At 37.7% G+C, this 115,343-nt stretch carries 120 protein-coding genes, 1 tRNA gene and 1 other annotated feature (2 of these 122 running past the window's edge); of the genes, 99 read left to right on the forward strand and 22 right to left on the reverse strand.

What is annotated here, in order from left to right:
- From lgb_RS03730 to lgb_RS03770, 9 genes are all read left to right on the forward strand, one after another.
- On the forward strand, positions 1-835 hold the 3' portion of the coding sequence (locus lgb_RS03730) for a BppU family phage baseplate upper protein (protein WP_249663276.1). Its footprint begins 110 nt before the window's first position; the window shows 835 of its 945 coding nt (coding positions 111-945); its start codon lies off the left edge, out of view; its stop codon occupies positions 833-835.
- A 3-nt stretch (positions 836-838) separates the two neighbouring features.
- Positions 839-1,714: a fibronectin type III domain-containing protein gene (locus lgb_RS03735; RefSeq protein WP_249663277.1), complete on the forward strand. Its 876-nt coding sequence runs from the start codon at positions 839-841 to the stop codon at positions 1,712-1,714.
- A gap of 11 nt (positions 1,715-1,725) precedes the next feature.
- The gene (locus lgb_RS03740) at positions 1,726-2,130 is read left to right on the forward strand and encodes a hypothetical protein (protein WP_249663278.1); all 405 of its coding nucleotides are present in this window, start codon (positions 1,726-1,728) and stop codon (positions 2,128-2,130) included.
- Positions 2,131-2,147: 17 nt separating this feature from the next.
- Entirely contained in the window at positions 2,148-2,510 is a 363-nt protein-coding gene (locus lgb_RS03745; RefSeq protein ID WP_019299702.1) for a hypothetical protein, read from the forward strand.
- Entirely contained in the window at positions 2,494-3,618 is a 1,125-nt protein-coding gene (locus lgb_RS03750; RefSeq protein WP_249663279.1) for a LysM peptidoglycan-binding domain-containing protein, read from the forward strand. Before lgb_RS03745 ends, lgb_RS03750 begins: the two co-directional genes overlap by 17 nt.
- Positions 3,619-3,706: 88 nt before the next feature.
- Complete coding sequence (locus lgb_RS03755) at positions 3,707-4,246, forward strand: hypothetical protein (RefSeq protein WP_249663280.1); 540 nt, start codon at positions 3,707-3,709, stop codon at positions 4,244-4,246.
- 154 nt (positions 4,247-4,400) lie between these two features.
- Positions 4,401-4,865, forward strand: coding sequence for a hypothetical protein (locus lgb_RS03760; RefSeq protein ID WP_249663281.1), 465 nt, complete (start codon positions 4,401-4,403; stop codon positions 4,863-4,865).
- 55 nt (positions 4,866-4,920) lie between these two features.
- The gene (locus tag lgb_RS03765) at positions 4,921-5,133 is read left to right on the forward strand and encodes a hypothetical protein (protein ID WP_249663282.1); all 213 of its coding nucleotides are present in this window, start codon (positions 4,921-4,923) and stop codon (positions 5,131-5,133) included.
- 97 nt (positions 5,134-5,230) lie between these two features.
- Positions 5,231-5,746 (forward strand): YfbU family protein, encoded by a 516-nt coding sequence (locus tag lgb_RS03770; protein WP_249663283.1) that lies wholly within the window; start codon positions 5,231-5,233, stop codon positions 5,744-5,746.
- Positions 5,747-5,853: 107 nt separating this feature from the next.
- Here lgb_RS03770 and lgb_RS03775 read toward each other — a convergent pair whose 3' ends face one another.
- Positions 5,854-6,036, reverse strand: a complete 183-nt coding sequence (locus tag lgb_RS03775) for a hypothetical protein (RefSeq protein WP_249663284.1) — start codon at positions 6,034-6,036, stop codon at positions 5,854-5,856.
- A 475-nt stretch (positions 6,037-6,511) separates the two neighbouring features.
- On the opposite strand from lgb_RS03775, the gene lgb_RS03780 reads away from it, so the two are divergent.
- The 6 genes from lgb_RS03780 to lgb_RS03805 all read left to right on the forward strand — a co-directional run bounded on the left by lgb_RS03780 (position 6,512) and on the right by lgb_RS03805 (position 9,965).
- Positions 6,512-6,706 carry a hypothetical protein gene (locus lgb_RS03780; protein ID WP_249663285.1) on the forward strand — a complete coding sequence of 65 codons (195 nt, stop codon included), beginning with the start codon at positions 6,512-6,514 and terminating at the stop codon, positions 6,704-6,706.
- A 196-nt stretch (positions 6,707-6,902) separates the two neighbouring features.
- Positions 6,903-7,313 carry a hypothetical protein gene (locus lgb_RS03785; protein WP_249663286.1) on the forward strand — a complete coding sequence of 137 codons (411 nt, stop codon included), beginning with the start codon at positions 6,903-6,905 and terminating at the stop codon, positions 7,311-7,313.
- Positions 7,314-7,497: 184 nt separating this feature from the next.
- Entirely contained in the window at positions 7,498-8,067 is a 570-nt protein-coding gene (locus tag lgb_RS03790; RefSeq protein WP_249663287.1) for a hypothetical protein, read from the forward strand.
- Positions 8,057-8,743, forward strand: a complete 687-nt coding sequence (locus lgb_RS03795; protein WP_249663288.1) for a hypothetical protein — start codon at positions 8,057-8,059, stop codon at positions 8,741-8,743. The genes lgb_RS03790 and lgb_RS03795 overlap by 11 nt, the downstream gene beginning before the upstream one ends.
- Before the next feature lies 1 nt (position 8,744).
- Positions 8,745-9,734, forward strand: a complete 990-nt coding sequence (locus lgb_RS03800) for a hypothetical protein (RefSeq protein ID WP_249663289.1) — start codon at positions 8,745-8,747, stop codon at positions 9,732-9,734.
- Between the two features lie 157 nt (positions 9,735-9,891).
- Positions 9,892-9,965: transfer RNA gene (locus lgb_RS03805), tRNA-Ile, on the forward strand.
- Positions 9,966-10,461: 496 nt separating this feature from the next.
- Here lgb_RS03805 and lgb_RS03810 read toward each other — a convergent pair.
- The gene (locus lgb_RS03810) at positions 10,462-11,988 is read right to left on the reverse strand and encodes a glycosyltransferase family protein (RefSeq protein ID WP_019293167.1); all 1,527 of its coding nucleotides are present in this window, start codon (positions 11,986-11,988) and stop codon (positions 10,462-10,464) included.
- A gap of 534 nt (positions 11,989-12,522) precedes the next feature.
- Here lgb_RS03810 and lgb_RS03815 point away from each other — a divergent pair.
- The 18 genes from lgb_RS03815 (at position 12,523) to secG (ending at position 28,163) form a co-directional block, all read left to right on the forward strand.
- Positions 12,523-12,972, forward strand: coding sequence for a MarR family winged helix-turn-helix transcriptional regulator (locus tag lgb_RS03815; protein ID WP_029343317.1), 450 nt, complete (start codon positions 12,523-12,525; stop codon positions 12,970-12,972).
- On the forward strand, positions 12,969-14,495 hold the full coding sequence (locus lgb_RS03820) for an MDR family MFS transporter (protein ID WP_019292130.1): 1,527 nt from the start codon (positions 12,969-12,971) through the stop codon (positions 14,493-14,495). The genes lgb_RS03815 and lgb_RS03820 overlap by 4 nt, the downstream gene beginning before the upstream one ends.
- Positions 14,495-15,211 (forward strand): DUF4811 domain-containing protein, encoded by a 717-nt coding sequence (locus lgb_RS03825; protein ID WP_019293164.1) that lies wholly within the window; start codon positions 14,495-14,497, stop codon positions 15,209-15,211. Before lgb_RS03820 ends, lgb_RS03825 begins: the two co-directional genes overlap by 1 nt.
- A gap of 162 nt (positions 15,212-15,373) precedes the next feature.
- Positions 15,374-15,955: a hypothetical protein gene (locus tag lgb_RS03830; protein ID WP_004258153.1), complete on the forward strand. Its 582-nt coding sequence runs from the start codon at positions 15,374-15,376 to the stop codon at positions 15,953-15,955.
- A gap of 75 nt (positions 15,956-16,030) precedes the next feature.
- Positions 16,031-16,789: a MurR/RpiR family transcriptional regulator gene (locus tag lgb_RS03835; protein ID WP_019292127.1), complete on the forward strand. Its 759-nt coding sequence runs from the start codon at positions 16,031-16,033 to the stop codon at positions 16,787-16,789.
- A gap of 163 nt (positions 16,790-16,952) precedes the next feature.
- On the forward strand, positions 16,953-18,347 hold the full coding sequence (locus lgb_RS03840) for an MFS transporter (protein ID WP_019293163.1): 1,395 nt from the start codon (positions 16,953-16,955) through the stop codon (positions 18,345-18,347).
- Positions 18,348-18,428: 81 nt separating this feature from the next.
- On the forward strand, positions 18,429-19,664 hold the full coding sequence (locus lgb_RS03845; RefSeq protein WP_019293162.1) for a phosphopentomutase: 1,236 nt from the start codon (positions 18,429-18,431) through the stop codon (positions 19,662-19,664).
- Positions 19,665-19,667: 3 nt separating this feature from the next.
- Positions 19,668-19,937, forward strand: a complete 270-nt coding sequence (locus lgb_RS03850) for a zinc ribbon domain-containing protein (protein WP_019293161.1) — start codon at positions 19,668-19,670, stop codon at positions 19,935-19,937.
- Positions 19,938-19,956: 19 nt separating this feature from the next.
- Positions 19,957-20,772, forward strand: coding sequence for a purine-nucleoside phosphorylase (locus lgb_RS03855; protein WP_019293160.1), 816 nt, complete (start codon positions 19,957-19,959; stop codon positions 20,770-20,772).
- An 83-nt stretch (positions 20,773-20,855) separates the two neighbouring features.
- On the forward strand, positions 20,856-21,554 hold the full coding sequence (deoD, locus tag lgb_RS03860) for a purine-nucleoside phosphorylase (protein WP_019292123.1): 699 nt from the start codon (positions 20,856-20,858) through the stop codon (positions 21,552-21,554).
- Between the two features lie 129 nt (positions 21,555-21,683).
- Entirely contained in the window at positions 21,684-23,354 is a 1,671-nt protein-coding gene (locus lgb_RS03865; protein WP_019293159.1) for a formate--tetrahydrofolate ligase, read from the forward strand.
- Positions 23,355-23,367: 13 nt separating this feature from the next.
- Complete coding sequence (locus lgb_RS03870; protein WP_019293158.1) at positions 23,368-23,778, forward strand: VOC family protein; 411 nt, start codon at positions 23,368-23,370, stop codon at positions 23,776-23,778.
- A gap of 166 nt (positions 23,779-23,944) precedes the next feature.
- Positions 23,945-24,802, forward strand: a complete 858-nt coding sequence (locus lgb_RS03875; RefSeq protein ID WP_019292120.1) for an amino acid ABC transporter substrate-binding protein — start codon at positions 23,945-23,947, stop codon at positions 24,800-24,802.
- Between the two features lie 142 nt (positions 24,803-24,944).
- Positions 24,945-25,832 carry an amino acid ABC transporter permease gene (locus lgb_RS03880; RefSeq protein ID WP_004258125.1) on the forward strand — a complete coding sequence of 296 codons (888 nt, stop codon included), beginning with the start codon at positions 24,945-24,947 and terminating at the stop codon, positions 25,830-25,832.
- Positions 25,829-26,590, forward strand: coding sequence for an amino acid ABC transporter ATP-binding protein (locus lgb_RS03885; protein ID WP_019293157.1), 762 nt, complete (start codon positions 25,829-25,831; stop codon positions 26,588-26,590). Before lgb_RS03880 ends, lgb_RS03885 begins: the two co-directional genes overlap by 4 nt.
- Entirely contained in the window at positions 26,583-26,810 is a 228-nt protein-coding gene (locus tag lgb_RS03890; protein ID WP_004258121.1) for a DUF4059 family protein, read from the forward strand. Before lgb_RS03885 ends, lgb_RS03890 begins: the two co-directional genes overlap by 8 nt.
- 70 nt (positions 26,811-26,880) lie before the next feature.
- Entirely contained in the window at positions 26,881-27,801 is a 921-nt protein-coding gene (trxB, locus tag lgb_RS03895; protein WP_004258118.1) for a thioredoxin-disulfide reductase, read from the forward strand.
- A gap of 113 nt (positions 27,802-27,914) precedes the next feature.
- A complete protein-coding gene (gene secG / locus lgb_RS03900) occupies positions 27,915-28,163 on the forward strand; it encodes a preprotein translocase subunit SecG (protein ID WP_004258115.1) in 249 nt (82 codons plus the stop codon).
- Positions 28,164-28,386: 223 nt separating this feature from the next.
- Here secG and lgb_RS03905 read toward each other — a convergent pair whose 3' ends face one another.
- Positions 28,387-28,848, reverse strand: coding sequence for a DUF2798 domain-containing protein (locus tag lgb_RS03905; protein WP_019292116.1), 462 nt, complete (start codon positions 28,846-28,848; stop codon positions 28,387-28,389).
- Between the two features lie 320 nt (positions 28,849-29,168).
- On the opposite strand from lgb_RS03905, the gene lgb_RS03910 reads away from it, so the two are divergent.
- Entirely contained in the window at positions 29,169-29,780 is a 612-nt protein-coding gene (locus lgb_RS03910) for an alpha/beta hydrolase (protein ID WP_019293156.1), read from the forward strand.
- A gap of 77 nt (positions 29,781-29,857) precedes the next feature.
- Positions 29,858-31,027 (forward strand): VOC family protein, encoded by a 1,170-nt coding sequence (locus lgb_RS03915; protein ID WP_019293155.1) that lies wholly within the window; start codon positions 29,858-29,860, stop codon positions 31,025-31,027.
- A 46-nt stretch (positions 31,028-31,073) separates the two neighbouring features.
- Here lgb_RS03915 and lgb_RS03920 read toward each other — a convergent pair whose 3' ends face one another.
- Together lgb_RS03920 and lgb_RS03925 are read right to left on the reverse strand one after the other, a co-directional pair.
- The gene (locus lgb_RS03920; RefSeq protein WP_019293154.1) at positions 31,074-31,763 is read right to left on the reverse strand and encodes a response regulator transcription factor; all 690 of its coding nucleotides are present in this window, start codon (positions 31,761-31,763) and stop codon (positions 31,074-31,076) included.
- A gap of 9 nt (positions 31,764-31,772) precedes the next feature.
- On the reverse strand, positions 31,773-33,239 hold the full coding sequence (locus lgb_RS03925; protein WP_019293153.1) for a sensor histidine kinase: 1,467 nt from the start codon (positions 33,237-33,239) through the stop codon (positions 31,773-31,775).
- 113 nt (positions 33,240-33,352) lie between these two features.
- Between lgb_RS03925 and lgb_RS03930 the strand changes: the two genes are divergently transcribed.
- The 3 genes from lgb_RS03930 to lgb_RS03940 all read left to right on the forward strand — a co-directional run bounded on the left by lgb_RS03930 (position 33,353) and on the right by lgb_RS03940 (position 36,356).
- Positions 33,353-34,303: a DUF4822 domain-containing protein gene (locus lgb_RS03930; protein WP_019293152.1), complete on the forward strand. Its 951-nt coding sequence runs from the start codon at positions 33,353-33,355 to the stop codon at positions 34,301-34,303.
- A 166-nt stretch (positions 34,304-34,469) separates the two neighbouring features.
- Positions 34,470-35,999 (forward strand): glutamate/gamma-aminobutyrate family transporter YjeM, encoded by a 1,530-nt coding sequence (gene yjeM, locus lgb_RS03935; protein ID WP_019293151.1) that lies wholly within the window; start codon positions 34,470-34,472, stop codon positions 35,997-35,999.
- A gap of 156 nt (positions 36,000-36,155) precedes the next feature.
- Positions 36,156-36,356 carry a hypothetical protein gene (locus lgb_RS03940; RefSeq protein WP_016170957.1) on the forward strand — a complete coding sequence of 67 codons (201 nt, stop codon included), beginning with the start codon at positions 36,156-36,158 and terminating at the stop codon, positions 36,354-36,356.
- A 49-nt stretch (positions 36,357-36,405) separates the two neighbouring features.
- Here lgb_RS03940 and lgb_RS03945 read toward each other — a convergent pair whose 3' ends face one another.
- On the reverse strand, positions 36,406-36,648 hold the full coding sequence (locus lgb_RS03945; protein WP_019291898.1) for an NINE protein: 243 nt from the start codon (positions 36,646-36,648) through the stop codon (positions 36,406-36,408).
- 244 nt (positions 36,649-36,892) lie between these two features.
- Here lgb_RS03945 and lgb_RS03950 point away from each other — a divergent pair, with 244 nt between their 5' ends.
- The 4 genes from lgb_RS03950 (at position 36,893) to lgb_RS03965 (ending at position 43,285) form a co-directional block, all read left to right on the forward strand.
- A complete protein-coding gene (locus lgb_RS03950; protein ID WP_019293150.1) occupies positions 36,893-37,522 on the forward strand; it encodes an NUDIX hydrolase N-terminal domain-containing protein in 630 nt (209 codons plus the stop codon).
- Positions 37,523-37,779: 257 nt separating this feature from the next.
- Positions 37,780-40,215 (forward strand): ribonuclease R, encoded by a 2,436-nt coding sequence (gene rnr, locus lgb_RS03955; protein WP_019291896.1) that lies wholly within the window; start codon positions 37,780-37,782, stop codon positions 40,213-40,215.
- A 24-nt stretch (positions 40,216-40,239) separates the two neighbouring features.
- Positions 40,240-40,824, forward strand: coding sequence for an isochorismatase family protein (locus lgb_RS03960; RefSeq protein ID WP_019293149.1), 585 nt, complete (start codon positions 40,240-40,242; stop codon positions 40,822-40,824).
- 349 nt (positions 40,825-41,173) lie between these two features.
- Complete coding sequence (locus lgb_RS03965; RefSeq protein ID WP_019293148.1) at positions 41,174-43,285, forward strand: DUF6056 family protein; 2,112 nt, start codon at positions 41,174-41,176, stop codon at positions 43,283-43,285.
- An 89-nt stretch (positions 43,286-43,374) separates the two neighbouring features.
- Here lgb_RS03965 and lgb_RS03970 read toward each other — a convergent pair whose 3' ends face one another.
- Positions 43,375-43,695: a hypothetical protein gene (locus tag lgb_RS03970; RefSeq protein WP_019293147.1), complete on the reverse strand. Its 321-nt coding sequence runs from the start codon at positions 43,693-43,695 to the stop codon at positions 43,375-43,377.
- Positions 43,696-44,014: 319 nt separating this feature from the next.
- Here lgb_RS03970 and lgb_RS03975 point away from each other — a divergent pair, with 319 nt between their 5' ends.
- From lgb_RS03975 to lgb_RS04015, 9 genes are all read left to right on the forward strand, one after another.
- A complete protein-coding gene (locus lgb_RS03975; RefSeq protein ID WP_019293146.1) occupies positions 44,015-45,559 on the forward strand; it encodes an ATP-binding cassette domain-containing protein in 1,545 nt (514 codons plus the stop codon).
- Between the two features lie 24 nt (positions 45,560-45,583).
- Positions 45,584-46,396 (forward strand): ABC transporter permease, encoded by an 813-nt coding sequence (locus tag lgb_RS03980; protein WP_019293145.1) that lies wholly within the window; start codon positions 45,584-45,586, stop codon positions 46,394-46,396.
- A 102-nt stretch (positions 46,397-46,498) separates the two neighbouring features.
- On the forward strand, positions 46,499-48,859 hold the full coding sequence (locus lgb_RS03985; RefSeq protein WP_019293144.1) for a CDP-glycerol glycerophosphotransferase family protein: 2,361 nt from the start codon (positions 46,499-46,501) through the stop codon (positions 48,857-48,859).
- A gap of 3 nt (positions 48,860-48,862) precedes the next feature.
- On the forward strand, positions 48,863-49,885 hold the full coding sequence (locus lgb_RS03990; protein WP_019293143.1) for an XcbB/CpsF family capsular polysaccharide biosynthesis protein: 1,023 nt from the start codon (positions 48,863-48,865) through the stop codon (positions 49,883-49,885).
- Positions 49,878-50,312 carry a glycerol-3-phosphate cytidylyltransferase gene (gene tagD, locus lgb_RS03995; RefSeq protein ID WP_019293142.1) on the forward strand — a complete coding sequence of 145 codons (435 nt, stop codon included), beginning with the start codon at positions 49,878-49,880 and terminating at the stop codon, positions 50,310-50,312. Before lgb_RS03990 ends, tagD begins: the two co-directional genes overlap by 8 nt.
- Positions 50,309-50,731 carry a hypothetical protein gene (locus tag lgb_RS04000; protein ID WP_019293141.1) on the forward strand — a complete coding sequence of 141 codons (423 nt, stop codon included), beginning with the start codon at positions 50,309-50,311 and terminating at the stop codon, positions 50,729-50,731. Before tagD ends, lgb_RS04000 begins: the two co-directional genes overlap by 4 nt.
- A gap of 20 nt (positions 50,732-50,751) precedes the next feature.
- Positions 50,752-51,951: a CDP-glycerol glycerophosphotransferase family protein gene (locus lgb_RS04005; RefSeq protein ID WP_019293140.1), complete on the forward strand. Its 1,200-nt coding sequence runs from the start codon at positions 50,752-50,754 to the stop codon at positions 51,949-51,951.
- A 44-nt stretch (positions 51,952-51,995) separates the two neighbouring features.
- Entirely contained in the window at positions 51,996-52,940 is a 945-nt protein-coding gene (locus lgb_RS04010; RefSeq protein WP_242810632.1) for an LCP family protein, read from the forward strand.
- Between the two features lie 45 nt (positions 52,941-52,985).
- Positions 52,986-54,101, forward strand: coding sequence for a CDP-glycerol glycerophosphotransferase family protein (locus lgb_RS04015; RefSeq protein ID WP_249663290.1), 1,116 nt, complete (start codon positions 52,986-52,988; stop codon positions 54,099-54,101).
- Between the two features lie 84 nt (positions 54,102-54,185).
- Here lgb_RS04015 and lgb_RS04020 read toward each other — a convergent pair whose 3' ends face one another.
- Positions 54,186-54,731, reverse strand: coding sequence for a hypothetical protein (locus lgb_RS04020; RefSeq protein ID WP_019293189.1), 546 nt, complete (start codon positions 54,729-54,731; stop codon positions 54,186-54,188).
- A 204-nt stretch (positions 54,732-54,935) separates the two neighbouring features.
- Between lgb_RS04020 and lgb_RS04025 the strand changes: the two genes are divergently transcribed.
- The 4 genes from lgb_RS04025 to lgb_RS04040 are packed head-to-tail and all read left to right on the forward strand — an operon-like array spanning position 54,936 to position 56,509.
- Entirely contained in the window at positions 54,936-55,178 is a 243-nt protein-coding gene (locus tag lgb_RS04025; RefSeq protein ID WP_017369751.1) for a GlsB/YeaQ/YmgE family stress response membrane protein, read from the forward strand.
- Positions 55,179-55,210: 32 nt separating this feature from the next.
- Complete coding sequence (gene amaP / locus lgb_RS04030) at positions 55,211-55,768, forward strand: alkaline shock response membrane anchor protein AmaP (protein ID WP_019293188.1); 558 nt, start codon at positions 55,211-55,213, stop codon at positions 55,766-55,768.
- An 11-nt stretch (positions 55,769-55,779) separates the two neighbouring features.
- Positions 55,780-55,965, forward strand: a complete 186-nt coding sequence (locus lgb_RS04035; protein ID WP_019291889.1) for a DUF2273 domain-containing protein — start codon at positions 55,780-55,782, stop codon at positions 55,963-55,965.
- Between the two features lie 31 nt (positions 55,966-55,996).
- A complete protein-coding gene (locus lgb_RS04040; RefSeq protein WP_019293187.1) occupies positions 55,997-56,509 on the forward strand; it encodes an Asp23/Gls24 family envelope stress response protein in 513 nt (170 codons plus the stop codon).
- Between the two features lie 34 nt (positions 56,510-56,543).
- Here the strand turns inward: lgb_RS04040 and lgb_RS04045 are convergent, their stop codons facing one another.
- Complete coding sequence (locus lgb_RS04045; protein WP_019293186.1) at positions 56,544-57,701, reverse strand: DUF998 domain-containing protein; 1,158 nt, start codon at positions 57,699-57,701, stop codon at positions 56,544-56,546.
- Between the two features lie 203 nt (positions 57,702-57,904).
- On the opposite strand from lgb_RS04045, the gene lgb_RS04050 reads away from it, so the two are divergent.
- The 3 genes from lgb_RS04050 to lgb_RS04060 are packed head-to-tail and all read left to right on the forward strand — an operon-like array spanning position 57,905 to position 60,876.
- The gene (locus lgb_RS04050; protein WP_019293185.1) at positions 57,905-58,300 is read left to right on the forward strand and encodes a DUF2177 family protein; all 396 of its coding nucleotides are present in this window, start codon (positions 57,905-57,907) and stop codon (positions 58,298-58,300) included.
- Positions 58,301-58,312: 12 nt separating this feature from the next.
- A complete protein-coding gene (locus tag lgb_RS04055; protein WP_019291885.1) occupies positions 58,313-60,106 on the forward strand; it encodes a DAK2 domain-containing protein in 1,794 nt (597 codons plus the stop codon).
- A complete protein-coding gene (locus lgb_RS04060; protein WP_249663291.1) occupies positions 60,103-60,876 on the forward strand; it encodes a DUF1295 domain-containing protein in 774 nt (257 codons plus the stop codon). The genes lgb_RS04055 and lgb_RS04060 overlap by 4 nt, the downstream gene beginning before the upstream one ends.
- A gap of 46 nt (positions 60,877-60,922) precedes the next feature.
- On the opposite strand, the gene lgb_RS04065 is transcribed toward lgb_RS04060, so the two are convergent.
- Positions 60,923-61,846, reverse strand: coding sequence for a LacI family DNA-binding transcriptional regulator (locus tag lgb_RS04065; RefSeq protein ID WP_019293183.1), 924 nt, complete (start codon positions 61,844-61,846; stop codon positions 60,923-60,925).
- Positions 61,843-62,652, reverse strand: coding sequence for a Cof-type HAD-IIB family hydrolase (locus tag lgb_RS04070; RefSeq protein WP_019293182.1), 810 nt, complete (start codon positions 62,650-62,652; stop codon positions 61,843-61,845). The genes lgb_RS04065 and lgb_RS04070 overlap by 4 nt, the downstream gene beginning before the upstream one ends.
- Before the next feature lie 477 nt (positions 62,653-63,129).
- Here lgb_RS04070 and lgb_RS04075 point away from each other — a divergent pair, with 477 nt between their 5' ends.
- The 7 genes from lgb_RS04075 (at position 63,130) to whiA (ending at position 71,044) form a co-directional block, all read left to right on the forward strand.
- Positions 63,130-64,464, forward strand: coding sequence for an amino acid permease (locus lgb_RS04075; RefSeq protein WP_019293181.1), 1,335 nt, complete (start codon positions 63,130-63,132; stop codon positions 64,462-64,464).
- Between the two features lie 279 nt (positions 64,465-64,743).
- Positions 64,744-64,905 (forward strand): hypothetical protein, encoded by a 162-nt coding sequence (locus lgb_RS04080; protein WP_019291881.1) that lies wholly within the window; start codon positions 64,744-64,746, stop codon positions 64,903-64,905.
- Between the two features lie 53 nt (positions 64,906-64,958).
- Positions 64,959-66,452: an ABC-F type ribosomal protection protein Lsa(D) gene (gene lsa(D) / locus lgb_RS04085; protein ID WP_019293180.1), complete on the forward strand. Its 1,494-nt coding sequence runs from the start codon at positions 64,959-64,961 to the stop codon at positions 66,450-66,452.
- 308 nt (positions 66,453-66,760) lie between these two features.
- A complete protein-coding gene (cls, locus tag lgb_RS04090) occupies positions 66,761-68,206 on the forward strand; it encodes a cardiolipin synthase (protein WP_019293179.1) in 1,446 nt (481 codons plus the stop codon).
- Positions 68,207-68,253: 47 nt separating this feature from the next.
- The gene (gene rapZ / locus lgb_RS04095; protein ID WP_019291878.1) at positions 68,254-69,144 is read left to right on the forward strand and encodes an RNase adapter RapZ; all 891 of its coding nucleotides are present in this window, start codon (positions 68,254-68,256) and stop codon (positions 69,142-69,144) included.
- Positions 69,141-70,127 (forward strand): gluconeogenesis factor YvcK family protein, encoded by a 987-nt coding sequence (locus tag lgb_RS04100; protein ID WP_019291877.1) that lies wholly within the window; start codon positions 69,141-69,143, stop codon positions 70,125-70,127. The genes rapZ and lgb_RS04100 overlap by 4 nt, the downstream gene beginning before the upstream one ends.
- A complete protein-coding gene (gene whiA / locus lgb_RS04105; RefSeq protein ID WP_019293178.1) occupies positions 70,124-71,044 on the forward strand; it encodes a DNA-binding protein WhiA in 921 nt (306 codons plus the stop codon). Before lgb_RS04100 ends, whiA begins: the two co-directional genes overlap by 4 nt.
- Here whiA and lgb_RS04110 read toward each other — a convergent pair.
- The gene (locus lgb_RS04110) at positions 71,041-71,607 is read right to left on the reverse strand and encodes a TetR/AcrR family transcriptional regulator (RefSeq protein ID WP_019293177.1); all 567 of its coding nucleotides are present in this window, start codon (positions 71,605-71,607) and stop codon (positions 71,041-71,043) included. The two genes, whiA and lgb_RS04110, sit on opposite strands and share 4 nt — an antisense overlap.
- Positions 71,608-71,740: 133 nt before the next feature.
- On the opposite strand from lgb_RS04110, the gene lgb_RS04115 reads away from it, so the two are divergent.
- Positions 71,741-72,619, forward strand: coding sequence for an ABC transporter ATP-binding protein (locus lgb_RS04115; protein ID WP_019293176.1), 879 nt, complete (start codon positions 71,741-71,743; stop codon positions 72,617-72,619).
- Between the two features lie 12 nt (positions 72,620-72,631).
- Positions 72,632-74,272: an ABC transporter permease gene (locus lgb_RS04120; protein WP_019293175.1), complete on the forward strand. Its 1,641-nt coding sequence runs from the start codon at positions 72,632-72,634 to the stop codon at positions 74,270-74,272.
- Positions 74,273-74,294: 22 nt separating this feature from the next.
- Here lgb_RS04120 and ntdP read toward each other — a convergent pair whose 3' ends face one another.
- The 3 genes from ntdP to lgb_RS04135 form a co-directional block, all read right to left on the reverse strand.
- Positions 74,295-74,825 (reverse strand): nucleoside tri-diphosphate phosphatase, encoded by a 531-nt coding sequence (gene ntdP / locus lgb_RS04125; RefSeq protein WP_004258003.1) that lies wholly within the window; start codon positions 74,823-74,825, stop codon positions 74,295-74,297.
- 72 nt (positions 74,826-74,897) lie between these two features.
- Positions 74,898-75,776: a metallophosphoesterase family protein gene (locus lgb_RS04130; RefSeq protein WP_029343339.1), complete on the reverse strand. Its 879-nt coding sequence runs from the start codon at positions 75,774-75,776 to the stop codon at positions 74,898-74,900.
- 73 nt (positions 75,777-75,849) lie between these two features.
- Complete coding sequence (locus lgb_RS04135) at positions 75,850-76,494, reverse strand: CatA-like O-acetyltransferase (RefSeq protein WP_249663292.1); 645 nt, start codon at positions 76,492-76,494, stop codon at positions 75,850-75,852.
- Positions 76,495-76,685: 191 nt separating this feature from the next.
- On the opposite strand from lgb_RS04135, the gene lgb_RS04140 reads away from it, so the two are divergent.
- From lgb_RS04140 to trhO, 3 genes are all read left to right on the forward strand, one after another.
- A complete protein-coding gene (locus lgb_RS04140) occupies positions 76,686-77,288 on the forward strand; it encodes a DUF6287 domain-containing protein (protein ID WP_019293173.1) in 603 nt (200 codons plus the stop codon).
- 100 nt (positions 77,289-77,388) lie between these two features.
- Positions 77,389-77,847, forward strand: coding sequence for a hypothetical protein (locus tag lgb_RS04145; RefSeq protein ID WP_019293172.1), 459 nt, complete (start codon positions 77,389-77,391; stop codon positions 77,845-77,847).
- A gap of 87 nt (positions 77,848-77,934) precedes the next feature.
- On the forward strand, positions 77,935-78,948 hold the full coding sequence (trhO, locus tag lgb_RS04150; protein WP_019291868.1) for an oxygen-dependent tRNA uridine(34) hydroxylase TrhO: 1,014 nt from the start codon (positions 77,935-77,937) through the stop codon (positions 78,946-78,948).
- Between the two features lie 19 nt (positions 78,949-78,967).
- On the opposite strand, the gene lgb_RS04155 is transcribed toward trhO, so the two are convergent.
- Genes lgb_RS04155 through lgb_RS04165 form a run of 3 tightly spaced genes read right to left on the reverse strand, consistent with a single transcriptional unit; the run spans position 78,968 to position 81,460 of the window.
- Positions 78,968-79,336, reverse strand: coding sequence for a hypothetical protein (locus lgb_RS04155; protein WP_064305302.1), 369 nt, complete (start codon positions 79,334-79,336; stop codon positions 78,968-78,970).
- Positions 79,329-80,141: a sugar-phosphatase gene (gene yidA / locus lgb_RS04160; RefSeq protein ID WP_165706931.1), complete on the reverse strand. Its 813-nt coding sequence runs from the start codon at positions 80,139-80,141 to the stop codon at positions 79,329-79,331. Before yidA ends, lgb_RS04155 begins: the two co-directional genes overlap by 8 nt.
- Positions 80,142-80,161: 20 nt before the next feature.
- On the reverse strand, positions 80,162-81,460 hold the full coding sequence (locus lgb_RS04165; RefSeq protein WP_019293564.1) for an HD domain-containing protein: 1,299 nt from the start codon (positions 81,458-81,460) through the stop codon (positions 80,162-80,164).
- A gap of 200 nt (positions 81,461-81,660) precedes the next feature.
- Between lgb_RS04165 and lgb_RS04170 the strand changes: the two genes are divergently transcribed.
- The 6 genes from lgb_RS04170 (at position 81,661) to rpmA (ending at position 85,407) form a co-directional block, all read left to right on the forward strand.
- Positions 81,661-82,038: a YwiB family protein gene (locus lgb_RS04170; protein ID WP_019292782.1), complete on the forward strand. Its 378-nt coding sequence runs from the start codon at positions 81,661-81,663 to the stop codon at positions 82,036-82,038.
- A 2-nt stretch (positions 82,039-82,040) separates the two neighbouring features.
- Positions 82,041-83,219: a DUF998 domain-containing protein gene (locus tag lgb_RS04175; protein WP_029345738.1), complete on the forward strand. Its 1,179-nt coding sequence runs from the start codon at positions 82,041-82,043 to the stop codon at positions 83,217-83,219.
- A 90-nt stretch (positions 83,220-83,309) separates the two neighbouring features.
- Positions 83,310-84,218, forward strand: coding sequence for a diacylglycerol/lipid kinase family protein (locus tag lgb_RS04180; protein ID WP_019293563.1), 909 nt, complete (start codon positions 83,310-83,312; stop codon positions 84,216-84,218).
- 143 nt (positions 84,219-84,361) lie between these two features.
- Positions 84,362-84,434: a sequence feature (ribosomal protein L21 leader region), on the forward strand.
- A gap of 33 nt (positions 84,435-84,467) precedes the next feature.
- A complete protein-coding gene (gene rplU / locus lgb_RS04185; protein ID WP_003136338.1) occupies positions 84,468-84,782 on the forward strand; it encodes a 50S ribosomal protein L21 in 315 nt (104 codons plus the stop codon).
- A gap of 3 nt (positions 84,783-84,785) precedes the next feature.
- A complete protein-coding gene (locus tag lgb_RS04190; protein ID WP_004257958.1) occupies positions 84,786-85,130 on the forward strand; it encodes a ribosomal-processing cysteine protease Prp in 345 nt (114 codons plus the stop codon).
- Positions 85,123-85,407, forward strand: a complete 285-nt coding sequence (gene rpmA, locus lgb_RS04195) for a 50S ribosomal protein L27 (RefSeq protein WP_004257956.1) — start codon at positions 85,123-85,125, stop codon at positions 85,405-85,407. Before lgb_RS04190 ends, rpmA begins: the two co-directional genes overlap by 8 nt.
- Before the next feature lie 160 nt (positions 85,408-85,567).
- Here rpmA and lgb_RS04200 read toward each other — a convergent pair whose 3' ends face one another.
- Positions 85,568-85,849, reverse strand: coding sequence for a P-loop NTPase family protein (locus lgb_RS04200; RefSeq protein ID WP_227671623.1), 282 nt, complete (start codon positions 85,847-85,849; stop codon positions 85,568-85,570).
- Between the two features lie 309 nt (positions 85,850-86,158).
- On the opposite strand from lgb_RS04200, the gene ald reads away from it, so the two are divergent.
- From ald to lgb_RS04225, 5 genes are all read left to right on the forward strand, one after another.
- The gene (gene ald, locus lgb_RS04205) at positions 86,159-87,265 is read left to right on the forward strand and encodes an alanine dehydrogenase (protein ID WP_019293562.1); all 1,107 of its coding nucleotides are present in this window, start codon (positions 86,159-86,161) and stop codon (positions 87,263-87,265) included.
- A 119-nt stretch (positions 87,266-87,384) separates the two neighbouring features.
- Entirely contained in the window at positions 87,385-88,344 is a 960-nt protein-coding gene (locus tag lgb_RS04210) for a PhoH family protein (RefSeq protein WP_249663293.1), read from the forward strand.
- A 1-nt stretch (position 88,345) separates the two neighbouring features.
- Entirely contained in the window at positions 88,346-88,819 is a 474-nt protein-coding gene (locus tag lgb_RS04215) for an NUDIX hydrolase (RefSeq protein WP_019292774.1), read from the forward strand.
- 9 nt (positions 88,820-88,828) lie between these two features.
- Positions 88,829-89,317, forward strand: coding sequence for an rRNA maturation RNase YbeY (gene ybeY, locus lgb_RS04220; RefSeq protein ID WP_019293561.1), 489 nt, complete (start codon positions 88,829-88,831; stop codon positions 89,315-89,317).
- On the forward strand, positions 89,301-89,762 hold the full coding sequence (locus lgb_RS04225) for a diacylglycerol kinase family protein (protein ID WP_019292772.1): 462 nt from the start codon (positions 89,301-89,303) through the stop codon (positions 89,760-89,762). The genes ybeY and lgb_RS04225 overlap by 17 nt, the downstream gene beginning before the upstream one ends.
- 2 nt (positions 89,763-89,764) lie before the next feature.
- On the opposite strand, the gene lgb_RS04230 is transcribed toward lgb_RS04225, so the two are convergent.
- Complete coding sequence (locus lgb_RS04230; RefSeq protein ID WP_019293560.1) at positions 89,765-90,409, reverse strand: ComF family protein; 645 nt, start codon at positions 90,407-90,409, stop codon at positions 89,765-89,767.
- Positions 90,406-91,662 (reverse strand): ATP-dependent helicase ComFA, encoded by a 1,257-nt coding sequence (locus tag lgb_RS04235; RefSeq protein ID WP_019293559.1) that lies wholly within the window; start codon positions 91,660-91,662, stop codon positions 90,406-90,408. The genes lgb_RS04230 and lgb_RS04235 overlap by 4 nt, the downstream gene beginning before the upstream one ends.
- A gap of 54 nt (positions 91,663-91,716) precedes the next feature.
- On the opposite strand from lgb_RS04235, the gene lgb_RS04240 reads away from it, so the two are divergent.
- Together lgb_RS04240 and lgb_RS04245 are read left to right on the forward strand one after the other, a co-directional pair.
- On the forward strand, positions 91,717-92,340 hold the full coding sequence (locus lgb_RS04240; protein WP_019293558.1) for a YigZ family protein: 624 nt from the start codon (positions 91,717-91,719) through the stop codon (positions 92,338-92,340).
- A gap of 12 nt (positions 92,341-92,352) precedes the next feature.
- Positions 92,353-93,375 (forward strand): DUF475 domain-containing protein, encoded by a 1,023-nt coding sequence (locus lgb_RS04245; protein WP_019293557.1) that lies wholly within the window; start codon positions 92,353-92,355, stop codon positions 93,373-93,375.
- 34 nt (positions 93,376-93,409) lie between these two features.
- Here lgb_RS04245 and lgb_RS04250 read toward each other — a convergent pair whose 3' ends face one another.
- The gene (locus lgb_RS04250; protein WP_019293556.1) at positions 93,410-94,432 is read right to left on the reverse strand and encodes an alpha/beta hydrolase; all 1,023 of its coding nucleotides are present in this window, start codon (positions 94,430-94,432) and stop codon (positions 93,410-93,412) included.
- A gap of 317 nt (positions 94,433-94,749) precedes the next feature.
- On the opposite strand from lgb_RS04250, the gene lgb_RS04255 reads away from it, so the two are divergent.
- From lgb_RS04255 to lgb_RS04330, 16 genes are all read left to right on the forward strand, one after another.
- On the forward strand, positions 94,750-95,529 hold the full coding sequence (locus lgb_RS04255) for a formate/nitrite transporter family protein (RefSeq protein ID WP_019292766.1): 780 nt from the start codon (positions 94,750-94,752) through the stop codon (positions 95,527-95,529).
- Between the two features lie 13 nt (positions 95,530-95,542).
- Positions 95,543-96,511 carry a glycine--tRNA ligase subunit alpha gene (glyQ, locus tag lgb_RS04260; protein ID WP_019292765.1) on the forward strand — a complete coding sequence of 323 codons (969 nt, stop codon included), beginning with the start codon at positions 95,543-95,545 and terminating at the stop codon, positions 96,509-96,511.
- Entirely contained in the window at positions 96,511-98,544 is a 2,034-nt protein-coding gene (gene glyS, locus lgb_RS04265) for a glycine--tRNA ligase subunit beta (RefSeq protein WP_019293555.1), read from the forward strand. The genes glyQ and glyS overlap by 1 nt, the downstream gene beginning before the upstream one ends.
- Before the next feature lie 16 nt (positions 98,545-98,560).
- A complete protein-coding gene (locus lgb_RS04270; RefSeq protein ID WP_004257921.1) occupies positions 98,561-98,800 on the forward strand; it encodes a DUF896 domain-containing protein in 240 nt (79 codons plus the stop codon).
- Positions 98,801-98,976: 176 nt separating this feature from the next.
- Positions 98,977-100,188, forward strand: a complete 1,212-nt coding sequence (locus lgb_RS04275) for a chloride channel protein (RefSeq protein WP_019293554.1) — start codon at positions 98,977-98,979, stop codon at positions 100,186-100,188.
- Between the two features lie 159 nt (positions 100,189-100,347).
- Entirely contained in the window at positions 100,348-101,814 is a 1,467-nt protein-coding gene (locus lgb_RS04280; RefSeq protein ID WP_242810672.1) for an AcpB/EbpR/MafR family transcriptional regulator, read from the forward strand.
- Between the two features lie 277 nt (positions 101,815-102,091).
- The gene (locus lgb_RS04285; RefSeq protein WP_019293552.1) at positions 102,092-103,774 is read left to right on the forward strand and encodes a hypothetical protein; all 1,683 of its coding nucleotides are present in this window, start codon (positions 102,092-102,094) and stop codon (positions 103,772-103,774) included.
- Positions 103,775-103,933: 159 nt separating this feature from the next.
- Positions 103,934-105,430: a glycerol kinase GlpK gene (gene glpK / locus lgb_RS04290; RefSeq protein ID WP_019292543.1), complete on the forward strand. Its 1,497-nt coding sequence runs from the start codon at positions 103,934-103,936 to the stop codon at positions 105,428-105,430.
- Positions 105,431-105,466: 36 nt separating this feature from the next.
- Positions 105,467-107,296, forward strand: coding sequence for a type 1 glycerol-3-phosphate oxidase (glpO, locus tag lgb_RS04295; protein ID WP_019293550.1), 1,830 nt, complete (start codon positions 105,467-105,469; stop codon positions 107,294-107,296).
- A gap of 51 nt (positions 107,297-107,347) precedes the next feature.
- Positions 107,348-108,085 carry an MIP/aquaporin family protein gene (locus tag lgb_RS04300; protein WP_017369576.1) on the forward strand — a complete coding sequence of 246 codons (738 nt, stop codon included), beginning with the start codon at positions 107,348-107,350 and terminating at the stop codon, positions 108,083-108,085.
- Between the two features lie 194 nt (positions 108,086-108,279).
- Positions 108,280-109,773, forward strand: a complete 1,494-nt coding sequence (locus tag lgb_RS04305; RefSeq protein ID WP_019293549.1) for a PTS fructose transporter subunit IIC — start codon at positions 108,280-108,282, stop codon at positions 109,771-109,773.
- 14 nt (positions 109,774-109,787) lie between these two features.
- Positions 109,788-110,240, forward strand: coding sequence for a PTS sugar transporter subunit IIA (locus lgb_RS04310; RefSeq protein WP_019293548.1), 453 nt, complete (start codon positions 109,788-109,790; stop codon positions 110,238-110,240).
- A gap of 57 nt (positions 110,241-110,297) precedes the next feature.
- Positions 110,298-112,916 (forward strand): glycoside hydrolase family 38 N-terminal domain-containing protein, encoded by a 2,619-nt coding sequence (locus lgb_RS04315; protein ID WP_019293547.1) that lies wholly within the window; start codon positions 110,298-110,300, stop codon positions 112,914-112,916.
- A gap of 9 nt (positions 112,917-112,925) precedes the next feature.
- Positions 112,926-113,723: a MurR/RpiR family transcriptional regulator gene (locus lgb_RS04320; RefSeq protein WP_019293546.1), complete on the forward strand. Its 798-nt coding sequence runs from the start codon at positions 112,926-112,928 to the stop codon at positions 113,721-113,723.
- A gap of 12 nt (positions 113,724-113,735) precedes the next feature.
- The gene (locus lgb_RS04325; RefSeq protein WP_019293545.1) at positions 113,736-115,115 is read left to right on the forward strand and encodes a glycoside hydrolase family 1 protein; all 1,380 of its coding nucleotides are present in this window, start codon (positions 113,736-113,738) and stop codon (positions 115,113-115,115) included.
- Positions 115,099-115,343, forward strand: partial view of an ROK family protein gene (locus tag lgb_RS04330; RefSeq protein ID WP_019293544.1) — the 5' portion only. It continues 646 nt past the right edge of the window; 245 of the gene's 891 nt are visible here — the first part of the coding sequence; it begins with the start codon at positions 115,099-115,101; the stop codon falls past the right edge of the window. Before lgb_RS04325 ends, lgb_RS04330 begins: the two co-directional genes overlap by 17 nt.

The raw sequence follows: 115,343 nt of genomic DNA on the forward strand, positions 1-115,343 counted from the left end.
GCAGAATGGTTTGCCATTGGATCTCACAGACTGTACGGCAACTTTTCAAGCATTTCTAGGTGGAGAACATGTTGTGGAGCGTTCTTGTAAAATCATTGATTACAAGAAAGGAATTGTGCAATATACTTTTGATGAATATACTATGCAATCCCTTCACAGACAACGGGCAAATATTGCTTTTTACAAAGGTGAGGAAGAAATTGCGACCACTCAAGATTTTACTTATTTTGTCATCCATGCTGTATCCAAAACTCCGGGGGAGATGGGGTCTTATTGGCAAACTGCAGAGGACTTGATTAATGACATGAAAGACTACCTCAATGCAGGAAAAGGAGACTTTGAGGATTGGTTTAATTCAATAAAAGATATTTTGGAATCTATTGATCCAGGCGGTAAATTACTTTCTGAGGTTTTGGATCTCAAAAAGATTGTTTATCGTAAGGTACCGAGTGGCTTTAATGTTGTTATTGAGCATGATTCAGAATATCAGCCTGAAATAAAAGTCACCTATTATAAAAATTCAATTGGCACTGAAGAAGAAGGACTTGATACAGGTCCTTCTTTTGGTGGAGAGCGGATTTATAATATTGCGACATCCTTGAGTTATCTGCGAGAGAAAGTGAACGTTGAAATGCCTCAGTCATGGGCAATGGATGGAGAGACAGTTATTCATGAAAACAACCTCTTGTTTATCAATGGAGCAGAAGTATTAAGCCTCACACTTGATGGAGCGAATGTCACAAATGGGTATGTTGAGAAAGTTAAAACTCCAGTTTATTTGGTGGTGTCAGATATATCTGGAAATAGTGCGAAAGTATCATGGGAAAATGGGTGATTTATGGCTACAAATTATAATCACATTGCTTATTCAAAAAGTGCGGATGGGAGAGAAGGGTTTACAACTCTTTATCCGAACTTAAATATTGAAAAACACACTGCTCAACTTATCGGAGAAGATCACAAACTTATCTGGGGGAGTTTTGGGAATAAGACAAAAACAATTGCTTATGAACAAGCTGATATTCCAGATATGCCATCTATTGATGTGGCTGTACATATCACTCAAGTAACACAAGGAAATTCAGGGTGGCGAGGTCCTTCTGGAGCCAATGGTGGCTCTTATCCAGTTTTAGCTGGAGAGCAATACACTATTGGCTCCTATATTAAGAATAATGGTACTCAAGATTTAGTGATTGATTTACAGCTTGGTGTTTCTGCTAAAGAGGACCAGAGTAGTCCTAGTTATTTTAAAAATCAGGTTACGGTACCTGCAAATAGTGGTTGGGTCAGAAAAACATCGACCATCACTATACCAGAAGGCTATAACTGGGCTTGGTCTTATATTTACAGCGCAACACCAACAGTTACAGCTGACTGGTCATTCGCTGGTTACAAAGTTGAAAAAGGAACAAAGGCAACTCCTTGGATGCCACACGAAAGTGAGGTTACATCACAGGATTATCCAACATATATTGGAACTTACACGGATGAAAATGAAAATTCGAGTACAAATCCTGCGGACTATACGTGGGAGATGATGAACTATCGTATTTATCTTGACGGTATTGCAGTTGCTGGAAGTAAATTACTTTCTACAAGAGTTGAAAATTTAAAACCAGATACAAGTTACACTATCCAAGTGAAACAAGTTAGCGGAGAAGAAGAGAGTGACTTTTCAGACAGTGTCACTTTTAAAACTAATGTACAAAAATAAAAGGAGAAAAAATGGCAGAACTTAAGAAAATATATCGAGGGATGCAAAATGGTGCAGAGACAATTAATGATAATTTTGAAACTTTGACAAGTGATACAGGGTGGAAAGATATAGAAGTGATGAATGGTTTTAAATCAGGAACCTTCCCTTTACAATATCGTGTTTTGAATGGGCGCCTTTACTTAAGGGGGCGAATAATTACAGTCACTACTACTTCAGGAACAGGCGTTCAGTTTGGAAAAATACCTGTTACTATTAGTCAGCAACACGAATGGTATAGCGGTATAATCTCGACAGCTACACAGGTACGTATGACTCTATCAACTAATGGTGCACTAACTTTAACACCTGTAGGTGGAGATATGGGGAATGGTTTTCAAGTGTCAGGAATAGATACACAATGTCTTATTGACTAGAGAGGAAAAATAAAAAATTGGAATATAATTTGCTGGGAATTTCAGCATTAATCTTAATAATTTTAGGTTTAACATGGCTTAAGGATGGAGAAAAAATGGACCCACCATTGAAAAAAAGGATTGTCATAGATTTAGTGACAATTGCGTTATTCTGGGGAGTATTTGAGTTTTATAACTTTTCTGGGGTAAAAGAATATAACAACGAAATAGCATTAGTGATCAATGGATCGCTAGTGTTTTTCTTTGCACGGATGATTCAGCTTATATGTCAAATTAATCCATTGTTTCAAGAACTCTTTGCCTATTTAAAATCTAAAGGGGTAAAGATTGAAAATATTGACGAAAAGAAAATAGGAGATGAAAATGAAAAAAATTATTAAAGCTGCTACAATTGTCGTTCTAGCTCTGACAAGTTTTGGAGCAACGAGTCAAGCTTTTGCGGCAGTAGGCGACCAAGGTGTCGACTGGTCTAAATATAATGGCTATCAAGGAAACTTTGGTTATGCTAATGACAAGTTCTCAATCGCTCAAATTGGTGGGACTTATGGCGGGGCTTATGTGGACCAGTTGACTTATAATAGTCAGGTTCAAAATACACTGGCACAAGGGAAACGAGCACATAGTTATATTTATTATGAAGTGGGGAATTCGATTCCGATTGCTAAGGGGGCGCTTGACCGTTACTTACCTCAAATTGCTACACCTAAAGGCTCTATTGTAGCCTTGGATTATGAGAGTGGTGCCGCAGCATCCCTTCTGACAGGATATGATAGTAATGGTAAACCAATTTATGCAAGTACTCCTTGGGAAATTCAAACAAATACTGATGCTATTCTTTACGGAATGCACCGTGTGAAAGAAGCAGGATATACACCAATGTATTACAGCTACAAGCCTTATACATTAGCCCACGTTGATTACAAGCGAATTATCAAAGAATTCCCTAAATCTCTTTGGATTGCGGAATACCCAAATTATGCAGTAACTCCAACTCCAAACTGGAATTTCTTCCCAAGTATGGATGATATTGGTATTTTCCAATTTACCTCAACTTATGTTGCAGGTGGATTGGATGGTAATGTTGACCTTACAGGTATCACGGATAATGGATATGATGGAAAAGTACCTGATCCAGCACCAACACCAAATCCAACTCCAGAACCTACTCCAGAACCAAGTCCAAGCAATAAAACTCACATTGTACAATATGGCGACACGTTGAGCAGTATTGCTTACAATTGGGGCACAAGCTGGCAAGAATTGGCACGTCAGAACGCTTTGAGTAATCCTAACCTTATTTATGCAGGACAAGCAATCAGATACTCAAGTGGCTCAAATGCAGCGACAGGTGGAACTTATACTGTACAATACGGAGATAGTCTCTCGGTTATTGCACGATGTTTAGGCACAACTATACAGCATCTTGTTTCAAGTAATGGAATTCAAAACCCGAACTTGATTTATGCAGGACAAACTTTAAGTTATTAAAAAATGCCTGACTTAAGTCAGGTATTTTTTTGTATTCTTTGATAAAATCAAGTAGAATTAATATTAAAGATTTTTTAGAGAGTGAGTTATGGAGAAAAAGACAAATGAAACTGAACCAGAAAAGAGTAAGTATGGGAACCTTATTGAATGGTTAACGCTTTTTGTGACTTTCATTACATTTATCTCAACTTCTTGGATACAATTTACTCAGATACAGATAAGTAAAAACCAAAATAAGTTTGAACAACAAATGAATATATCGGGCAATAATAAAAAAGATGATTTAAAGTCATTAATGAAAATTGTATCTGATGTAGAGGTGCTAGATAGTTCTTTAGATTCATTAAATGCAAATGATAATGAAAAATTAGTAGAGGGAAAAAAAGAAGCAACAACTTTAAAGAATTCATTTTATTTCTATTTAGACCAAGATAACAAAGAATGGGAAGAGTTAGATAAAGTATTAACAGATAAATTAAAAAACATTTATTTAAAAACTAGTTCAGAAATAAATATTAAAAATACATTGCCAAAAACAGGCGGTGACGACTCTAGGTTAGAGGAAACATGGACTAGTTATATGAAACAGGAAAAAGTAATAATAGGGGATAATAAAACATTAAACTAGTTATTAGCATTATAATAATTTCATCCTTTTCACTAGGCTTTTACTACCATTCATTATAAGATTCACGATACCTTTTATCAGTTGAAATACCCCCCCTAGCCATAACGGTTAGGGTTGTTTTTTTGGTATAATGTTTTTGATTGGAGAATAACAAATGAGTAATATTGATTGGTCAAAGATAGATGGCGGAGTAATTGCTGCTTTTATATCTGCAATAGCTGCAGCACTAGGATTATTTTTTCAAAGAAAAGATATTAAGAAACAGTACGAAAATCAAAGAGTTACTTTTGAACTACAGAAAAAGACATTTGACATACAAAATAGATATCAAAGAGATACGTTTGAGCTACAAAATAAAATAGACGAAAACTCATTAATGACAGATTTAGCAAGTAAAATGATATCAAATACTTTAAGTTTGTTATCAACAAAAATTACACTTTATCCCCAGATTTTAGATGAAAAGCAAAGATGGAGTACTAGAGTAAAGGGACTAGGTCATGTTAACGATGTTTTAGAAACAATGACGTTGACTCAGTATGAAAAATCATTAAGCCAACTAAGAGTTTTAGAGAGTGATAATAAGCAAAAAACAGAAGACCTAATGTCTAATATATAAGTTAGAGATAATTATAGTACAGTTAAAAGAAGATAAACAGAATAAAATAGTAGAATTGATTAATGATACAATAAAAGAATTTGAATTAATGGATATATTTATCGAAGGAGCAAGAAAATTGGAGAGCGAAGATTCGTATGACGTTAATTTAGACAACTGGAGCAAGGAATATAAATTTAACATTGAAAATATTTGTGAAGATTTTAAGCAAATTTTTATAAAAATAAAAAAAGATACACTTTGTGAAATATCAGAAATAAAATCATAAGCATAAAGAAGAGAATATAATTATTTTTGTTATTGACAAAGTTTAAAAAAATAGTAAACTATATAATAGAAAGCGAATACAAAAAGAGGTGCTTAGAATGGAATTAACATTAAAAGAAAGATTATTTTTAGCTAATCAGTACGAAACATTAATTAAATCATCAGATGGAAATGATATTGAATTTTATAAGAAATCTCTAGAAATTGTGAAAAAAGGATTCACTAGCTATTATGATAACTTGTTTTCAGGTATATCAGAAAAAGAATTATCGAAGGATGACTGTAAATTAGTTGAAAACATTTTAGAATTATATAGTGATTTAAAATTTGCTAGAGAATATTCTTCTGAGATCTCATCAGTTTTTTCTGAAAAAGATATTAAATTCAAAGGGTTTGATGGTCATTTAACCGAAAATTATGCAGAGTATGCAGAATTTTTAGTATTAAAAGAGAAGCGATGGAAAGAATTTGAAAATACTATAGAAAATTTGGATTCACATGGGGCATCTCCTGACTTAGATGGATTAAAATCAATGGTTAAAAAATGGGAAAAAATTAACAAATCGTATGATAAACTTACAGTAGAAGATATAAATGAAATCTTGGGCAGATAGTTGTGTATAACTAGGTACTGTTTTATTATAATTATTTGTAGTAGAAACTCTGTATAGAGTATTATGATATACAAAATAAATAAAAAGAGCTTTTCAGCTCTTTTTTCTTACCATCCTTCATCATAAGATTCACGATATATATTATCTATTGAATCTTTAATAAGTTGTTCTTCAGTAAATTTCTTTAGAGACTCAGTCAGCTCACCAGTAGCAAATGCACTCCATTTCATCATTCCTCTATCATGGTAATTACGAATAGATTCATATGTACTATAAGAACGATCAACCATAAATCACTCCTTTACAAAAATATTGATATATTCAATGTTATATATAAAAAAAACCTATAAATACCACGATAAAAATTGAAAATTCCAATTTAAAAGGTTTTATAAATTTTTGTAGTTTATTGTTGGCATAGTAGGGATACTATGTTATGATTAATACATAAAGTTAAGGAAGGAGGATATGTGAAGTACAAACACAACAAAAAAGAGCCTTGGTCAAGAGACCAAAAGCTCGTAGTTGTAGCGATTGTGACACCAATCGTAACATGGCTACTTGATAAAATAATCAAGTAACTTCAACAAGTAGGCGAGGGGCTAAGCCCAACGCTTACTTTCTAGTACTATCATATCAAAAATAACATGAAAAATAAACAGAAACAACCATGGACAAGCTTTCAAAAAACTTTAGTAGCGATTATAATAGTAGAAACATTAATTTTAGTATATGTGCTATTAAGCAAACTAGGAGTTTTTTAATATGGAAAAAGAGACAAAAAAAAGAAAAGCAGTATATAACCCTGAAGCAGATAAAAAATGGGCGGAAAAAAATAAAGAACACAAGAGTTATCTTAAGTATCGATCAACAGCACGCAGCTTTATAAAAAATAAAGCAACCCTGGATGATTTAGAAGAATTGAAGCAACTTATCAAAGAACGAGAAATCATGCTATGATTAAGGTCAGTTCTTATAGATAATTCTCTACAGCGGTAGGGGAACTTTCGAATAAAAAAGAGCATGTAAAGCATAATAATATATTAAAGTTCTCCCTCATTATGTGATTTTGATATCTTTTATCTACTAAAAATATAACATCCCTAGCCATAACGGTTAGGTTTTTTTGGTATAATAATTTTGTTTAGGAGAAAAAATGGAAAAGAAAATACCGACTTGGCCTATGTTTATTTATTCGTATAGCTTAATAATAATTCTTATTTTTATAATGGACCTCTTTGTGTTAGGAATAAGTTCATTATTTAAAGTAACAATCCCTAGAGCAAATAATGAAATAGTAATTACATTTATGTTTTACCACATGGCATTAATCGTTGCGCCAATATATTATATAGTAGAGAGATATCTTGTAAGTGATAAAAACAAGATATGGGTAAAAGTTATATTATACTTAGGAACGTTTGTAGCAACAATTTTAATTGCAAGTTTGAATTTAGAGATAAAATTGAAGAGTTATCTAATATTTATGATTATATACGCGATAATTTTTACTTTAGTATCTGTAAAATATAAATTACCTAAATCTATCAAGTGGTATTTAGATTAAATAAAAGCAATGTCCGGTCGATTGACCGGTCTTTTTTTATTTACGGGAATAGTTGAAAAGTTAGAGCTATAATTAGATAGAGTTATATAAAATATTGACTTTTTTTATAAAAAGTAGTATAATATGGCAGTTTAATTATATGAAATGGTATAATTAAGTTATAAAATGAAGGGAGGGGGATAAAATGAAAATATATAAACCAATACATTTATTGTACGATATTGCTCCTCAAAAAGTTCTGGTAATTAATAAACTATTTTCAGAACATGAGGGGATTCCTTTACAAAGTGATGGTGATTTCAAAATTGCCCTTGTGAGGTACTCTCCAGATATATATTTCAATAATGGGGTTGAAATTGGAAAATTATTTCAAGATGAAGTATTCGAGCCATTAGTGATGACGAATTATAAATTTTTAGCATTACTTTTAATTTGCTCAACAAACCCTTTAATTTTATTTAGCGATTTTTCATTCAAAAATGATGATGACATTGAAGAGTCAGAAGAAAACAGAACATATATAAAAGACTTGATTGATAGCGATCAAAAGATTGATCGATCGTTTGAATTTTTAAAAGATATTGAACAAAGAATTAGTCGCATTGAGTTGACGATAGAAAGTCCCAAGAATCGAGTTGTTTTCTACTCTAATGGGAATGTGGGATTATCGGATAGCTTTGCAAAGACATATTTTAATGTGGTTTTTCAATTGGTAGAATTTTTATTTACGGGAAGTTTGCCAAATGAAAAATAAACTTAAAGAAAAGGCTTTTGATTTGCTTTGTACCTTTTTGGGAAGTTTTCCAGCTTTTTATATTTATCAATTATCAGCTGGTAACATTTGTATTTTTTTGAAAAAAAGTGATTTTCCAAAAACTTTGATAGATATGATTTTAGCTTCGTATTTTTCTTTATTAGTTGGATTAGGTTTTATTTTGGCTTTGTTTTTAATTATTTTATTATCGTTTTTTAAAAAACCAGAAGTAAATATAACGTTCTATAATGAACAGCAAACACAGATCGGTTTTTTAGATTTTACGATTGAGAAGGAAGAGCCTAAATTTTTGAGAATAAAATTTGAAACGAAGTTAAAGAAATTTCAAAAGATAATTATTGATTGGTTGAATATAGAAATACAAGTTAGTACTAATCCTAAAATGTGTAAAATTGAATTAGATGAAGGTTTTTCGTTCCATAATGAGGACTATAAATCTGTGTCAGATAGGTTTATGTGTAATGTGTTTAGAAACTTTCAAAATTCTGATAATAGTACCTCTGTTTCAGTTGATGTCAATGTTCTTTTGATTAATAAAGCAACAGGGGAAATCAAAGTTGAGTCAGCATTAGTTGGAGAAGTTTCTTTAATAAAAAGGATACTTCGAAATTATTGTAAATATAATGTTAATCAACTGATAATTAAAGGGGAATAGAGTGTCAAATCAATTAACTAAAAATCAGCGTTATACTTTGTTAAAATTATCTAATGAATTTTCTGATTTAGAAGAAGTTCTGGAACGTATTGTAAATGATCATCATAATTTCTGGCAGCCGTTGACGGCAGTAAAGAATATACCAGAGGAAGTAGAACATGATGAAAAAAATTATTTATATAAATGGGATAATTTTTCGAGTATTGAAAATATAAGCTTTAGTGATCGGGTTTCAATGCGATTTATTGTAGCTACTGCATCAATAGAATCAGGAACCCGTTTAGTTAAGAATAAAGTAACTGGTGAATTGTTGCCTAAGAGAGAGCGTCTTAATATATCGAAGGTCGATACTATATTTATAGAATCAGATGGAGAAGTATATTGTATTATCTCAACATTTAATTTTTATGAATTAAAACGTGTAGAAAAATTAATTGGAGTTGACTATATTGATCCGATTCCAGCCAGATTTCAAGCTGACTCTGATTTATTTCAATGGTTATTCTATAAGTATATAAAGAACGAAGCTGAATTGAATGATGAGATTTGTTTAGATAGCATCACTGGTTTTACGGGTACTGTAATAAGTGAGGAAAACAAATTTGAAGGTCAAAGTGAACAAATTGCAGATTTAATAATTGCCAAGGCATTTTTAACGAATGGTTATCCTTTGACATCGGTTCGTTTATCTTTACAAACATATGAAGGTTATGCTAGTTTTTATTTAGAAAAGTTGAGTAATCCGAAAGAACTTCAAATAAATGTTGCCAAATTATCTACTATTCAACCTATGATGGAAAGTGTAGAAATAGAGATTAGCATGCCTATCTATATTTATTTCTATCTAATTCCAACGTTAGTTTCGCTTTATAAATCTAGCGAAGAGGAATTTGCCTCTCAAAATAAAAATAGTTTTTTATCGGAGATTGGGATAGAAGTAATTAAAACTATAATGGCAAGGAATGATATCAAGATTAACGATATAAAATAAATTCAACAAAAACACTTTGCCCATAAAAGGGTATTCATCTAAAGCGCCTGCTTTATGTAGGCGTTTTAATGTGCTATAATAAACATGTCGGACACAGACCATTTACCAGATTACATACGTCTGACATTACTCCCTAGTTCAGAATCAAGGGAGATTTGGTTCTTTAACTTAGCTGGTTAAAGTCCTCCGCTCATAACGGAGTTAGCGCTGGTTCGAATCCAGCAAGAACCATATGAAAAGATTTGAATTTATTTATAAATTACTTGCGACTTTGTTTATTGTATTAGCAATATTTCTTCAGTATTTTACAGAATATAAATCTGTAAGCCGGATTATATTGGTCATTATTTTAATAACTGTTTTGATTAGATCATTTTTTCCGAACCGTGAAAAATAAAGATTATGCTATAATAAGTTTCTGTTCTTAATAGGTAGATCTCTATGACAATAGGGCTTTTTTGTTATACTCTAAGTACACAATTGGTTATTTCAATTTATCCCCTACACTCTGTGGGGACTTTAATTTAAGGGGCAAAAAAGGGGCAGAAATCATATAAAACTGTATTTTTTTATCATTTTTTATACTTTATGAATACTTGAAAAATACTGATTTGTAAAGGACTTTCAGGCCTTTTATACGATGATATACTACAAAAGGAACAATCTACTATTGACGTTTAATAATTAAAAAAAGCTCTCAGCTATAAAACTGAGAGCTTTTTTGATTTTATTTGTTTTGACGATTGTTAAAATAATTTAAGTATCCAATTGATGATAACATAATAATCGCTGGAAGGAATTGTATTAAATAGCGACTTCTACCAGCTTCGAAGATTGATAAGTATAGGATGACACCAAATAATACAATCTGCAGGTAGAATTCAAAATTAGAGGTCTGCCTAAATTTTTTAAAATAAGCAACCAGTCCCAAAATTATTATAGACCAAGCGATTTGAAGGTATAGGGCGTAATTACCATAGTGAGGATTTCCAACATAGATTACTGATCTTATCTTTTGACCAAATTTAGAGTTTGTAAATTTGGTTTTAACAATATTTTGTTCTTTTAAAACATTTTCTGCAGTCCAACCTAGACTACCATCTTGTGTAAAAATTTTAAATTTAGTACTTTGGTGCTTGATAAGACCCCAAGTACCAAATCGTGAGAATCTTTTTTTTACATCCTCTTTAAGTTGAGGTTCCAGTTCAGATCTTGGTTTAAATTGACCCTTAGCGTCCAAAAACTTAACATCCTGACTGACTGCTGCATGATCTGCTCCTGTAGCAGTCAAGCCTAAGTCTACAAAAAACCAGGGACTCATAGTGTATTTTCCATCATATTCTACAAACTTTTGATTTTCCGCATAAAAATTAATAGCGAAAGTCATTGTGAGCATCCCTAAAAGAAGGAGTAAGCTCCGGATGAACAGGCGCTTAAGGTTTACTTGTTTCTTGTCGAAAATCAACCTATAGATAATCAGGAGGATTAAGGCGATAAGGTAAATAAAAATGGGCACTCTAATTTTGTAGGCAATACTAAAAAGAAGGCCAATAGCAAACCATCTAAAAATCCCAGCTTTATCTAAATTTATAATCACTAAATAACACAGCAGAGCCATTAGGAAGAAGGTAGCTGGATCGCTATAGAAAGATAAAAAATGTGGTTGTAACCCAAATAGAAATAGGCTTTCTAAAAAGACAATTCGAGCTAATTTTTCCCCCTTCAGATGATCAGCCAGACCCGTCAGCAATAAAATACCGCCATCAATAAGTAGAGCATTTAAAATTGACACAGTTAAAATAAGGTGCGGGGCTGTAACAATGCCGTTCAAGATTTTAAAGGTGATAAAAATGAGAAAGTTATTCGGAAATAAGGAGAAGTACCTAATGGATGAACCACTGTGTGTTGGTGGAGCGGTTGCTACCTTATATAGAATAGAAGCATCTCCGTTGGGAAGGCATTGGGCAAATACAGATATCACAATCTGACCTATGAAAAGTATTCCGATAACAAAATAACGATAAGTATAAAGGAGTTTGAAGAGCTTGATAACCAAGGGTTTTAGAGATTTATAAAAGATGATTCCCGAAACAATTCCCAAAACAAGTAGTGATAAAAAGAATGTGTGACTCATACTCGGAAGAACATCCGAAAAGATGTACCTTACAGACCAAAAAAGCCAATAAAACGAAAGTAAAAATAATAAGAAGAAAAGTATTCTTTTTATTGCGCTATCTATGTGTTGCATCCTCATTTTTCTTATTCACTCCTGTAAAATTAAAATTTTCCAATATTTATATTTTATCATAAAACCAATGAAATTAAATCCTTAGTTTATGGAAACACCAATAAAAATAAACGTTAAAAAAACTATGTTTAAAATATCAATAAGTCTCCTCCAGTTAATAATGTTTTTTTTATGATTATGATTTTTTGTGCCCAAACTGCATATTGCAAAGCTAAAATTTAACCTTTTTTATTCAGTTTACCTTAAGATACAAGACTTATAATACATACATTCCATAAAAAGAGTTGGAGATTTTCAAAAAACTATTTTTTATCTCCTTGCTCTGCACTAGTATTATCGAAAAAAATGGCCATTAAAGTAGACCACTATTAGGAGGTCTCTTTTTATATGAAAACTTTTTCACTAATATTCCCAAATAAAAAAGAGGGATAACCTTGAGGGATTAAGCTTTCTTTATCGTAGTAAATTTTTGACAATTGATAATAAAGAGAATATAATACTAACAGTGTTAGATAATTAATAGTGTTAGGAATGGAAGATATGGATTACAATCAAGCAGCAGAAACTTTTTTATCTTGTGTGAAGAGTCGCAGTAAAACTGAAGTTATGAGCCGTTTTAGTAAGTATGCGCATGGTGAAAAACTCGTTTTGGTTGGCCTCTATAAAAATACTGGCTCACCAATTTTACCTAGTGACATTGCGAAGCAAACCAATATGAGTACAGCGCGAGTAGCAACAATTCTTAATAATCTTGAGGAGAAAGGACTTGTTACACGTGAGATCTCTCGTACGGACCGTCGTAAAATTTTAGTGGCTATCACGGCTAAAGGTCGTGAAGAAGCGGAGCAATCAAGAAAAGAAGCTGTGAGCCGTATTGTGAAAATCCTTGAACGAATGGGCGAAGAACGCACCAAAAGTTTTGTCGAAAATGTCCAACTATTTTTTGATTTAGCAATGGAAATATTTGAGGAGGAAAACGAAAAAGTATGACTGAAGAATTAACAAAAGATCAGCCACTCGATATTCATGGGAAACCATTTAATCGAGGAATTGTTCTTGCACTTATTTTGATTGCTACTTTTGGAGGGATGCTCATGCAAACCTCATTGGGTACAGCAATGCCCACATTGATGAATGATTTTAATATCTCTTTAGCTACGGGGCAACAAGCCACAACATGGTTCTTGTTGGCAAACGGAATTATGATCCCTGTATCGGCCTATTTAACAACAAAATTCCCAACACGCTGGTTATATTTGATTTCTTATGCAATTTTATTGGCTGGAATGTTTGTCGCCTATTCGGCACCAACTTCGACATGGAGCGTCTTTTTAGGAGCTCGTATCATGCAAGCTATTGCCGTTGGTATTTCGATGCCCTTGATGCAGGTTGTTATGGTCAATATGTTCTCACCAAAACAAATGGGTGCTGTTATGGGTGCTATGGGACTTGTTATAGGTCTTGCACCAGCAATTGGCCCTACTTATGCAGGATGGATTCTAGATAAAGATCATGTCATTTTAGGATTCACTCTGGAACAATCATGGCGCACAATCTTCTTGATTCCAATGGTTGTTATTGCCATTTGTTGGGTATTGATGCTTATTTTTATGCGTGACATTGTGCCTAATCGTGACATGAAGCTAGATTTTATGTCATTAGTCGAATCAGTTCTTGGTTTTGGGCTCTTTTTATGGGGCTTTACAAATGTAGCTAGCGATGGCTGGGGTGATCTTCAAACGGTTATCCTACCTATCGTTGCGGGGGTAGCAATCATTGCTCTCTTTGTCCGTCGTCAATTGCATATGGAAACACCTTTCTTAAACGTTTCCGTATTTAAAAATAAACAATTTGCTTTGACAACCGTTGTTATGGCACTTTCAATGATGGCTATGATGGGTGTTGAAATGATGTTGCCTTTGTATATGCAACAAGTCCACGGTCTTTCACCATTGAGTTCAGGTTTGACACTCTTACCTGGTGCCTTGATGATGGGGATCGTGAGTCCACTTGCGGGTGCTGCCTATGATAAAGTAGGTGCGAAACGCTTGGCGCGTGTTGGTTTTACCATTTTGGCCATTGGTACAATTCCATTTATGTTTTTGACAACAACAACACCAGAACACTTTATTACTGTGCTCTATGGTTTGCGTATGTTTGGTATTGCGATGGTAATGATGCCTCTAACTGCATCAGCCATGAACGCTTTACCACGCGAACAATCAGCACATGGTACTGCAGCAAATAGTACAGCACGTCAAGTTGCTTCAGCTGTTGTTGTGGCGCTCTTAAGCTCTGTTACGCAAAATATTATTACCAATTCACAACCTGCAGCAAGCTTGAAAGAGTCCAACCCACTTGCTTTTGCAGGAGATATGTTAGATGCCATGCTTAAAGGCTATCACGCCTCTTTCGCTATAGGGTTAGCCTTTGCTATCCTTGGGCTCGTGCTTTCATTTTTCCTTCAAGGGCATATTGTTAAAAACAAAAAAGAAGTAGGAGGTGAGAAATAATGATTATCATACTTATTGTTTTATTTACACTTTTAACCTTCTACGGCTTTATCCACATTGATAAAATATTTTGGCGTGGTCTTGTTGGTGGTTTATCATTAGTCCTACTCACAGCATCAGTTATGGCTTTGACAATACACATTAAAGATAACTGGGGTATGGAGAAAGTAACTTCTACTGAAACGAAGAAAATTTACACAGCAGGAGATACTAATGCTGCCTTTGGGATGCTTTTAAAAGCAGAAATCGGTCAAGACACCAATAATTATGCTTTAGTCTACCGTACAAACAAAGAAGATAAGGAGCCTGAAGTTCATTTCCAACCGGATCAAAAACATATGGTTGAAACTTTGAAAAAAACGGCAGACTACAAGCTGACGTCTGAGTCTGAAGCCAAAGTTGTTACAACAACAGTCAAATGGAAATTTAAAGACAACTTTATGAAGTTCCTTTTCGGTATTGGCGGAGAAGAAGGAAAGCTTGTTTCTCAACACGCGCGTGCTTACGTGCCTAAGGATACGTGGCTCGTCTTGACCCAAGATGAAGCTAAAAAACTTCAACAAGAAGTACCAGCGATGCAAGCTCAGCAAGAAGCAGCACTGAAAGCAAATCCTGCGCAAGCAAAAGCAATGATGGAACTACAAAAGAACAGCCCAGAGGAATTCACAAAACTGCAAGTTAAGCAGATTAAAGAACGCCTAGCTCTTAAAGAATAACAAGAGAGTCTGAATTTATTCAGACTTTTTTCTTTTAAAGTGTATAGAAAACTGAACTCTTCCCTAATATACGTAAAAAAACAGGAAATGTAACCAAATTGTAATTTTATTCGCTGGGAAATATTGTAAAATAGTGAACATAGAAAGGTTGGTATTATAAAAGTGAACTCTGATAGTAGAAAAAGAATCAGGAACTTGGTGATTGGTGCTCTTCTTACGGCTTTAGGGATTTTAATTCCGATGATTATGCCGGCAAAAATCGTAATTGGCCCCGCATCATTTACTCTTGCTTCACACGTGCCAGTTATGGCCGCTATGTTCTTTAGCCCTTATTTAGCAGCGCTTGTAGCTGTTGGGACCACACTTGGTTTCTTTATTAGTGTCCCAGTTCCCCTTATCTGGATGCGAGCGGCAACTCATATTGTAGTAATGACTGCTGGTGCTTGGTTCTTGAAGAAGAATCCAGATTTAGTTGACAAAAAAGTTAAACTACAAGTTTTTAACCTGATTTTGGGAGTTTTCCACGCAGGATTGGAGGCCTTGGTTGTTTTAGCCTTTTATCGTATTGGTTTTGCAGATCTTAACCCTCAAGCCTTAAATAGCTTGCTTATGCTTGTCTTCTTCGGTGGAATTGTTCATAGCTTTGTCGATTTCAACCTTGCATTTGGTTTATGTAAAGTCCTCAATAAAATTTATACTATTGATGTCTTTAAAAATTCAAAATTAAAATCATTAGCAGAATAACACCAGACAATTGCGCTCATGAAGAGCGCTTTTTTGTATCTTCTTCCTTCTTGGATATGATATAATTGAGTAACTATGGAAAAATTATCAGATGCGGAAATGTATACTTGGGAATTTTTGGAAGAAAACAAGTCAAAAGTTCAATTGATGTCAATTACTCAAATTGCTGAAGAAGCACATGTGAGTACAGCCACAATTGTGCGAACTCTCAAAAAAAGAGGATTTGATGGCTTTGCCGATTTCAAAAATTCTCTCAAAAGAAATAAAAATGGAGCTAATGCGGAAGAAAACAAGATAGTTGGTTTGTCTGACGAGGCTAATCAATATGTTTTTAAGAACTTGATTGAAGTTTCACGGACGATTGGTTTACTTAACCCTGCCGACTTGGAAGCTATTTCGAAAGCTTTAGTGGAAACGAAGATGATCATGACAGTAGCGCGTGGCGCAAGTGAAGCTGTAGCGGATGATATGATTCATCGATTTCAAACGCTAGGGAAAAATGCAATCAGTCGTTACTATGATGATATGGAAATGTATGCTGAAAAACTGACTTCAGAAGATATGATGCTTATCGTTTCTTCAACAGGTGAGGAGAAAATCATTGTTTCTGCAGCTAAAAAAGCAAAGAAGAAGGGTGCAAAAGTAATAGTTCTGACAAGTAACTACCGAAGCCAATTGGCCCAAATGAGTGACTACTATCTACTTGCTTATCAAAGTAAATTAGAGAAAGAAGAACTCTATGGAGATGCTGGAAGTATTTTACCTTTAGAAGTAATTTGTCGTATTATGGTGGATATGTTTACGATCTATCGCGCAAAAGGTACAATCAGATAAAAGAAGACAAGTTAGTAACTTGTCTTTTTTTTTTGTAAAGTTTTTCAAGATATTTCATGAGAAAGCGAATACATTTTCAGAAATGTTTAAGATATAATAATTATATTCTTTAAAGATAGCGTTTTCATGAAACGCTTAAATATATCATATCGGAGGACTAACTGTGGAAGCACAACTCTCTACAAGTCAGCAAAATACAACACAAGAAGTACAGGTGGGCAAAGCTGTTCCTGTCATCCTTTTATTGATGATTTTTTCTTTGGTCATTGATAATTCTTTTAAAATAATTTCCCCTAAACTGGTTGAATATTTCCATGTTTCTGCGAGTACAGTAGCTTGGCAAGTGACCTTGGCCGGATTAGTTATAGGAATGGGAGCAGTCGTCTATGCATCCCTTTCTGACAGTATTAGTATTCGTTCATTACTTATTTTTGGTATTCTTTTGATTTCTGCAGGTTCCTTTATGGGTTACCTGGTTCATGATAATTACTGGTTGGTTGTTTTTGCGCGTGTCATTCAGGCAGCTGGATTGGGTGCTACTGAAACCCTCTATCTTATTTTTGTAGCCCGCTATGTTGCACCAGATAAGCAAAAAAAATATTATGGCTTTTCAACGTCTAGTTTTCAAATTGCGACAGTTATTGGCACTTTGACTGGAGGATTTATCACTACGCATTTGGCTTGGCAAACGCTTTTCCTTGTGCCGTTACTTTCTTTATTGGTTATCCCCTTCCTTTTAAAATATCTTCCCAAAGAATCTGGTGAGAAAAAATATATTGATGTGATGGGAATTATGCTTGTTGCAGCTGTTGCTGTTACTGCAATGGTTTACCTGACCAACTTCTCGTGGCTTGTTTTGATTGGTTTTATTTTGGCAACAATTGTTTTCTTACTTTATATTTCGAAAAAGAAAAATGCTTTTATTACGATTGACTTCTTCAAAAACAAATTGTTTGTCTTTACTTTGATTGCTGCACTTTTGATCTACTCGACACAAGCTGCCTTTACCTTGAATACATTTTCATTTTTGCTTACAAATGTGTATCAAATGCAATTAGATAGTGTATCTTTGATGTTTATTCCTGCATGTTTAGCAGCTGCGATTGTAGGTAGTCTTTCAGGAGCAATTGCTTCCAAACTTAATTCATTTAAAGCCGTTATTGTTTCAATGGTGACTATTGTGGTGACAATTGTGCTTGCTGCATTGTTCATGGGAGCCTCAGTTTTCCTTTTTACAGGCTTACTTATTTTAAGTTCATGTGCTTTTGCCATGATGTATGCACCACTTATGCACACAAGTTTGGAAAAAATGCCAGAAGAAAATAAAGGAACAGCAATTGGTTTCTACAATCTTTGCATCAATATTGCAATGTCAATCGGGTTTACTTATTCTTCACGTTTTATTGATGGTGTAAATCTTCATGTTTTTGCGGCAACCGTCAAAGGACATTATAGTGAGGTTCTTCTCATGATTGCATGTGTAGCCATTGCGGCTTTAGCAGTTTTCGTTTTTCTCATCAAAGGGCAACTTCCGAACGAGAAAAGTTTTTCTGCATGAAGGTTTAGCTCTGGAAACCTATTCATCACTAAATAGTTTATAATGATAATATAGAAGTTCACTAAGTAAGGAGAAAATAATATGCCTAAGAAATTTAATCGTGTTCACCTCGTAGTTATGGATTCCGTTGGAATCGGTGCTGCACCAGATGCAGATAAGTTTTTCAACCACGATGTAGAAACACACGAAGCAGTAAATGATGTGAATTCGGATACAATTGGTCACATCTCAGAAATCCGTGGTCTAAATGTTCCTCATCTTCAAGAAATGGGCTGGGGCAATATCCCACGCGATACAGCCCTCAAAACTATTCCAGCTGCTGAGCAGCCTAAAGCTTATGTGACCAAGTTACAAGAAGTTTCTAAAGGTAAAGACACAATGACAGGGCACTGGGAAATCATGGGCTTGAATATTCAAACTCCTTTCCCAACATATCCGGAAGGATATCCTGAAGATCTCCTTCAAAAAATTGAAGAGTTTTCGGGCCGTAAAGTCATTCGTGAAGCCAACAAACCTTATTCTGGAACAGCTGTTATCGATGATTTTGGACCACGTCAAATGGAAACAGGCGAGTTGATTATTTATACTTCAGCTGATCCTGTGTTACAAATTGCGGCACACGAAGATATTATTTCTCGTGAAGAATTGTACAAAATTTGCGAATACGTGCGTTCAATCACACTGGAAGGTTCTGGTATTATGATTGGTCGTATAATTGCTCGTCCTTATGTGGGTACACCAGGGGACTTTACACGTACTGATGGCCGTCGTGATTATGCCTTGAGCCCATTTGATGAAACAGTGTTAGAAAAACTTTATAATGCTGGCGTAGACACATACTCAGTAGGTAAAATCTCTGATATTTTCAACACAGTTGGTGTGAAATATGATATGGGACATAATAAAAACGATATGGATGGTGTCGATCGTCTTCTCAAAGCAATGCGTAAAGAAGAATTCGTTGAAGGCTTTAGCTTTACGAACTTGGTTGATTTCGATGCGAAATATGGTCATCGTCGTGATGTAGAAGGTTATGGACAAGCAATCGAAGACTTTGACGGACGTTTGCCTGAAATTCTTGAAGCCATGCATGAAGATGACTTGTTAATGATTACAGCTGATCACGGGAATGATCCAAGCTATGTAGGTACAGACCATACACGTGAATATATTCCACTTGTTATCTTCTCACCTTCATTGAAAGAACCAAAAGTTCTACCTTTGGGCCACTTCGCGGATATCTCTGCTACTATTGCAGATAATTTTAATATTGACAAGGCTGAAATCGGGGAGTCCTTCCTTGAAAGCTTGGTCTAATTCATGACTAAAAAAGTTTTTTGTCAATCTTGCGGTATGCCTTTAGCACAAGCGGTCGATTTTGGAACGGAAAGAAACGGCCAATCAGCTACCGAATATTGTAGATATTGCTACCAGAATGGCTCTTGGACACAACCCAATATTACTTTGGAAGAAACAATTGCTTTAGGAAGTAAAGCCTTGGAACAACTGGAAATATCAGGAATTAAAAAATGGCTCCTCAAGACACTTTACCCGATGCAAATAAAGGGCTTGAAGCGCTGGAAAAAATAAAAATTAAAGGAACACAAAAATGGAATTGAAAATGAAGTTAGACGAAACGACAAAATACCTCAAAGATCAAGGTATTGGCGCTATTGATGTCGCTCTTATCTTAGGATCAGGTTTGGGAGAATTAGCAGGAGAAATTGAAAATCCTGTTATTATCAAATATGAAACAATCCCTCACTTCCCTGTTTCAACAGTTGTTGGTCATGCTGGACAACTCGTTTATGGTGATTTATCTGGTAAGAAAGTTATTGCTATGCAAGGGCGTTTCCACTTCTATGAAGGAAATACAATGGAAGTTGTGACTTATCCTGTACGTGTGTTCTCAGCTCTTGGTACACCATCAATTATTGTTACCAATGCTGCAGGTGGAGTAAATAAAGACTTCGCACCTGGCGACTTGATGATCATCAACGATCATATCAACTTCATGGGAACAAACCCATTGATTGGTCCTAATGACGATGAAATCGGTCCACGTTTCCCAGATATGTCACAAGCCTACGACAAAGCCTATCAAGAGCTTGTTAAGGAAACAGCAGCAGAAATGTCAGCTAAAGTTCAAGAAGGGGTCTACATGGGCTTCACCGGACCTACTTACGAAACACCAGCAGAAATTCATATGGCTCGCACGATGGGAGCTTCAGCCGTAGGTATGTCAACTGTTCCTGAAGTTATTGTGGCTGTTCATTCCGGAATGCGTGTTCTAGGTATTTCATGCATTACTAACTTAGCTGCAGGAATGCAAAGTGAACTTAATCACGCTGAAGTTGTTGAGACAACAGAACGTGTGAAAGAAACATTTAAAACACTTGTTAAGAATGTTTTAGTGAAAATGTGATAAAATAAGAGAAAACGTGTTAGCGTTTTCTTTTTTTAGTGAAGAAAGCTGGCACCAAAATAACCTAAACATAAGGAGTAACTATGTCAGTTCATATCGAAGCTAAAAAAGGTCAAATTGCAGATAAAATCCTCTTGCCAGGCGATCCATTGCGTGCCAAGTTTATTGCTGAAAATTTTCTCGAGGATGCTCAACAATTTAATAATGTGCGAGGCATGTTGGGCTATACAGGGACTTATAAAGGACACCGTATCTCAGTTATGGGAACAGGCATGGGAATGCCATCAATCTCCATCTATGCACATGAATTAATCACCGAATACGGCGTGAAAAAATTGATCCGAGTAGGCACAGCAGGTGCGCTAAATGAAGATGTTCATGTACGAGATTTAGTCTTGGCACAAGGCGCTGCCACAACTTCACGCATTATTAAAAATGACTGGCCACAGTTTGATTTGCCGCAAATTGCTGATTTTGATTTGTTAGATAAGGCCTATCACATTGCGAAAAACTTAAATATTCCAACCCATGTAGGAAATGTTCTTTCGGCTGACTTATTCTACAGTGATATTGATACGCTGGCTATAGGTAAATTGGGCGTAAAAGCAGTAGAGATGGAAGCAGCAGCTCTTTATTATTTGGGTGCAAAACATAATGTCCAAACATTAGGAATCATGACCATCTCTGATAGTCTAGTGACAGGAGAGTCAACAAGTTCAGAAGAACGTCAAACTACCTTTACTGATATGATGCGTGTAGGGCTTGAAACACTTATTGTTTAGGAGAAAGTAAAAGTTAAAGCCGAACATTGAAAGGGTAAAATTATTAAATTTAGCATTTGCAAAGGAAATTTCCAGATGTTTCTGTTAAAATGATAAGAAAGTTATGGAGATTAGGGAGTTATTTAAAAGATGAAAACAGATATCGAAATTGCACAAGAATGCAAGATGGAAGCTATCACAAACGTCGCTGAAAAAATTGGTTTAAGTTTTGAAGATATCGAACTTTACGGAAAATATAAAGCAAAAATACCACTCGAAAGCCTTAAAAAGTTTGAGGATAATGCTGAGGGAAAACTTGTCTTGGTTACATCCATTAACCCAACTCCTGCTGGTGAAGGAAAATCAACGGTGACAGTTGGACTAGCAGATGCCTTTGCACGCTTGAACCAAAAGGTAATGGTGGCGCTACGTGAACCTTCATTGGGCCCTGTGATGGGGATAAAAGGTGGTGCAACAGGTGGAGGATATGCTCAAGTTCTTCCGATGGAAGATATTAACTTGCATTTCACAGGCGATATCCATGCCATGACAACAGCGAATAATGCTATTGCAGCACTTTTAGATAATCATATCTTCCAAGGAAATACTCTAAACATCGATAGTCGTCGTGTTGTTTGGAAACGTGTCTTAGATATGAATGACCGCGAGCTTCGTCATATCGTTGCTGGCTTAGGCAGTGTAGTTAATGGTGTGCCCCGTGAGGACGGTTTTGATATCACGGTAGCCAGTGAGATTATGGCTGTTTTATGTTTGGCTACCTCATTGACAGATTTGAAAGAACGTCTTTCACGTATTGTTGTGGCTTATACTTATGATCGTCAGCCGGTCACTGTGGGTGATTTAGAGATTGAAGGTGCAATTACAGTCCTATTGAAAGATGCACTTAAGCCAAATCTGGCCCAAACTATTGAAGGGACACCCGTATTAGTACATGGCGGTCCTTTTGCCAATATTGCGCACGGCTGTAACTCTGTTTTAGCCACAAAAACAGCCTTAAAATTAGCAGATGTAACTATTACAGAGGCTGGATTTGGAGCAGATTTAGGCGGCGAAAAATTCCTTGATATCAAAACACGTCAACTGGGAAAAACCCCTGATGCTATTGTAATTGTTGCTACTCTTCGTGCGTTGAAAATGCATGGTGGTGTAGCTAAAACGGAACTAACTGGCGAAAATGTTGCAGCCGTTACCCAAGGCTTTGCAAATCTGAAACGTCATATTAAAAATATGGCGAGCTATGGTGCGCCAATCGTTGTAGCCATTAATCAATTTGCCAGTGATACTGAGGCGGAAATAGCTGAGTTAACACGACTTGTTGAAGCAGAAGGTGTTGCTGTGAGTTTGACACAAGTCTTTGAAAAGGGCGGTGCAGGTGGAATTGATTTAGCCGAAAAACTAACAAGTATTTTCACGCAGGAAGCAAGAGAGTTCCATTATCTTTATGATTTAGAAGCATCAGTAGAGAGCAAGATTACAACAGTTGTGACACAAATTTATGGTGGCAAGAAAGTTAATTTTTCTGCAAAAGCAGCGCGTCAATTAAAAGAAATTGAGGAGAATGGTTGGGATAAGTTGCCTGTTTGTATGGCGAAGACACAATATTCATTTTCTGATAATCCTAAACTTCTGGCAGCACCAGAAGGCTTTGAAGTTACCGTGCGTGAGTTGGTGCCAAAGATTGGAGCAGGATTTATCGTGGCCTTGTTGGGTGACGTGATGACTATGCCTGGCTTACCTAAAAAACCAGCGGCTTTAAATATGGATATTGACGAAACTGGGAAAATCACTGGTTTGTTTTAAGCAAAGGAGAACGATGGTAAAAGCAAAACTCACCCCTTTTATTACATTAAATGGTAAGGCCAAGGAAGCGATGACTTTTTATGCTCAAGTTTTGCCAGACACAAAGATTATACGGATGGAGTTTTATCATGAAAGTCCAGCTTTTTTTGAGCTGAAAGAAGAACTTGTTTTATATGGGAGTTTGGAAATAAAAGGGACAGAACTTTTCTTTCTTGATATGCAAAAAGAATATGCAGCACCAACACCAAATTGGTCAAATTCCCTTCTTCTGGACTGTGCGACCGAGGCTGAATTTGATGAAATCTTTGTAGCTTTAGCAGACCAAGGAAGCGTGATGATGGGGCCGGAAGCTGTAGGAGATATTCGTAAATGTGCCTGGATCACTGACAAATTTGGCATTACATGGCAACCAATCTGGAAATAAAGAGAAATAGTTATCCTTTTTTACGGATAACTTTTTTGTTTGCTGATATTAAATAAATAAAATTCCGGTATAAAAAAATCTTAACCCCTCGATAAACAAATAATATGACAAACCAATAGGGAGCGTGATAAACTTTAAATATCAAAAAATTAAGGAGAACATTACTATGAAAAAGTCACTGAAGCTTTCACTCGCGCTCGTTTCGCTTATCGCCGCAGGAGCTTTAGCTGCTTGCAGTAATGGTGGTTCATCAAGTAAAGAAGAATCAAAAACCAAGCAAACGGAGATTGTTGTAGCTACAGATGGAGCAACTAAACCCTTTACCTATTCTGATAATCAAGGAAATTTAACAGGATATGACATTGAGGTTGCACGTGCTGTCTTTGATAAGTTACCTGAATATAAAGTAACGTATCAAGCGGTTGACTTTTCTGGGATTGTTCCAGGTTTGGACAGTGGTCGTTATCAGATGGGAGCCAATGATTTTGGTTGGTCAAAAGAACGTGCAGAAAAATATAATTTTTCATCACCAATTTCTAAATCGAATAATGCAGTATTAACGAAAGACGGTGATTATAAAACCCTAGAAGATCTTGCAGGTAAAAGTACAATCGGTAATCCAGCTTCTAACTATACAAAGATTATCAATGATTGGAACAATGCGCATCCAGATAAGAAAATAAATATCAGCTACTCTTCAGATAGCACATCTATCAATACACGCTTTAACCAGATTGAATCTGGGAAGATTGATTTCATGCTTTATGATAAAATTTCTCTGCAATCAAGTATTAAGGATCAAGGATTTGACAGCTTGAAAATTCAAGATATCGATACTTCAACAGGTGATCCTGAACATGACGGTTATGAGTATTTCCTCTTTGCAAAAGATGATGCTGGCAAAGAACTTCAATCTAAAGTCAACAAAGTACTTGCGGAGCTTGAAAAAGATGGTACCTTGAAAAAACTTTCAGAAAAATTCTTTGATGGAGATTTTGTACCTGAAGCAAGCAAGTTTAAATAAATATTTCACAGACAAGAAAAAATTTTTAGTTTCTTGTATAATAGTAGGAGTAGTGTAAAAGCTGTCCCTGAGTCTCTCACACACAAATGCTTGTGGCACGAGTGAGGGGTTCAGACAGCTTTCTTTGATGAAGAGAATAAAAATGAATAAAAATAAAAAAATAATTTTAGGCTTGGGAGTTTTGCTCCTGTTGATTATTTTGCCTATGCTTCCCTTTTTGATCATGCAAGGGCAATATAGTTTTGACGAATTTTGGACGATGTTTTTCACCAAAATTTTTAGTTGGAAAGACTTTACAGCAGCCTTTGTACCAATCATTAAAATGATTCCTATTTCATTGCAGATGACACTTATCGCAATGTTCTTTGGTCTCATTTTGGGGTTGCTCCTTGCACTTGTCAGAATAAATAAAATTCCTATTTTAGATCAGTTACGTGCCTTGTTTGTTTCCTTTACACGTGGGACACCAATTCTGGTACAACTTTATTTAACTTATACAGGGATTCCCTTGATTCTTAAAGCAATCAATATGAATTACGGAACAAATTATACAGTTAACTCGGTTCCTGCTATGCTATTTGTGATTGTGGCTTTTGCCCTTAACGAAGGCGCTTATAATTCAGAAACAATCCGCTCAGCCATTCAATCAGTAGATAAAGGTCAAATCGAAGCAGCACGCTCCCTGGGGATGACAAATTTTCAAGTTTTTTGGCGTGTAACCTTACCTGAAGCAGCTTCTGTTGCAACAGCGCCATTAGGGAATGCTTTGATTGGCTTACTCAAATCAACTTCACTCGCTTTTGTTGCTGGTGTAGTCGAAATGACCGCTCAAGCTCAAATTATCGGTGGTTCAACCTTCCGTCTTTTTGAAACCTATTTGGCTCTGGCCTTAATTTACTGGCCAATCTGTATCGTTCTGGAAATCTTGATTCGTAAGATTGAAAGCAAACTGGAAATCAAAATGCCTAAAGCAGCGCGGAAAATCTCACTTGGACGCAATCCTTTTGATAATGGGGTGACCAACAAATGATAAAAATTTCAAATTTAAGTAAATCTTTTGCAGGTAATGTTGTTCTTGACAATCTTAATCTGGAAATTAATGAAGGTGATGTCATTGCGCTTATTGGTGCATCAGGTGCCGGTAAGTCAACATTTTTACGCTCTATTAATTATCTGGAAGAAGCAGACAGTGGACAGTTAGAAATTGATAGTTTTAAAGTCGACTTTGAACATATCAGTAAACAAGAAATTCTTGAGCTTCGTCGCAAAACAGGAATGGTCTTCCAGCAGTTCAATCTCTTTGAACGTCGTACAGCCCTCCAAAATGTGATGGAAGGTTTAATTCAAGTTAAGAAAATGTCCAAAGCAGAAGCACAGAAGCTTGCTGAGGAAAATTTAAGAAAAGTCGGTCTTGAAGATCGTATGGATTACTATCCAAAATTCTTATCCGGCGGTCAAAAACAGCGTGTAGGAATAGCACGAGCGATGGCAATGCAGCCAACTTTACTCTTGCTTGATGAGCCGACATCAGCGCTGGATCCGGAACTTGTTGGCGAGGTGCAAGACACTATTCTCAATGCAGCTAAAAATAAACAAACAATGGTTTTGGTGAGTCATGAGATGGACTTTGTCTATAATGTTGCTACAAAAGTACTCTTCCTTGAAAAGGGTAAAATCATTGAAGAAGGTAGCCCTGAGGAAGTGTTCCATCATCCTAAAAATCCGCGGACGAGTGAGTTTCTCTCTCGTCATGTTAAAACCATTGATATAGGAAGTTCAAATGATTAATTTAGTTTTACAGTTTTATCTTAAAGGTTTACTCATTTCTTTTTTAGTTGTAGGTTTACTCAGTCTTTTGTACGGTTTTATCTATTGGCTCCGTAATCATCATAAACCCCGAAATGTCTGGCGCAATCGTTTATTTGACATTATTTTGGTGGATATTTTGACGATTCCGATTTTGAGTTTTGCAGTTGTTGGTATACTGATTATTTTAAGAATCAGATGATTGTAAATCAAAATAATGGCAAATAATCAAAAGAGAATTTATAATGGTTCTATACTTGAAGAGGTGAATTATGACAGAAAAAATTTACGATGTAGTAGTTATCGGTGCAGGGCCTGCAGGCATGACCGCAGCTATGTACAGCGCTAGAAGTGAAATGAAAACCTTGCTTTTGGAACGAGGTGTTCCGGGCGGGCAAATGAATAATACAGCAGAAATTGAAAACTACCCAGGCTATGGTCAAATCATGGGTCCTGAACTTTCAATGAAAATGTATGAGCCTTTAGCTGATCTTGGTGTTGAAAATGCTTATGGCTTTGTCACATCAATCGTCGATAATGGTGCAACTAAAACAATCAATACTGAAGAAGAAGTATTTGAAACAAAATCAATCATCATTGCCACAGGAGCAAATCACCGTAAGTTAGGAGTTCCTGGAGAAGAAGAATACGGTGCCCGTGGTGTATCTTACTGTGCTGTCTGTGATGGTGCATTCTTCCGTGATCAAGATATCTTGGTTGTTGGTGGTGGTGATTCCGCTGTTGAAGAAGCCATTTTCTTAACTCGCTTTGGTAAAACAGTAACAATTATGCATCGCCGCGACGAATTACGCGCGCAAAAAATTATTCAAGAACGCGCCTTTGCTAACGATAAAATAAAATTTATCTGGGATTCTGTTCTTGAAGAAATCAAAGGTGATGAACGTAAAATTGAATCTGTACGTTATAAAAACGTTAAGACAGGTGAAGTTACAGAAGCCAACTTCGGTGGTCTCTTTATCTATGTAGGTTTGGATGCTGTATCTGAATTTGCTCGTGATTTAGGTATTACAGATGAAGAAGGTTGGATTATCACAGATGCTACGATGAAGACAAGCATTCCAGGTATCTTTGCCGTTGGTGATGTTCGTCAAAAAGATTTCCGCCAAATTACTACTGCAGTAGGTGATGGAGCCCAAGCAGCTCAAGAAGCTTACAAATATGTAGAAGGTTAAACAAAAAAGAGCGTGCATTACTGCCGTTCTTTTTTGTTTTTATCGTTCGTATTCTAGTAATAAATGTGTTATAATCTTATTAGTGTAATTCTGATTAAGGAAGAAAATTATATATGGATAAAGTAATTTACGACGTTTTACTCGTCATTATGTTGGTTATTTCTGCAATTTTAGTTATTTCAATTTTGATGCAACCTTCTAAACAAGATGGTGCTGCTGATGCTTTTTCAGGTGGTTCAGGCGAGCTATTTGAACGACGTAAAGCGCGTGGTTTTGAGGCTGTGATGCAACGTTTTACAGGTATTACTATTGGTATTTGGCTTGTACTTGGTTTCATCTTGGTCGTTCTCTCTACGAAATAAAGAATAACAATATGCAAAATGAAGCGGTCGAAAAATAATGGACCGCTTTTTTATTTAAAAAGAAAAATTTATAGACAAATGTTAACCACTAGTGTAAATTTTTTGATACAATTTAAATACATAATTTCATAATTTCAATTTACTCTTCAACTTGGAGAGTTTTTTCTTTTGACTAAAAAGTCCCTTTATCTTTTAAAGGGACTTTTTAGTATTCTTCAGGTATTTAACGATAAATTTTCGCAAATATAAATCGTGAACTTGGACCGACCAAAAGTAATTGAAGAGGAAGTGCAACGACAATGTTTAATGCCCATGTTTTACCATACAAGAGAAGCAGACTATCTGTTGTTGGTGTCCCTTCCATGATAATCCCGAAAATAGACATAAGGGTAACCATTCCTAGAATCATAAACAAGGAAATAAAAATACCAAGTTGCGCAGGAGAGGGCTGTAAGTTCTTTTTTTCGATATGAGAAAAGACAATTTTTTTCGCCAGCGGGCCAACAAGTGCAAGATCAAGTATGACAGCGACAAGTAGAGCGAGTGGAAAACCAGTAGCTACATTTCCCCAACTTTCCATATTTATACCGCTGGCTTTAAAAACATTATACATGGTCATTCCAAAAACCATCATTCCAGCAATTAATCCGGTAAAAACAAGTTCTTCTTTAAAATTTTTAGGCATCTTTTTTTCTCCATTCTTTTTAAGTGCACTATATCATAACATAAATGACCGTGTCTTCGTAAGTGAAAACTTGATAAAGAACAAAAAAAGTAAAAATTCAAGGACAATTAAAGTGAGTTGCAGGATTTTAGTCACTAAAAAATTTTTGAAAAAATAATCTTAAATACTTGACGTTTACAAAAGTAAACGATATAATACAAATATAGTTTACAAACGTAAACGAAAAGGAACAAAAAATGAAAATTAAAAAAAACATAAAACGATGTTGAGGCTGTATCAAAAATAGGCAAGTCTAATCTGTATCAGAAAGAGGAAATGAAATGACCAACTATATTTTTAAACCCGGCGATGAGAGTCTTGCACCTGTTCTGGTTTTGCATAGCACAGGTGGTGATGAAGAGCAGCTGATTCCATTGGCTGAAGACTTATTTCCCAATCACCCTCTCTTATCCATTCGTGGACGCGTCAGTGAGCAAGGGATAAACCGCTACTTTAAACTCAAAGGTCCTGGTTTTACGAAAGAAAATTTTGACTTGGAATCGCTGAGCCAAGAATCCCAATGGTTAGCTACAGAAGTGACACGTTTAGGACAAAAATATCAGCTGGATCTTACGCGACTTGCAGTGATTGGTTATTCTAATGGTGCGAATGTTGCACTATATATGCAACTGAAAGGCATAATGCAATTTGATAGAGTTTTAGCCTTTCATGCCATGCAACTTACCGATATAGAAGAACCCGTAATTGCAGATGAAAGTAAAATTTTTCTGACTCACGCGGACAATGATCCTATCGTAAGTCGAGCAAATCTGGAAGAGCTCTCTTCTGACTTGCAAAAGACAGAATGTGAGCTGGAAGTATTTAAAACCAGTTTTGGTCACCAATTAAGCAATGATGAACTTGTAGCAGCAAAGAAATGGTTAGCAGCATGAAGAAAAAGATAAGCTTACATGAACATGTCTTTCCAATCGAGAAAATCATAAAAAAACTAAAAAAAGAGGAAAATCCCATGAACACAGAAATTGAAACACAAAACATCCTTGGTGGAGTTCACCACGTTACAGCAATCACATCAAGCGCACAAAAGAATTATGACTTTTTTACAAATATCTTAGGCTTACGTTTGGCAAAATTAACCGTCAATCAAGATGATTATGAGACTTATCACCTTTACTTCACAGGGGAAGATGGGAAAAGTCCAAATATGACCTTCTTTGACTTCAAAGATATTCCCAAAGGAATGCATGGGGCAAACAATATTGAGCGTGCTTCGTTTCGTGTACCAAGTGACGCTTCTCTTACTTACTGGACAGAGCGTTTTGAAAAAGCGCATGTTAAACATGGCGAAATTAATGTCAAATTTGGCAAGAAAACACTCGAATTTGAAGATTTTGATGGTCAAAAATACCAATTGATTTCCGATCAAGACAACACAGGTGATGCTGCACTGGATCGTTCATGGCTTCTCTCAAATGTAGCGCCTGAACATGGAATCATTGGCATGGGTCCAGTCTTTGTGAAAGTTACGGACACTTACAATTTACGTATTATTTTGGAAACAGTCTTTGGCTTCCGTTATGCTGGTCAAGAAAATAATTTGCATCTTTTTGAAGTAGCCAATGGAGGCAATGGTGCAGCTTTGATCATTGAAGAAGCGCAAGAAAATGAGCGTTATGCTTATCAAGGCTACGGTACAATTCACCATTTAGCATTAGGAACGACAAATCCTGAAACTTTAAATTACTGGATTGAACGTATTCAAGCCTTTCGTTTACCACATTCTGGCTTGGTGGATCGTTTCTACTTCTCTAGCGAATACGTGCGTGTAGCTCCGGGGGTTCTGTTTGAAATTGCTACATTTACACCAGGTATTGGCGCTCTTGATATGGCTGAGTCAGGTGATGGTGCTGCCGACAGTTATGAAGAGGCATTAATTACTTCAGGTTTCTGGATTGACGAATCAAAAGAAGAAGCAGGGAAAGACCTAAGTTTACCTCCTCATCTCTTCCCAGAAGATGAAGCTGTCAAAGCACGTACAGCAGCAAGTTTACGTCCTCTAGATACTTCGGATACGATGCGTGATCGTAGCCATGATGAATTATGGACTGTTGAAAAAGTTGTTGAACGTCGAGAAGGTGAAAGCCTTGAAGCTTTTGAACAACGTTATCTTGGAAAATAAAGAATATAAAAAAACGTTTCTGTCCTTATGATAGAAACGTTTTTTATTATAAATTAAAACGATAGCCCACGCCCCAAATAGTTTCGATAGGTTGTGTTGGCGACTGAACGCTTTTGAGTTTTTCTCTTAGTCTTTTAATGTGAACAACAACAGTAGCAACATCTGTATCATAAATATCCATCTCCCAGATTTGTTCGAATAAGCTTTCCTTGCTCCATACTCGATTTGGGTGTTCAGCTAAAAAGAGCAACAGTTGGAATTCCTTGTTCGTGAGGATGATTTCTTTGTCTAATAAGTAAACCTTATGTGAATCCTTGTGGATGATAAGGTCATCTATCTTAAGAATATCGGAGTTTTCTTTAGGTTTTAAAAGTTTATAGTTCTGGATATGAGCTTTGACTCGTGCCACCAGTTCATTGGGACTGAATGGTTTAATCATATAATCGTTAGCACCTAAGCCAAGTCCGCGAATTTTATCAATATCTTCTTTTTTTGCGGAAACAATCATGATAGGCGTTTGTTTTTTATTTCGAATTGCTTTACAAATCTCAAATCCATCAACCCCAGGAAGCATAATATCCACGATAATTAAGTCAAAATCTAGATTTAGAGCAGTGTTTAAACCAGCTGTTCCGTCTGTTTCAATCACAGCATCCATTCCGTTAATTTCCAAATAGTCCTTTTGTAAGTTGGCGATACTCACATCGTCTTCGATGATTAAAATTTTATCTTTCATTGTTACTCCTTATGCTTTAGGCAGAATTATTATAATACGTGTGCCTTTATTTAAAGTACTTTCGGCATGAACAGACCCTTGATGTTGTTCTACGATTTGTTTGACAATACTCAGCCCTAAACCACTGCCTTTTATCTGAGAAGTGCGCGACTTATCAGATCGGTATAAACGATCGAAAATATAAGGTAAGTCCTCAGGTGAAATTCCTCTGCCGTTGTCTTCAAATATAAACTGGATACCTTTTGAGGTTTTAAATAAAGTGAGTATAATCTCTAACTGCTGCTCTGCTTGGGCAAATTTAAAACTGTTTTGGATGAGGTTTTGCATAACTCGGTCAAAGTAAGCTGTATCCAACAGCACAGGAAGTTCATCTTGTGGGAGCTGCAGGATAACATTGACATTTTCGTGTCTTGCAATTTCGGATTCAAACTTCTGAATATAGAAGGTAAAGTCGATTTTGCTAAAACTTAAGTTGACACTATCCATATCTAGCTTCGAGTAAAGGAAGAGTTCATCGATAAGTTCATTGAGTACCAAGCTCTTTTCATGGATGGTTGCCAAATAAAGTGCTCGTTTTTCTGGCGTCTGGGCAATGTTTTCCTGCAAACCTTCGACATAACCAAGGATTGAAGTTATCGGTGTTTTAAGATCATGCGAGATGTTGGCAATCAGTTCTTTGCGATTTTCTTCATACTTTTTCTGAACCAGACGTGCAGCTTGAAGATCCGTCCAAATCTGGTACAAACTTTCTTTTAGCTGTTCAACCTCTTTTGCACCCTTTGAATCATCAGTAAAAGGATTTTCCGTAAGTATATTATCCTGTTCGATCAGATAGCGGGCATTTTTTTCTAGAGTAACTAAGGGTTTGATGACGGTTTTTGAAAGCCGCTTACTGATAAACCAGAAAATAAGAGCAGATAAAATGAGAATGAACAGAATCATCCAGATGCCCCAACGAATGAAAAACTCAAATAAGTTAGTTTGTCTTTTTAAAATTAGAAAATCACCAAAAGTCCCGTCTTCATATCTAAAGCTGTACTTGATGTAATTATAAAAACGTCCATTGTTATCCATCGTGCCTGTCGGATTAAGATTGCTTTCGTCGAAGTCAGGCATATGAACCCGAAGTGAAGAAGCTTTCAGCTCTTCGGAATGATAGAGGACATTATTGCCTTTGCGAATGACGATATTAATATTTTGCTTTTCGATGCTCTGAATAATATCTTTGGCTTCGTCCTTTAAAGGAGGCTCAAGAAGATTTGGCGAACTTTTTACCAATGTTTGCAAAGTCAGAAAACTTTGCTTTTCTTGCTCTGAGAGAGGCTGGTTTGTCGTTAACATACTGTAAATATTTTTTATAGAAGGAATCTTACCCAAAGTACTGTAAGATACAACAGAAAAAATTAAGAACACAGAAACTAATGTCACTGCGATAGCACTGATGTAAGTTGTGATAAATCTATGTTTTATTGTCATATAGCTCTTTCTCAACCAAATGCTAAAAGTTTATAATTTGTTCATAATTTAGCCATTTGGAGTTTATATTTGCTTGCTATAATAAATTATACAATAAAAAAGGAGATTATCTTATGAAAGTTCAAAAAATAGTATTGTTCTCATCTGTCTTAGCACTTGGTGTCTTTGCAGATACTTATGTGTCAGATCACTCGACCCAAGCCAATCAGGTGTCTCAACATTCATCTTCACATAAAAACGATTCTTCATTAGGAAATCAATATGAAAAAACATTGTCACAGACAAACTGGCAAGGCACAAAAGTTTATGATGCGCAGGGCAATGATTTAACAAAAGAAAATAGTAACTTTATCGGCCTTGCCAAGTATGACAGCAAAACAGGTTACTATGAATTTTTTGATAAGACAACCGGAAAAACAAGAGGTGATGAAGGAACATTTTTCGTAACAAATGATGGTACAAAACGTGTTCTCATCTCTGCGACACAAAACTATCAAGCTGTCGTTGATATCACAGAGTTGAATCACCACAAATTTACTTACAAACGAATGGGTGTCGATAAAAATGGTCAATCTGTCGAAGTATATGTCGAACATGTACCCTATAAGGCGAAAAATCTTAAATTTACACATGGTCGTGAAAAATTGCATACTCAAACAGGCAAAATTGTGAAGTCAAAGCCCGGCAGTCAAATTCTTGGTAGTACCTTATGGCATGGTACAGTAGTACGTGATGAGCAAGGTAATGACGTGACAAAAGAAAACCAGATGTTTATTAGCCTTGCGAAATTTGATGCACAAACTAGCAAATATGAATTTTTCGATGTCAATACAGGCAATACCCGTGGTGATTTTGGTTACTTTGATGTGATTTTCAAAAATAAAATTAGAAGTCATGTTTCTATTGGTCAAAATAAATACGGTGCAGTATTAGAAATCACTGAGCTAAATTCTCAAAAATTTACTTACAAACGTATGGGGAAAGATGCAGCTGGTAAGGATATTGTGGTCTATGTTGAACATGAGCCATATAGAGGGGGTTTTAATCCAGCATTTACCTTCTAGTAAAAAAATAGAGTATTTTACTCTATTTTTTTATGCCGATTCAAGGAGAGACAATAGAAAAGCATTTTATTGATATTCATACTTACTGCAGTTTATTAATAAATTCTTGCATAAATATACATATAGCTGTATAATAAATCCAAAGAAATACATAAAGAGGAAGAAAATGTCGCAACTTAAAAAAAATAAATTAACAGCAATTTCTTTAGCCCTGATGATTTTTACATCGGTGTATGGCTTTGGGAATGTTCCGCTCGCCTTTTTTCAAATGGGCTACGGATCAATCATTTGGTATATTATTAGTGCCTTAGTCTTTTTCATCCCATTTTCTTTAATGGTCACTGAATTTGGTTCAGCTTTTAATGCTGAGAAAGGTGGTATTTATACATGGATGGAAAAATCAGTGGGGCCATCCTTTGCCATGATTGGTACTTTGATGTGGTATATGTCCTGGGTTATCTGGTTTGTCTCTGTAGGAAACCGTATATTAGTTCCTATTTCTAACATGATTTTTGGCACAACAATCTTACCAAGCACAGTTATTGTGTCACTTTTGGCCATTCTTATCATGTTTCTCGTGACGTTCATTTCGCTTAGAGGGCTTGAAACCATAAAAAAAGTGGCCTCAGTTGGAGGTATTGCTGTTGTTTCACTTAATTTTATTCTCATCATCGGTGCCTTTATTATTTTAGCTAAAAGTGGTTTTCAGCCTGCAACGCCCTTAACGATAAAATCCTTGATTTCAACACCAAATCCAACATTGCAACCTACAAGTTTTGTTACTTTTATTGCTTTCTTAGTATATGCTATTTTTGCCTACGCCGGAGTAGAATCCGTGGGAGGACTGGTTGATGAAACAGTGGAACCGAAAAAGAACTTTCCTAAAGGTATCTTACTTTCGGCAGCCATTATTGGCATTGGTTATTCTTTCATGATTCTGTGTACAGGTTTTTTCATTAATTTTGATAAAGACTGGATTCCGGGGATTATGGATGGTTCAGTCAACCAAGGTAATATTACTTATTTTATGATGCAGCAGCTGGGTGAAAAACTGGCAGAATCCTTCAATCTATCATCTGGTGCTGTACATACTTGGGGAACAGTTTTTGCTCGTTATGTAGGTCTCTCGATGTTTCTCACTCTTATAGGTGCACTCTTTACTTTGATTTATTCTCCCCTTAAACAACTGATGGAGGGGACACCGGAAAAAGTGTGGCCAGGAAAACTTGGAAAAATAGAAAATGGTGTGCCTAAAAATGCTATGAAAGCTCAATTCATCATTGTGACTCTAATGATTTTATTGAATATGGGAATTTCACTCATCAATAAGGGAGCAGCAGATAAATTCTTCCTAGTCATTACTAACATGAGTAATATTGCTTCTAGTCTTCCCTATGTCTTTATCGTCTTTGCTTATATCAAATTCAAGAAAAATCAGGCGATCGAGAAACCTTTCACGATTATGAAAAATCAAGCCTTTGCTATTGGCATCTCTTGGATTGCAGCGCTGATGATTATTCTGGCGGACTTCTTTACAATTATTGAACCCGTCATAAATTATCTCCAAGCGCCAGCTGAAATTCCTTTGGGAAGTGTTTATTCGGATATTATCTCAATGATAGCCGGACCAGTTGTCTTCAGTGTATTAGGCTGGTGGCTGATCCGAAACTATAAGAAGCAAAGCGTTAAGATATAAAATATAAGGAAAAGACGGAAATCTTTGAAGAGATTATTACAATTTTAGGAAATTCCTAACATTTCTTTGGAAATATTTTTCCTCACAATTTATTTTGAATTGATTCATGATATTATATGCTATAATAATATCCTACTAAAACATGTGAGGAACACAATGGACGATCGGATCAGAATAAGCAGTACATGGCTTGTCATAATAGCAGTTGGTCTTGTTTTATTTAGCTATGGCGCACACTCTCATAAATTATTTTTAGAAGGGCTGGGAGCGATAGCTTCCGTTGGTGCTCTCTTTTGTGGCTTATCGGGTGTAGTTATTCGGTTGATAAGACGAAAGCGTGGACAACGTTTTAAGTAATCCCACAAAAAAACATCCTTATCTTTTGAAGATGAGGATGCTTTTTCATTTAACGTGAATATTTACCATCGATAAAGGTAATATCGTCTGTGTCACTATATGTACTGTAAGCTTTCACGAGGGAGATTATCCAGTCGGTGAGTGACCAAATACCAAAAGTCATCCAGTTACATAGAAGTTTAAAGATACCCATGCCGATTTGACCACGCATAAAGCGGTCAACGCCAAAGTGTCCAACTAAAAAGTTTCCAATCCAAACAAAAATATGTTTGTTAATCTTCTTTTCATTCATAAAAGTTTCTCCTTACCCTTTTAGCGTGATTCGCGCACGTATTTCATTCTTCAAGAGACTAGCTTGCGATATGATTTGTTCCCATTTTTTTATCTCTTACTCTTTTCATTATATAGACAAGCTCCCCAAGATTCAAACATTTAATAAAAATTTTTCAATAAAATATACTCTTTCATTTAGTTAATAATAAATACTTTTTGTATCATCCCGTACGTGTGATAAAATGAGAGAAGGAGGATAAAAAATGGATACAACTCAAGCTCTAGCAAAACTTAAAGCTCTTGTAAACACTTCTTTGTATTATAATAAAGATGTGTATGACCGAGAAAGATTAGAAGAAATGAAAGAAATTCTCTTTGAAATTTCTCAAAAGTTGACCTCTTACTCAAAAAATGAACTGGAATCCTTCTTTAATGAGGATTTAGGTTATGTCACACCCAAAGTGGATGTAAGAGCTGTTGTCTTTGAAGATAACCGTCTCTTACTTGTGAAAGAAAAAACTGAAGGACAATGGTCTTTACCTGGTGGTTGGGCAGATGTCGGTTATTCTCCCGCAGAAATAGCTCAAAAAGAAGTAAGAGAAGAAAGTGGGCTTGAAGTGATACCGTTACAGTTGTTTAAGCTGGTTGATAAGGCCAAACATCCTTATCCTAAAAGCTTGAATTATGTTTATAAGCTCTTCTTTTATTGTGAGCCCAAAACTTTTGAGTTGCATCCGGGATTAGAAACTTCGGAGGCACGCTTTTTCTCGCGGGAAGAAGTTGAAAACTTGCAGAATATTTCTGTGGATCGAAACACACGTGAGGATCTTCTGGAAGCTTTTGAATATCATAATCATCCAACAGCAGGAGCAAGATTTGATCGCGTGCAGTAAAAGGTGGTTCACGAAAATATCAAATATGTTATAATATCATTATTCCATGCGGACGATGAAAAAGATTGGGCTGTTTAGGATGATTGCCCCTATTGAATAAACGATTACGGAGAAATCAGTGGAGATTTTACGTTTATCGAACCAAAAAGTAGCGGGCTGCTGACAGTCCGCATTTTAATTTTTAAAATAATAATGTATGTGCTTGGGATTGAAAAGAATCACCAAAGTGCATAGAGAAAAAGAAATATTGGAGAAACATGAAAATAAAAGAAGTTATATTGGATGAACTTAAAAAACATCCAAAGAGAGCCTATGCTGTAGAAGAACTGGCAATGGAACTTGACCTAACAAAGGCTTCAGATTTTAAACTATTTGTTAAAACTTTAGCTGCTCTTGAAGGGGAAGGATTACTGGAATTTACAAAAAATGGAAAAGTCACACTAGCCGAAGTAAAAGCAGAACTTGTCGGAATCTTCCGTGCTAATGCGAACGGTTTTGGTTTTGTAACAGTGGATTCTGATGAGCCTGACGTTTTTATTCCTAAGGGAAGAACGGCTTTTGCTCTTGAAGGAGATGAAGTAAAAGTCGAACTGAAAAGTAATGCTAATCCTTTAAAAGGCACAAGTGCTGAAGGGGTAGTTACAGAGGTTTTAAAGCGCGCGGTTACTCAGCTTGTCGGAACTTTTGTCAAATTTGACGAAAAAGAACGTCAAGAGTTCAATCGTATCGGTTACGTAAAATCACGCAATAAAAAGTTGCCTTATCATGTCTTTTTGACAGATAAGGGCTTGGTACCAGAAGATAAAGCAGTAGTTCGTGTTGACATTACCGCTTATCCAGATAAGAAAAATCCCAAAAGTATGCAAGGTTTGGCTGTCGAAATTGTCGGACAAGCAGGTGATAAAGGAATCGATGTTCTTGAAGTTTTAGCTTCACTTGGTATTCGTTCTGAATTTCCAGAAGACGTTTTGGCGCAAGCGAACGCTGTACCCGAAGAAGTTGATGAAAAAGATATCATGGGGCGCGTGGACTATCGTAATGAGATTACTTTCACTATCGATGGCGCTGATGCAAAAGACTTAGACGATGCTGTGCATATCAAACGCTTGGGTAATGGTAACTATGAGTTGGGCGTTCACATTGCAGATGTGTCACACTATGTCACTGAAAATTCGCCCTTGGACCGTGAAGCTTTTGAACGTGGAACATCAGTATATGTGGCTGATCGTGTCGTGCCAATGTTGCCTGAACGACTCTCAAACGGTATCTGTTCACTCAACCCACGCGTTAATCGCTTGACACAGTCTTGTGTGATGGAGATTACGCCAGAAGGAAAAGTCCTTCAATCACAAATAGGTCCTTCCATTATCAAGACGACAGAACGTATGACCTACGATGATGTTAACCTGATGCTTGCTGGTGACGAGGAAACATTAGAAAAATATGCTGCAATTAAAGAATCCGTAGAGATTATGTCTGAGCTTCACGAAGCTTTGGCAGCGATGCGCCGCCGCCGTGGGGCGATTGATTTCGAAACTATGGAAGCACGGATTATCGTTGATGAAAATGGCTTGCCTATCGAAATTCGTAAGCGCAGTCGTGGAACAGCAGAACGAATGATTGAGTCCTTCATGTTGATTGCTAACGAAACAGTTGCAAGCAGTTTTGAAGCACGTCATTTACCAGGGATTTATCGTATTCACGAACATCCAAAAGAAGAAAAAATGACCCGTTTTATCGACTTTGCTGCAACTTTTGGTTTGCAAGTCAAAGGCACTTCGACAGAAGTTAGTCAAAAAGCCTTGCAAGAATTTTTGAAAAAAGTGAAAGGCCAACCAGGAGAAATGGTTCTCTCAACGATGCTTCTGCGTTCGATGCAACAAGCACGCTATTCGGAAGACAACTATGGTCACTTTGGCTTGGCAGCAGAAAACTATACGCACTTTACCAGTCCGATTCGTCGTTATCCTGACTTGATCGTGCACCGCTTAATTCGTGAGATGGCTCAACCAAGTCCAAAGACCATCGAATATTGGGCCGAAAAAATACCGGAAATTGCTCAACAATCAAGTAACCGTGAACGCCGTGCTGTCGATGCTGAACGTGAAGTTGAAAAGATGAAAAAAGCCGAATTTATGGAAAAACATGTCGGCGAACAGTTCGAAGGTGTTATTGCTAGCGTTACTCGCTTTGGGATGTTTATTGAGCTTGAAAATACTATTGAAGGTTTGGTTCATATTTCTACTATTAAAGGTGAATATATGAACTTCCATGAACGTATGATGGCGCTTGTGGGAGAAAAAACAGGACTTGTCTTCCGAATTGGTCAACCCATCAAAATCCAAGTTACTAAAGCGGATAAAGTTACCGGTGATATCGACTTTGAATATATCAAGAGTGATCTCGATGTTGTCGAAAGTAATTTAAAATCTAAAAAAGAAAAAGGCCCACGCCGTAGACCAAAAGCAAATCGTTCCGAAAATAAAGAGGAACGTAAAGCCTCAAAACACGGAAAAAATTTCTCTGAAAATAACAAAAACAAAAAATACAGAGGAAAATCCAAGGATGAGGATCGAGAACGTAAAAACGATTTCGATAAAAAACCAAATAAAAAGAAAAAGAAGAAGCCTTTCTATGCGGATGCAGCAAAAGGAAAATTCGGAAATAATACGAAGAAAAAATCGAAAAAATAAAAATACTTTAGAGGAGAAAAGCCTATGTCAGAACAATTGAATCTTGAGAAAACGGCCTTGGTCCTGATTGATTTACAAGAAGGCATTGTAAATCGTTCACAGCTTGAACCCTATAGTAAGGAAGAAATTCTTGCCAAAAATGATAGATTGCTGGACAAGTTCAAAAATACAGCAGGACTTATCGTTTTTGTGCATGTGAAAAATTATGGGCCAGAAATGCTCACTCCGCTTACAGATACAAATATAAGTGCTTCTGGTCCACTTCCCGACAATTATAGCCAATTTGTTTCTCCTCTGGCTTATGATGAAGAGGTTAAAAATAAAATCCGTGTCAAAAAGCACAATTGGGGCGCTTTTTATGGGACAGATCTCGATGTGCAGTTACGTAGACGAGGCATTGAAAACATTATCTTGACAGGTGTTGCTACAACGATAGGTTGTGATACAACGGCGCGTGAAGCTTATCAACATGGATATAATGTGATTGCTGTTGAAGATGCAATGACAGACTTTAATGGAGCACTACATAGAGGCATCGTTAACGGTATCTTTACACGCTTAGGACGCGTCCGCTCGACAGAGCAAGTCTTAAAGATGATACAGGATTAGACCATAGAGAGCAGTAGGTTTTGGTGATTTGAAAAGTTCAAGATGTAGAAGAGCATAGGCTTTTCTGCATCTTGAGCTTTTTATATTTTTAGACAATTGATAAGAAGTTGGAGAAGATTAAAGAAATCACCGTAACAGTATGTTAATTTTTTCATAAAGTAAAATTGACACATTTTTTTGCTATAATGTTAACGGTGATTTTTTCACATTTATTTGAAAGTGTAAGTAATGATTCAAAGTGGGAAAATGTCCGATAATAAGATAAAAAGACGGTAAGCCAAACCTTAACCGGCTTAAAATACGGAAGAAATAGAAGATGGCTTATATAAGCTATTTAAGGATATTGAACATGGAAAATAGGACAAGATTTAATTTAACAAGTGGTTGGAGTATATTATGCACAATAGCAACCATAGTTGTTTTAGGACTAACCTTTATTTTTATTTTGAACCTCAACCGCTTTACAGGATACACGGGCGATGATTTTTTGTATCACTTTATCTATACAGGTGCTTGGCCAAGTGAACATCTGAGTGAATATCATAATATTGGTGATTATATTTCAGCAGTCTATACGCACATGACACTATGGAATGCCCGCATGACTTCGATAATTTTCGAAATCTTAGCGATGCAGCTTCCTAAAGGAATTTTCAATATCCTTAATGCCAGTATTTATGTATTGGTTGGGCTGTTATTGAATGTAATAATCAGTGGTAAAAAGGTACTTTTAAAACCTTTGCATCTGACGTTAACTTTTCTGTTGATGTGGTTTTTCATTCCGGGGATGGGCAGCACAGTGCTTTGGGTCAGTGGAGCTGCAAATTATCTGTGGGCCACAGTAATCATACTCCTCTTTTTATTACCCTACCGTTTTAATGTAAGTACAAAACGTGGTTGGGAAGAATACTATCTCCCGGTTTTCGGACTTTTAGCAGGCTTAACAAATGAAGTCGGTGGCGCGACAACTGTATTGCTTGCTCTCATTTTTACGGTTTATAATTTTAAAAAATCAACAAACGGGAACACGGTGGCGCAGATTTTAGGAACCTTAGCTGCCGCCTTTGGTTTTGGGATGCAAGTCATCTTATCATCAGGATCTGCTGAAACGCAGAACTACGGTGCTTCTTCCGGTTTAGGCCAACGTTTCCTCGATATCCTATCGGGAACTGCGCATTATTCTGGTTTTCTGATACTGCCTATCCTTGTGTTTGGGGGAATTCTTTATTTTAACCGGAAGCAACTCCAAGAAAAAGCATGTCATCTCTGGCATGGAGGACTTATCTTTCTGGTATCAGGTCTTGCAGGTTGTGCTGCAATCCTGGCATCGCCCATCACACCTGCCCGTCTTTGGTTTGCAAGTAATATTCTGTTTATCATAGCTTTATTAATGATGATTGAAGCATGGCAGGAGTTACGTACACAAAGCTCTTGGACCAATGTGCCTTTGTGCATTGCCATTCTTTGCTTAAGCTTTGTGAGTTTGCCCAGCTATGACTATAATTTAAAAGACATCAAAAATTCATATGAATATTTTTATACAGCCCAATCTATTGCCCAAAAAGCAAAAGAAGAGGGTAAAACTTCGGTCCGCGTACCTGGTATTCCGATGACTTCTAACGACTTTAATGCTTATTTTGGAACGCCTTATTTGGTTTCAAGTGAGCACCCAGAAAAAGAATGGGCGAACACATGGTTTGCCAAATATTATGGGCTAGAGAAAGTCTATTTGGATGATACAGTGCCAATAGCAAAAGTAAACTTAGAGAATGCTCAACCTATTGATAACATTCTGAATGCTTACAATAAATATTTTGGTTATTTCCAACGCAAGATTCTTCCTTTCAATACTGATAAGGTCTTAAAACGTGAGCAAACTGCTAAAACTTCGGCAGCAAAAGCAACCATTACTAAGAATCCTAAACCAAATAACAAAAACTTACCGGCAGATAAACCTTGGCTTCGTAACGCGCTTATTCGCTATATCGATGTAAACAAGGATGAAATCGTTGCAACAGAGCAAATCACTTCACCTTATAATGAAGCTTATGATATTTCTCATGCAGCAACTGCAGGCTATGAAACACTATCAAATAATCCTAAATCTTATATTTTTAATAAACGTTTCGATCAGACCATTGACATTCATGTCAAGCCTATACTTCATACCATTACACTTTTCTTTAATGATAAAAATCAAAAAAATATTTCCATCACAAATGTTGAAGGCCAAACAGGAGAAACGCTCATCGTACAATTGCCACGAGGCTGCAGTAGCAATGGATCAAAAACAACACGTGTTACCATTGATGCAGAGACACCTTGGAATAAAACAGTAGAAGTAACCAAAATTCCATTTTGGAAAAATCTAGGAAGCTTCTCAACTTTTTATAGCGTAGTTGCTGGGTTATTAATTTTTGTGGTTTATGATATTTTTCTTAAACAACGGCAGGGAAGATAAGTATTAAGGGTGGAAAATACAAAAAACTCAAGTAGATAGAAGAAATAATTTCTTCGATACCTTGAGTTTTTTTAGTGCCTTCTATAAGTTTATTTTCTTTTGAGCTTATTGCTTAATGTTGTACCTGAAATCTCATAAACAACCGCTAAGCCCGCTGGATCGTAAAGAAATTCCTCAGTTGCTGTTTTATCTTTTCCTAAGATGACCTCTGCTTTTAATTTGACTTTTTCTCCAGCTGAAAGTCCAGGAATACCTTTCAAGTCAACAGTTCTTTCCGCATGTTTAAGAATGTCACGATAACCTGATGTCGGAGTGATATTATGCCACTTATCGCCAAGGAGTTTCAAAACCTGAATTCGAGCTACAAAAGCACCATTGTTTTTTAACTTAAAACTTCTTACATTTTCCATTTAACTCTCCAATCTTTTAAGAAGCATTACTAGTATAAACTTCTATTTATTTTCATCGAAAGTACTTTGTATTAATATTATATTAAAAAAAGATAAATATAAGAAATGATATACATGACAAAATGATTACGTTAAGTTCGACTTCAATAAAATAGCTAAAGGACCATCTAAAATACTACTGATAAGCAAATATAAGTATGCTATCCTCATCTTTAAATTAAATTTATCTGAATTGTTTTTTTTTTTTTTTTGATATTTTATAGAAATTATAGATAAAAATTTGACATAAAGTTATATAAATGTCATAATAGTAACGATTATGATTACAGAAGATGACAAAAAGATAAAAGTAAAAGCCAGTTATATTACAAAGCGTTTTGATTTAATCAGTAATAATAAAAAAGGAAGAGCTCGCACTAAAGAAGCTTTTTTTGAAGGCAATAAACAAGACTTTTGGGCTTTGCGCAATGTCTCTTTTGAGCTTTATGATGGTGAAACGATTGGAATTGTTGGGCTGAATGGTTCTGGAAAGTCAACCCTTTCCAATATCATTTCAGGTCAAATTTCTCCGACAACAGGAAAAGTTGAAATTAATGGAGAAGTCTCCATTATCTCAGCTTCAGCAGGTCTGAATAATAATCTGACAGGGCGCGAAAATATCCGTTTGAAAGGGCTCATGTCAGGCATGTCCAAACGTGAGATTGAAGCAAAGATGGATGACATCATCGCTTTTTCTGAACTTAGAGAGTTCATTGACCAACGTGTAAAGACTTATTCCTCAGGGATGCGCGCCAAGTTAGGTTTTTCTGTTATGGTGCATCAAGATCCTGACATTATGGTTATTGACGAAGGACTGGCTACTGGCGACCAAACTTTTGTTGGTAAATCCAAGAAAAAAATGTTCGAGTTTCGTGAAAAGGGTAAGACAATCCTGCTGGTTTCCAACTCTATTCCGACCATTCGAGAATGGTCAGACAAGGTGCTTTGGATACATTATGGCGCAGTCAAGGCTTACGGACCAGTGGAAAAAGTTCTCCCCCAGTATGAAGCCTTTATTCGTTGGTTTAACGGTCTAGAGCGTAAAGAACAAGAGGAGTACAAAACAAAAGCCCGCCAAGAGCAATTGTCCTATTCACTGGAAGAATACCGTCAAGAACTTACGGAATTAAAAGTAGGAGAAAACCGAAAAGGTAAACGCAGGATTGAGGCACTCACGGCAAAAGCAGCCAAGAAGAAATCTAGTATTTCGACCAAAGTTTTATTATGCTTGTCTGCCTTTGTGCTACTATGGTTGGCTTTGGTCAATACATCTTCGATGACTTTGAAAAAATCACTGCGAAACCCGCTTGATTTCTTTCAACATCATTTGTTTCAACCTAAGGAAACCTTCTTAGAACGGCAAAGAGCGACAGGAAACTTACCACCTCAGCCTGTCGAAGAAAAGCAAGATGAACAACCTGTCCAAGAAACAGAAAATAAGCCCGCACAAAACGAGCCTCAACTAAAAGAAGAAACCCCAGCAGAAGCGGAGCCGAAACTCACAGAATATCATGTTCAGGTTGGAGATACTTTAGATGCTATTGCTCTGCATTTTAATACTACGATTGAGGAGTTGGCGCGATTAAACCCTGAACAGGATTTGAACGCATTATTGGCTGGGCAAGTCCTTACAGTTTCAGAAAGCCAAGCTTCAGAAGAAGGCGATAATGCTCTGAGTGAGTACAGTGTTCAAGTCGGAGACACGATAGACAGTATTGCTGCGCAGTTTCATATTAGCCCTGAAGAGCTTATCCAGCTCAACCCTACGCAAGATTTGAGTAACTTAACAGTCGAGCAAATCCTCACCGTTCCGACAACTCCTTAAGATTAGAGAAGGAAGATTTACAAAGTGAAAAATATTTTTCAGTACTTCAAAGAACAAGTCCGATATTTCCCGTTAGCTTACAGCATGTCCAGATACAACACCAAAAGTGCAACTATGCACAATCGTTTTGGTCGTGTCTGGGAAATTCTAGATCCTTTATTTCAGCTTGGCGTTTTTTATCTTTTGTTTGGTGTACTCATGAAACGTGTCATACCGGGAGGTTATCCTGTTCTGCCTTGGATGTTTATTGGCTTAGGGGTTTGGGGGCTCATGCAAAAAACAATTGTCTCTGGGGCGCTCACCACTTATAATCAGTTGCGTGCCGCATCAGTCATGAAATTTCCCGTTTCTATCTTACCGACCTCAGCCTTTTTTGGTTTTTTGAGTGAGTTTTGGGTCATGATAATCGTTGGAACTCTGGGAGCAGTATTCAGCGGATTTATACCGAGCCTCTATCTTTTACAAGGACTTTATTATTTCTTTGCCTTGCTCATTTTCTCTGTATCTTTTTCTTTATTGAATGCTACAGTCATGATTGTTTTTCCCGACTTAAAGTTCTTTCTGAACTATTCGTTTCGTTTTTTGATGTTCCTGTCAGGTGCTGTATTTTCGATGAGACAGTTCAGTCAAATTCCGCAATTTATACTTCAAGGAATAATGTTGAATCCTTTTTATTATCTAATTGAGGGTTTTCGTGATGCCATTTTTGGCACACAGTGGTTCTGGGAAGTGGATCCTTCGATTATCTTATCCTTTTGGACTCTGACCTTCTTCATCCTTCTTTTAGGTACGCATTTGCATTATAAAATCCGGGAACGTATTTCGGACTTTTTGTAGGGAATGGATGTCTTTCCATACGTTTCAAGAGGAAGTTATATAGCTTATAAAAGCAAAAGCTAAATATAAGAAGAGGCTTTATTTAAAACGAGGATATATTTTATGAAAATATCAATTATTGGTTTAAACATTTTTGGAATTGGCGGAACTTCAAGAAGTAATCTTAATACTATTTATGAGTTTTCCAAAGATAGCAATAATGAAATAACTTATTATAATTTTGCGGATTTTAGCAAAGTAGATGTTTTAGCACTTATGCAGCGAGAAGTATTTATGAGAGATATTAAATATCAACATTTAAATGATATTTTTAAAATCTCTTATGATGAAAGCGATACAAGCTTATATATTATTACAAGAGAAAGCTTTTTTGGTTTAGGAAAATTTCTGAGAGATAAAAGACCGAATGCAAAAATTCTTGGAGAAATTCATGCACCATTAGCGTATCTAGATGATGCTTTGGGAGATGATTTACCCTATTTTTCAGCTATAAGAGTTGCTACTGAGAGTATAAAACAAGGTTTTATTAAGCAATTTGGATATGATAACGTTTTTGTCCAAAGAGTAAGTCTCGCGCATATATCACGTATGAACAAGTTTGAAAATTCCTTAACGACTAACTTTGTAGTTTTTTCACGTTTTTTTGAAAAACAGAAAGATATTACTTATTCGTTAAAATTGATGGATTACTTAATTAATTATTTAGGGTGTAAGGAAATAAAATTTTACATAAAGGGGGATGGACCTGCCCAGCTACTATATGAAAATCTTATCCAATATTATAATTTAAAAGAGCATGTTTTTATTAATTATATATTACCAGAGAATTATATTTATTTATCCACAGCAAGCCTAGAAACTCTGGGTTATTCAATAGTAGAGGCGATAAGTGAATCCAAACTGGCTTGTGTTTATGAAGGAGATGATAAAGTTAACTTGGAAAACTTCGAGGAAGTCAGCTCTATTTCATGGTTGAATAAAGACTTGAGTCATGACGCAAATGTTTTACTTAAAGTTATGCAAAGGACTTTGACTAACGAAGAAATAAAAAGTGATGTTGAAGCTATATTAAAACCATCGAAGGATTACTGCCAAAATATTTTGTATCAGATTAGTAAGTTCTCAAAGAGGACCTCACAAGCAAGTAATGAAGTTAAGCTTTCAAATAAAGAAATCAGTGATATTATCAAGAAGCTTTCTACGAATACAATAGAAGCGGATGATATTTTATCAAATTTAAGAAGTTACTATTTAAAAATCAAACAATATCCTATTGTTGGTCCCATTTTAAAAAATAAAAATATCAGAAGACAGATAAAGAAGGCTATTTTAGCTGTAGGAAGCAGTACGCAGCCTAAATTGGAAGTTAAAGATAATTATTTTTTCATTGAGTCATTTCACGGTAAAAATTTTTCAGGAGATCCTAAGCTCTTGGCACTAGCAATTTCGGAAAAGTATCCAGAAGCTAAAATTTTTGTAAGCTCCACTAATCAACTTGTTGATATAGCAATCAGAAGCTATGGATTTGAAGCGGTACGACTTGGTACTAAGGCTTATCTCAAAGCTTTCACGCAGAGTAAATATGTTTTTCATAGTGCCAATACCTTAGATAAGGCTGGAAAAAACAAGGGACAAATCTTTATCCAAACTTGGCATGGTTTTCCAATTAAAAAAATGGTTTCCGACTTAGAAAACAAGGAACAGAGAGAACAAGAACTTAATGCTTTTATTCCGAGGATGAAAAAATGGGATTACCTCATAACATCGTCTGATTATCATACTCAACTCTTAAATTCAGCCTTTCTTCTTAATAAAAACTCAAAATTAAAGGTTTTATCATTGGGAGCACCGAAAAATGGGTATTTGATAAAAAATAAGGAGAACCAAAATGAGTTGAAAAAAGTGCACTTAAAATATTTTAATCGCCCCTTGATTGAAGGAAAAAAATATATTCTGTTTTGTCCGACATGGAGAAAGAATGAACGAAGTGAGGTAACTTCCATTGATTTAAAAGAAGTCATTAATCAACTCCCAGAAAACTATGAAATTATTGTTAAACTTCATCCACATGAAGCACAATTAAGGAGAGCATATTCAAATCTGGATGCACGTATCCACTGTTTCTATAATGAACTTGTTGACATTCAGGAATTATACTTACTAAGTAATATTTTAATATCAGATTACTCATCAGCGGTATTTGATTATGCCCATCTACAAAAGAAAATTATTCTTTTACAAGAAGATGTTGAAGAATATACACATCAGATAGGAATGTATTTTGATTCTGAGTCACTTCTGAAATTGAAGGGGGAGAATTACACAACTGAGGAACTGGTTGAAAATATTCTGTCATCCGGTGAAGAGGAAAAATATGAGTATAATTCGCTTATTGTTAAAGAGCTGTTGAATAAAGATAGTATGCACTCAGCCAATGATATTTTAAAAGAGATAGGACTATGATTAATGAAAAATGAAGAAAAAATTTTAAGAGTAACATATAAAAAGAAAATTCGAGATTATAACTACGAACGCATTATTGTTGATTTGAAAAATTCAAAAAATATTATTGCCTTGAGTAAAGAAAACGAGATTTTTTATAATCTCTACAAGGACTTGATGACCAATGATTTTATGTTTTATTTTCATCAAGGAACAAAATCTTACTTTATTAAGCGTAAGTTAATTGCGCAAATTTGGAAACGTAAAGATTTAATTTCATTTGGTGATTTGTTTTATACCGTTGAAGAACCGCCTCATAAAAGAAAAAATTTAGTGGCTCCTTTACGCTTAGTTGTTGTTTTTTCGGGAAATGATGTTAAAAATTATTATAATCCTAACATTGGAGTACGTTGCTTTACCAAAAATTATCCAACACTTCAAAATGTTGTTTTAAAAAACACGATAGTTATGAGAATCATGGATTTAAATCTTTCTCATGGTAGTCATTATATCAACACGGACAATTATCCTCATTTTGAAGATGATGTTCAAGGTGCCATCAAAGCTGTCATTGAACGCTATGATATCAATAAAGAAGATGTTGTCCTTTATGGTGCAAACAAAGGCGGGACAGGGGCGTTCTATCATTCGATGTTAGGTGATTATAAGTCTTTAAGTATCGAACCCATTATCTCTATATTAGATCGAAAAAGTTTATTACAAGATAATTATTTTTTAAAGGGGTTAAGAAAAGACTCACTTCTGAGTGATTTACTTAAACTAGATAAACAAGAATTCCGTTATAAAAAAATGGTGATTGGTAGCCCGGTTATTCCGTTTAATTACGATATGTATGGGCAGTTGAAAAATGAGAACATCAATATCATTGACGTGTTGGATAATGCAATAGATGAAGAAGGAGAGGTTTATCCTGAAACTATTGCGGAACAAACAACATTTATTAATAACTTATTGCTTGAAAGTAATAATTATAAAAATAAAATGGAGGTAATTAAAAATATTTATAAGGAGGCTGGGAATGTCTAACGTGAAAAAGATTTTAGTCGCAGGCACCTTCGACATCCTCCACGAAAGTCATGTGGACATGTTGCGCAATGCCAAGAACCTTGGCGATAAACTGATCGTCATGCTTTCGACAGACGAATTTAATGCCCAAAAAGGGAAGAAAGCTTATCAGGAATATGCGACACGCAAGTATATTTTGGAGTCTGTCCGCTATGTGGATCTTGTGGTTCCGGAACAGTCTTGGGAGGACAAGGTTCTCTATATCGACATGTTTGAGGTGGATATTTTTGCTATGGGTGATGATTGGCAAGGGAAGTTTGACTTCTTGAAAGAACAGTTTCCTGAGCTGAAAATCATGTACTTTCCACGTGGCAAAACTTCCTCTTCAAGTATTAAGCAGGATTTAGGGAAGATGTACATTTCCAATATGGATAGTGGAAGTAAATGAAGGACATCAAAGACCTACTTTCAAAATTCAAACTGGCAGCTCAGCCTGTAAAATTTTTGCGATTATTACAGGAGATGGAGCAACTCTTTAAAGCACAACCTCACAACTATCCTAAAGATAAGAAGTCGCAGAAGCTCTATCTCAAGGTTGAGGATGATATTTACTTTTTTCAGAGAAAAAGATTTGTTCAGGTAGAGTTTTTACCTCAAAAGGCAAATCTGATAAAGGTCAGTCAGGGAGCGCTGGCTCATGTGGCACACATTTTAGGAAAACCTGATGCGGACATTAATGTCTTGCTCAAAGCGCTTCGTCAGGTTGATGATATTTCGCTCTTTCAGGAGATCATGACGGAGCTTTCGGGAAATTTTTCCAGTAATATCAGTTTGCGGCAGGTACTTAGAAGTTTAAGCAAGAAGTAATGAAAAGTAAAAGGAGCAAGATGACAGCAGTAAGTTTTTTGGGGAATTTAAGACGGTTAATCTTGAAAGCCTTGCTTTCTGTATTTTTGCGTGTATTGCCTCTTTTTATCAAGCGTGAAGCCAAGATGATTCTTTTTGCCAGCTATAACGGTAAATCAACGGGAGACAGTCCAGGGGCTATCTTTGAAGCTATGCGTGCTGATCCGGCTTATGCAGACTACCAGCTGGTTTGGGCTTTAAAGAAGCCGCGTCCGGTCGCAGGAGCTGAGGTGGTAAGATTTAACAGCTTGGCTTATTACAAAGCGCTGACCAAAGCAAAGTACTGGGTCTTTAACGCCAAGATGGCGCCTTATTATTACAAGGCAGAAGATCAGGTTTATTTACAGACTTGGCATGGGACACCGCTGAAGCGTTTGGCGCATGACATTGAGGATACGGGCAAGCGTTATCGTGCTTACTTGACCCACAAGCAAATGGTGAAATCTTATGCAGAAGACAGCAGACACTGGGATTGGTTAATTGCTTCATCACCTTTTACTGTTGAAAAATTCGCCAGTGCTTTCCAGTTCCCGCCAGATAAGATTATTCAAATGCCTTATCCGCGGACAGATATACTGTATCAACCAAAGCCAGAACAGATAGAACAACTCAAAGCGCGTTATCATCTTCCTTTAGATAAAAAAGTCATCCTTTATGCTCCGACGTGGCGTGATGATGCATATGGTTTGGATGGATATCATATGCGGCTCCAGCTTGACTTTGCACACTGGAAAGCAGTGCTTGGTGAGCAGTATGTGGTCCTGTTTAAGCCGCATTATTTGATTTCCAATCACATCAGGATTGACGAGGAGTTGAAGGATTTCATCTATCCATTGCCAGCGACTTTAGATATTCATGAAGCATACCTTATGGCCGATGTGCTGGTGACGGATTATTCATCGGTTTTCTTTGATTATGCTATCTTGAAGCGTCCGATTTATTTCTATATGTATGATTTGGAGCTTTACAGCCAGCATGTGCGCGGATTTTACTTGGATGTACACAAAGATTTACCGAGTGAGCCGATACAAACTGAAAAAGAGTTGCTTGCGGCACTTTTAGAAAACAACTTTGATTATGCCCGTTTAGCGGACTTTAACCAACGTTTTAACCCGTGGGTAAAAGGTTCAAGTAGCCTAAAAATTATCGAAAAAATTTTTAAGGAGTGCAAGGAAAGTTGATTTTTTCGAGCTCACAGGAGCCATAAAAAGAAAGAGGAGAAAACATGACGATGAACAGAAGCAGGAAAAAGACAAAGAAAAAGCACCCTGTGAGAAATGCGATTCTTATTATTCTAGGGCTTTTCCTAGTGACAGGAACGGCTCTCGCTGCTGTGTTTTACCAGACGGCCAGAGTAAATGTTGATAAGACTTATGCACCACTTGAAAGCTCCAAGGATCAAGCCGAAGCGAGTCAAGCCATCAGTGAAAGTCGACCGCTGTCCTTTCTTATCATGGGACTTGATTCACGTGATGAGGATTTGTCCGGGAGAACAGATAGCTTAATGGTGGTCACGCTGAACCCACAAACTAATCAAACAACCATGGTTTCCATTCCACGAGATACTTTTATCGAGGCAGAGGATGGCTCAATTACAGCCGTTAACAAGATTAATGCGGTCTTTGCCCAAGGCGGCGCAGCTGCCTCAATCGCAGCAGTCAATCAATTGCTTCATCTCGAAATTGACCATTATATAACCATGAATTTTAGTGGCATTGAACATTTAGTTGATGCACTGGGGGGTGTAACAGTCAACTCTGATTTTGCTTTTACTGTGGGCGATATGGAATTTCACGAAGGTGCAAATAACTTGAACGGCAAGCAAGCTCTTGCCTTCACACGTATGCGCCATGATGATGTCAGAGGAACTTATGGAAGAGATGAACGTCAACAAAAAGTCATTGCAGCTATTCTCACAAAAATGAAGTCGCCACAAAGTTTGACAGCATATCAAGGGATTTTTGAGGCTTTGGGTGGTAATGTCAAGACGGACGTGACTTGGAGTCAGATTCAAAAGATTATACTGAACTACAATCAGGCCTTTGGAAATGTCGTGCATGAGTCTGTGCAAGGGCAAGGACAAATGCTCAATAACTTAAGTTTCCAAGTTGTGTCAGAAGAAGAACGTACCCGCATTCACGATTTACTTCAAGAGCAGTTAACAAAATAAATAGGCAGGAATGAAAAGAATTTCTAGAGGAAGGAGAAGCTCTTAATGAAACTTAAATCCATCGTGTTAACCTTCATTTTGGCACTCTTCTATCCCTTCACTTTTCTCTGTCGTGTGCATCAAAACCGTGTCACTTTCATTTCACTTGAGCATGATAACCTATCCAAGGATTTCAAAATTCTGCATGATGAGTTAAGCGCAAAGCAAGAATACGAGATAAAAACTCTACTTTTCAAGTTCCAGCCCACTTTCCTAGGACAACTTCAGTATGGACTGGCTTGTATCCAGCAACTTTTCGCTCTTCAAAGTTCAAAACTGGTGATCATTGACTATAACAACTTTGTCATTTCCAAGTTTCCCCATCGTAAAGAAGTCAAAGTCCTAGAGATTTGGCACGCCACTGCAGCTCTAAAAAACTTTGGCAACTGTGTCCAAAGGGATTACGAAATTAAAAACTACGATTATACTATCGCCAACTCCGACTTTTACAAAGGAGTATATGCCCAAGCTTTCAATCTTCCTGAAGAAAATGTCCTTGTTACAGGTATTCCTAACAATGACAAAATCTTCGATGACCATTTTGTTCAAGACACCAAAGTACGACTTCTTGAAAAGTATCCTGTTTTGGCTAATAAAAAAGTCATTACTTATGCCCCAACATTTCGTGGACGGATCAGTACATATTTTAAAGAAGCCAAGATTGATTTGGCGCGCGTGCACCAAGCCTTGGGTGAAGATTATGTCATTATCTACAAGGCGCATCCACTTATTTCGGGTTCGGCTTATGAGAATAATCCTCATGTCCTTTTCATCGAAGAAGAACCGATCTCCTCGATTTTCTGCGTCACGGATGTTTTGATAACCGATTATTCGGCTATTGCAGTGGATTGGATGGTCTTTGATAAACCCATCATCGCTTATGTGCCCGACTTTAAAAGCTACTCTAAAAAACCAGGTTTAACAATCGATTACTTGCAAGAATTTCCAGGAGAGGTTACTTTTAATGAAGGTGAACTTATCCAAGCGCTCCAGGCAACGGATAGCACATCCTACCAAAAGGAAAGAGCTCTCTTTTTCAAGAAAACCTACAACTATTGTGATGGCAAAGCGACAGAACGTGTGCTTAAGGTGATTGAAGCAATTATGAAACAGAGCTTGTAGATAAAATTTACATAAAAAAAGCCATTAGACTAGAGCTAAATGGCTTATTTTTTTACTTTTATCCTTATTTTTTTACTTTTATCCTTATTTTTGAATGAAGTAATAAGATGTTGCTTCACCTGAAGCGAGGAGAGCATTCGCTTTGTCTTGAAGTTCCTTGTATGATGTTGAAACTGTTGACTCATGCTTGTTGCCTGATTTATCTACATAAACCAAGACCCAAGCACGTCCGTTGGGAGTTGTTTCAGAGCTAGATGGTGTTGCATTAGGGTCAGCCTGAGGACTATGACCACCTGCACCGTTATTTTCTACTGGATTATTTGAGTTATCGACCCAGCCTTGATCGGAACTTTCTGATGTTGCAGGCTCAGACGGTTGTTCAGATGTAGCTGGGGCTTCAGAAGTAGCTGTTGTGGAATCTGAAGTTGAACTGGCATCTGAGCTCTCAGATGTTGTAGTTGTTGTTTCTGAACTGCTGGCTTTACTTGTACTTTCACTTGAGCTTTTAACAGAGCTAGAAGGTTCAGAAGATGTGTCTTTCTTTGCGCTAGTTGTATTGCTGCAAGCTGTCAGTAGCAAGACAGCAGCTAATGAACTAACTAAAAGTAATGATAATTTAAATTTTTTCATATGTAAGACTCCTTAAAATTCCTTTTCTTTCTTCCAGTATAACATATTGTCTCTCAAAAACCTGATTAATTATCTATAAATTAAAAGTTAATGAAGAAAAAACTCTCATCTAAAAAAGATAAGTCGAATAATTTGTAAGCGTTTTTTAACTTTGTTAGAATTATTATATAGAAAAAATAATAAATAGAAAGAAAGAGGTGCTTTATGATTTGGTCATTAATCGTTGGTGCAATTATCGGGGTGATTGCGGGTGCAATCACAAGCAAAGGGAAGTCTATGGGATGGATTGCTAATATCTTAGCGGGTCTCGTGGGTTCTGCTGTTGGTCAAGCTTTACTGGGATCATGGGGCCCTAGTTTAGCTGGTATGGCGCTTATACCTTCCATTATCGGTGCCGTTATCGTGGTAGCTGTTGTTTCTTTCTTCTTAAGTAAAATGGGCGATTAAACAGTAGCTGCAGTAAAACGGGAGGAGGAAATGTGTCAAAAGGAAAAAAATTTATTCTAATTTTAGTTGATTTATTTCTTATTACAATCATCCTACCACTGTTTCTTTACACACTCGGGAAATTTAATATAGTCCAACCAATTACAGATATGGCGCAGGTTCCTTATATTGGACCCTACTTGCCTACATATTTCTTGTTTGCAACAGGTATTTTAGGAATTCTCTTACTCATTCTTTTACTTGTCATTATCTTCTATCCAAGAAGATATACCGGCTTTGTCTTAGGAGAGGGTAGAGGAGAACTGCTTCTTAAAAAATCTGCGATTGAAGGCTTTGTGCGAGAAACGCTCAGAGAAAATGGTTATATTAAAGACCCGAAAATCGATACTTTGCTAGGTAAAAATAAGATTAAAATTGCGATTAAAGGTGAGATTATACCTCGTGTGCAAATTTCAGAAAAGGCTTTGCTTATTGAAGAAGAAATTCGTAAGGGCTTGAAAGAGTTTCTCGGGGTAAATCATCACTTAAGTTTGAAAATAAAAGTGAACGCTGTAACACCAAAGAGTAAAAGCAGTTCACGTGTGTTATGATTGGAGGTTAGATGAATCTTTTAGAAGAATATCAATATCCAATTATAGGTGGGGCAATTGGAGCAATCATCGCTATCTGTATCTTTACAATTGGTTTTTGGAAGATGCTCTTACTGTTTTTACTCATCGCGCTTGGTAGTTATATTGGTTTCTATCTCGAACGTACAGGATATATTGATAAAATAGGTAAAAAATAATTAAATAATTTATAAATAAAAAGGAGAAGCTATGGTACAAGAAAACAAAAAAACTTTTGATAACTCAGTTGATGCAGTAAGTGGAACTTTAACTTATGAAGATAAAGTGATTCAAAAAATCGTAGGACTTGCCTTGGAAAAAGTAGACGGCTTGCTTGCAGTTGATGGTGGCTTCCTGTCTAATCTCACAGGAAAACTCGTAAACACGGACGATGTAACTTCTGGTGTAGGTGTCGAAGTTGGTAAACAACAAGTTGCGGTTGATCTTAAAATCGTAGCTGAATATAAGAAATATGTTCCTGACATTTATAAAAATATAAAAGAAGTTGTTTCAAAAGAAGTTAAAGGCATGACAGACCTTGAAGTTGTAGAAGTTAACGTAGATGTTATCGATGTTAAAACGAAAGAACAACAAAAACAAGATGAACAAAGCCTTCAAGATAAAGTAGGCGATGCAGCAAAATCAACAGGACGATTTACTTCAGAAAAAGTTGATCAAGTGAAAGACAAAGTCAGCGATGATGATGAACCACGTGTAAAATAAAAAAATAAGGAGATTTTCTCCTTATTTTTTTTTATTAAACCTCTTCCTTTAGTTGGACAACTTTGACTTGATAGATACTCGACTCATGAAGCATTTTTTGGAGAGCATTAATCATCAGAACCAACCATGTAAAGGAAATTGCAAAGGCAATAATCTCGAAAACCGTCAGAGACAGATAATGAACTTTCAGAAATAAAATTGCTGAAGTAACAAGAGCGACGAAAACAATAGCTGACATGCTGAGAAATTCTTTCGAAATTTGGGGTAACAGATATTTACTTAATACTATCAAGATAATAATGCACAAAACAATACCATACGCAGAGGCATTGTGAAAGGTCATTGTCCATGATTGAGCGGGGAAAATACCTACACCAGCAATAAACAGAGCAATGACATAGTAGAAAGCTTGAACAATTTTGACTTTGAAATTGTACAAGTCGCTTTTTTGAAAATCCATAAATAAATAATCAGTGATCGTTAATAGCATCAAAGCAGAAAAAATCATCGTAAAATTAAATTGCCACTGATTTTTAGCTTCACCTGTTCCTAAAAAGCTAAAGTTGTATTGCCACCAGCCATTTTGACCATTAGTGGCCATGGAAAGGAAAATACCACCAATAAAGGTAATAAACAATAAGATAATCAGATGAGAAATTTTAACAGAGGCTGCAAAAAAAATCAAAAAGTAAAAAACAATAGCTGAAAAGAGAGCAGCTACAAAAGAAGCTGTGAAGCGATCGAGAGTTACTCCGACAAAGGTCATCCCCAAAATGTACCAAATTAATGCTTGAACCGCAAAAACAATCAAGGTATAGGCAAGGCTGATTGTGACAAGTTCTCTTATACGGCTAAGCATGCGTTTTTGTGGTGAGGTATTTTGCTTGGCATAAACCCAAAGGAAGGTTGCAAAGCCAATAATTGTCGCACACAGCATGCTAATTCCAGCGACAGAATGATACCGCCCGCCCGTAAAATTAATCTGAGAATGACCACTTAAAAAGAAAGTAAGTAGCGAGATAACTAAACTTAATAAACTGGGAATAAGCATATAGTGTAACGAAAAATTTTGTGCATCAAGCTGATCAACGTCACTTTTTAAGACAATCTGATTTTGCTCGACTGACATTTTATAGTTTTGTTGCTCAAATTTATCCGCAACTTCATCCGGAATTTCAATTATTTTTTTCATTTATCTTCTCCATTTTTTAACTCCTATTCTTATTATTATATCAATATTTTGACGATTTAACTTCTCCGATTCATTTAAGAAATGAAAATTTTCTGAATTGAAAGATTTGAGTTAAGTTTTTCGCTAATTTAAAAGAGAAGTGTTAAAATTAATGAAATGAAATCGGTTGCCAAGTAGGATACGAAGTGGAAAAGGGGTATAAGATGTTTCAATTTTTAAAGTTGTTTTTAATCAATGCAGTAATTTTCCTTATTTTAGATAGTTTATGGTTAATCTTTGCAAATAAAAAATTTTATCAACCATATATTGGCCATCTGATGGGGCAAATCAAACTTTTGCCTGCCGTCATTTTTTATCTTATTTATGTGGCTGCACTTGTATTTTTTGTTTTGATACCTGGACAAGAAAAAGAAAGCCTTTCTTATGTTCTTTTAGCCGGAGCTTTTTTTGGAGCAGTATGTTATGCCACATATGATTTGACAAATCTTGCGACATTGAGCGATTGGCCATTGAAAATTACAATTGTTGATATTATTTGGGGGAGTTTTGTGACTTCCCTTAGTGCAACACTCACTTATATAATTGCTACACAGCTTTAGAAGGAGAAAGAAGTGGGAGAAAAAAATGAAAATTATCGCTTGTTACAGAGTTTTAGAGCTGGGGCAGAAAAAGTAATCCTTCAGAAAGAAGAGCTGAATAAAATAAATGTTTTCCCTGTGGCAGATGGAGATACAGGTAGTAATCTTGCCTCATTAATGCAAGCTATTATTGACAATGTGCCGATGAAAAATTATCCTATGGATATTCTTTTAGATGAGATATCAGCAGCTGCACTTATTGGTGCTCGAGGAAATTCAGGAATCATTTTTGCCCAATATTTAAGTGCTGTGGCTGAGAACTACCAGAAAGCAGAAACGAATTTTGAAAGTTTTGTGGAAGCTTTAGAACAAGCTGTAAACAAAGCTTATAGTTCGTTAATAGATCCTAAGGAAGGGACTATTTTAACAGTAATGCGTGCCTGGTCTATTACACTGGAAAAAAATTATAGATTGAATCACTCCTTTGAAGAGGCATTGTTAGAAGCAAAAGCAGAAGCACAAGAAGCACTAAATGCTACGCAATTTCAAATGTCTTTGTTACGGAAAAATAAGTTGGTAGATGCAGGGGCGAAAGGTTTTTATTATTTCATCCTTGGTTTTACAGACTTTTACTGTGGTAGAGTTTTAAAAGTTGGGGATGAAGAGGCAGATGACGGTCTAGAGAGGGTTAAAGAACTTTCGGTAAATCATATCATAGCTGAAGCACCGCGTTACAGATACTGTTCCGAATTTATCATCAAAGCACCCCAAATCTCTGAACTTCAATTACGAGAAGTACTGCAAGAAAAGGGCGATTCAATGGTTACTGCAGGAAATGCTAAACAGTTAAAAATCCATATGCACACTAATGAGCCTCAAAAGGTCTTGGCAAAGCTAGAAAAATACGGACAAATTATCTACCAAAAAGTAGACGATATGCGCCTACAGTACGAAATTTCTCAACAAATGTTAGCTCCAATAGCGATTGTTACAGATTCTATTGCTGATTTACCTCAAGAATTTGTGCTTGCACATCAAGTGCATGTTTTACCTGTAAATGTCACTGTGGGAGACCAAAATTTTCTAGACAAGTTGACAATTAATGCACAACTCATCAAAGAAAAAGCAGATGAAAATCTTAAGATGGGTACTTCACAGCCAAGCATCCAAACGATTGATGCGCTTTTCTCTTTTTTGGAAGGTAAGTATGAACATGTGCTTGTTATCACGGTAGCGTCACAACTTAGTGGCACATATCAGTTGATTGAGCAACGTATCAAAGAAAAAAATTATTCGAAAAACTGGATTCATCTCATTGATTCACGATTAAACTCTGTTGCTCAAGGTTTACTTGTACAACGGGCAGCCCAACTTGCGGAGAGGAAAGTTCCTATCCGACAGCTTGTGCAAGAAATCCAGCAGCTACGTGAAAGAATCTTCATCTATGTGGCAGTAGCTGACTTATCTCCGATGATACAGTCAGGAAGAATTCCTCAGTCTTTGGGAGCAATAGCTCAAAAACTCTCACTTCATCCAATAATTAGTCTAGACAAAACGGGCAATGGGAAACTCATCGGTGCTTCCTTAAGTCAGAAGCAAAGTATGAAAAAAATACTCAAAAAAATCCAATCCTTAGCAAAAAGTGGACAGATTGAAGATATTGCTCTGACTCATGTCTTGGCCCAAGGTGATATAGAGGATTGGCAGAAAATATTAAAAGAAAAAACAGGCAATGATTATAAGGTGATTGAGAGTTCATCTGCCATTGCTATCTCTGCGGGAGCGGGAAGTATCGCTGTCGCTGGAATTACAAAGGAGCAGTTATGATTTATGGAATAGTTTTAGGGGTTTTGCTTGTTTATTTTATTTGCTGGTTTAAAGTAGCAGACCAGAAGAAAAACTACGGATTAATCGATATAGCATGGGGCGGAGGTTTTGTTTTAACAGCGTGTTTAAGCTATTTCTTCAATACTCAAATAACCATGCAAAATAGAGCAATTTTGGTTTTGGTTGGGCTTTGGGGTGTGAGGTTATTCGTTCATTTAGCCCGACGCAATTGGAACAAACCCGAAGATTATCGCTATACAAACATGCGCCGCAGATGGGGGAGTCACGCGCCAAAACTAAAGGCTTTTTTCTCCGTCTTTATGGTTCAGTACCTTTTACTTTTTATTATTGCGTTGCCAATCATGCAAAGCAATCACCGCCCGGAAAGTCAAATTTTCTGGTGGCAAATTCTTGGAGTAGTGGTTTGGCTGATAGGTTTTGTTTTTGAAGTAATAGGTGATTGGCAACTGGAACAGTTTAAGAAGAATAAAGAAAACAAAGGAAAATTATTGACCAGCGGCTTGTGGTCAGTGACACGACATCCGAATTATTTTGGAGAAGCTGCATGTTGGTGGGGCATCTTCTTGATCACTTTTACAGACATTTCTGATCTTTGGTTGATCGTGAGTCCACTTTTAATCACTGGTTTACTCTTATTTGTTTCTGGAGTCCCATTACTTGAAAGGAAATACAAAGCGCGCAAAGATTTTCAAGCATATGCACAAGTCACCCCTAAATTTTTCCCTTTCATCGGCAAGAAAGGACTGTAAAAAAATCCCAAGATAAATTTCTTGGGATTTTTATGTCATGCCTCAGTTAACGTTTAAGGATAAACTCAGAGTTAACAGAGGTCTGTTTATTTGCTTTTGAAACAGCCTGCTCAAAAGCCATCCGCCCGACTTGACGGCAATGGTTGTCAATGGTGGGTAATTTGAGCAATTGTCCAGCAAGCAAACGTTCTTGTCCTACAATAATCGGTTTAGGAAGTCCTTGCTCTTCAAACCAACGCCAGACATTGGCCGCAATTTCGTCGGAATTAGCAAAAATTCCGTCAAATTGTGTCAATTGTGGAGCAAAGCGATAAGCATCCTCAGATGAGATAAGGCCTGATTTGATCTGCTCTGGTCTTGCTTCAAGTTGGTAAACATCCTTGTAAGCCTGTAGAGTAGTTGAGATTGTTGGACTTTTACCTCTGGATAAGAGAAAGCCAATATTTGAACAGTGTTGCTCCTTGAGCCATTCAAAGGCTTCACGATAAGCAGGGATTCGATTTGCATAGGTTGCTGGAATCCCTGAATTTTCAGGTTTGTAGCAGAGCACGATAGGACCATATTTCTGATATTTAAGAATCGTCTCTTCAGGTACTTGACGTGAAGTGAAAATGATGGCTTCAAAGGCCTTTTTACGTAATTTTTCTAGATATTCAATTTCTAAATCCTGATTATAGTTTGAGGGGAGAATAATGATTTTATATCCTGTTTCAAAGCTTTTCTCAAGGATTCCTTCTAAAATTTTGCTGAAAAAGGGTGACTTGATATAAGGAAGTACAACACCGATATTATGTGTAGCTCCATATGCCAATTCTTGAGCAATCGCATTTGTCGCATAGTCTAATTCGGCAGCAGTTTTCAAGATTTCTTCACGCGTGTGTTGAGAGGCATAGCCATTACCAGAAAGCACACGAGAAACGGTGGCTTTGGAGTATCCAGTAAGTTTGGCAATATCAGAAAGAGATGTCATAAGGTTACCTGTTCGTTGATTTCACGAATAGCTGAGAGCGCCTCAGTTACACCGTGATCTGTATTTTTAGCTACCACTATTTTAACATGGGCTTTCACTTCTTCGCTAGCATTATCTACTGCGATAGGAAGACCGGCAACCTTCAAGAGCGGAATATCGTTATGTCCATCACCGATTGCAGCAATTTCCTCAAAGTTAATTTCCTTTTCTTCCAAAATAGCTTCCGCAGCATCAGCCTTAGTTTTTTCAGCAGATGTAATCTCTAAAGTATGTACTGTGGAACGAGTTACATGGATATCAGGAATATCCAGCTCTTTCAAAACTTGCTCAATTTGTAGCATTTCTTCAGGGTTGAAAGACATCAGCATAATTTTGTAGATTTCAGATTGTCCGTCAAATGCTTTAATACGTGGTTCAGCTCCAGTAAGGGCTTTTTGGAAGAAAACTCCCTTGTCCTGTTTCTTAATGTACCAATGTGCCAAGCTGTACCAGCTGAGGCTTACGTTTGGAAAGTTTGAAGAGAAGTAATCCAAAAGAGCGGAAACAATATCAGCCGGTAAGGTGTGCTTTTCAATCACTTGAATCCCAAATTCATTTTGAGTAAAAGTTAGATTTCCGTTGAAAGCGATCTGTGGTGTCTTTAGCTGAAGTTTATTCAATATAGGGCCCATCTCAATCGGGCTTCGTGCGGAAACAAGGCTAACGGGGATATCACTCAGGCAGACTGACCAGCGATTTGTATCAGAAAGGCTGCCACGTGTGTCGAGAAGTGTCCCATCCATGTCTGTAAAAATGTGTTTAATCATCGTTAAATCTCCTTTATGTTTTTTTGATGCTTTCATTGTAATTTATGAAACGCGTTCCATGTCAAGCGATATGCTTTTCCGATTTGGAAGATAAATTGAGGAGAAAAACTGGAATTTCATAAATTTTCACATAATTCTGTATAAATTCTTGCAATTTAAAATATTTTTACGTATAATAAGTTTTAAATTCATAAAGGAGAAAATCACATGAGCAAAACACTTCCATTGACAGTCTATTTCTTTTGGCGCAGATAAGTTGTGTTTATGCTTGGCATAGATACAACTTTTGAGTATTCTCAAAAAGTATCTGTGCCCGTGATAAAAAGCCGGGTAAATTACCCGGCTTTTTCTTTTTGAATTTAACCGCTCTTTAGTTTTTGTTAAACCATTAAAGTTAATCTATCGTGATCCAAGCAGGGCTTTACCTTTTTTATAAAAAACTAAAGAAGCAAAAAAAATAGAAATGAGGGATTTTACTTGGAAAATTCTAATCAAGAACTGAAGTCTTCAATGAAGACGAGACATGTGATTATGCTATCACTTGGTGGCGCCATTGGAGCGGGCTTATTTGCTGGTTCCAGTAACGCCATCCAAGCCGCTGGTCCAGCGGTAATGATTGCTTATCTTTTAGCTGGCGTAATTTTATATGTCGTGATGCATGGTGTTGGCCAAATAATCATTCATCAAAAAGAGAACACTGTTGGTTTAGCAGGGCTCATCTCCCCTTATGTGGGAAAAAGATTTGCCCACTTTACAGACTGGGTTTATTGGTCCTTATGGATGGCTGTTATGGTAGCAGAATCAGCGGCCATTGCTCAATTTTTAGGAGTTTGGCTCCCCCAAATTCCATCGTGGATTTTTGTACTTATAGTAGCTATTATTACCTTGGGGCTAAATCTTTATTCAGTACGTGTCTTTGCGGAAACAGAGTATTGGCTGGCTTGGACAAAAATTATTGTCATTCTTATTTTGATTGTTGTGGGACTTTATTTAGTCGCAACTCAAGTTTTCCACCTCGGCCTTAGTGACGGACTTGGAAGAATGAACACTTATGGCGGATTTATGCCTAATGGCATGCAGGGAGTGTTTAATTCCATGCTTATCGTTCTTTATTCTTATGGTGGGTCAGAACTTATCGCCTTGACGGTTGCAGAAGTAGAAAATCCTAAGAAAGCTATACCAAGAGCGATTCGAGGAGTTATTATCCGTATTTTCTCTTTCTATGTTATTCCAATGTTTATCTTTGTGGAGCTCTACTCATGGAAGTTTTTGAGTACAACAAAAGAAAGCCCGTTTGTCTTAATTTTTGAAAAACTTGGGATTCCAGGGGCAGCTTTGATTGTTAACTTTGTTATTATTTTAGCTCTCTTTTCTGTTATTAACTCGGCTATTTATGCCACATCACGTTCGGTTTATTCACGGGCCAAAGATGCGAAGGGTCCAATCGGACAAACGCTAGGTAGACTCTCGAAGAAACAAATCCCTGTCGCAGCAATTATCTTTTGCTCAGGCATGCTCTTTATCGGAGCTATTCTCTCCTTTATTTTTGGCGATAATCTTTTTGTCTATCTTGCAGGATCAATCTCTTATACGATTCTTATTGTATGGATGATGCTTTTGATTGCGGCGATTATTTTCTATTTTAAAACAGGACTTGGTGGTTGGTTTGTCAAGACGGCTTCCATCCTTACTTTAATTGTACTGCTTATTGTGGGCTACAATGTTGTGATTTCAAACCCGTGGGGAATTTCTGTATTTGCCTTAGTCGTCTGCCTTCTTAGCCTTTTAAGCTATCGTAAAAAAGAAGAATAAATAAATGAAACAATAAACTGTCAAGTATTTTTCTTGACAGTATTTTTTTGTTTTGATAAACTTATCTTAATAATAAAAGCGAGGTAAGGTCTATTGAAATTATAAGTCATGAAAATTGAAAAAACGTTAAAAGCGGTTCTGCAAGAAAGACCGCAGATGTTTTTTCGCATTCATGATTTATAGAAATAGACTTTCAAAAATAAAGACCTTTTTGGGCTTATTTTGAACTCCTTTTCTCTATTTTTGTGGATGCGAAAATAGAGAAAAGGAGTTTTTATTTTGAATAAAAAACAGAAAGAGATGCAAGCTCGATTAGAGAAAATTAAAGCAGCACAGAAAAAAATACCTGTTCAAACAGGTAAGAAAATACAGGCAAAAGGCCTTAAACATGCAACAAAAGCCCACACAAGTTCGCAGCATTATACGATAGGTTTTAGCTAAAAATGAGAACAGTGTGGTTTAAAAAGCATATAAGCTTTTAGAAGAGGAGAAAAATGTCGAACATTAAAATAAATCATTTAACATTTGGCTATACCGATCAGCTTATTTTTGATAATGTAAGTATTAATATTGATGATCAATGGAAGCTGGGATTAGTTGGCCGTAACGGGAGGGGGAAAACTACACTTTTAAAAATCCTTCTCGGAGAAGTGGAAGCACACATTGACATAAAGACAAATAAGAGCTTTGTGTATTTTCCTCAGACGATTAATGATAAAGAGCAGCTGACCTTATTTGTCTTGCAGGAATTAGCTGACTTTGAGCAGTGGAAGCTAGAACGTGAATTAACATTAATGGGTGTTGACTTAGACACTTTATGGCGTCCTTTCAATAGTCTTTCTGGTGGAGAGCAGACAAAGATGCTGCTAGCAGTTCTATTCTTGGATGAGCACAATTATCCGCTCATAGATGAACCAACCAACCATCTTGACAAGGCATCACGTGAGAAAATTGCTGCCTATTTGGCAGAAAAGAAAGGATATATTTTAATCTCACATGATCGTCAATTTCTTAATAAAACAACGGATCATACAATGGCTATAGAACGTGCGGATTTACAAGTGTACGCAGGTAATTTTGCTGTCTACGAGGAGGAAAAACGTTTGCGCGATCTAACGGAAAAGGCGCAAGACGATAAACTCAAGAAAGAAATCGGTAGATTGAAGCAAACAGCGCGTGAAAAAGAAGCGTGGTCACGCAATTTAGAAGCGACAAAATCCCGTAAGAAACGAGGCTTTGATTCAGAAACCAAACGTGTTGATAAAGGTTTTATTGGACGAAAAGCAGCAAATATGATGCAAAAGTCTAAAAATCTCGAAAAGCGCATGAAAGAGGATATTGCTGACAAGGAACTTCTTCTAAAAAATTGGGAAGAAGTACCTGGCTTGGAAATGAGTGTCTTAGAGAGCCATCAAAAACGCTTACTGACAGTGGAAAATTTAGCGGTAGGCTTTGAAGACCTTCTTTTTGAACCTGTGTCTTTTACACTTGAGCAAGGCCAAGTAATTGCCCTAACAGGAGAAAACGGTCGAGGAAAATCTTCTCTAATGAAAGTCCTCACAGGAGAATTTAATGGACGTTATGCTGGTTCATTTGAGTTGGCTCATAACTTGGTCATTTCTGAAGTAAGGCAGCTTGCCGATAACAAAGGTTTCCTAAATGAATTTGCTAAAGAAGAAAACTTAGAATTAGAACTTTTCCTCAACAATTTGCGCAAGTTAGGCGTAGAGCGCAAAGTTTTTGAGCAAAAAATCGAAAATATGAGTCAAGGACAGCAGCGTAAAGTCGAACTCGCTCGCGCCTTAAGTCAGCCAGCGCACATTTATCTTTGGGATGAGCCGCTCAACTATCTTGATGTTTTTAATCAAGAGCAAATCATTCAAATGATAAAGAACAGCAAGCCCAGCATGCTCGTCATTGAGCACGATCAGTATTTTGTTGATCAAGTAGCAGATATCCAAATCGAACTCGTAAAAAGCAGCGTTTAGCACACTGCTTTTTTATTTGAAAAAATTTAGAGATTTCTTGACATGTTCCTTTTATTCCTGTATACTAAAGAAGTCGAAAGAATGAAAGCGTTTTACGTGCGCATTATTTTAAAGACATTGCTCTCTATCCAAGAGCAAACTTTCCTATAAAATGTTTACAAAAGTAAGAACGTCCGTTGGTGAAGCGGGCGTTTTTACTTTTTTTGAATAAAAACTCTACGAAAAGCATTATTACCTAAAATAAAAGCGAAACAGTCCTTAATTTGCTATAATTAGATAAGAATAATTTTAGAAAAAGGAGTTTTATTTTGGGGATTCTTGCCATTGTTGAACTATCTATTTTTGTCCTAAACTTCTTTTTATCATTGACCATCATTTTTCGCGAGCGAAAAAGCACCTCAACAACATGGGCTTGGCTCTTTGTGGTCAATCTTCTACCTGTCTTTGGCTTTATTTTATATATCTTAGTTGGTCGTGGCATTGCACACTATCGCATTTTTAAGGTGCAGCGTGCCTTTCGTGTGGGATTTGAAGAGCAATTGAAACGTACTTGGAGAGTGTATAACGAAGAGGGATTTATAAAAAAAATAACGAGAAATCATGGTATCACACAGCTGATTCATATGCTTTTTGTTGAAGAAAAAGCCGTTATTTCAGCAAATACCGGAGTGAAAATCTTTACAGATGGTCGTGCAAAGTTTGATGCACTGCTTGATGATATTCATAATGCCCAACATCACATCCATTTAGAGTATTACATTTTTCGGATGGATCATCTGGGAAGGGAACTTACGAATGCTCTTACTGCAGCTGTAAAACGTGGTGTTGAAGTGAAAGTACTCATTGATGCTTGGGGAAGCAATAAAACAAAAATGCGTGAGTTTGATGAATTGACGAAAGCTGGTGGAGAAGTGTCCTATTTCTTTCCACTGATTTTATCCCTCATCAATCCGCGAACAAATTATCGCCTACACCGTAAGATTGTCGTTATCGATGGTCAAATTGGTTACACAGGTGGTTTCAATGTGGGAGACGAATATGCAACAGAAACGGCTAAATTTGGCTACTGGCGAGATACCCATCTCCGTTTAACAGGCGATGTTGTGTACTCGTTGCAGAATCGCTTTATTATGGATTGGAACAGTCAGCATAAGTTTGAAATATCAGAAGCAGAAGAGTACTTCCCAGCAGCCTTAGAAGAAGATCGGATCATTACACAGTTTGTGACCTCTGGTCCAGACGAAGTCAAAGCGCAAATAAAAATGACCTATATGAAGATGATAAACAGTGCAGAACGTGAAATCATTATTCAAACACCCTATTACGTGCCCGATGATGCCCTGCACGAATCTTTAAAATTAGCCCTTTTATCTGGGGTGGAAGTTCGGCTCATGATTCCTAACAAACCGGATCATCCATTGGTTTATTGGGCGACCTATTATTATGCAGCTGACTTGCTTAAGATGGGAGCAAAGGTTTATACTTATGAGAAGGGCTTTGTACATTCTAAAACCCTCATTATCGATGGGGAGTATGCATCTGTAGGATCAGCAAACTTCGACAATCGAAGTCTCCAACTTTGTTTTGAGGGAAATATGGTCCTTTACGATTATGATATTTCGCAAAAATTACGGGAAGACTTTAAGAAAGACCTTGAAGTCAGCAAGCGATTGACCATGGAGATATATGAAGAGCGAAGCACAAGCATTCGCTTCAAAGAAGGGCTTGCAAGGCTCATTAGTCCAATGCTTTAAACAAAAAATGATCCTATTTATACTTTAATAAGAAAGAGGAGAAAAACATGGATAACAAACTGAATATTGTCATTATTACCGGGATGTCAGGTGCAGGTAAAACTGTAGCCATTCAATCTTTTGAAGATATGGGCTACTTTGCCGTTGACAATATGCCACCTAACTTAATTGAAAAATTTGTTGAGCTTCTCAATACACCCGACAGTAAAATAAACAAAGTTGCAATGGTTGTTGACATGCGCTCACGTATCTTCTTTGACCGTTTACGTGGTATCGTTGCAGAACTCTCAAATCTACCAGAAGTGAATTTTAAACTTTTATTCCTTGATGCAAGTGATGTTGAATTGGTTGCACGATATAAAGAAACACGTCGCTCACATCCGCTCGCTATTGATGGACGTGTATTGGATGGGATTACGCAAGAGCGCGAAATTCTCTCGGATTTGAAGTCCTTGGCTGAAGTTGTAATCGATACAAGTGAGCTCACACCACGTAATTTGCGGGCTCGTATTCTTGAGCGCTTTTCAGAAACAAAAGAAGCTCCATTTCGTATCGAAGTTGTTTCCTTTGGCTTTAAGTACGGTTTGCCGATGGATGCAGACTTAGTCTTTGATGTGCGTTTTCTACCAAATCCACACTACATTCCAGAGCTTCGTGATAAAACAGGGCAAGATAAAGAAGTCTTCAACTATGTCATGAATCAAGAAGCTTCTGAAGCATTTTATAAAAATTTAATGAACATGCTCTTGCCGATTATTCCTGCTTACCAAAAAGAAGGAAAATCTGTATTGACAATTGCTTTTGGCTGTACAGGTGGGCAACACCGCTCTGTCGCATTTGCTGAACGCGTATCCAAAGCACTTCTTAAAGAAGACTGGCATTTAAATACTAGCCACAGAGATAAGGATAGACGGAAAGAAACGGTTAATCGATCATGAGCAAATCAAAAGTAGTAGTTATAGGAGGCGGGACTGGAATTCCCGTCATTTTGAAGTCTTTGCGACAAGAAAATATTGATCTTTCCGCAATTGTAACAGTAGCAGATGATGGTGGTTCTTCGGGTCGCCTGCGTTCAGCAATTAATATTGCTCCGCCAGGAGACTTGCGGAATGTTCTTATTGCCATGAGCGATATGCCCAAATTTTATGCAGATATTCTGCAATATCGTTTTGATGCAAGCGATGGAGAACTTGCTGGACATCCCTTAGGTAACTTGATTATCGCTGCGATTGGTGAGATGCAAGGTTCAACTTATCAAGCAGTACAAACTTTAGCACGATTTTTCCACGTGCGTGGCAATGTTTATCCTTCCAGTGATGTGGCACTGACCTTGCATGCTGTTTTTAATGATGGGCACGAAGTTGAAGGTGAAAGTAAAATTGCTGATTATGATGGCTTGATTCATCATGTTTATTTGACGGAGACAAACACAGGCCAGAGCCCACGCGCCTCTAAAAAGGTGGTGCAATCTATAATGGAAGCAGATACGATCGTTTTAGGGCCTGGCTCCCTCTTTACTTCAATCTTACCAAATATCGTCATCCCAGAAATTGGTGAAGCCTTACTTAAAACAAAAGCTCGTATCATTTATGTCTGCAATATCATGACACAACGCGGGGAAACTGAGCACTTTAGTGATGCAGATCATGTGCGTGTTATCCATGAACATTTAGGCACTCGTGTGATTGATACCGTACTTGTAAATAGTGCGGAAGTGCCAGAAGAGTATATGAATTCAAATGAATTCGATGAGTATTTGGTCCAAGTTGTTCATGACTTTAAAGCACTCAAAGATGAAGAAGTTAACATTATTTCAAATGATTTCTTACAGTTGGTTAATGGAGGAGCCTTCCATAATGGTGATGCCATTGCTTCAGAAATCATGGGTATCAGTGCACGTTGTGAGAGAAAAAAAGAATGAGTTTTACGAGTGAAATAAAAAAAGAGCTCACGAGTCAAAAAGCAAGTCGAGGAACTTTACTCGCTTTAATACGCATGAATGGATCTCTGGGTATTTCTGGAGGTTTGACCTTGTCTTTGTCTACTGAAAATGCAGCTACCGCAAAGTATATCTATCAGATGCTCCTTGAAATTTATCAAATACGTGCTGAAATTCGGGTGCATCAGAAAACAACACTTTCCAAAAATAGAGTGTACACCGTTTTTATTGAAGATAAAGTTAATGAGTTGCTCAATGAACTGCAACTGTCGGATTCGCTGATGTTTTTGGATTCAGGTATTCCTGAGTCAGTGAAGTATGACCAACAAGCACAAGAAGATTATATGCGGGGGGCTTTTTTATCAAGTGGTTCGATGCATAATCCAGAAAAAGGCGATTATCAGTTGTCTATTTCTAGTGTGTATCAGGAACATGCTGAAGACTTAAAAGATATTTTTAATAATTTCGGATTTGATGCGCGTGTCATTGCGCGGAAGAATCGCTATATCCTTTATTTATCTAAAGCAGAGGAAATCATGGACTTTCTGACCTTAATTGGAGCGATGAAGGCACGTTTAAAATTTGAAGATGCAAAAATAATGCGTGAAATGCGTGGCTTGGCAAACCGTCAATCCAACTTTGAGTCGGCAAATATAAACAAATCAGTGTCGGCAGCACAAGATGTAATATCGGCAGTTAAATATTTGGCAGAGAAGAAAGAGCTGGAAAATTTGCCGCCTGCACTTACAGAGGTTGCTCATGCTCGGATTGCTCACCCTGAAGCGACCATCAAAGAATTAGGGCAACTTTTGGATCCACCGTTGGGTAAATCAGGTGTGAATCACCGGTTACGAAAATTGACAGCCTTAGCTGAAGAAATAAAAAAAAGCGGAAATTAATCCGCTTTTTTTAGTGCATTTAAAAACATCTCAGTAAGAATCTCAGGGCGCTTCAGTGCCCTTTCCAAAGGGATTGTTTTCATTCCTTCACTCATAATATCGATAAAAAGAATCAGATCCTCATCCGTGTAATCAGGAGAAATTTGTCCTTCTGCACGTCCTTTTTGAAAGAGTTTTTGATAAACAAGATGTTGAATATGTCGCATATCTGTATCAAAGAAGTTAGGATCAGTAGCGTATTGATTCATCATGTTTTGCAAAAAAATATCCGTCATCATATGGATCTGTTTTATTTTAAAACGCGAAACCTGGCGAAAAGTCTCACGAAAATTTTCCTTCGTGCTTACCAAGTGTTGAATTTCCTCAATCATAAAATTAAGTGCATTTCGTATTACGATATTCATCAAGTTATTTTTATTCTTGTAATATTTAAAAATTGTGACCTTAGAGACCTGTGCCAGTTGAGCAATTTCATCCATAGAAATATCTGAAATTAAGCGTTCTCGTAGTAGGTTAGAAGTCACTTCAAGAATGGCTTTTTTCTTTTTTTCTGTTTGATTCATTTTCTCGCCTCCACAAAAGAATACTTTATATTTATTATATCTTTTCGTTTGTACTCTTTCAACTAAAATAGTACAATATGAACTATAAAAGTAAAAATAGTACATATTATTTATGGAGTGAGGAGGAAAAGCAATGCAAAAGATTGTTGAAATAAAAAACTTGCAGAAAAATTTTGGTAAATTTCAAGCTTTGAAGAATGTTACATTAGATGTAAATGCCGGAGAAGTTTTGGGCTATATTGGTCCCAATGGTTCAGGAAAATCAACAACGATTCGTGTTTTGCTGGGGATTATTAAAAAGAGTGGAGGTTCAGCCACAATATTTGGTAAAGATGTGTGGACAGATGCCATTGAAATTCATAAGAAAATTGCTTATGTGCCTGGCGATGTATATCTTTGGCCCAATCTTTCTGGGGGCGAGATTATTGACCTTTTCTTGAAGCTACATGGTCATGCAGATTTAAAAAAACGTGATGAACTTATCAAGAAGTTTGAACTTGATCCCAAGAAAAAGGCGCGTAGCTATTCCAAAGGAAACCGCCAGAAGATTGCCTTAATTGCTGCCTTAGCCACGGATGCTGAACTTTATATATTTGACGAGCCAACTAGTGGTTTGGATCCCTTGATGGAATCGGTTTTCCAAGCTGAAGTCCAGCGCCTCAAAAAAGCAGGGAAAGCCATTATTTTGTCCAGCCATATCTTATCTGAAGTCGAACGTCTAGCAGATCGTGTTGCTGTAATTCGAAAAGGAGAAATCGTTGAGACAGGTTCACTTGATGATTTACGTCATTTGACACGTGATACTTTTAAAGTCGAAACTCATCAAGCGCCAGAAGCGTTGCGTGGATTAGAGGGCGTACATGATTTACATCTCAATGGTAACAAGGCTGTTTTTCAAGTGGATTCGGATAAAACAGATGTTATCTTAAAAACCTTACTTAAGTATGGGGTGAAGAAGTTAGAGTCTACACCGCCAACTTTAGAAGAGCTCTTCATGCATCATTATGAGTAGGAGGTGGATATTATGGATAAACCTTTAAATAAAACCTTCAGTATGCTGAAGGCCTTGCTCAGGAGAGATTGGTTAAAGCTGGTCTTTTGGATAGTCGGTGTGTTGGCTTTTGCAGCATCAGGAGTGGGTAAATTTGAGCTTATCATGCAGACTGACAGTCAAAGAGAAACTATGTTTAATGTTTTTCAAGGACCAGCTATGACGGCATTATTCGGCCCTATGACGGTCACTCAAGGAAAGGATTTTACCGCCGCTGTAGCTTATGGCACGACCATGCCTTTAATTACAGCAATAACATTTGCTGTTGTTTCTGTTATCTACGTTGTCAATCGAACGCGTAAAGAAGAAGAGGATGGAATTGCTGAAGTTTTCCGTTCTTTTCAAGTGGGAAAGCTAGCCAATACGACAGCTGTCGTTATTGAACTCTTTGTTTTACAAATCTTGATTACTGTGGTCTTGGCGATTTCAATTCAGTTGCAAAATATTCCGGGCATGACTTCTTTTAGCGAAAATCTCTTGTTTGCCTCTGCTATAGGTGCTCAAAGTTTAATGTGGGGCTTATTCGCACTTGTTTTTGCGCAAATCTTTTCCGATTCAGGTAGTGCTAAAGGTGCCACTTTTGGCTTCCTTGGCTTGCTCTATCTTATTCGTATGGGAACAGATACACAAAATGTAAATTGGGGCTATTGGAATCCTTTGAGTTGGTCATATCTGAGCGATCCTTATGTTAAGAATCATTGGCTTCCCATCTTGTTAGCATTGGGATTAAGCCTTGTCCTTCTCGTTCTCGCTTATTTCCTTGAGATTAGACGAGATGTCAATGCAGGTTATATTCCAGAGATAAACGGTAAGGACCATGCTTCGAAAAGCTTGCTTAGTTTTACAGGACTTACGCTGAGGCAACAACGCACAGCCAGTATCGGATGGATTTTGGGACTTTTTGTTCTAGGTATCACTTATGGATCTATGATTGACCAAATCGGTGGCTTTGTTGAATCCAGTCCAACTATATCCAAACTCTTTAATATTGACCCTCATCTGGCAAATGAAGCCAGCAAGGCAGCAAGTAAAGCGATGATTGAAAGTTTTATGTCGACAATCTTTATGATTTGTGCGGTAATGGTTGCTTGTTTTGCGGTCACTTCCCTCATGCGGCTGGTAACAGAAGAACGAAAAAATCGGCAAGAACAGCTTTATGCTATGCCGATTAGCCGTTATAAAGTTTATGCAACCTATATGATTATCTCTTGGATATTGGGGGCTCTTGCTCAATTTGCAGTTGTACTTGGTATCTATCTGGCTCAAGCTAATAACGCCAATGCATTTAGCTTTGCTAAAGTAGCTGCTGCGGGGATGTCTTGGACAGTTGGAGTTTTCTTTATTCTGGGTATTTTAGGCTTGCTCATAGCCTTGGTTCCACGTTTGAGTGCTTGGATTTGGGTTTATCTTGGCTTTGCGTTCTTCATGAGTTATATTGGCAACATATTGAATCTCCCGGCTTGGTTAAATAATTTTAATATTTTCCACCATATTTCAAGGCTTCCGGTCGAAACGATGAACTGGGGTAATTTTGTACTCATATTTGCTTTAGCAGTATCTTTTGTTCTACTTGGAATGGTTGCTTATCGCCAGCGTGACTTGATTGGGGATTAAATAAAAAAATAGTCCATCTGGACTATTTTTTTAATTGATGATAGCGATTGTACCAAATGTCAACATACTCTTTGGAGAAAGGTCCGCGTTCATTATTTATCCAATCAACAAGAATTTTTACATTTTCTTTCAAAATATGGTCAATTTCAGGAGAGTAGTTCATTTGTCTTCTGTGACGTTCATATTCTTCAACATCCAAGAGTTTTTTCTCGCCATCTTTAAATACTTTTACATCGAGATCGTAGTCGATGTATTTCAGCGCCTCATTGTCTAAAACAAAGGGGCTCGCAAGGTTGCAGTAGTAGCTGACGCCTTCCTCACGAATCATAGCAATGATGTTAAACCAAAACTTTTTGTGGAAATAAACGATTGCAGGTTCACGTGTGACCCAACGACGGTCGTCTGACTCGGTTACAAGTGTGTGGTCATTTACACCAATAATTGAATTTTCATTTGTTTTCAGTATCATCGTATCTCGCCAGGTACGATGTAAACTGCCATCATGTTTATAGCTTTGAATCGTGACAAGGTCGCCTTCTTTCGGAAGATTCAAGGCTTCACCAACTTTCCAAAATTCAAAGTTCTCGCTTATTATTATAGCATAATATTCAAAAAGTTTCTGAACTTAGGTTGGCAGTTCAAAAAAACTTAAGCTACTAAGAAACTCCTTTGACAGATTCTGTTCACGATAATTTTGCCAGCTATCAAGTGATCTAATCGCCTGATATCTTTTACGCAAATGATAGTGTTCTTCGATTTGATATTCAGGATAATCTTGCAGAAAATCGCTAACCATTTGCCACTCGTAAGTGTAACCTAAGGGGCGGGAATGATACATGATTCCATCAATAGATTGAGCAGAAATACGATGATGTGCGTGTCCAAAGACCACGTCCGTAATTTGCGGAAACTGAATAAACAGCTCATGGAAAGCTTGGGAACCAAGATAAGCATTGAAGCGCTCAAATTTTTTATAAGCTGTATTAATGGAAAAAGCTTTGTGTGGAACAAAATGCATGGCAATGATGATACGGCCAGAAAAATCTAGATTTTCCAAGATGCTTTTAAGGCTGTTAAGAGTATGTTGTGTTGTGAGAGCATCGCTATAATCACGATGAATTTTACGATCAAAGTAAAAACTATTCTTAAAGGCTAAAAGTTTTTCCTTCGAGTAATCTTGAGTGAAAGAATAATCATACCAGCCATGAAAACTAATCAAAAGTGTATCACCAAAATACTTAAGTGAAAAATCCTGTGCATTAATTTCTTTTTCGGATAAATGTACCATATCGTGATTGCCAAGATTATGGCTGATATCGAAACACTTTGATAATTGATTAAAAAAAGGTGCCGTAATTTTTTTATAGTCGTTGGACATGTCGCCTGCAAAGTGCAAGTCTGTCACAGATTGCTCTTGTAGCGTATCAATAAAAACTTGAATTTCAGTATCTGTAAATTGATTAACATCCAGATGCAAATCTGAAAGCAGTGCTAATTTTTTCATAGTTAAATTATAACAGAAGCGCAAGTCAAGTTCTAATTGTGTTGACCGAAAAAAGACTACAGGAGTTTTTTATTTATTGATAATTTTGGACTAATTTTTCAATTGCCTCATCCAATAAGGTATAAAATGCTGCGATGTGTGCTCCATCCACAAGGGCGTGGTTAGCAAGAACCGAAAGGGGAAGCAACAGTTCATTGTTTTGTTCAAAATACTTTCCCCAGGTGATTCTTGGATTGCTGTCCGCAGGAACTGGTGTTGGATTAATCATAGAAGTGAAAGAGAACCATGGGAGCGTGGAGATAAATAATTTATTTAAAGTATCCTCTGCTTCCTCATCGATTGAGCGTATGGTTTTAGCTTTTTCTTGCTCTTCCACGGCATAGCTCAAAAATGCAGCAAAATCAGGTGTATAATCAAGATTGCAGTAAGTATAGGTTCCATCATCTAAGGAAACTGTGTGTGAAGTCTGACAGTTATCAAATTCTATAATTTTATCTTCAACGATATGTTGCTTAAATTCTGAAACACCGTTTGCTGCTTGTGACACACAGTAACAGATGGTCAAGAAAAATGGTAACTTATTCTCTTTTATCGTTGCAAGAAGTTGTGTAATATTTACGTTCACGGTCACTCCAACATAAGGTTGAGCGAGACTTTTAAAATATTCAAAATGTGAAAGCCGATTATAGGAAGCCATGTCAAGATATTTAAAGTTCATTGTTTCTCCTCAAAAATCACTATTACAAGCGAGTACTTCCTTAGAGTGTATCATAGATTTCTATAATTTTGAAGGACTTATCCAGCTGTCAGCTAAATTAAAAGTATTTTTTTATTTTGTGTGGAGATAAAATGGTCGCGCTTTCTTTTCTTGGGGCTTTGTATTAAAATAGAAACAAGGAGTAAAAAAGTATGAAAAAATTAATAATGTTATCTGGTATTGCACTTATGTCATTGACATTGGTTGCTTGTTCGTCCGAAAAAGCTTCTAAAACAAAGTCCTCAGAAGAAAAAACAGAGGTGACAAATCAAACATCAACGATCGAAAGTTCAGTGTCTACTGAAAGTACAAAAAGTATAGAAAGTGAAACAAGTAGCCCAGAAGAAGTGATACCAAGTTCAGAGCCAGAAACCTCTACTGAAGTTACTCCGGACTCAAGTACAGAGGTACAAGAAGTTGATTTGGATGAAGCGGCAATTTTAAACAATGATTTTACAACACTGTCTGGCACATGGGGTGCTGGAAATGGCAATATTTTAATAATTAACCCAGACCATAGTGCAACTCTTAATGGAGAGGCACAGACAATTACTGTGGATACTGTAAGTTCAGGGCAAAAAGTACTCAATATTCGAATGGCAACTGGTGTGGCACGTGCTGGAGCAGCAATCGAAACATTAAAGGTTGGAGAAAAAAATCCATATGGCGATCAATCAGATACATCTAAGCCACGTCTGCTTTTAGTGCAAGGTGGGTCAAACAGTCCTGCTGAAGAATATTTCTACAGAAAATAAATTTGTAAGCTTATAAATTATAGCTAACTAGAGTCCGAACGATAATTTTGATATAATAGGGGGAGATCAAAATTAAGATTAGAATTTATATAGGTTATAGATGAAGAATACGGTAAAAATACTGCAAGGGATTTCAAGAATTCTCTTACTCGTTGTTGGCTTAGCATTAATCTCAGGCTCTCTCTTTTTTACTGGGGTTCATATGGCTAATAAAAACGTCACAAAAACTGAAACACAAGGTGTGATTGTCCGCGGGGATGAAGCATTAAAAGAGGTGAACTACACTTTTGAAGGTGTCAGTCACCAAGTACGTCCCTTGGATACTTACTTTAGAAACTTGGGCACTGTTGATACAAAAATCAAAATTTACGTGGATAATGAACATCCAGAACGTATCTTTTTGACTTATCGTGGAGATGGCCTGATGCGTACAGCGGGAATCTTAGCAGGTTGGGGTTTATTATTGTTGGTCATTCTCTTGGGGGAAAGACAGCTGATGAGTCGTATGAAAAAGCTTGAGCAACTTGCCGAAGAAGAAGAAAAAGAAACACTTTCTTGATTGTGTTTCTTTTTTATATCAACTCTTGTGCAAAAAAACACAAGCGCATTTCTTAAGAAAAATATAAAGCTATGCTACCATAGAAATATGACTATCTTACACAATAAAATTTCAAATAAAGAATTAAAAGAACGTTTAGAAGCTGAAACAGAGCCTCGTACAACTATTTCTTTTTATAAATATTTTAATATTGCTGACCCACAAGAATTTCGTGATAATCTTTACATGAAATTTGAGGATTTAAAAGTCTTTGGTCGTGTTTATATTGCTAAAGAAGGAATAAATGCACAAATCAGTGTGCCTACTCCTAATTTAGAAAAGTTCAAAACGACCCTTTACCAAACAGCGCCAGAACTGGATGGCCTTCGTCTGAACTATGCGATTAAAGATGATGGAAAATCTTTCTGGGTCTTACGCATGAAAGTCCGTAACAAAATTGTTGCAGATGGTATTGATGATCCAACGTTTGATCCTTCAGATGTTGGGCAGTACTTAAAAGCTGAAGAAGTGAACGAAATGCTCGGTAAAGAAGACACAATCTTTGTTGATATGCGTAACCACTACGAGTACGAAGTGGGACATTTCAAAGATGCCTTAGAGGTACCATCTGCAACTTTCCGTGAGCAGTTACCAATGGCTGCAGATATGCTTAAAGACGACAAAGATAAAAATATTGTCATGTACTGTACAGGTGGAATTCGTTGTGAAAAAGCCAGTGCCTTTATGAAGCATGAAGGTTTTGAAAATGTTTACCATGTGGAAGGCGGAATTATTGAATACGCGCGTAAAGCTAAAGAACAAGACTTACCGATTGAATTTATCGGTAAAAACTTCGTATTTGATGAACGTATGGGAGAACGTATAACAGACGATGTTCTCTCAACATGTCCACAATGTGGTGAAGCTTGTGATATGCATACAAACTGTAAAAATAAAGCTTGTCATCGTTTATTTATCCAGTGTGAAAATTGTGCAGAGCGCTTTGAAGGTTGTTGTTCACAAAGCTGTGTGGAGGAACTCAGCTTATCTGATGAAGAAATCAATGCTTTAATCGCAGAGCGTGCAGCGGATCCAACATTCTTCACAAAAGGAAGAAGCTAAAATTAAAAAAAGCAATCTTTTAAAAGATTGCTTTTTTTAATTGTTCCCTAAGTTCTGTTTCAAAAGCAAGCACGCGCTCCAAAGATAAAGCAAAATCCGCATCGGCAATATTCATGCGCACGAAAAATTCCCCTGACTGATAACGAATCATAATATTTGGTCGTACTTTTTCATGTAGAGCATCCTGTGTCTGTTCATTACCATAGATATACCAGAAATATTCAAGCGCTTCTTTGTTATGGAAATCATCGTTTACCAGTAAAAGAACAGTTTTAAGTTGGTCAGAAAATTCGAGTTCTTTTGCATAGGTCCCATCTTTATAAAGCGGAAGTCCGTCATACCAAAAGTGGACATTCTGACCAAAGGTTTCTTCAGCAAGCTTATTCATAATCTTTCAAAACCCATTCGTTAATGGCATGCGCGACACCAGATTCAGCATTAGATTTTGTGACATATTTGGCAATTTTTTTCAGCTCTTCTTTACCATTGCCCATGACAACTGGGTTGCCAACAGCTTCCAACATAGAACGGTCATTTTCTTGATCACCAATTGCCATTAATTCGTCCACATCTAGGAAGAGTTTTTTAGCTAAGTGCAATACAGCATTTCCTTTGCTGGCTTTTTTGTTCATAAATTCAAGATAAAATGGAGTTGATTTGACCATGTTATAACGCTCGAAAAATTCAAAAGGCAAGTAGGCGATAGCATTGTCTAAAATTTCAGGTTCATCAATCATCATTACTTTTGCAACTTCAAGTGCGGCAATTTCCTCAGGCTGACGGAAATAGAGGGGCATATTAACCAAGGAAGCTTCGTGAATAGTATATTTACCGATGTCACGATTACTTGTGTAGATTCCTTTTTTAGTAATGGCATGCATATGTACACCGATTTTACGAGCTGCAGCATCAATATCAAGAACATCTTCAGCTTCTAAGGTTTCCATAATGAACTCTTCGCCAGTCGCACGTTGCACTAAAGCACCGTTATAAGTGATGACATAATCACTATAATCCGTCAATTCAAGTTCTTCCAGAATATCATGAACACCCATAAGTGGACGACCTGTTGTAATAACAACCTTAACTCCAGCAGCTTTAGCTTCAGCAATTGCCTGCTTAACTTCTGGCGTGATTTTACGTTCCGGGTCCAATAGTGTACCATCGATGTCAATAGCGATAAGTTTAATCATTTTATTTTTCTCTTTTCTAATTAAAGGTTGGTTTGCATAAAGGTAATGAATTCAGGATTCTCCAACATCACTTTTGGAAAGTAAAAGCGGCTATTCCCGTGAATGGTGCCCGCTAAACTTGCCACAATAGGAGAGACCTCGGAAAGCTCAATGAGGCTACCATCTTTTTGTAAAATTTCAATCTGTGTTCGTGGTTTATTCGAATTGGGACGATAAAAGTCATAAGGAAGATCGAAATTACTGTTTGTTCCCGTGAAGTATTGTGGGTCAAAGCCAGCTTTTTCCACTTGGTCACGCAGTTTGTCCAAAAGCGAAGCATCTGAGTTAAAAAGATCCAGCTGTTTTTCTTGTCCTTGATTATACTCTAAGGATTTTAAAAGATGGCGGTTGATATACATCTGAGCAAGCTTAGACAAAATATCATCTTCGTTAGCCATCCATGTTTGAAAATAGGTGTTCATAACACCATCATCCAAGGCGAGATAATCATGCAAAGTTTGTTTATTCTCAAAGAAAGGAACTAAACAAGGACTTGTTTGCGCAAAGTAATCGTGATCAAATTGGTATAAATATTTAGCCCGCTTCAGCAAGTTTTGGAGAATGACTTCCATGGAGCGACTTGCCGGATGGAAGTAAACCTGCATGTACATTTGGTAACGGCTCACAATGTAATCTTCAACGGCATGCATACCAGAAATTCTGAAGACAATTCCATCTTCATGAGGCGCAATTACACGCAGAATCCGAGTCAAATCAAACTGTCCATAGACTGCCCCGGTATAGTAAGCATCCCTTAAGAGGTAATCCATACGATCTGCATCAATTTGACTGGAAATAAGTTGCACCACTTGTGGGTTAGGATAGTCATGGGAAATGACTGAAGCGACCTGCTCAGGAAAGTCAGGACTTACTTTGCGTAAAACCGCATTGATTTCAGTAGCTGGTGAGGTAATAATCTCACGTGTCATGGCTTCGTGATCTGTGCCAAATAGGCCTTCAAACGTATGAGAATAAGCACCATGACCGACATCATGTAATAAAGCTGCACATTGTGTAACTAAATTTTCTTCTGGATTCCAAGCTTCAGGATAACGCTTAGTGAACCATTCAGTGATTGTTTTTGCGATATGATAAACTCCCATACAATGAGAGAAGCGACTATGCTCGGCTCCGTGAAAAGTGTATGAAGAAGTTCCAAGTTGTTTTATACGACGTAAACGCTGGAATTCTGCAGTGTTAATTAAATCATAAATTGTTTCGTTTTCGACATGAATATAATCATGGACGGGGTCACGAAAAACTTTTTCGAGCTGTGTCATACAACCTCCTTTGCATTTTACATGCAATTATCTTGACGTAATTGAACAAGTTGTGGTTTCAAGATAAGTTTTTCGACAAAGAGTCTTCAAGAGAGACTCTAACTTAATGAAAACTCTTGCATTACTGTAATATAATTATAACCGAAATTAACATAAATTGCCATTTTACTAATAAGGCAAGTTATAGTAAAATAACAGTTATGGAAATTACTATTCGGAACCGTATTGTTATTGATGGACAAGAAGAATTTATTCGTGAAACTTTTGAAGGTGATGTTAAAAAGTTAGGGAATAAAATTGCATTATATTATAAGAATGCTGAAGAAGAAAAAGTCTTGATAAAGTTTGATGACAAAGAGTTGAGTATGACACGTTATGCTGATAAACCGGTTGTCATGCGTTTTCACAAAGAACTTCCAACGCATACTCTTTATGAAGGTTTGGGACGTTTGGAGATTTTGACAGATGGTTTTCATATGAATGAAGAGTTAAAACATGTGAAATTGAAATACCGCTTAGCTCAAAATGATATCCCGATCGGGGAGTATCGAATGAGAATTGATTGGAAATTGAGTTAAAGATGAAAAAAATATTACTCCCTGAGGAACTGTACGACCAGTTGGAGTTGTCAGGTGAAAAAGAAATTGAAGTCGTTGAAAATAATAAAAACAGCTTCACCATACGTGCTAAAACCCCCAACAAGAGAGAAGAGGCAGCGCGGGTCTTTCTAATCCCCACAGCGCTTAGCACACTCCTCTTTTTTGTTGCCAGTCAGGTGATGGGGCTGAGTCAGATTAAATTGTCGGGGACAGCCTCGATCTCAACTGGCGTTTTAGTTATTGCTAATACAATCGCTTTAACATCTTTCATCATTGCTTTTATTAAAAAGCGGAAAGAGCTTTATCATACCATGTTACCGCGCGTGTACTGGCGAACGTTTCCCTCTGTTATTCTTTCTGTTTTTATTATCGTCACTTTAGGATTAGTTGCCTTATTTTGGTTCTTGAATCAGCTTTTTTATGGCTTGAGTTTTGATGTTTTTACTTCGATGTTGATTTTTGCTATTTTTTCTGGAATTTTAAATTACCTGTTAATTTTTGCTGTAGACACATTCTCCATCCAAATGATGATTAATATGCTTATTATGGTTTCTGTTGGTGGACTTGTCGCAAGTATGGCCGCCAACAATAACCAATACTGGTGGCAAAAGAACTTCAGCCTGCTAGGAACGAGTGAATCCAACACAAGCTTGCAGTTTAATATGACTTTGGTTGTTTCGGCTGCCTTGATGATTGCTTTATTTGATTATATATTTGTCTCGATTCGTGAAAAATTAGGGCATCGTATACGATTTATGATATTGCAAATCTTATTAACTTTATGTGCCATCTCTATCGCTTTGGTTGGCCTGATTCCTAATAATGGTGATGGTTTGGCGCACATTATGCACGATGTGGCGGCTCAGCTCATTGTTTTGTTTATGAGTTTATCAATCTTAGGAATTCGCTGGTTTTTACCTGACTTAGATAAAAACATGTACCGCATTTCTTATGGTTTAGCAGGTTTGATAGTTTTTGGTTACTTCTTATGGCATCCGCTCTATTATCTGAACTTAACTGCCTTTGAAATTCTTTCCTTTAGCTTATCTTTTGCATGGATCATGCTCTTGATTAATACATTAGTGAGGATATTGTTTAATCCTCGTGTTGTTTATCAAGTTGATATCGTAAAAGACGTAGAAAAAATCACAGAAAAATAAGCTGTGGTTTTTTCATATACCAAAAGCAGAGCAGCTTTTTTTTACCTTAAGTAAAAGCTATGGTAAAATAAAGACGATAGGGAGGTCAAAATGAAAGAAGTAAAAGTATTTTATAATGAAAAATCAGGAAAAAATGACGAAAACGAAGTATTAAATACAATTAAAAATTTTTTTGGAAAAGAAGAAAATAAAGCCTCTCATGTGGAATATATCAATCCAGATAGCCCAGAAGATGCAGTACGTTTAGCAAAAAAAGCAAGTCAAGAAAACACAGATCTTGTAGTGGCACTTGGTGGAGATGGAACGATTAATAAAGTATGTGGAGGCGTATTTGAGGGAGGAAGCAAATCTATCTTAGGTATCGTTCCCAATGGTACAGTCAATAACTTGTCAAAATCACTCCATATTCCTCAGGATATAGAAGCTGCCTTGCAAAATCTCAATGAGGGGAAGTTGCAAAAATTTGATATTGCTAAAGTTAACGATGATTATATGATTTCCAGCTTAACCTTGGGAATATTGGCAGATATCGCTCAAAATGTGAGCAGCTCAGAAAAGAAAAAATTTGGACCCTTTGCTTACTTGAAGGATGCCTACAAAGTTATTCGCCATAATAAAAGCTACCGTATCGAGCTCAAATATAATGGCAAAACAAAAGCCTTAAAAACGAAATTATTATTAATTACGATGACCGATACGATTGGCGGAAGACAGGCTTTATCTCTTGATGCTAAGGTAGACGATGGTCTTATCCGAGTGTATTCGTTGAAGGAGATTAATTTACTCAAAATTTTATTCCATCTTAATAAGCTACGCAAGGGCCAACTCGAAGATTTTATGGAAATTACTTATTTTGACACAGATCACTTAGAAATAAGTGCCCAATCTAATAAAAAACAAGATATTCCTTATTCAAGAATTGACGGAGATAAAAGCTCGCCACTTCCACTAGACATAACGGTATACCGCAAAGGTTTGACTACGGTGGTTCCTAAATAAGTACTTTATCTTATATTATCTTTAAAGCACCTGATGAATGCAAACTTAACTGTAAATGACAAATTGAAGTAAAAAAAACTTGCATTCCACTTGAATTGAAGAATATTTTCTGTTATACTTATATAGTTGTCTTTGTGGTCTCCCATAAAGTACAACCGCACGAGGTACCGTTTAAGTAGCATTAGCTCACGGTCCAAGGCGAGTCTTACAGTCGTTTTACGGCACAAAATCTAACAAGGAGGAATCACAATGTCAAACTACGCAATCATCAAAACTGGTGGTAAACAAGTCAAAGTTGAAGAAGGACAAGTTATCTACGTTGAAAAACTTAACGTTGAAGCTGGTCAAACTGTAACTTTTGATGAAGTTGTTCTTGTCGGCGGTGCTACTACTAAAGTTGGTGCTCCACTCGTTTCAGGTGCAACAGTTGTCGGTGAAGTTGAAAAACATGGTAAACAAAAGAAAGTTGTTACTTTCCAATATAAACCTAAAAAACACTCACACCGTAAACAAGGTCACCGTCAACCTTACACTAAGGTTGTTATCAAATCAATCAACGCTTAAGGCATGATTGAAGCGGTTATCAGGACAAAGCGAGATAAAATAGTTTCCTATGAAATCTCTGGACATGCTGAATCAGGTGAATATGGTCACGATGTGGTCTGTGCAGCTGTGAGTGTGTTGTCAATTACAACAGCAAATAATCTCTATGAAATGGCAAAGATTAAACCTATTGCCAATATGGAAGATGGTTATCTTTATGTTGAAATACCTTTGAGTACTCCTGAAAGACAAGGCGAATTGGCTCAAACACTTCTCCAAGCGTTTGAAAATGCTATGCGAGAAGTATCAAATAATTACAGCCAATACATTACACTTAAAATTGAAAATGGAGGGCAATATAATGCTTGAACTTAATCTGCAACTCTTCGCCCACAAAAAAGGTGGGGGTTCTACTTCCAATGGTCGTGACTCACAAGCTAAACGTCTTGGTGCTAAAGCATCTGACGGTGAACTTGTAAGCGGCGGTTCAATCCTTTTCCGTCAACGTGGTACACATATCCATCCAGGTGCTAACGTTGGTCGTGGTGGCGATGACACTCTCTTCGCTAAAATCGAAGGACACGTTAAATTTGAAATGAAACGTGGTAAAAAACACGTTTCAGTTTACCCAGCAGTAGCTAAATAATGGTAAACGAGTCTCTCTTCGGAGAGGCTTTTTTTATAAATATAAAAGAAAAGACAATGAGGAAAGCCCACTCTGGAGGGACAGATTCATGTCTTTTCTTTACATAAATACTTGAGTTTCCTGGATTAATTTTTGTGCTTCCCTAAAATTTAGGACATCATCAAAACCATATTTTGAAAGAAAATAGACTTGGTCGCAATATTTTTCCACCTCTTCTAAGATATGGGAGGTAAGCAGAATGATTTTTGTTTTGGAAAAGCTCTTTTAAGATTTGGAAGGCTTTGGCACGCATCGCATTGTCAAGCCCATTCATCAGCTCATCGACAATGATAAGGTCTGCTTCAAGGCTTACAGTGTAAATGAAAGCCAGTATTTCTTTCATTCCGAGAGAATATTTTTTGATTGGTTTTTTAAAGAAGCGTGAAGCAGAAAATAAGGGCATGTATTTTTCTGCGCTTTTTAGCTCTGTCTTTGTCAAAACCTTAATATAATCGATCGCTCGAAGATTAGGCTCAAAAATATCAAGTGCTGCAACATAGGAAACTCTACAATGAATAATGTCTTGTTTTTCTTTACACTATATAAGACGTGAATACATCTTACTTTTCACTAAAAATATATCTTGTAGAATAGAAAACAAAAATATCTTATTATTCTAAAAAGACAGTGTTATTTTCCCTTTTCGTAAGTTAAGCGCTTTATTTATGGTATATTTACTCTATAAATTTGAGTTGCATTGAAGGAGAAAAGAATGAAAATTGGTGTAGTAAAAGACTTGAAACAAGGGGAAGCACGTGTCGGAATGACGCCGGAAAATGTAAAATTTTTGGTAGAGGCCGGGCATACGCTATATGTTGAAAATAATGCAGGTTTTGGTGCTGGTTTTCCAAATGAGCAGTATATCGCAGCGGGAGCCAAGATAGTGGAACGTGAAGAAGCATGGGAAGCAGAAATGATGGTTCGCGTAAAAGAGCCCCTAGAGGAAGAATATCAATACCTTAAAGAGGGACAAATAATCTGGGGATTTTTACATTTACCTGCAAATAAAGCTTGTGTTGAAAAAATGATAGAAATGAAGGTGACTGCTTTTTCGGCTGAAAATATCGCTACGGAGGGAATTTTTCCATTACTCAAACCCTTGAGTGCAATTGCGGGACGACGTGCCGTTAATATTGGACAATATTATCTGGAAAAACAACACGGGGGACAAGGAATTCTACTTCCAGGCATTCCCGAAAGTGGTATCGAGGCAGGACATATCGTTATATTTGGTGGTGGTACTGCAGCAGAAAATGCAGCAGATATTGCCTTGAGTATTGGTTGTTCCGTCCTTATTTTAGAGCTGAGTGATACACGTATTCAAGAGCTGGAAACGCGTTATGCGGGTAAAAAGCTGCAGGTCGTCAAGTCAACAACCGAAGCACTTGAAGAGCACATAAAAAAAGCAGACGTTTTTATTTCAACAATTCTGATTCCTGGGGCTAAACCACCAAAGCTTGTGAAAGAGTATATGGTCAAATCAATGAAACCAGGTGCTGTGATTGTTGATATCGCTATTGATCAAGGAGGGACGGTTGAAACTATTGATCACGCAACGAATCATGCAGAACCGGTATTTACAAGACACAATGTCATTCATTATGCAGTGCCAAATATGCCAGGGGCGACACCCCGTACTTCAACTTTGGTAATGTCTAAAGGGAATATAGAATACTTGAAGCAGATTGCCGACAATGGTTTAGAAAAAGCACTTAATCTTAGTGAATCGCTTCGCTCTGGTATGAGTGTCTATAAAGGAAAAATAGTGTCGCCTGCGTTGGCTGATTCGATTGGGCTTCCTTATACAAAAATTAAGTAAAGATTATTGGGGCTTCCCAATGATCTTTTTGCTTGCATGAAAGGTATGGAAGCGTATAAACCTTGAAATATGGTATAATGAGACAAAGATTATAAATAAAAGAACAGGAAGGTATTTGTTTGGCTAGACATTCCGTAGAATTTAAGTTGGAAAATCCAGAAGATGCAGTTTTACTTTTTGGTTCACAGGATAAAAATGCACAGTTGATTGAATCTCAACTTGCTGTTGATATAAACTATCGCGGGGAGCGCGTACAGATTTTTGCTGATAATGAAGTAGCGCCTGAGCAAGCACGTAAAGTTTTACAGGCTCTTTTAGTTTTGATTTCTCGTGGTTTACCTGTCCATAGCTCTGATGCGATGATTGCAGTTAAAATGGTGCTTGAAGATAATATCGAAAATTTCATTACACTTTATGAAATTGAGCTCACTAAAGATGCAGTTGGTACACCAATTCGGTTAAAAAATGTGGGGCAAAAGCTCTATGTAGACAGTGTGAAGCATCATGATGTCGTCTTCGGCATTGGTCCTGCTGGGACCGGGAAAACCTTTTTGGCTGTCGTTATGGCAGTCCAAGCATTGCGTAATGGTCAGGTGAAACGCATTATTTTGACACGTCCGGCTGTAGAGGCTGGTGAAAATCTGGGGTTCTTACCGGGAGATTTGCAAGAAAAAGTAGATCCTTATCTGCGCCCTGTTTATGATGCACTCTTCCAGATTTTAGGAAAAAATGCAACGGAACGTATGATGGAGCGTGGGATCATTGAAATTGCACCTTTAGCTTACATGCGTGGACGTACTTTAGATGATGCCTTTGTTATCTTGGATGAAGCGCAAAACACAACAACGATGCAAATGAAAATGTTCCTGACACGTTTGGGCTTCAACTCAAAAATGATTGTCAATGGTGATATTTCACAGATTGATTTGCCGGCTAAGGCTAAATCTGGTTTGATTGACGCAAAAGAAAAACTTTCTGGTTTAAATAGTATTGATTTTGTCTACTTTACAGCTAAGGACGTCGTTCGTCATCCTGTTGTAGCTCAAATTATTAATGCTTACGAGAAAAAAGGAGAGTGAGATGTCTGAAGGTTATGTTCTCGACTTACGTAAAATATTGGGCCCGCGCCCACTTGTTGTTGCATGTGCTAGCATAATTATCTATAATGAAGATGGAATCTTGCTTCAGAAACGTAAGGATACAGGGTGTTGGTCTTATCATGGGGGTTCAATCGAACCTGGAGAAACAGCAGAAGAAGCTGCGAGCAGAGAGCTTTTTGAAGAGATAGGTTTGACTGTAGGAAACATGGAGCTATTTACCGTATGTTCTGGAGAGGAACAGCATTTTTGCTATCCAAATGGTGATGAAGTTCATATTGTAGATACTGTTTATGTCAGCAATGATTTTTCAGGTCAAATGGTTTTTGAAGAAAGCGAAGTTCTGGATGCACAATGGTTTGCATTTGACCAATTGCCAGAAAATATTATGCCTTCAACAAGAACACCGCTCTTAGATTTTGCGAAAAAAATGAGAGAGAACATCGAAAATATATAAGGGAAAAGAATGTATATAGAATTAGTTGATGAAACAGGAAAAGTTTCAAAAGAAATTATTGAGCAAACTGAAAAGTTATTAAGCTTTGCTGCAGATTATATAAAGCTTGCCGACTCAAAAGAAATGTCTGTTACTTTCGTTGATAATGCGCGCTCACAAGAAATTAATCTGGAATATAGAGAGAAAGATGCACCGACGGATGTTATTTCGCTTGAATATAAGCCTGATGAAGATGAGTTTTTCTTTGATGAAGATATGGATATTCCAGAAGAGTTGATGGAGGAGCTTGATCCTTTTATTGGTGAACTCTTTATCTCAATCGATAAAGCTGCCGAGCAAGCAGCAGATTATGGGCATTCCCTTGAACGTGAATATGGCTGGTTAGCTGTTCATGGCTTCTTACACATTAATGGTTACGATCATTATTCTCCAGAAGAAGAAGCAGAAATGTTCGGACTTCAGGAGGAGATTTTGACTGCTTATGGACTTAAAAGATAACGAAAAAGATGTAAAAATTTTCAATAAGGAAGACTTTGCGGACGGTGAAGTCCCAGAGAATACCCAGCGTAAACGTTGGAAAAATACGAATGTTATTTCCAGCATGGAGTTCGCAATTACGGGTATCTGGACAGCTTTTAAAGAAGAAAGAAATATGCGCAAGCATACGCTTTCTGGTGTGTTGGCTTTGATCCTAGGTGTTGTTTTGCAAATTCAAGAATTTGAGTGGCTTTTCCTTTTTCTTGCCATCTTTTTAGTCTTTATGGCAGAGCTCTTCAATTCGGCTATTGAGAATGTGGTTGATTTGGCTGCTGATTACCAATTTCATTTGCGCGCCAAAAGAGCCAAAGATATGGCTGCAGGAGCTGTTTTAGTCATTTCTGGTTTTGCCGTGATTGTTGCTGCGTTTATCTTCTTACCTAAAATTTGGCATCTTTTCTTTTAAACTCAACGGCATAAGGAAAAGGTTTTGATTTCCTGAGCCCCTCCTTGTTTTAAGACAGCTATAGCATGTTGGAGCGTTCGACCGGTAGTATAAACGTCATCCACCAGTAAAATTTTATCTGGCACTTTTACCTTTGCTTTTAAAGTAAAGGTATTTTTGTTTTTAAGACGTTCATTTCTGGTACGTGTATTTTGTGCAGGACCTTCTTCTTTTTCCAGAAGAGAACTGAAAGGAAGTTGCTGCAGGAGCGCAGCGACCTGATTGAAACCTCTCTCTTGAAAGCGTTGCTTACTCACGGGGATTGGAACAATCGTATATCCTTTTTCTATTTGAAAATATTTGTGAAAAACATGATGTAGGCGATAATCTCCCAAAAATTTGTAACGACTAAAGAATTCTTCCATGGCTGTATTATAGGTAAAGACAGCTTGATGATTTACAATAATGCCTTCCTTTTCCCAAATCTTGCAGTCAGAGCAGACGTCCTTTATGTCTGGCTTATAACAGCGGCTACAATAAGGTGGAGTAATTAGTTGAAACTTATTGTGACAGGTTGTACAAAGCCCGGGAGAAGAGTCTTTTAAGAGAAAAAGTTGATGGAAAGTAGCTTCAATAGTGTATTCAGTATGGCAAAGCAAACAAATCATTGGAAACCTCCTGCCTTATTCATATTTCTGATATTTTTATAAGCTTCCAACATTGCTGTTGTTTTTCCTAAATGAAAGAAAAACACTTTGCCATCAGGTCTTTCGGTACTTCGACCTACTCGTCCGGCAATTTGGATGAGGCTTGATCTTGTGAAATTATGGTGATGACTTTGAAATACAAAAACGTCAACCTTAGGAAAAGTTACACCACGTTCTAAAATAGTCGTTGAGACAAGGATAGAAATATTGCCCTGACGAAAACGTTCCACAGCCTCTAAGCGTTCAAGACTCGTTGAAGCAACAAAGGCAATTTCTTCATGAGGAAAACTACTCTGTAAGTCTTGGCTCAGTTTTTCTCCCAGTCTTATTTCAGGGACAAAGATAAGTAATGGGAAACCAGATTCGCGTTGTTTTTTGACCATTTTGTAAAACTTGCTCTGCCAAAAAAATTGCGGGAGTACCAATGGAAAACCATGAAAACGTCGGGGAAGTTGTAACTTTTCGATTTGCCCCAACTTGACTTGTTTTTCCAAATTATTGGTGGTTGTTGCAGTAAGATAAATCAAGCTTGAAGAAGGTTTACGAGCTTGAGTCAGTGCAAAAGAGAGCATGTCATTATCTGGAAATGGAAAAGCATCAACCTCATCAAGAATGACTAAGTCAAAGGCATGACGAAAACGCATAAGCTGATGTGTCGTCGCAATTACGAGTGGCGAGCGGCTGTATTTCTCACTTTTTCCGTGTAAAAGCGAGATGGGACAAGAAAAATCTCGCTTTAAGCGATAGTAGAGTTCTAGACAGACATCAATACGAGGACTAGTTAAACCTACAGCTTTTCCTTTTTTAAGGGTGTTATCAATCATCTGATAAATCATTTCAGTTTTTCCTGCACCCGTGACAGCCTGCACCAGCACCGTTTTTTGTTGCTGATGTAATTTGACTAGAGTATCAGATATATATTGCTGAGGGGGTGTGAGTTTTCCCTGCCAGTTTAGAAAAGAAGCTGCTAAAAAATCCTCCTGAGGAAGGTGATAAAGTTTTTCATCCGAGCGAACACGTCCCATCTGAATACAATGGGGACAATAATAAGCACCAACGGGGAGTAAGACCTCTTTTTTCTTACTTTTTTTACCGCAGCGATTGCACATAATCACTGTTCTTGAAATATCGTGCATACTATCAAAAAGTATTGCTTTGTCTGGGATTTTCGACAATTCTTTTTGTAAAAGGAGTCTACCATATAATTCATTCATACCTTTAAGACGAAAAAAGTCGCATGTTTTCACTATTTTTGATAAAATTTATTTATGACAATTACCATAAAAGAGGATTTCATTGCAGAAGAAGAAATCAAAAAATCGCGCTTCATTTGCCATTTGAAGCGCGTTTATACTGAGGAAGAAGCACGAGCTTTTATTTCTGAAATAAAAAAAGAGCATCATAAGGCGAATCATAATTGTTCCGCCTTTACTTTAGGCGACCGTCAGGAGATCCAGCGTTCAAGTGATGATGGCGAACCTTCTGGTACAGCTGGTGTACCTATGTTGGAAATTCTTAAGAAAAGAGAAATTACCAACGTTTGCGCAGTTGTGACTCGATATTTTGGGGGAATTAAACTCGGTGCTGGTGGTTTAATCCGTGCATATGCGGGGAGTGTTGGCCATGCTCTAGATCAGGTTGGTTTGGTCAAATTTGTCACACAGGAGCAATTAATCTTGACTCTTGATTATGGGAATTATGACGGTCTACAGCGCTTTTTAAGTTCCCAAGGCTTAGTCATCTCAGAGAGTGAATTTCTCTCCGATGTTACGGTCAAGCTCTTTGTTGACTTGGATAAGACAGAGCAACTTTTGGACAATTTGGTTGAACAGTTCAGTGGAAAAATTTCCGCGGCAAAAGGGGACAAGCAACTGGTGGAAGTTGATATTTAGAAAAAGGGATTTATGAAAATTTTTAGAAGCTCGTTTATTGTTAGTATTATTGCGTTGATTATCGCTTACCTCTACGCCGGATGGGATGGTTTAATGATTACAGCTATCCTAGCAGTGTTGGAAATTTCACTTTCCATGGATAATGCTATTGTTAATGCACGTATTTTGGAGCGTATGAGCCATGCTTGGCGTAAAATATTTTTGACGGTGGGGATTTTAATTGCTGTTGTGGGGATGCGCTTGGTCTTTCCGCTTTTGATTGTTGGTGTCTCCGCAAAACTGGATCCGATAAGTGCCATGCGCTTAGCTTTAGAAAAAGGTGATCCCAGTGTTCCAGGGACCTACGGTTATATTTTACACCATGCGCATCCTTCAATCGCTGCATTTGGTGGAATGTTTCTTTTGATGCTTGCACTTGGTTTTTTCTTTGATCAAAGAGCACATACATGGCTAAAATTGCCCGAAAAAGTCTTACAACAGGTTGGTCATTTTCCTGCAGCAAATGCGATAATTTCAATGCTTGTTCTTTTATTGACTGCTGAATTTATCGCGGCTGATGCACACACTGTTCTATTCTCAGGTGTTTTGGGGATTGTAACTTATATGTTGGTGAATGGCTTTGGCGATATGATGACCGAGCACATGCCTACCGAAACAGCAGGTCAGACGACTTACGCTGTGGGAAGAGCAGCTTTCTCGCTCTTCCTTTACCTGGAAGTTATTGATGCTTCCTTTAGTTTTGATGGTGTTATTGGGGCCTTCGCCATTACCTCAGACCCTATTATTATCCTACTTGGGCTAGGTGTTATCGGAGCAATGTTTGTCCGCTCACTGACTCTTTACTTGGTAGAAAAAGGAACACTGAATGAACTTGTTTATTTAGAACACGGTGCGCATTGGGCGATTCTTACCTTAGCCATTCTGATTTTGGCAAGTATCCATTGGGAAATTGGTGAGGCAGTGACAGGTTTACTTGGCGGGATTATTATCGTGTTATCCTTTATCTCAAGCATTATTTACAATCGAACACATTAAAAAACAAAAAAGTTGCACCTCTTGTGCAGCTTTTTTAATGTTGTAGGGTATTTTCTTGAATGAATTGGAGTGTTTGCTCGTAGCAGAGCTGTGCTTCTTTCGTACGGTAATCAAATTGATACTCATGTCCAATTTTTTTACTGGAATCATTAAAGAAAAGCTCGGATACAGGAACATTTAGCTCCTTTAAACGCTTTGCCAACGCTTCACCTTCTGGAGCGAAACTAAGAGTATTACCATCCGTAATATAAGTGGGCGGATAGTTTTCTGTTACGGCTGGAACCACGCTTGCTTGTTTTAGATGTGGATTGGTTTTCCAGTCTGTTGTACCTAAGAGTGACCAAGCTACAGTTTTGGTGAAAGCTTTAAGCAATAAATTATTTGACTTATCATGTGCCTTTTCCTGCAAGTTTACAGGCCCGCAATAAGAGATGACTCCTTTTAAATTTTGCTGAGAGAGGAGGGGTTTGAAGTTTAATGCATTTGCATAAACTTTATTGGTTTGGATGGCCGCATATTGGGCCGCAATCTGGGCACCAGCGCTATCTCCTCCAAGAATAATTTTATTGAAATCAAGTGAAGGGTATTCAGCTTGACGATGGAGCAAGTCTTCTACTAGTTCGTTTATTTGCTGAATTTGGCTGGGATATTGTGCATCAGGTGCAAGTGCATAATTAGGACAGATAACAGCAACTTGAGCATCATGCGCAATCTTAGTGGCAAATTCTTTAACATCGGTTTTATTTCCTCCGACATAAGCACCACCATGAACCCAGATAATTACAGGAATAGGGCCTTTGGCATTTTGAGGCATGTAAATGTCAAAGGTATTTCTTTTTTTTTCTGAATTATAGCTGATGTCACTTTTCAAAAGGACTTTTTTCTTCGTGGACTCATAGGTATTTTGATCTGTTATCTTTCCGCCACTTTTAGCAAAAAGACGATTAATCACAAAAGCCCCGGGGCGTGGGGAGAGATTAAACACCAGCAACAATCCTAAAATTAATACCACAAGAAAGCCTAACAATAAACTTATAACCTTAAATAATTTTTTCATGATGAACTTATTATATCAAATTATTTCATGTTGCAAATGATTTTTGAAAAAGGGTTCAGCAAGCTGAATCTCTCTTTAGCCCCTTCAAATCGGAAACACTAAAAACTTTAAGTCTGGCCTTGACATTTTCAGCAAAAAGGACTACAATTTTAAGGTAAAGCAAGCGACTCGGGACAGTGAAAGCCGAGATTTAAAATGGCCCAAAATCATTGCAATACGAATGAAGTAAAAAATAAAGGTGGAACCGTGCATAGCACCCTTTGTCTTAGGACAGGTGTATTGCGCGGTTTTTATATTATTTTAAGGAGTGGAACATTATGATGAATCCAGCAGAAATATTGGCTGCAACTATTCACCATGGACAAGAAAAGGTCAAACGACCGATGTTAGAAAAAGCTGTACTTGGCTTTATTGGAGGCGCGTTAATCTCTTTAGGTTATCTGCTTTATATCCGTGTCATATCAAGTGTCGTCGATGATTTTGGAAGTTTGGCAAGTTTCATCGGTGCAGCAGTGTTTCCTATTGGTTTGATTGTTATTTTAATGGGCGGTGGCGAGCTCATTACATCTAATATGACGGCTGTTTCTGTATCTTTCTTTGCAAAGAAAGTAAAATTTTCAGATTTGCTCAAAAACTGGATTGTCATCACTATTTTTAATCTTCTGGGTGCCTTCTTTGTGGCTTTCTTTTTTGCACACATTGTTGGGTTGACAAGTACAGGTGTGTATCGTGAGGAATTAATCACCGTTGCGCACTCGAAAATAAATGCAACCTGGCTTCAGACTTTGGTTTCTGGAGTAGGGTGTAACTGGTTTGTAGGCCTTGCGATGTGGCTTTCTTACGGAGCCAAAGATGCAGCAGGAAAAGTAATGGTAATCTGGTTCCCGACAATGGCTTTTGTTGCAATTGGTTTCCAGCACAGTGTGGCAAATGCTTTTGCCATCCCCGCTGCAATCTTTGAAGGTGGCGCCACATGGATGGAATTCATCCGCAATTTCAGTCTTGTCTATGCTGGAAATATCATTGGTGGTGTGATTTTCGTTGCTGGTTTCTACTTCCTTGGATATAAACGCCAAATGAATGAACTTAATAAATAATAAGGAGAATTAAATGTCAAATAATAAATTATCATTTCAAGATATGATTCTGACTTTGCAGGCTTTTTGGTCTAAGCAAGGTGCAAACTTGATGCAAGCCTACGATAACGAAGTTGGTGCAGGAACGATGAGTCCTTATACTTTCTTGCGTTCAAATGGACCGGAACCTTGGTCAGCAGCTTATGTACAACCTTCACGTCGACCTGCAGATGGACGTTATGGTGAAAATCCTAACCGTCTTTTCCAACACCACCAATTTCAAGTGGTGATGAAACCTTCACCCAAAAATATCCAAGAACTTTACTTGGAAAGTTTAGCTGCCCTAGGGATTGATGCTTTGGAGCATGATATTCGTTTTGTTGAAGATAACTGGGAAAATCCATCAATGGGTTGTGCCGGTATTGGTTGGGAAGTTTGGATTGATGGACAAGAATGTACACAGTTTACTTATTTCCAACAAGTGGGTGGTATTGAAGTGGATTCTGTAACTTCTGAAATTACCTATGGTCTAGAACGCTTAGCAACAGCTATTCAAGAAGTTGACAGTGTCTACGATCTCGAATGGGGAAATGGCGTGCTCTATGGTGATATTTTCAAAGAACCAGAATATGAGCACTCAAAATTTGCTTTTGAAGAGTCTGATCAAGATATGCTTTTAGACTTGTTTAACAAGTACGAAGCAGAAGCACTTAAATTACTGGACTTAGGTTTGGTTCACCCTGCTTATGACTTTATCTTGAAGAGCTCTCATACCTTTAACCTTTTGGATGCACGTGGCGCAGTTTCGGTAACTGAACGTGCTGGCTACCTGCACCGCGTACGTACAATGGCGCGTAAAGTTGCCAAAACATTTATTGAAGAACGTGCTAAACTTGGTTTCCCACTTTTAAAAGATGAAGACTTACGTGAGAAATATCTGGGAGAAAAAGGGAAATATACAAAAGTTCTGGCACAATTGGCAGAAGAACAGGAGGCAAAATAATGGCAAACTATTTACTCGAAATTGGCTTGGAAGAAATGCCAGCCCACTTGGTAACACCTGCAATCAATCAATTGGCAGAACGTCTTTCAGACTTTTTGAATGAAAATCGTTTAGAATTTGATGCTATCCGCAAATTTTCAACACCACGTCGTTTGGCTGTTTTGGTGGAAGGACTTGCTGAAAATTCCGAAGCAATGGACGAAGAAGTCAAAGGTCCATCTGCTAAAATTGCTAAAGATGCTGAAGGAAACTGGTCAAAAGCCATTCAAGGTTTCTCTCGTGGACAAGGCGTAACACCTGACGAATTGGTCCTCAAGGGCGATTACTATTTCGCAAACAAACATATTGCGGGCGTAGCTGCACAAGAAATATTGACAAAAGTTGGCGATGATGTCATTTCTAAAATGCAGTTCAAAACTTACATGAAATGGGGAAATAATAGCTTCCTCTTCGTGCGCCCAATCCAATGGATGATTTCTTTACTAGATGCCGAAGTGGTTCCCTTTGACATTCTTGATGTGACTGCAGGAAATACAACACGTGGTCACCGCTTCCTTTCAAACCAAGTATTTACACTTGAACATGCGACAGATTATGCCAAAGTTTTGACTGATAATTTTGTTATGGTTGATGCTGGAGCACGTAAAGCTGAAATTAGCCAACAAATCAAAAAAATTGCAGCTGAACATGGTTGGAAAGTTGAACTTTCAGACGAAAAACATGTTGAACTTCTTGAAGAAGTCAATAACCTAGTCGAGTACCCAACTGCTTTTGTCGGCAGCTTTGATGAAAAGTATTTGTCAGTTCCGGAAGAAGTTCTGGTTACTTCAATGCGTGATAACCAACGTTATTTTGAAGTTTATACTGCAGAAGGTAAGCTCGCACCGCACTTTATCTCCGTGCGTAATGGTAATGCTGAAGGTATGAAGAATGTCATCTTAGGTAATGAAAAAGTTTTGGTTGCCCGTTTGGAAGATGCTGAGTTCTTCTGGAAAGAAGATCAAAAGTTAAAAATTGCAGATCTTGTGAAGAAACTTGAAAATGTAACTTTCCATGCAAAAATCGGTTCAATCACAGAACATATGGCTCGTACAAAAGCAATTGCAGCACATCTGGCGGATATTGCCAAGCTGACAGAAACTGAAAAGACGGATGTGGCGCGTGCAGCAGATATTTATAAATTTGACCTTTTGACAGGTATGGTTGGTGAATTTGATGAACTTCAAGGCGTTATGGGTGAAAAATATGCTCTTCTTGCAGGAGAGAATGGCAACGTAGCAGCAGCAGTTCGTGAGCATTATATGCCGGTATCTGCTGAAGGAGATTTGCCGGAAACTGCTGTCGGAAGTGTTTTGGCTGCTGCAGATAAAATCGACAGCATTCTTTCGTTCTTTAGCGCAGGCTTAATTCCTTCAGGCTCAAATGACCCTTACGCTTTGCGTCGTGCAGCGCAAGGATTGACACGTATTATTGAGAAATTCAACTGGCACTTTGACTTTTCTGAGTTTATCGCCGCACTTGATTATGAAAATAAAGAGCAAGTTATTGATTTCCTCAAAGGTCGTGTGCAAAAACTTCTACTGGATAAGAAAATCCGTCACGATATTGTTGAAGCAACAATTGCGGCAGATACAATTGATATTGCTAACATGATGGAAATTGCGCCAATGCTTAACAGTCATAAGGACGAAGAAACTTTTAAACCAGCTATTGAAAATATTTCACGTGTGATCAACTTGGCGAAAAAAGCCGATCATGTCGGAACGGTTTCTTCTGAGCTCTTTGAGAACGATGCTGAAGGCATGCTTTACGAAGCTACAGAAGAAATTAAAGCAGGTTGGGCAAACTTGTCTGCCTCTGAAAAATATGATATTCTGGTCAACAAAGGCGTTCCAGCCATTAACAATTTCTTTGAAAATGTAATGGTTATGGCAGAAGATGAAAAAGTACGTCACAATCGTCTGGCCTTGCTTACAGAGCTGTCAGCACTTACCGGAACAATGGCTGACTTTAGTTTAATCAATACAAAATAAGGAGGATATTGGTCTTATGGCAATCACAAATGAACAAGTGGAACGTATCAATGAACTTGCTCGTAAACACAAAGCAGAAGGACTAACAGAAGCCGAAACTGCAGAACGTGCTGAATTGCGCCGTATCTATCTTGATAGCGTACGTGAAAATCTCCGCGGTCAAGTTGAAGCAGTAAAATTGGTGGATGAAGATGGCAAAGACATCACACCAGAAAAGCTTAAAGACATTCAACGCGCCAAAGGTATGCGTGATTAAAAGTGGTCGAGCTTTGTGCTCGGCCTGTTTTTAATACGCTCCCAGATTTGCTCCTGAAGGAGCTCATGTTAGACGACAATTCCCAGCGGAATTGCCTGAACATTTTATTAGGCAGGATCGATTTTTTGATTTCTGCATTATTGCTATTATTATACAGGTAAGGGGAATTACTTTTAATGAAAAATATAAAAATTGGAATCTCAAGATGGGCCGTTCTTTATGCCGTTTTAGCTCTTGTGATTGGGGTAATCATCGGAGCTGTTGATGCTTTATTTGGGCGTGGCTTGATTTATATTACGGAGACGCGTGACGCACATCCCATGTATTTTCTTCCTTTTTTGGCTTTAGCTGGTCTTTTGATTGTGTATGTCTACCAGCGTTTTGGTAAAGACAGTCAAAAAGGAATGGGGTTGATTTTTGAAGCGGGAAATAAAGGACGAGAAGACATTCCTAAGCGTTTAGTGCCCTTGATTATCTTTTCAACTTGGCTATCGCACCTTTTTGGTGCCAGTGTTGGTCGAGAAGGTGTAGCTGTCCAGATTGGTGCCACGATTGGCCATACAGTCGGTGGGAAATTATCTTCCAAGGAAGCACAAAAAGTGCTTTTGATTACGGGGATGGCAGCCGGTTTTGCCGGTCTCTTTCAAACACCGATTGCTGCAACTTTCTTTGCTATTGAAATCCTGATGGTGGGCAAGATTGAATATATCGCACTTTTCCCAGCTTTGGTTGGTTCCTATGCGGCCAGTGCGACATCTCATGCTTTAGGTTTAGAAAAATTTTCCTTTGCGGTCAATACCGATTTAAATATTGATCCGTTGGTACTTCTGAAGCTACTCGTTGTGGCAATTTGCTTTGGCTTGGTGGGGCGCATCTTTGCGCAAGGCTTAGCCTTTATGAAGACTTATATGGCAAGTAAACTCACTAATCCTTATCGCCGTATCTTACTTATGGGACTGATTTTGAGCTTGGGTCTCATCTTCATCCATCTTGATCGTTATGCAGGCCTAGGGACGAATCTGATTTCGATGAGTTTTAATGGAGAACATATCAATGCCTATGATTGGCTTCTGAAATTGCTCTTCACTGTCTTAAGTATCTCAGCCGGTTTCCAAGGGGGAGAAGTAACACCACTCTTTGCGATTGGTGCAAGTTTGGGCGCGACCTTAGCCTTACTTTTGGGCTTGCCTGTTGGCTTGGTCGCTGCTGCTGGCTATGTTTCAGTCTTTTCATCAGCAACCAACTCATATTTTGCTTCAATCTTCATTGCTGCAGAAGTCTTTGGCTTTGGTACGGTACAATATATCCTGCCAATCGTGACTATTGCCTATATTCTCAATGGTAATGCTTCGATCTATGCACAAGGAAAACTAAATTTAGAAGTTTAACAGAAGAATAAGGCTTTTGGTCTTATTCTTTTTATTGTCTATTTTCCTATGTCCAGAATGAGCAATTTTTAATCACAAAATATAGCGAAGTGATAAAATAGAAAGAGAATATGAAAACGCCTACGAAACATGTTGGCTTAGAAAAGAAGAGGAGCAGCTGTGAATATCGAAGCTTTACTTGAAAAAAAAGAGCAAATACAGGTTAAGATTCTACGTCAGTTGGTCCTCAAACGGGATAAGATAACCGCGCAAGAACTGTGTGAGGGGGTAAATCTCTCTCGACCTTCGATTGAAAGCTACTTAGAGGACATTTCTTATCTGGGACAGATGATGGGGAAACCTATGGAAGTGATGCGCCAGGACAATAAACTTGCCCTAAATATGGTAGAGTCTCAAAGTTTAGATGAAGTCATCAGTTTTTTAATCCAAGACAGCATTAAGTATCGCTTACTTCTCTTGCTTTTAGAACAAAAAAATTACATGATTTTTGAACTAGCAGAAGCCTTACTGGTCAGTGAATCAACCTTGTTCCGCAAAATAAAAGAGCTGAATAAACTTTTAGCCGAGTTTGAGCTTCAAATCAAAAATAATAAGCTGTTGGGCGAAGAAAGCCAGATTCGTTATTTTTACTACTTGTTGTTTGATTCGCTTCATCCTACATTTCGCCCAGACTTGCTTCAAGTCACGAAGTTTCAAGTTGATTTTATCTTGCAACTCGAAGAAACCTTAAAAGTAACCTTTTCGGCAAGCAGCCAAGATAAACTTTACCGTTGGTTAGCCATTACAGAAAAAAGGCGTAAACTTACAGATATCCAGGTCACTCAATCTTTGGAAATGAAGAAAACCTACCAAGACGATCACCTTTATCAGCTGTTGGACTCTCTTTTTTATCAATACATTTATGATAAACAGAGCAAGAATAATTGTGAGACAATCTTTTTCTACAGTTTTCTCCTGTCTTTTTTCATCTTAGATAAGGAAAGTTATTACCGCTTTGATATTTTCCGCAGTAAAAAAATTCCCACCGTTCTCTTGAATATTTCTTTAAGAGAACGTATGCTGAACCACTATCGTCCCCATCGTTTAGGGTTTGAAGAGGAAAAAGCCATCAGTTATCAGCTGGCACAAGTCAATTATAAATTTGCCTTTTTCCATGGCAGTCTCTTTACAAAGAGCCAAGAAGCTTTGCTTAGTCATGAGCAAAACTGGGTCGATAAGAGTTTTCAAGATTTGCTGGATAATCTCAAAGATATCGCCTTAAGTTATATTCCCAAAACGCAGGATTTGCCTGAACTCCTCTTTGGCTATCGCAATGCTTTGATGTTGCTGGAACTTTTATCTGCCCAACAACTGACAGTGGCTTATGACTTGTCTGATACTCCAGCCTATCAAATCCCCATGGAACATTATCTTAAAAATCGTCTCAGAGCAGTGGAAAAGATAAAACTGGAACATTACCATGAGGGACAGAGCTATGACTTGCTTATCTCAAGTAAAAGAAATGACAATCGAAAGTTTGTCTATGTCCTTTCCGAGTTTTCCAGTGAGTATGACTTTGAAGAGCTCTTATCACGCATCGAAAACTTAAAAAAAGCCAAATTTCAAAAGAAAGCAATTCTAAACTAAGAATACATCAGAGCAAGAGGGACATATCCCTCTTTTTGTGTTGCTGAGGATATGATTTTGTATTTACTAAGAAAAAAATTACAATTGTATTATATAAATGTTAACAAAGTTACCTAAATAACTAAAACACTTGACGAGGTAATGTGATGGTCTATAATTCAAGAGCAGAGCAGAGCAGAGCAGAGCAGAGCAGAGCAGAGCAGAGCAGAGCAGAGCAGACGGTAATTTTCCGTCCCACAGTTCTAAGTTTTTTCTACCTTGAAGAAAGGAGAAGCTTATGAATGCGGATAAAAAACACAGACTGCGCAATATCGCCCTTTTGGTATTGGTTGGCTTGATTGGGGGCACTTTTGCCTTTGCGGCCTTTAACCAACAAGCTATTAATGACCGTTTGCGGGAAAATCCAGCACCAGTTGGCGCTCGGGTGCATGATTACTTCCACCGTCAGACAGAAAATAAGGATGTCTTTGTCGAAAATTACGGTCAAGAACCCATCATGGCAAGAATTCGTCTGTCGGAGTTCATGGAGTATCAAAAACGCGGTCAGACAGGCTGGACACAAGTGGCAGGCGGTGATCGTCATGAGTCGAGAACTTGGACCATCTATAGACCAGAAGCAGGTGATATTAATAGCCGTTCAGCTGTTGATGGTTCATCTAACTTTAACCAATATTCCACTCTCACCTTTGGTTGGGAACGTGACAACCAAGAGGAACCTTGGTACTTGCCCACCTTTAATCATGATAGTACAGATTTGACGACAGCTGCTGCCGGTGATGCGCAAGACTACCTTGAAAGAGGTGCCACTCATCCCAGCAATGGCACAGATAATTTCTGGCAAGCCAATGTCTCCTACACTAATGGACAAAATGACATCGTCTGGCCAGGTTCTACAGAGGGCACACGCACAACTTCCCAGAACCTCCGCCAAGAACGAAATCCTATCACGCTCCAAGAATGGAGAGGACTTCATGAACACCAGCAAATCGGGAACTTCTGGGTCATGGACGAAGCGACCGGCTGGGCTTACTGGGCGAATAGACTTAACCCCGGACAAGCGACTTCTTACTTGATAGATGAGGCACGCATGGAAGATGCGGCTCGTGCTATTCAAGGTTCTTACTATTACGCTATCCACGTCGACAGTGAATTAATCAATGTCAGTGCAGAGCGCTTCACGGAAGAACCAACTTCTGGGGATTTATATCAACTTCTTGACCGTATCAGAGTCGGTGCTGATGGCAATGCTTCGCCATTATTTCCTGCTCCGCTAAGAGACTTTACCTTTAGCGAAATGAGACAAGCAGCTAGAAGGATATTCACTGTGGGTAATCAAACAGATTCAGAAGAGTTTCGCTATCTTGAAAATAGAGGCGATGGCAATCACTTGATTATCCATAACCGTTCTATTCGTAATATTTCTTGGAATGAACAAGATGAACGTATCGAAACATGGTTCAGAGATGAAATTCCAGCCGACCTTCGGGCAATCGTTCAGCCAGTTCGCAAGGAGTTCATTACAGGAGAAGCGCGACAATATAATCCGGTTGACCCTATGAGTACGGAAGGATTACGTTTTGGTATAGGAGGGGGTTGGCTTATCACTAATTTGGATGATTACCCCGTAGTCGCAGCAGATTTAACAGAGATTGTGCCCGAATCTGAAGGTGGTGTCCCTCGTGCCTTTGCTCTTTCTTTAGCAGATGTGAATCGTTTGTCAGCTCAAGGAGGGAGAGGTTTTATAAATATACAAGATCGTATCAGCTACGCTGTCGGGGGGCTTCGTTATCCCTACGAGTCAGGCTGGAGCTGGTGGTGGACACGTACACCATCCCCTGAACCGGGAATGCGCGAAGGAGCGGCTTGGTCTGTATTTGGAGGATTTGATACGTTTAATTCCCCTCAGGAGCTGCGAAATAACCAAGGTGGCGCACGCCCCGCCCTCATCATCCACCAATAACTCTAAACTCCCCAAATGCTGGGGAGTTTTTCTCTGTCCAAAGCTCTTTTTTGCTTTGACTGCCAATTTTTTTTAGAATTTCTTAAAAAATGAAAGTATTTCATTCTCCTTAAATGCTATAATATGAAATATAGAAAGCGTTTACAAAGGAGAACGAACATGACAGAAACTTCTTACATTATGGCAATTGACCAAGGTACGACAAGCTCAAGAGCTATTATATTTGATAAACAGGGTAAACACATTGGCAGTTCCCAAAAGGAATTCACCCAGTACTTTCCTAAAGAAGGTTGGGTCGAACATGATGCCAACGAGATTTGGAACTCTGTTCAGTCTGTTATAGCAGGAGCTTTTATCGAATCTGGTATCAAACCTGTACAGGTTGCCGGTATCGGTATCACTAACCAACGTGAAACAACCATTATCTGGGACAAAAAGACAGGCAAGCCCATCTATCATGCCATTGTATGGCAATCTCGTCAATCTGCCGACATTGCCAATGGTCTTAAAGAAGCAGGGCATGATGAACTCTTCCATAAAAAGACAGGACTTATTGTTGATTCCTACTTTTCAGCCACAAAGATTCGTTGGATCCTGGATCACGTAGAGGGTGCACAAGAGCGTGCCGAACGCGGCGAGCTCCTCTTTGGAACCATCGATACATGGCTCTTGTGGAAGTTGACAGATGGCGATGCACACTATACCGACTATTCTAATGCCAGCCGTACGATGCTCTACAATATTCACGAGTTGAAATGGGATGAAGAAATCCTGAAAATTCTTAATATCCCAGCTTCAATGCTTCCAGAAGTTAAGTCCAACTCAGAAGTTTACGGTGTAACCAAAGGTTTCCATTTCTTCGGCTCTGAAGTACCAATCTCTGGTATGGCGGGAGACCAGCAAGCTGCATTATTTGGTCAAATGGCCTTTGAGCCCGGGATGATTAAAAATACCTATGGTACAGGTTCATTTATTGTCATGAACACAGGTGAGAAACCACATATTTCGAAAAATAACATGCTGACAACGATTGGCTATGGTATTAACGGAAAAGTTTATTATGCCTTAGAGGGAAGTATCTTTGTCGCAGGCTCATCTATCCAATGGTTACGTGATGGTTTGAAAATGTTGGAGCGGGCCAGTGATTCCGAAGAAGTGGCACTCCAATCTAGGAGTCAAGATGAAGTTTATGTGGTGCCAGCTTTTGTCGGCCTTGGTGCTCCGTATTGGGACCAAGAAGCGCGTGGTGCGATGTTTGGCTTGACACGTGGAACAACAAAAGAAGATATTGTGAAAGCAACCTTACAAGGGATAGCTTATCAAGTTCGTGATGTAGTCAGCACCATGAAAGAAGATACAGGAATCGATATGTCTGTGCTCAAGGTAGACGGTGGCGCTGCAAACAATGAATACTTGATGCAGTTCCAAGCGGATATCCTGAATATCCCAATCCAACGTGCGGGTGATTTGGAAACAACAGCACTTGGTGCAGCCTTCCTTGCAGGACTAGCTGTTGGTTTCTGGAAAGACTTAGAAGAACTTAAAGAATCCTATGAACCGGGCAAAATTTTCCAAACTCAGATGCAAGAAGAACGCAGAGAAGAACTCTATGCCGGTTGGAAAAAAGCCGTGAATGCGACACGCGCTTTCAAATAATAAGCAATTAGACAGTAACCTAAAAGGAGAATAGAAATGGCTTTTTCTAAAAAAACAAGACAAGAAGCAATCACAAAAGTTCAAAATGAAGAGATGGACCTACTCGTTATCGGAGGGGGAATCACTGGTGCTGGATTGACATTACAAGCAGCGGCAGCTGGCATGAAAGTTGCCGTGCTTGAAATGCAGGACTTTTCAGAAGGAACATCCTCACGCTCGACAAAACTCGTGCATGGAGGGATCCGCTACCTCAAAAACTTCGATGTCGAAGTCGTTTCTGATACAGTTTCAGAACGTGCTGTTGTTCAAGGCATTGCGCCCCATATTCCTAAGCCAGATCCGATGTTACTTCCTATCTACGATGATGAAGGCAAGACAACTTTTGATATGTTTTCTGTGAAAATTGCGATGGATTTGTATGACCGTTTGGCCGGTGTGGATGAAGACTCACCATATGCTAACTATACTATCTCCCCAGAAGAAGTATTGCGCCGTGAGCCACTCATCAAGAAAAAAGGGTTACAAGGAGCTGGTGTTTATCTTGACTATCGTAACAATGATGCACGCTTGGTAATTGATAATATCAAGAAAGCCGTAGAAGACGGTGCGCAAGCCATTAGCAAGATGAAAGTGATTGATTTTACCTATACCGATGGACAAATCTCTGGTGTTCGTGCGCGTGATTTGTTGACAGACCAAGTCATTGAAGTTAAAGCTAAACTTGTGATTAACACAAGTGGTCCTTGGGTAGATAAGATTCGTTATCTGAACTTCACACGTCCTATCGTGCCAAAAATGCGTCCAACAAAAGGTGTACATCTGGTAGTGGATGCGGCTAAACTACCTGTACCACAACCAACTTATTTTGACACAGGCAAACACGATAAACGTATGGTCTTTGCTATTCCCCGTGAAAATAAAACTTATTTTGGTACGACAGATACAGATTATCATGGCGACTTTACTGATCCAAAAGTAACCCAAGAAGATGTGGATTACCTCTTGGATGTCATTAATTTCCGCTACCCTGAAGCAAATATCACGATTAATGACATTGAGGCTTCATGGGCTGGATTGCGCCCATTATTAGGTGGAAATTCTGGTTCAGACTATAACGGTGGGGATAATGGTGCGGTTTCTGAAACCAGCTTTAACGCTGTCGTTGAGGCGGTGCTCCGTTATAAAAATAAAACAGCAACAAAAGCCGAAGTAGAGCATTTGTTGAACAATATGGAAGCAAGCCTTTCCGAAAAAGGAGATGCACCATCTTCCGTATCTCGTGGAAGTTCCCTCGAACGCGAGAGCGATGGTTTGATTACTCTAGCGGGCGGTAAAATCACGGACTACCGTAAAATGGCAGCGGGTGCGATGGAGCTTATCTGCCAACTGTTTGAGGAGGACTTTGGTTTGAACTATGAACCTATTGACTCTAAAAAATACCAAATCTCTGGTGGTGAATTTGACCCAACTAAGGTTGAAGAAGTTGTTGCTGAAAACATGAAAGTTGGTGTTGCTGCAGGACTTACAGAAGAAGAAGCAAAATACATCGCGGACTTTTATGGCATGAACGCCCTCCAAGTGTTTGCCTATGCTTCTGAAATGGAGCCATATGAAGGTCTATCTCTCGCCGAATCAGCACGTTTACGTTATGCGCTTGAAGATGAAATGATCTTGACGCCAGTGGATTACTTGCTTCGTCGTACCAACCATATTTTATTTATGCGTGAAGGTGTAGATGCTATCAAGGTACATGTTGTTAATGCCATGGCGGAATACCTCGGCTGGTCTGCAGAAGAAAAAGCAGAACAAGAAAAAGCTTTGGAAGAAGCACTTCGTGAATCTGACTTGTCGGACTTGAAGAAGTAAAATAATCCCAAAAATGATTGAAACAAATAAAATATAGAAAAAGGAGTCAATATGCACTCAGAAATGGTACAATTACTCGGTGAATTTTTAGGCACATTTATCTTAATCCTTCTTGGTAACGGTGTAGTTTCAGGCGTTGTTCTGAACAAGACGAAAGCAACAGGAGCAGGGTGGGTTGCTATCACACTCGGTTGGGGCTTTGCAGTAATGATGGGGGTTTACATTTCCGGATTTATGTCGCCTGCCCACTTAAATCCAGCAGTAACGATTGCAATGGCAATGATTGGTAGCTTTAGCTGGAGTTTGGTTTTCCCTTATATTATCGCCCAAATGCTTGGGGCAATGGTCGCCAGCATTATCCTCTACCTGATGTTTTACCCTCACTATGCTGAAACTAAAAATCCAGCAGATATCTTAGGTACATTTTCTACAGGCCCAGCCATTCGTCAAACGGGGTCGAATTTAATCAGTGAAATTGTTGGAACAGCAGTCTTAACGACAGGTATTCTGGCCTTTGGTCAATATGCCATTACGCAAACTTCTGGTGTTTCACCTCTTTTAGTCGGTGCTATCATCACAGCCATTGGTTTATCACTTGGTGCGACAACCGGTTACTCTTTGAATCCTGCACGTGACTTAGGTCCTCGTATCATGCACGCTATCTTACCTATCAAGGGCAAAGGAGATTCTGACTGGTCTTACGCATGGATTCCTGTTGTAGGTCCAATCATTGGCGGTAGCTTAGGTGCCCTTCTCTTTAACATGGTTATTCAATTTGCAAGTAAATAAATTGAAATATTAGATAAAAGCAGAGTTAGACAAAAATCTAGCTCTTTTTGTATGAAAAAAATACCAGTAATCCTCCAGCTTATGGGAATAAAAACTAAATAAAGAAAACGCTTTATTTTCTCTTGCTTTTGAAAATAAGAGGTGCTATATTACAAATATAACAAAACTAAAAGAAAAATTTTGGAGGAAACAAAATGTCGAAAAAAATAGTAGCCGTTACGGCCTGTGCTGCTGGAATAGCGCACACCTATATGGCCGCCGAATCTATCGAAAAAGCGGCTAAAAAAATGGGCTATGAGGTCAAAGTAGAGACAAATGGAGCTATTGGAGCAGAGAATGTCTTAACTCCTGAAGAGATCGAAAACGCAGATCTTGTACTTGTTGCCTCAGACATTAAGATTGATCCGATTCGTTTCACAGGTAAGCCTCTTTATGTTACAAAATCTATTCCGGCAATTGAAGATTCGGAAGCCTTGATAAAAAAAGCATTCGCTGAAGCTGAAGTTTTTGGCAAGAAAGGAAGCAAGGTAGGGAATATTCAGATTGGTAATGATAAAGATAAGGTTACTTTTCTGACCCATGTGATGAGTGGTATTTCTTACATGGTGCCAATGGTCATCGCTGCCGGTCTTCTCCTTACCATTGCCAATCTCTATGCCTTTCAAAGAGACGACCTAGGACGTATTGTCAAGTGGGGTTTTGACAATACGACACAAATGGGCTTCCTCATGGAAAAACTCTTTTATGTTGGGCAGATGGGTTTTAAACTAATGATTCCACTATTTGCTGGTTTTGTAGCAAATTCCATTGCAGACAAACCCGCAATAGCTCCTGCCATGATTGGTGCTTATCTTGTTAATGACCCAGAATTTTTAGGAACTGAAGCAGGTGGAGGTTTTATTGGTGCTATTATTGTGGCTTTCATTGTTGGCTATATGGTCAAAGGATTGAAAAAAATAAAATGGCCTAAAATTGTTATGCCAATCGTGCCAATTATGATTATTCCTTTTATTGCAACAGCAGTTATCAGCTTGATCGTGCTTTATATCATCGGAAATCCAATCTCAGTGGGGATGGATGCCATGTATGATGGGTTAACCAACTTAAATAATAATTTCGCAGGTGCACCAATCATTATCGGAGCCATTTGTGGCGCAATGATTGGGTTTGACTTGGGTGGACCAATCAATAAAACGGCTTTAGTGTTTGGGACAGCGATATTTACCGATACAATGACAAAATACGGTATTGAAGGTGCAAACTTTGTACCTGGTACAGCAACACAAGCAGCGATTTCGGTAGCACCCTTAGGTGTATGGTTGGCTACGATATTATTTAAAAATAAATTTTCAAAAGATGAAAAAATTGCTGCCAGTGCAGCCTTCGGTATGGGAATTGTCGGTGTCACTGAAGGAGCTATTCCATTTGTGGCAGCACATCCTGTACGAATGATTTTCTCAAACGTCGTAGGTTCAGCTGTTGCGGGCGGACTTATCTCAGCTACTGGTTCGAAATTTTATGGCGGTATTGGCTCGCCTCTGGGGACCTTTATTGGTTATATTGAGCAACCGATTCCTTTTGTAACATGGATTTTGTGCGTATGTGCAGGTATTTTGACCACCGCATTATTGATTGGATTTACACGAGGTATTGAATTCAAAAAGCCAGTAAAAGCTAAAGCAAAATAAGAAAGTGAATAAAGATGAACAAAGAAGTTTTTAATCAAGAACATATCCTTTTCGATACAAGCGCACGTACACAGGAAGAAGCCTTTGCAGTTATTGCACAGTTTGCGTATTCTCTAGGCTTTGTGGACAATGAAGCCGAATATTTTGAAGGCCTAAAACAGCGAGAAGCAGAAGCAACAACAGGGTTTAAAGACCATATCGCCATTCCTCATTGTAAAGATAAAACGAACTTAAAGCCGGGCATGTTTTTCGTTAGATTTGCCAATGAAATTCCTTGGAATGCTTTGGATGGCAAACCCGTGAAAGTTGCTTTGGCACTTACGATTCCCGAGGAAGGTGCGACTGAGCACTTGAAGTTGCTGAGCTTAATCGCTCGAAAATTAATTGACGATCAATTTCGTGAAGACATTTTATCAGAGAAAGACCCGAATAATCTGACTGCCGTTATAGATAAAATTGATTTTTAACTCAAAGGTCAAATCATCTTGATTTGGCCTTTTGAAAAAATGAATAAGGAAGTAAAAATGAAGAAAAAAGTACACGTCATTCATCATACACACTGGGATTTAGAATGGTATTTTACTCATAATGAATCTTTCGTCCAGTTGGCTTATCATTTGGATGAAGTAATGAGCGCTTTGGAGAATAATGAAATTTCTTATTATCTCCTCGATGGGCAAGTGAGCATTTTGGATGACTACCTTCAAAGTTTCCCTGAACAAAAAACACGACTCAAAAAGCTGGTTCAAGCTGGAAAACTCTGGATTGGTCCATGGTATACTCAAACAGATGAACTCATCATAAGTGGCGAGTCAATCGTGAGAAATTTGACTCTGGGAATGGAATTAGCAGAAGATTTGGGTGGTTATATGAATATCGGTTACCTGCCAGACTCTTTCGGCCAGAGCAAAGATATGCCTAAGATATATCAAGGTTTAGGAATTGATCGTACAGTCTTTTGGCGTGGATTGCCGCAGGAAAAAACAAGGGACCGCGAATTTTATTGGCAAGCTGAAGATGGTTCAAAAGTTTTAGCCGCAAATATTAAGGATGGTTATTTTGTCGGCGTTGGACTTATTCATAGTGACCAAACCCAAGAACTTATGACGCAGATTGACGACGGTGCTGTGGGGCAACATCTCGTTTTACCTGTAGGAGGAGACCAACGTTATGTAGATTTTAACCTACGTGAGCGGATTGATTTTTACAACCAGAAACTGAGTGGCTATGAGTTAAAAGAAAGCAACTATGAGGAGCTATTCTCCGAACTCGAAAAAGAGGAACTGACCACAATTGAAGGGGAATTTATCTCCAGCTCAGTCTCGAAAATCCATCGCTCGATTTATTCTTCACGTTACGACCATAAGTATTTGAATGATAAGCTGGAAAGACGGATGATTTATCAAGTAGAACCACTCGTTCTTATGGCTGAAAAACTTGGGATTGCTAACAAGCAGGGTTTAATTGACAGAATCTGGAAATTGCTGGCAAAAAATCAAGCCCACGACAGTGCGGGCGGCTGTAATAGCGATAAAACCAATCGTATTATTCGTGAACGCTTTATCGAAGCAGACCAACTGTCTTATTCCATAGTCGACTACTTGACCAGAAAAATCAGTGAGTCACAGAAAAAAGTTTGTGACCACCAAGTCAGCATTTTTAATACCCTGCCTTGGGAAGTAACTAAAACAGTAAAAATTAATGTCTCTACTGAGTTTAAAGATATCCAACTGAAAAACACGGCAGGGGAAGCGCTAAGTTTTGATGTTCTGGCAAGAAATAAAGAATATTCTGGTGAAATCAGACGCGAAGAAACTGCTCAAGATCCGGATAAATATTATTATATTCATGAACTGGCTGTAGAAGTTACGGTTCCTGCGCTTAGTTTTGTGAATTACTTCGTTGAAGAAAGTCAACAGTCAAGCATGGTCATCAGCGAAGACAAGCAAGATTATATTGAAAATGATTACTACAAGCTGAGCTATGAAATAGGACAGCTTCATTTATTTGATAAGAAAATGCAGCAAAGTTATGACAACATCTTATCTTTTGAAGATGGTGGTGATGAAGGTGATACTTACGATTACTCGCCAGCTCATGCAGATCGTGTCTTTGATTTGACACTTGAAGGAAGTAAAAATAGTACTTTTTGTGGGGAACATTATCAAGAGTTATTATTGACTGGTACTTGGGACCTTCCCAAGGATTTGAAAGAACGTGCAGAAGGCATTTGCCAACAAAAACAAGACTACGAATTAAAAATTACCTTAAAAAAAGGGAGCAAGCATCTCGAATGCCATTTGACGATTGATAATCAAGCGCTGGACCATCGTATGCGTGCAGTCATCAATCTTCCTTTTGCTAATCAATATTCTTACACAGATACGCCTTTTGGTACAGTGAAGCGTGAAGCAGAAGATCCGCATTTGAAAGACTGGCAAGAAATCGGCTGGCGTGAAGAACCAACAGCTATTTACCCCATGCTAAAATGGGTTAATGTTCACGATGATAAAAACAGTTGGACGGTTTTTGCCAAAGGAATCAAAGAATATCAATTAATCGGGGAAAATCACCATCAGTTAGCTTTAACCCTCTTTCGAAGTGTCGGATTTTTAGGACGGCCTGATTTGCTCAGAAGGCCAGGTGTAGCTTCTGGTAATGCTTTTAAGTACATCCCAACACCTGATAGCCAATTGTTGGAAAAATTAACATTCAAATTTGCCATAAGTTTAGAACAGGATTATAACCCCGCACGACTTGCTAAAAGTTACCTTGATTATGCTTTATCCTTGCATTTCTATCAAATTCAGAGTCTAAATCTTTTTACAACGACTTTAAAATATTTTGTGTCAAATACCTTGAAAGAAAAAATTTGCAGTCCCCAAAATATCAGCTTGAAAGCGCCTGACCTTGTCTTTAGTTCACTCCGTAAGAATAAGCTTTACGGCGGTTGGGACTTACGGGTGTATAATCCAAGTACCCAAGCTGTTCAGGGTGAGAATTTTATTCTGTCAGAGCAGGAGCTTCGCTATGAGTTTGTGGACCTTAAGGGAATCGCGCTGACCGAACGACAAAAAAATAGTAAAATTAATCTGGGAGATTTTAGAGCAGGACAGATTAAAACTGTTCATTTCATAGATTGAGGAAAAATCATGAAGGAAGATATTTTCATATTAATTGAATCGCACCGTTTGGAGTTAACTTATGTTGAGGAGATTATAGCCAACTATTTTATCAGTAAAAAGGCACCGCTGAATATAGATAAATTAGCACAAACACTAGCCGTATCAAAGGCATCGATTACTCGCTTTTGTAAAAAGATTGGTTTGGATAATTACAAGGAACTCATGTTTTTGTACAACCTTTCCTTGGATAAAAAAGAAGAGCCATCGATTTCATCGGCAGTGACAGCTATTTACCATGCCTTAGCCACACGAAGTGACAATGCTTATTCCGAGGTGGAAGTGGACAAGCTGTGCGCTTTAATAAAAGATCATAACATCATTCATTTTTTTGGAAAGGGCTTTAACAGTTATACAGGAGCTGATTTTTCATTCAAATTTTCACGGTTTGGCAAGTATGTTCGTGTCATTTCAGAGGAAAAGTCAATCTTAATGTCAGCAGAATTTGCCCGTGAGGGTGAAATGATACTCGTGGCCTCCTTGAGAGGAATAGACAGCAACCTTCTTGAAGCGATGACCATAACAAAGGAAAAAAATATTCCGATAGCACTGATTACTTCCAATCCTAATTCTGATTTGATTAAACAAGCAGATATTACACTAATTTCAGCGGGCTTGACACATGAAGAATCTATCGGTAATATCTCACCACAAATTCCGATTTTGATTCAATTAGACATACTTTACGAACGCTATCTTCATCTCTTTTCTGATTCTGTAAAGAAATGGATAAAATCTGAAGAAATTTTACATAAAAATAAAAAATAAGAAGGTTAAAATATGAAAAAATTTCCTGAAGGATTTTTGTGGGGCTCAGCTTTATCCGGCCCACAAACTGAAGGTTATTCTCTAAAAGAGGGGAAATCTGCTTCTACATGGGATTACTGGTTTAAAGAAAATCCTGAAAAATTTAATGAAAACCAAGGACCGGAAACAACTTCTAATCTTTACGAAAATTACGTAGAGGATTGCCAACGGATGAAAGCTATCGGGCTTAATTCGATTCGAACTTCTATCCAATGGACACGACTACTTCCTGATGGAAAAACACTCAATCCTCAGGCGGTTGATTTTTATAGAGATTATTTTACAAAGATGAAAGAAAATGGTATCAAGCCAATAATTAACCTTTTTCATTTTGATATGCCCATGTGGTTGATGGATAAGGGCGGTTGGGAAACACGAGAATCTGTTGAGGCTTTTCGTTTTTATGCCCAAAAAGCTTTTGAATGCTTTGGTGATTTAGTCCATGATTGGACGACTTTCAATGAACCAATGGTTCATGTGGAGTGTGGTTATTTACAAGGCTTTCATTATCCTGCAATTGTCGATATCAAAAAAGCTGTTCAAGTGGCTTATCATACCTTAATGGCACACGTAAAAGCTGTTCAAACCTTTAGAGAACTTATGCCGCAAGGATCCATCGGTATTATTCTGAATGTATCTCCGAGCTATGCGCGCAGTCAGTCAGCAGCAGACTTAAAAGCTAAAAAAGCCGCTGATTTAGTCAATATAAAAAGCTTTCTTGATCCTGCGGTGCTTGGAAAACACAACAGTGATTTGGTTGAACTTCTCAAAAATAACCAACTCTTACCTGAAACATTGCCAGAAGATGAAAAAGATGTAGCAGCGAATACGGTGGACTTTATCGGTTTAAATTATTACCAACCAAGTCGCGTTCAAGCACCTGAGGATGCGAGCTTCCCCGCCAAAACCTTAGATGATTTTTACCAACCTTATGATTGGCCTGAAAAGAAAATTAATCCTTATCGTGGGTGGGAGATTTACCCGCAAGCCATTTATGATGTAGCGATGATGATGAAAAAGGACTATCATAATCTTCCTTGGTTTGTCAGTGAAAATGGCATGGGTGTAGCTGATGAGGAGCGGTTTATGGATGATTCAGGCATGATCCAAGATGATTATCGCATTGAGTTTATGAAGGAGCATCTCAGTTATCTTCATCAAGCCATTGAAGAAGGAAGCAATTGCTTTGGTTACCACACGTGGACCTTTATTGATTGTTGGTCTTGGCTGAATGGTTATCGCAACCGCTATGGTTTTTATCGGGTTGATTTGGAAGACGATTATAAACGTACCGTGAAAAAGAGCGGACTTTGGTATAAGAAATTAAGTGAGCATAATGGATATGAAGAATAATGGACATAAGCTCGCCGTTTTTGATATTGGCGGCACAGCAGTAAAATATGGTTTATGGGATGGAGAAAAAATCCTAAATAATGCTTCTTTTAAAACACCTGAAAGCTTTGAAAAGCTTACTGCGAAGATGGGCAGTATTATCAAGGACTATCCACAGCTTAAAGGAATAGCGATATCGTCTCCAGGCGCTGTCAATACAGCGAAAAGAAGGATTGAAGGAATCAGCGC

The organism is Lactococcus petauri (genome assembly GCF_023499275.1).
In the GTDB taxonomy this organism is placed as follows: domain Bacteria; phylum Bacillota; class Bacilli; order Lactobacillales; family Streptococcaceae; genus Lactococcus; species Lactococcus petauri.

Bases quoted from the DNA above. Each gene is read 5' to 3' on its own strand.
- lgb_RS03735 (WP_249663277.1), top strand. From the start codon at position 839: ATGGCTACAAATTATAATCACATTGCTTATTCAAAAAGTGCGGATGGG.
- lgb_RS03740 (WP_249663278.1), top strand. From the start codon at position 1,726: ATGGCAGAACTTAAGAAAATATATCGAGGGATGCAAAATGGTGCAGAG.
- lgb_RS03750 (WP_249663279.1), top strand. From the start codon at position 2,494: ATGAAAAAAATTATTAAAGCTGCTACAATTGTCGTTCTAGCTCTGACA.
- lgb_RS03755 (WP_249663280.1), top strand. From the start codon at position 3,707: ATGGAGAAAAAGACAAATGAAACTGAACCAGAAAAGAGTAAGTATGGG.
- lgb_RS03760 (WP_249663281.1), top strand. From the start codon at position 4,401: ATGAGTAATATTGATTGGTCAAAGATAGATGGCGGAGTAATTGCTGCT.
- lgb_RS03770 (WP_249663283.1), top strand. From the start codon at position 5,231: ATGGAATTAACATTAAAAGAAAGATTATTTTTAGCTAATCAGTACGAA.
- lgb_RS03775 (WP_249663284.1), bottom strand. From the start codon at position 6,036: ATGGTTGATCGTTCTTATAGTACATATGAATCTATTCGTAATTACCAT.
- lgb_RS03780 (WP_249663285.1), top strand. From the start codon at position 6,512: ATGGAAAAAGAGACAAAAAAAAGAAAAGCAGTATATAACCCTGAAGCA.
- lgb_RS03785 (WP_249663286.1), top strand. From the start codon at position 6,903: ATGGAAAAGAAAATACCGACTTGGCCTATGTTTATTTATTCGTATAGC.
- lgb_RS03790 (WP_249663287.1), top strand. From the start codon at position 7,498: ATGAAAATATATAAACCAATACATTTATTGTACGATATTGCTCCTCAA.
- lgb_RS03795 (WP_249663288.1), top strand. From the start codon at position 8,057: ATGAAAAATAAACTTAAAGAAAAGGCTTTTGATTTGCTTTGTACCTTT.
- lgb_RS03810 (WP_019293167.1), bottom strand. From the start codon at position 11,988: ATGAGGATGCAACACATAGATAGCGCAATAAAAAGAATACTTTTCTTC.
- lgb_RS03815 (WP_029343317.1), top strand. From the start codon at position 12,523: ATGGATTACAATCAAGCAGCAGAAACTTTTTTATCTTGTGTGAAGAGT.
- lgb_RS03820 (WP_019292130.1), top strand. From the start codon at position 12,969: ATGACTGAAGAATTAACAAAAGATCAGCCACTCGATATTCATGGGAAA.
- lgb_RS03825 (WP_019293164.1), top strand. From the start codon at position 14,495: ATGATTATCATACTTATTGTTTTATTTACACTTTTAACCTTCTACGGC.
- lgb_RS03835 (WP_019292127.1), top strand. From the start codon at position 16,031: ATGGAAAAATTATCAGATGCGGAAATGTATACTTGGGAATTTTTGGAA.
- lgb_RS03845 (WP_019293162.1), top strand. From the start codon at position 18,429: ATGCCTAAGAAATTTAATCGTGTTCACCTCGTAGTTATGGATTCCGTT.
- lgb_RS03850 (WP_019293161.1), top strand. From the start codon at position 19,668: ATGACTAAAAAAGTTTTTTGTCAATCTTGCGGTATGCCTTTAGCACAA.
- lgb_RS03855 (WP_019293160.1), top strand. From the start codon at position 19,957: ATGGAATTGAAAATGAAGTTAGACGAAACGACAAAATACCTCAAAGAT.
- deoD (WP_019292123.1), top strand. From the start codon at position 20,856: ATGTCAGTTCATATCGAAGCTAAAAAAGGTCAAATTGCAGATAAAATC.
- lgb_RS03865 (WP_019293159.1), top strand. From the start codon at position 21,684: ATGAAAACAGATATCGAAATTGCACAAGAATGCAAGATGGAAGCTATC.
- lgb_RS03870 (WP_019293158.1), top strand. From the start codon at position 23,368: ATGGTAAAAGCAAAACTCACCCCTTTTATTACATTAAATGGTAAGGCC.
- lgb_RS03875 (WP_019292120.1), top strand. From the start codon at position 23,945: ATGAAAAAGTCACTGAAGCTTTCACTCGCGCTCGTTTCGCTTATCGCC.
- lgb_RS03880 (WP_004258125.1), top strand. From the start codon at position 24,945: ATGAATAAAAATAAAAAAATAATTTTAGGCTTGGGAGTTTTGCTCCTG.
- lgb_RS03885 (WP_019293157.1), top strand. From the start codon at position 25,829: ATGATAAAAATTTCAAATTTAAGTAAATCTTTTGCAGGTAATGTTGTT.
- lgb_RS03890 (WP_004258121.1), top strand. From the start codon at position 26,583: ATGATTAATTTAGTTTTACAGTTTTATCTTAAAGGTTTACTCATTTCT.
- trxB (WP_004258118.1), top strand. From the start codon at position 26,881: ATGACAGAAAAAATTTACGATGTAGTAGTTATCGGTGCAGGGCCTGCA.
- secG (WP_004258115.1), top strand. From the start codon at position 27,915: ATGGATAAAGTAATTTACGACGTTTTACTCGTCATTATGTTGGTTATT.
- lgb_RS03905 (WP_019292116.1), bottom strand. From the start codon at position 28,848: ATGCCTAAAAATTTTAAAGAAGAACTTGTTTTTACCGGATTAATTGCT.
- lgb_RS03910 (WP_019293156.1), top strand. From the start codon at position 29,169: ATGACCAACTATATTTTTAAACCCGGCGATGAGAGTCTTGCACCTGTT.
- lgb_RS03915 (WP_019293155.1), top strand. From the start codon at position 29,858: ATGAACACAGAAATTGAAACACAAAACATCCTTGGTGGAGTTCACCAC.
- lgb_RS03920 (WP_019293154.1), bottom strand. From the start codon at position 31,763: ATGAAAGATAAAATTTTAATCATCGAAGACGATGTGAGTATCGCCAAC.
- lgb_RS03925 (WP_019293153.1), bottom strand. From the start codon at position 33,239: ATGACAATAAAACATAGATTTATCACAACTTACATCAGTGCTATCGCA.
- lgb_RS03930 (WP_019293152.1), top strand. From the start codon at position 33,353: ATGAAAGTTCAAAAAATAGTATTGTTCTCATCTGTCTTAGCACTTGGT.
- yjeM (WP_019293151.1), top strand. From the start codon at position 34,470: ATGTCGCAACTTAAAAAAAATAAATTAACAGCAATTTCTTTAGCCCTG.
- lgb_RS03940 (WP_016170957.1), top strand. From the start codon at position 36,156: ATGGACGATCGGATCAGAATAAGCAGTACATGGCTTGTCATAATAGCA.
- lgb_RS03945 (WP_019291898.1), bottom strand. From the start codon at position 36,648: ATGAATGAAAAGAAGATTAACAAACATATTTTTGTTTGGATTGGAAAC.
- lgb_RS03950 (WP_019293150.1), top strand. From the start codon at position 36,893: ATGGATACAACTCAAGCTCTAGCAAAACTTAAAGCTCTTGTAAACACT.
- rnr (WP_019291896.1), top strand. From the start codon at position 37,780: ATGAAAATAAAAGAAGTTATATTGGATGAACTTAAAAAACATCCAAAG.
- lgb_RS03960 (WP_019293149.1), top strand. From the start codon at position 40,240: ATGTCAGAACAATTGAATCTTGAGAAAACGGCCTTGGTCCTGATTGAT.
- lgb_RS03965 (WP_019293148.1), top strand. From the start codon at position 41,174: ATGGAAAATAGGACAAGATTTAATTTAACAAGTGGTTGGAGTATATTA.
- lgb_RS03970 (WP_019293147.1), bottom strand. From the start codon at position 43,695: ATGGAAAATGTAAGAAGTTTTAAGTTAAAAAACAATGGTGCTTTTGTA.
- lgb_RS03975 (WP_019293146.1), top strand. From the start codon at position 44,015: ATGATTACAGAAGATGACAAAAAGATAAAAGTAAAAGCCAGTTATATT.
- lgb_RS03985 (WP_019293144.1), top strand. From the start codon at position 46,499: ATGAAAATATCAATTATTGGTTTAAACATTTTTGGAATTGGCGGAACT.
- lgb_RS03990 (WP_019293143.1), top strand. From the start codon at position 48,863: ATGAAAAATGAAGAAAAAATTTTAAGAGTAACATATAAAAAGAAAATT.
- tagD (WP_019293142.1), top strand. From the start codon at position 49,878: ATGTCTAACGTGAAAAAGATTTTAGTCGCAGGCACCTTCGACATCCTC.
- lgb_RS04000 (WP_019293141.1), top strand. From the start codon at position 50,309: ATGAAGGACATCAAAGACCTACTTTCAAAATTCAAACTGGCAGCTCAG.
- lgb_RS04005 (WP_019293140.1), top strand. From the start codon at position 50,752: ATGACAGCAGTAAGTTTTTTGGGGAATTTAAGACGGTTAATCTTGAAA.
- lgb_RS04010 (WP_242810632.1), top strand. From the start codon at position 51,996: ATGACGATGAACAGAAGCAGGAAAAAGACAAAGAAAAAGCACCCTGTG.
- lgb_RS04015 (WP_249663290.1), top strand. From the start codon at position 52,986: ATGAAACTTAAATCCATCGTGTTAACCTTCATTTTGGCACTCTTCTAT.
- lgb_RS04020 (WP_019293189.1), bottom strand. From the start codon at position 54,731: ATGAAAAAATTTAAATTATCATTACTTTTAGTTAGTTCATTAGCTGCT.
- lgb_RS04025 (WP_017369751.1), top strand. From the start codon at position 54,936: ATGATTTGGTCATTAATCGTTGGTGCAATTATCGGGGTGATTGCGGGT.
- lgb_RS04035 (WP_019291889.1), top strand. From the start codon at position 55,780: ATGAATCTTTTAGAAGAATATCAATATCCAATTATAGGTGGGGCAATT.
- lgb_RS04040 (WP_019293187.1), top strand. From the start codon at position 55,997: ATGGTACAAGAAAACAAAAAAACTTTTGATAACTCAGTTGATGCAGTA.
- lgb_RS04045 (WP_019293186.1), bottom strand. From the start codon at position 57,701: ATGAAAAAAATAATTGAAATTCCGGATGAAGTTGCGGATAAATTTGAG.
- lgb_RS04050 (WP_019293185.1), top strand. From the start codon at position 57,905: ATGTTTCAATTTTTAAAGTTGTTTTTAATCAATGCAGTAATTTTCCTT.
- lgb_RS04060 (WP_249663291.1), top strand. From the start codon at position 60,103: ATGATTTATGGAATAGTTTTAGGGGTTTTGCTTGTTTATTTTATTTGC.
- lgb_RS04065 (WP_019293183.1), bottom strand. From the start codon at position 61,846: ATGACATCTCTTTCTGATATTGCCAAACTTACTGGATACTCCAAAGCC.
- lgb_RS04070 (WP_019293182.1), bottom strand. From the start codon at position 62,652: ATGATTAAACACATTTTTACAGACATGGATGGGACACTTCTCGACACA.
- rapZ (WP_019291878.1), top strand. From the start codon at position 68,254: ATGGATAACAAACTGAATATTGTCATTATTACCGGGATGTCAGGTGCA.
- lgb_RS04100 (WP_019291877.1), top strand. From the start codon at position 69,141: ATGAGCAAATCAAAAGTAGTAGTTATAGGAGGCGGGACTGGAATTCCC.
- whiA (WP_019293178.1), top strand. From the start codon at position 70,124: ATGAGTTTTACGAGTGAAATAAAAAAAGAGCTCACGAGTCAAAAAGCA.
- lgb_RS04110 (WP_019293177.1), bottom strand. From the start codon at position 71,607: ATGAATCAAACAGAAAAAAAGAAAAAAGCCATTCTTGAAGTGACTTCT.
- lgb_RS04115 (WP_019293176.1), top strand. From the start codon at position 71,741: ATGCAAAAGATTGTTGAAATAAAAAACTTGCAGAAAAATTTTGGTAAA.
- lgb_RS04120 (WP_019293175.1), top strand. From the start codon at position 72,632: ATGGATAAACCTTTAAATAAAACCTTCAGTATGCTGAAGGCCTTGCTC.
- lgb_RS04130 (WP_029343339.1), bottom strand. From the start codon at position 75,776: ATGAAAAAATTAGCACTGCTTTCAGATTTGCATCTGGATGTTAATCAA.
- lgb_RS04135 (WP_249663292.1), bottom strand. From the start codon at position 76,494: ATGAACTTTAAATATCTTGACATGGCTTCCTATAATCGGCTTTCACAT.
- lgb_RS04140 (WP_019293173.1), top strand. From the start codon at position 76,686: ATGAAAAAATTAATAATGTTATCTGGTATTGCACTTATGTCATTGACA.
- lgb_RS04145 (WP_019293172.1), top strand. From the start codon at position 77,389: ATGAAGAATACGGTAAAAATACTGCAAGGGATTTCAAGAATTCTCTTA.
- trhO (WP_019291868.1), top strand. From the start codon at position 77,935: ATGACTATCTTACACAATAAAATTTCAAATAAAGAATTAAAAGAACGT.
- lgb_RS04155 (WP_064305302.1), bottom strand. From the start codon at position 79,336: ATGAATAAGCTTGCTGAAGAAACCTTTGGTCAGAATGTCCACTTTTGG.
- yidA (WP_165706931.1), bottom strand. From the start codon at position 80,141: ATGATTAAACTTATCGCTATTGACATCGATGGTACACTATTGGACCCG.
- lgb_RS04165 (WP_019293564.1), bottom strand. From the start codon at position 81,460: ATGACACAGCTCGAAAAAGTTTTTCGTGACCCCGTCCATGATTATATT.
- lgb_RS04170 (WP_019292782.1), top strand. From the start codon at position 81,661: ATGGAAATTACTATTCGGAACCGTATTGTTATTGATGGACAAGAAGAA.
- lgb_RS04175 (WP_029345738.1), top strand. From the start codon at position 82,041: ATGAAAAAAATATTACTCCCTGAGGAACTGTACGACCAGTTGGAGTTG.
- lgb_RS04180 (WP_019293563.1), top strand. From the start codon at position 83,310: ATGAAAGAAGTAAAAGTATTTTATAATGAAAAATCAGGAAAAAATGAC.
- rplU (WP_003136338.1), top strand. From the start codon at position 84,468: ATGTCAAACTACGCAATCATCAAAACTGGTGGTAAACAAGTCAAAGTT.
- lgb_RS04190 (WP_004257958.1), top strand. From the start codon at position 84,786: ATGATTGAAGCGGTTATCAGGACAAAGCGAGATAAAATAGTTTCCTAT.
- rpmA (WP_004257956.1), top strand. From the start codon at position 85,123: ATGCTTGAACTTAATCTGCAACTCTTCGCCCACAAAAAAGGTGGGGGT.
- lgb_RS04200 (WP_227671623.1), bottom strand. From the start codon at position 85,849: ATGCCCTTATTTTCTGCTTCACGCTTCTTTAAAAAACCAATCAAAAAA.
- ald (WP_019293562.1), top strand. From the start codon at position 86,159: ATGAAAATTGGTGTAGTAAAAGACTTGAAACAAGGGGAAGCACGTGTC.
- lgb_RS04215 (WP_019292774.1), top strand. From the start codon at position 88,346: ATGTCTGAAGGTTATGTTCTCGACTTACGTAAAATATTGGGCCCGCGC.
- ybeY (WP_019293561.1), top strand. From the start codon at position 88,829: ATGTATATAGAATTAGTTGATGAAACAGGAAAAGTTTCAAAAGAAATT.
- lgb_RS04225 (WP_019292772.1), top strand. From the start codon at position 89,301: ATGGACTTAAAAGATAACGAAAAAGATGTAAAAATTTTCAATAAGGAA.
- lgb_RS04230 (WP_019293560.1), bottom strand. From the start codon at position 90,409: ATGATTTGTTTGCTTTGCCATACTGAATACACTATTGAAGCTACTTTC.
- lgb_RS04235 (WP_019293559.1), bottom strand. From the start codon at position 91,662: ATGAATGAATTATATGGTAGACTCCTTTTACAAAAAGAATTGTCGAAA.
- lgb_RS04240 (WP_019293558.1), top strand. From the start codon at position 91,717: ATGACAATTACCATAAAAGAGGATTTCATTGCAGAAGAAGAAATCAAA.
- lgb_RS04245 (WP_019293557.1), top strand. From the start codon at position 92,353: ATGAAAATTTTTAGAAGCTCGTTTATTGTTAGTATTATTGCGTTGATT.
- lgb_RS04250 (WP_019293556.1), bottom strand. From the start codon at position 94,432: ATGAAAAAATTATTTAAGGTTATAAGTTTATTGTTAGGCTTTCTTGTG.
- lgb_RS04255 (WP_019292766.1), top strand. From the start codon at position 94,750: ATGATGAATCCAGCAGAAATATTGGCTGCAACTATTCACCATGGACAA.
- glyQ (WP_019292765.1), top strand. From the start codon at position 95,543: ATGTCAAATAATAAATTATCATTTCAAGATATGATTCTGACTTTGCAG.
- glyS (WP_019293555.1), top strand. From the start codon at position 96,511: ATGGCAAACTATTTACTCGAAATTGGCTTGGAAGAAATGCCAGCCCAC.
- lgb_RS04270 (WP_004257921.1), top strand. From the start codon at position 98,561: ATGGCAATCACAAATGAACAAGTGGAACGTATCAATGAACTTGCTCGT.
- lgb_RS04275 (WP_019293554.1), top strand. From the start codon at position 98,977: ATGAAAAATATAAAAATTGGAATCTCAAGATGGGCCGTTCTTTATGCC.
- lgb_RS04285 (WP_019293552.1), top strand. From the start codon at position 102,092: ATGAATGCGGATAAAAAACACAGACTGCGCAATATCGCCCTTTTGGTA.
- glpK (WP_019292543.1), top strand. From the start codon at position 103,934: ATGACAGAAACTTCTTACATTATGGCAATTGACCAAGGTACGACAAGC.
- glpO (WP_019293550.1), top strand. From the start codon at position 105,467: ATGGCTTTTTCTAAAAAAACAAGACAAGAAGCAATCACAAAAGTTCAA.
- lgb_RS04300 (WP_017369576.1), top strand. From the start codon at position 107,348: ATGCACTCAGAAATGGTACAATTACTCGGTGAATTTTTAGGCACATTT.
- lgb_RS04305 (WP_019293549.1), top strand. From the start codon at position 108,280: ATGTCGAAAAAAATAGTAGCCGTTACGGCCTGTGCTGCTGGAATAGCG.
- lgb_RS04310 (WP_019293548.1), top strand. From the start codon at position 109,788: ATGAACAAAGAAGTTTTTAATCAAGAACATATCCTTTTCGATACAAGC.
- lgb_RS04315 (WP_019293547.1), top strand. From the start codon at position 110,298: ATGAAGAAAAAAGTACACGTCATTCATCATACACACTGGGATTTAGAA.
- lgb_RS04320 (WP_019293546.1), top strand. From the start codon at position 112,926: ATGAAGGAAGATATTTTCATATTAATTGAATCGCACCGTTTGGAGTTA.
- lgb_RS04325 (WP_019293545.1), top strand. From the start codon at position 113,736: ATGAAAAAATTTCCTGAAGGATTTTTGTGGGGCTCAGCTTTATCCGGC.